The organism is Pseudomonas sp. AC193, from assembly GCF_979258075.1.
In genome coordinates this window covers 5,909,021-6,023,987 of sequence record NZ_OZ409832.1, presented here as the reverse complement: position 1 = coordinate 6,023,987, position 114,967 = coordinate 5,909,021, and the positions used below count along the sequence as shown (strand labels likewise).

The 114,967-nt window shown below is 59.5% G+C and carries 100 protein-coding genes and 5 pseudogenes (2 of these 105 cut by a window edge); 50 read left to right on the top strand and 55 right to left on the bottom strand.

The window, feature by feature from the left end; translation table 11 throughout:
• Positions 1-665: the final stretch of a S9 family peptidase gene (locus tag ACZZ0D_RS27045; RefSeq protein ID WP_463554705.1), read on the top strand. The gene continues 1,147 nt to the left of window position 1, outside the view; only the last 665 of its 1,812 coding nucleotides appear in the window; its start codon lies off the left edge, out of view; it ends in the stop codon at positions 663-665.
• A gap of 114 nt (positions 666-779) precedes the next feature.
• Here the strand turns inward: ACZZ0D_RS27045 and ACZZ0D_RS27040 are convergent, their stop codons facing one another.
• The 3 genes from ACZZ0D_RS27040 to ACZZ0D_RS27030 form a co-directional block, all read right to left on the bottom strand.
• On the bottom strand, positions 780-938 hold the full coding sequence (locus ACZZ0D_RS27040) for a YqaE/Pmp3 family membrane protein (RefSeq protein WP_003228885.1): 159 nt from the start codon (positions 936-938) through the stop codon (positions 780-782).
• A 65-nt stretch (positions 939-1,003) separates the two neighbouring features.
• Entirely contained in the window at positions 1,004-1,186 is a 183-nt protein-coding gene (locus ACZZ0D_RS27035) for a DNA-binding protein (protein WP_463546841.1), read from the bottom strand.
• A gap of 209 nt (positions 1,187-1,395) precedes the next feature.
• Positions 1,396-2,679 (bottom strand): aspartate aminotransferase family protein, encoded by a 1,284-nt coding sequence (locus tag ACZZ0D_RS27030; RefSeq protein WP_463554704.1) that lies wholly within the window; start codon positions 2,677-2,679, stop codon positions 1,396-1,398.
• Positions 2,680-2,848: 169 nt separating this feature from the next.
• On the opposite strand from ACZZ0D_RS27030, the gene ACZZ0D_RS27025 reads away from it, so the two are divergent.
• A complete protein-coding gene (locus ACZZ0D_RS27025; protein ID WP_053124445.1) occupies positions 2,849-3,763 on the top strand; it encodes a LysR family transcriptional regulator in 915 nt (304 codons plus the stop codon).
• A 227-nt stretch (positions 3,764-3,990) separates the two neighbouring features.
• Here the strand turns inward: ACZZ0D_RS27025 and ACZZ0D_RS27020 are convergent, their stop codons facing one another.
• The 11 genes and pseudogenes from ACZZ0D_RS27020 to bioB all read right to left on the bottom strand — a co-directional run bounded on the left by ACZZ0D_RS27020 (position 3,991) and on the right by bioB (position 18,790).
• Positions 3,991-5,769, bottom strand: coding sequence for an acyl-CoA dehydrogenase C-terminal domain-containing protein (locus tag ACZZ0D_RS27020; RefSeq protein WP_463554703.1), 1,779 nt, complete (start codon positions 5,767-5,769; stop codon positions 3,991-3,993).
• A 197-nt stretch (positions 5,770-5,966) separates the two neighbouring features.
• Positions 5,967-7,763: an acyl-CoA dehydrogenase C-terminal domain-containing protein gene (locus tag ACZZ0D_RS27015; RefSeq protein ID WP_463554702.1), complete on the bottom strand. Its 1,797-nt coding sequence runs from the start codon at positions 7,761-7,763 to the stop codon at positions 5,967-5,969.
• A gap of 90 nt (positions 7,764-7,853) precedes the next feature.
• Positions 7,854-9,143, bottom strand: coding sequence for a GGDEF domain-containing protein (locus tag ACZZ0D_RS27010; RefSeq protein ID WP_400648761.1), 1,290 nt, complete (start codon positions 9,141-9,143; stop codon positions 7,854-7,856).
• 196 nt (positions 9,144-9,339) lie between these two features.
• Positions 9,340-11,442, bottom strand: coding sequence for a cytochrome-c peroxidase (locus tag ACZZ0D_RS27005; protein ID WP_463554701.1), 2,103 nt, complete (start codon positions 11,440-11,442; stop codon positions 9,340-9,342).
• A gap of 273 nt (positions 11,443-11,715) precedes the next feature.
• Positions 11,716-13,522 (bottom strand): annotated as a pseudogene (locus tag ACZZ0D_RS27000) (phenylacyl-CoA dehydrogenase).
• A 275-nt stretch (positions 13,523-13,797) separates the two neighbouring features.
• Positions 13,798-14,094 (bottom strand): hypothetical protein, encoded by a 297-nt coding sequence (locus tag ACZZ0D_RS26995; RefSeq protein WP_053124459.1) that lies wholly within the window; start codon positions 14,092-14,094, stop codon positions 13,798-13,800.
• Positions 14,095-14,202: 108 nt separating this feature from the next.
• Positions 14,203-14,883: a dethiobiotin synthase gene (bioD, locus tag ACZZ0D_RS26990; RefSeq protein ID WP_064388198.1), complete on the bottom strand. Its 681-nt coding sequence runs from the start codon at positions 14,881-14,883 to the stop codon at positions 14,203-14,205.
• Positions 14,880-15,689 (bottom strand): malonyl-ACP O-methyltransferase BioC, encoded by an 810-nt coding sequence (gene bioC / locus ACZZ0D_RS26985; RefSeq protein ID WP_463554700.1) that lies wholly within the window; start codon positions 15,687-15,689, stop codon positions 14,880-14,882. The genes bioD and bioC overlap by 4 nt, the downstream gene beginning before the upstream one ends.
• The gene (locus ACZZ0D_RS26980) at positions 15,682-16,413 is read right to left on the bottom strand and encodes an alpha/beta fold hydrolase (RefSeq protein WP_463554699.1); all 732 of its coding nucleotides are present in this window, start codon (positions 16,411-16,413) and stop codon (positions 15,682-15,684) included. Before ACZZ0D_RS26980 ends, bioC begins: the two co-directional genes overlap by 8 nt.
• Positions 16,406-17,584, bottom strand: a complete 1,179-nt coding sequence (gene bioF, locus ACZZ0D_RS26975; protein ID WP_463554698.1) for an 8-amino-7-oxononanoate synthase — start codon at positions 17,582-17,584, stop codon at positions 16,406-16,408. The genes ACZZ0D_RS26980 and bioF overlap by 8 nt, the downstream gene beginning before the upstream one ends.
• 150 nt (positions 17,585-17,734) lie before the next feature.
• Entirely contained in the window at positions 17,735-18,790 is a 1,056-nt protein-coding gene (bioB, locus tag ACZZ0D_RS26970) for a biotin synthase BioB (protein ID WP_008084274.1), read from the bottom strand.
• 91 nt (positions 18,791-18,881) lie between these two features.
• Here bioB and ACZZ0D_RS26965 point away from each other — a divergent pair, with 91 nt between their 5' ends.
• The 4 genes from ACZZ0D_RS26965 to ACZZ0D_RS26950 all read left to right on the top strand — a co-directional run bounded on the left by ACZZ0D_RS26965 (position 18,882) and on the right by ACZZ0D_RS26950 (position 23,682).
• A complete protein-coding gene (locus ACZZ0D_RS26965) occupies positions 18,882-19,616 on the top strand; it encodes a phosphoribosyltransferase family protein (RefSeq protein ID WP_463554697.1) in 735 nt (244 codons plus the stop codon).
• 188 nt (positions 19,617-19,804) lie between these two features.
• Entirely contained in the window at positions 19,805-20,569 is a 765-nt protein-coding gene (locus ACZZ0D_RS26960; protein ID WP_159815399.1) for a TOBE domain-containing protein, read from the top strand.
• Between the two features lie 69 nt (positions 20,570-20,638).
• Positions 20,639-22,540, top strand: a complete 1,902-nt coding sequence (locus ACZZ0D_RS26955) for a PhoX family protein (protein ID WP_463554696.1) — start codon at positions 20,639-20,641, stop codon at positions 22,538-22,540.
• 167 nt (positions 22,541-22,707) lie between these two features.
• Positions 22,708-23,682, top strand: a complete 975-nt coding sequence (locus ACZZ0D_RS26950; RefSeq protein ID WP_053124475.1) for a serine/threonine protein kinase — start codon at positions 22,708-22,710, stop codon at positions 23,680-23,682.
• A 12-nt stretch (positions 23,683-23,694) separates the two neighbouring features.
• Here ACZZ0D_RS26950 and mtgA read toward each other — a convergent pair whose 3' ends face one another.
• Positions 23,695-24,417: a monofunctional biosynthetic peptidoglycan transglycosylase gene (gene mtgA / locus ACZZ0D_RS26945; RefSeq protein ID WP_008083830.1), complete on the bottom strand. Its 723-nt coding sequence runs from the start codon at positions 24,415-24,417 to the stop codon at positions 23,695-23,697.
• Positions 24,418-24,491: 74 nt separating this feature from the next.
• Here mtgA and ACZZ0D_RS26940 point away from each other — a divergent pair, with 74 nt between their 5' ends.
• The 5 genes from ACZZ0D_RS26940 (at position 24,492) to ACZZ0D_RS26920 (ending at position 27,873) form a co-directional block, all read left to right on the top strand.
• Positions 24,492-24,863 (top strand): DUF423 domain-containing protein, encoded by a 372-nt coding sequence (locus ACZZ0D_RS26940; protein ID WP_201228806.1) that lies wholly within the window; start codon positions 24,492-24,494, stop codon positions 24,861-24,863.
• A gap of 272 nt (positions 24,864-25,135) precedes the next feature.
• Complete coding sequence (thiS, locus tag ACZZ0D_RS26935) at positions 25,136-25,336, top strand: sulfur carrier protein ThiS (protein WP_122604433.1); 201 nt, start codon at positions 25,136-25,138, stop codon at positions 25,334-25,336.
• A gap of 60 nt (positions 25,337-25,396) precedes the next feature.
• Positions 25,397-26,191: a thiazole synthase gene (locus tag ACZZ0D_RS26930; protein WP_007913621.1), complete on the top strand. Its 795-nt coding sequence runs from the start codon at positions 25,397-25,399 to the stop codon at positions 26,189-26,191.
• Positions 26,192-26,200: 9 nt separating this feature from the next.
• The gene (gene trmB, locus ACZZ0D_RS26925; RefSeq protein WP_463554695.1) at positions 26,201-26,926 is read left to right on the top strand and encodes a tRNA (guanosine(46)-N7)-methyltransferase TrmB; all 726 of its coding nucleotides are present in this window, start codon (positions 26,201-26,203) and stop codon (positions 26,924-26,926) included.
• Between the two features lie 173 nt (positions 26,927-27,099).
• Positions 27,100-27,873, top strand: coding sequence for a hypothetical protein (locus ACZZ0D_RS26920; RefSeq protein ID WP_463554694.1), 774 nt, complete (start codon positions 27,100-27,102; stop codon positions 27,871-27,873).
• Between the two features lie 139 nt (positions 27,874-28,012).
• Here ACZZ0D_RS26920 and ACZZ0D_RS26915 read toward each other — a convergent pair whose 3' ends face one another.
• The 11 genes from ACZZ0D_RS26915 to ACZZ0D_RS26865 all read right to left on the bottom strand — a co-directional run bounded on the left by ACZZ0D_RS26915 (position 28,013) and on the right by ACZZ0D_RS26865 (position 35,695).
• Positions 28,013-28,564, bottom strand: coding sequence for an RNA 2'-phosphotransferase (locus tag ACZZ0D_RS26915; RefSeq protein WP_463554693.1), 552 nt, complete (start codon positions 28,562-28,564; stop codon positions 28,013-28,015).
• A gap of 121 nt (positions 28,565-28,685) precedes the next feature.
• Positions 28,686-29,009 carry a DUF3392 domain-containing protein gene (locus ACZZ0D_RS26910; RefSeq protein WP_127930116.1) on the bottom strand — a complete coding sequence of 108 codons (324 nt, stop codon included), beginning with the start codon at positions 29,007-29,009 and terminating at the stop codon, positions 28,686-28,688.
• Between the two features lie 20 nt (positions 29,010-29,029).
• Positions 29,030-30,235: a radical SAM family heme chaperone HemW gene (gene hemW, locus ACZZ0D_RS26905; RefSeq protein WP_463554692.1), complete on the bottom strand. Its 1,206-nt coding sequence runs from the start codon at positions 30,233-30,235 to the stop codon at positions 29,030-29,032.
• Entirely contained in the window at positions 30,232-30,825 is a 594-nt protein-coding gene (gene rdgB, locus ACZZ0D_RS26900) for an RdgB/HAM1 family non-canonical purine NTP pyrophosphatase (RefSeq protein ID WP_218959280.1), read from the bottom strand. The genes hemW and rdgB overlap by 4 nt, the downstream gene beginning before the upstream one ends.
• The gene (locus tag ACZZ0D_RS26895) at positions 30,825-31,259 is read right to left on the bottom strand and encodes a DUF4426 domain-containing protein (RefSeq protein ID WP_053124482.1); all 435 of its coding nucleotides are present in this window, start codon (positions 31,257-31,259) and stop codon (positions 30,825-30,827) included. The genes rdgB and ACZZ0D_RS26895 overlap by 1 nt, the downstream gene beginning before the upstream one ends.
• Positions 31,260-31,285: 26 nt before the next feature.
• Positions 31,286-31,906 (bottom strand): methionine biosynthesis protein MetW, encoded by a 621-nt coding sequence (metW, locus tag ACZZ0D_RS26890; protein WP_053124483.1) that lies wholly within the window; start codon positions 31,904-31,906, stop codon positions 31,286-31,288.
• 7 nt (positions 31,907-31,913) lie between these two features.
• Entirely contained in the window at positions 31,914-33,053 is a 1,140-nt protein-coding gene (metX, locus tag ACZZ0D_RS26885) for a homoserine O-succinyltransferase MetX (protein ID WP_053124485.1), read from the bottom strand.
• A gap of 224 nt (positions 33,054-33,277) precedes the next feature.
• Complete coding sequence (locus tag ACZZ0D_RS26880) at positions 33,278-33,568, bottom strand: DUF167 domain-containing protein (protein ID WP_008083790.1); 291 nt, start codon at positions 33,566-33,568, stop codon at positions 33,278-33,280.
• Positions 33,565-34,155, bottom strand: coding sequence for a YggT family protein (locus ACZZ0D_RS26875; RefSeq protein ID WP_053124487.1), 591 nt, complete (start codon positions 34,153-34,155; stop codon positions 33,565-33,567). The genes ACZZ0D_RS26880 and ACZZ0D_RS26875 overlap by 4 nt, the downstream gene beginning before the upstream one ends.
• 10 nt (positions 34,156-34,165) lie before the next feature.
• On the bottom strand, positions 34,166-34,984 hold the full coding sequence (proC, locus tag ACZZ0D_RS26870) for a pyrroline-5-carboxylate reductase (RefSeq protein WP_463554691.1): 819 nt from the start codon (positions 34,982-34,984) through the stop codon (positions 34,166-34,168).
• 24 nt (positions 34,985-35,008) lie between these two features.
• Positions 35,009-35,695 (bottom strand): YggS family pyridoxal phosphate-dependent enzyme, encoded by a 687-nt coding sequence (locus ACZZ0D_RS26865; protein WP_463554690.1) that lies wholly within the window; start codon positions 35,693-35,695, stop codon positions 35,009-35,011.
• Between the two features lie 56 nt (positions 35,696-35,751).
• On the opposite strand from ACZZ0D_RS26865, the gene ACZZ0D_RS26860 reads away from it, so the two are divergent.
• Together ACZZ0D_RS26860 and rarD are read left to right on the top strand one after the other, a co-directional pair.
• Positions 35,752-36,786 (top strand): type IV pilus twitching motility protein PilT, encoded by a 1,035-nt coding sequence (locus ACZZ0D_RS26860; RefSeq protein WP_212545015.1) that lies wholly within the window; start codon positions 35,752-35,754, stop codon positions 36,784-36,786.
• 133 nt (positions 36,787-36,919) lie between these two features.
• Positions 36,920-37,807, top strand: a complete 888-nt coding sequence (gene rarD, locus ACZZ0D_RS26855; protein ID WP_463554689.1) for an EamA family transporter RarD — start codon at positions 36,920-36,922, stop codon at positions 37,805-37,807.
• Between the two features lie 223 nt (positions 37,808-38,030).
• On the opposite strand, the gene ACZZ0D_RS26850 is transcribed toward rarD, so the two are convergent.
• Positions 38,031-38,549 (bottom strand): glycine cleavage system transcriptional repressor, encoded by a 519-nt coding sequence (locus tag ACZZ0D_RS26850; RefSeq protein ID WP_400648734.1) that lies wholly within the window; start codon positions 38,547-38,549, stop codon positions 38,031-38,033.
• A 675-nt stretch (positions 38,550-39,224) separates the two neighbouring features.
• On the opposite strand from ACZZ0D_RS26850, the gene ACZZ0D_RS26845 reads away from it, so the two are divergent.
• The gene (locus ACZZ0D_RS26845; RefSeq protein WP_463554688.1) at positions 39,225-41,402 is read left to right on the top strand and encodes a malate synthase G; all 2,178 of its coding nucleotides are present in this window, start codon (positions 39,225-39,227) and stop codon (positions 41,400-41,402) included.
• A gap of 316 nt (positions 41,403-41,718) precedes the next feature.
• Here the strand turns inward: ACZZ0D_RS26845 and ACZZ0D_RS26840 are convergent, their stop codons facing one another.
• Positions 41,719-42,165 (bottom strand): response regulator, encoded by a 447-nt coding sequence (locus tag ACZZ0D_RS26840; RefSeq protein WP_053124502.1) that lies wholly within the window; start codon positions 42,163-42,165, stop codon positions 41,719-41,721.
• Between the two features lie 258 nt (positions 42,166-42,423).
• On the opposite strand from ACZZ0D_RS26840, the gene ACZZ0D_RS26835 reads away from it, so the two are divergent.
• The 8 genes from ACZZ0D_RS26835 to ACZZ0D_RS26800 all read left to right on the top strand — a co-directional run bounded on the left by ACZZ0D_RS26835 (position 42,424) and on the right by ACZZ0D_RS26800 (position 51,662).
• On the top strand, positions 42,424-44,358 hold the full coding sequence (locus ACZZ0D_RS26835) for a DUF294 nucleotidyltransferase-like domain-containing protein (RefSeq protein WP_463554687.1): 1,935 nt from the start codon (positions 42,424-42,426) through the stop codon (positions 44,356-44,358).
• Entirely contained in the window at positions 44,355-45,062 is a 708-nt protein-coding gene (locus ACZZ0D_RS26830) for a 3'-5' exonuclease (protein ID WP_400648729.1), read from the top strand. The genes ACZZ0D_RS26835 and ACZZ0D_RS26830 overlap by 4 nt, the downstream gene beginning before the upstream one ends.
• A gap of 332 nt (positions 45,063-45,394) precedes the next feature.
• A complete protein-coding gene (locus ACZZ0D_RS26825) occupies positions 45,395-45,871 on the top strand; it encodes an RNA polymerase sigma factor (RefSeq protein WP_218959295.1) in 477 nt (158 codons plus the stop codon).
• Positions 45,868-46,842 (top strand): FecR domain-containing protein, encoded by a 975-nt coding sequence (locus tag ACZZ0D_RS26820; RefSeq protein WP_463554686.1) that lies wholly within the window; start codon positions 45,868-45,870, stop codon positions 46,840-46,842. The genes ACZZ0D_RS26825 and ACZZ0D_RS26820 overlap by 4 nt, the downstream gene beginning before the upstream one ends.
• A gap of 209 nt (positions 46,843-47,051) precedes the next feature.
• Positions 47,052-49,478 (top strand): TonB-dependent siderophore receptor, encoded by a 2,427-nt coding sequence (locus ACZZ0D_RS26815; RefSeq protein ID WP_159815409.1) that lies wholly within the window; start codon positions 47,052-47,054, stop codon positions 49,476-49,478.
• 74 nt (positions 49,479-49,552) lie between these two features.
• Positions 49,553-50,683 carry a PepSY-associated TM helix domain-containing protein gene (locus tag ACZZ0D_RS26810; protein WP_463554685.1) on the top strand — a complete coding sequence of 377 codons (1,131 nt, stop codon included), beginning with the start codon at positions 49,553-49,555 and terminating at the stop codon, positions 50,681-50,683.
• Entirely contained in the window at positions 50,680-50,859 is a 180-nt protein-coding gene (locus ACZZ0D_RS26805; RefSeq protein WP_053124513.1) for a hypothetical protein, read from the top strand. Before ACZZ0D_RS26810 ends, ACZZ0D_RS26805 begins: the two co-directional genes overlap by 4 nt.
• 173 nt (positions 50,860-51,032) lie before the next feature.
• A complete protein-coding gene (locus ACZZ0D_RS26800) occupies positions 51,033-51,662 on the top strand; it encodes a glutathione S-transferase (protein WP_463554684.1) in 630 nt (209 codons plus the stop codon).
• A 43-nt stretch (positions 51,663-51,705) separates the two neighbouring features.
• Here the strand turns inward: ACZZ0D_RS26800 and ACZZ0D_RS26795 are convergent, their stop codons facing one another.
• From ACZZ0D_RS26795 to rloA2, 5 genes are all read right to left on the bottom strand, one after another.
• Entirely contained in the window at positions 51,706-54,513 is a 2,808-nt protein-coding gene (locus ACZZ0D_RS26795; protein WP_463554683.1) for an RHS repeat protein, read from the bottom strand.
• A gap of 135 nt (positions 54,514-54,648) precedes the next feature.
• The gene (gene creD / locus ACZZ0D_RS26790; RefSeq protein WP_463554682.1) at positions 54,649-56,016 is read right to left on the bottom strand and encodes a cell envelope integrity protein CreD; all 1,368 of its coding nucleotides are present in this window, start codon (positions 56,014-56,016) and stop codon (positions 54,649-54,651) included.
• Positions 56,017-56,184: 168 nt separating this feature from the next.
• The gene (creC, locus tag ACZZ0D_RS26785; RefSeq protein WP_463554681.1) at positions 56,185-57,603 is read right to left on the bottom strand and encodes a two-component system sensor histidine kinase CreC; all 1,419 of its coding nucleotides are present in this window, start codon (positions 57,601-57,603) and stop codon (positions 56,185-56,187) included.
• Positions 57,603-58,283: a two-component system response regulator CreB gene (gene creB / locus ACZZ0D_RS26780; RefSeq protein WP_463554680.1), complete on the bottom strand. Its 681-nt coding sequence runs from the start codon at positions 58,281-58,283 to the stop codon at positions 57,603-57,605. The genes creC and creB overlap by 1 nt, the downstream gene beginning before the upstream one ends.
• A 72-nt stretch (positions 58,284-58,355) precedes the next feature.
• A complete protein-coding gene (gene rloA2 / locus ACZZ0D_RS26775; protein WP_053124525.1) occupies positions 58,356-58,859 on the bottom strand; it encodes a retropepsin-like aspartic peptidase RloA2 in 504 nt (167 codons plus the stop codon).
• A gap of 282 nt (positions 58,860-59,141) precedes the next feature.
• On the opposite strand from rloA2, the gene ACZZ0D_RS26770 reads away from it, so the two are divergent.
• Positions 59,142-60,029 (top strand): acyltransferase, encoded by an 888-nt coding sequence (locus ACZZ0D_RS26770; RefSeq protein ID WP_212550104.1) that lies wholly within the window; start codon positions 59,142-59,144, stop codon positions 60,027-60,029.
• Position 60,030: 1 nt separating this feature from the next.
• Here the strand turns inward: ACZZ0D_RS26770 and ACZZ0D_RS26765 are convergent, their stop codons facing one another.
• Positions 60,031-60,588, bottom strand: coding sequence for a DUF2780 domain-containing protein (locus ACZZ0D_RS26765; protein WP_212545026.1), 558 nt, complete (start codon positions 60,586-60,588; stop codon positions 60,031-60,033).
• 148 nt (positions 60,589-60,736) lie between these two features.
• Here ACZZ0D_RS26765 and ACZZ0D_RS26760 point away from each other — a divergent pair, with 148 nt between their 5' ends.
• On the top strand, positions 60,737-61,372 hold the full coding sequence (locus ACZZ0D_RS26760) for a sigma-70 family RNA polymerase sigma factor (protein ID WP_463554679.1): 636 nt from the start codon (positions 60,737-60,739) through the stop codon (positions 61,370-61,372).
• The gene (locus tag ACZZ0D_RS26755; protein ID WP_463554678.1) at positions 61,369-62,043 is read left to right on the top strand and encodes an anti-sigma factor; all 675 of its coding nucleotides are present in this window, start codon (positions 61,369-61,371) and stop codon (positions 62,041-62,043) included. Before ACZZ0D_RS26760 ends, ACZZ0D_RS26755 begins: the two co-directional genes overlap by 4 nt.
• A gap of 254 nt (positions 62,044-62,297) precedes the next feature.
• Here the strand turns inward: ACZZ0D_RS26755 and fdhA are convergent.
• From fdhA to ACZZ0D_RS26715, 8 genes and pseudogenes are all read right to left on the bottom strand, one after another.
• A pseudogene (fdhA, locus tag ACZZ0D_RS26750) lies at positions 62,298-63,497 on the bottom strand (formaldehyde dehydrogenase, glutathione-independent).
• A 206-nt stretch (positions 63,498-63,703) separates the two neighbouring features.
• The gene (gene purU / locus ACZZ0D_RS26745) at positions 63,704-64,561 is read right to left on the bottom strand and encodes a formyltetrahydrofolate deformylase (RefSeq protein WP_008086918.1); all 858 of its coding nucleotides are present in this window, start codon (positions 64,559-64,561) and stop codon (positions 63,704-63,706) included.
• Between the two features lie 217 nt (positions 64,562-64,778).
• Complete coding sequence (locus tag ACZZ0D_RS26740; protein ID WP_053124537.1) at positions 64,779-65,411, bottom strand: sarcosine oxidase subunit gamma; 633 nt, start codon at positions 65,409-65,411, stop codon at positions 64,779-64,781.
• Between the two features lie 123 nt (positions 65,412-65,534).
• Entirely contained in the window at positions 65,535-68,552 is a 3,018-nt protein-coding gene (locus ACZZ0D_RS26735; RefSeq protein ID WP_463554677.1) for a sarcosine oxidase subunit alpha, read from the bottom strand.
• Positions 68,549-68,878, bottom strand: coding sequence for a sarcosine oxidase subunit delta (locus ACZZ0D_RS26730; RefSeq protein WP_007913119.1), 330 nt, complete (start codon positions 68,876-68,878; stop codon positions 68,549-68,551). The genes ACZZ0D_RS26735 and ACZZ0D_RS26730 overlap by 4 nt, the downstream gene beginning before the upstream one ends.
• A gap of 14 nt (positions 68,879-68,892) precedes the next feature.
• Positions 68,893-70,143: a sarcosine oxidase subunit beta gene (locus tag ACZZ0D_RS26725; protein ID WP_003206307.1), complete on the bottom strand. Its 1,251-nt coding sequence runs from the start codon at positions 70,141-70,143 to the stop codon at positions 68,893-68,895.
• A 20-nt stretch (positions 70,144-70,163) separates the two neighbouring features.
• On the bottom strand, positions 70,164-71,417 hold the full coding sequence (locus ACZZ0D_RS26720; protein WP_008086924.1) for a serine hydroxymethyltransferase: 1,254 nt from the start codon (positions 71,415-71,417) through the stop codon (positions 70,164-70,166).
• Between the two features lie 286 nt (positions 71,418-71,703).
• Positions 71,704-72,414: a TraX family protein gene (locus tag ACZZ0D_RS26715; protein WP_463554676.1), complete on the bottom strand. Its 711-nt coding sequence runs from the start codon at positions 72,412-72,414 to the stop codon at positions 71,704-71,706.
• Between the two features lie 126 nt (positions 72,415-72,540).
• Between ACZZ0D_RS26715 and ACZZ0D_RS26710 the strand changes: the two are divergent.
• The 3 genes and pseudogenes from ACZZ0D_RS26710 (at position 72,541) to ACZZ0D_RS26700 (ending at position 75,545) form a co-directional block, all read left to right on the top strand.
• Positions 72,541-73,582 (top strand): annotated as a pseudogene (locus ACZZ0D_RS26710) (threonine aldolase family protein).
• Between the two features lie 304 nt (positions 73,583-73,886).
• Positions 73,887-74,420: an REP-associated tyrosine transposase gene (locus ACZZ0D_RS26705; protein ID WP_463554675.1), complete on the top strand. Its 534-nt coding sequence runs from the start codon at positions 73,887-73,889 to the stop codon at positions 74,418-74,420.
• Between the two features lie 300 nt (positions 74,421-74,720).
• On the top strand, positions 74,721-75,545 hold the full coding sequence (locus tag ACZZ0D_RS26700) for an SDR family oxidoreductase (protein ID WP_463554674.1): 825 nt from the start codon (positions 74,721-74,723) through the stop codon (positions 75,543-75,545).
• Positions 75,546-75,666: 121 nt separating this feature from the next.
• Here the strand turns inward: ACZZ0D_RS26700 and gbcB are convergent, their stop codons facing one another.
• Positions 75,667-76,767 (bottom strand): glycine-betaine demethylase subunit GbcB, encoded by a 1,101-nt coding sequence (gene gbcB / locus ACZZ0D_RS26695; protein WP_064388155.1) that lies wholly within the window; start codon positions 76,765-76,767, stop codon positions 75,667-75,669.
• Between the two features lie 294 nt (positions 76,768-77,061).
• Between gbcB and gbcA the strand changes: the two genes are divergently transcribed.
• Positions 77,062-78,357, top strand: coding sequence for a glycine-betaine demethylase subunit GbcA (gbcA, locus tag ACZZ0D_RS26690; protein ID WP_053124549.1), 1,296 nt, complete (start codon positions 77,062-77,064; stop codon positions 78,355-78,357).
• A gap of 755 nt (positions 78,358-79,112) precedes the next feature.
• On the opposite strand, the gene ACZZ0D_RS26685 is transcribed toward gbcA, so the two are convergent.
• The 7 genes from ACZZ0D_RS26685 to ACZZ0D_RS26655 all read right to left on the bottom strand — a co-directional run bounded on the left by ACZZ0D_RS26685 (position 79,113) and on the right by ACZZ0D_RS26655 (position 87,698).
• Positions 79,113-79,679, bottom strand: coding sequence for an N-acetyltransferase family protein (locus ACZZ0D_RS26685; protein ID WP_463554673.1), 567 nt, complete (start codon positions 79,677-79,679; stop codon positions 79,113-79,115).
• 223 nt (positions 79,680-79,902) lie between these two features.
• Positions 79,903-80,673 carry an electron transfer flavoprotein subunit beta gene (etfB, locus tag ACZZ0D_RS26680; RefSeq protein WP_463554672.1) on the bottom strand — a complete coding sequence of 257 codons (771 nt, stop codon included), beginning with the start codon at positions 80,671-80,673 and terminating at the stop codon, positions 79,903-79,905.
• A gap of 9 nt (positions 80,674-80,682) precedes the next feature.
• The gene (gene etfA, locus ACZZ0D_RS26675) at positions 80,683-81,903 is read right to left on the bottom strand and encodes an electron transfer flavoprotein subunit alpha (RefSeq protein WP_053124554.1); all 1,221 of its coding nucleotides are present in this window, start codon (positions 81,901-81,903) and stop codon (positions 80,683-80,685) included.
• The gene (gene dgcB, locus ACZZ0D_RS26670; RefSeq protein WP_463554671.1) at positions 81,903-83,852 is read right to left on the bottom strand and encodes a dimethylglycine demethylation protein DgcB; all 1,950 of its coding nucleotides are present in this window, start codon (positions 83,850-83,852) and stop codon (positions 81,903-81,905) included. The genes etfA and dgcB overlap by 1 nt, the downstream gene beginning before the upstream one ends.
• 154 nt (positions 83,853-84,006) lie before the next feature.
• Complete coding sequence (gene dgcA, locus ACZZ0D_RS26665; RefSeq protein WP_053124557.1) at positions 84,007-86,067, bottom strand: dimethylglycine demethylation protein DgcA; 2,061 nt, start codon at positions 86,065-86,067, stop codon at positions 84,007-84,009.
• A 15-nt stretch (positions 86,068-86,082) separates the two neighbouring features.
• The gene (locus ACZZ0D_RS26660) at positions 86,083-86,613 is read right to left on the bottom strand and encodes a DUF5943 domain-containing protein (RefSeq protein ID WP_053124559.1); all 531 of its coding nucleotides are present in this window, start codon (positions 86,611-86,613) and stop codon (positions 86,083-86,085) included.
• A 107-nt stretch (positions 86,614-86,720) separates the two neighbouring features.
• Positions 86,721-87,698 (bottom strand): dipeptidase, encoded by a 978-nt coding sequence (locus ACZZ0D_RS26655; protein ID WP_008083166.1) that lies wholly within the window; start codon positions 87,696-87,698, stop codon positions 86,721-86,723.
• A gap of 234 nt (positions 87,699-87,932) precedes the next feature.
• Here ACZZ0D_RS26655 and ACZZ0D_RS26650 point away from each other — a divergent pair, with 234 nt between their 5' ends.
• From ACZZ0D_RS26650 to ACZZ0D_RS26640, 3 genes are all read left to right on the top strand, one after another.
• Positions 87,933-88,334, top strand: coding sequence for a lysozyme inhibitor LprI family protein (locus tag ACZZ0D_RS26650; protein ID WP_008083168.1), 402 nt, complete (start codon positions 87,933-87,935; stop codon positions 88,332-88,334).
• A 102-nt stretch (positions 88,335-88,436) separates the two neighbouring features.
• Positions 88,437-88,760 (top strand): helix-turn-helix domain-containing protein, encoded by a 324-nt coding sequence (locus ACZZ0D_RS26645; protein WP_463554670.1) that lies wholly within the window; start codon positions 88,437-88,439, stop codon positions 88,758-88,760.
• 29 nt (positions 88,761-88,789) lie between these two features.
• Positions 88,790-89,206 (top strand): DUF3010 family protein, encoded by a 417-nt coding sequence (locus tag ACZZ0D_RS26640; protein ID WP_158959954.1) that lies wholly within the window; start codon positions 88,790-88,792, stop codon positions 89,204-89,206.
• An 84-nt stretch (positions 89,207-89,290) separates the two neighbouring features.
• Here the strand turns inward: ACZZ0D_RS26640 and ACZZ0D_RS26635 are convergent, their stop codons facing one another.
• Positions 89,291-90,235, bottom strand: coding sequence for a GlxA family transcriptional regulator (locus tag ACZZ0D_RS26635; RefSeq protein WP_463554669.1), 945 nt, complete (start codon positions 90,233-90,235; stop codon positions 89,291-89,293).
• Between the two features lie 191 nt (positions 90,236-90,426).
• Between ACZZ0D_RS26635 and choX the strand changes: the two are divergent.
• The 6 genes and pseudogenes from choX (at position 90,427) to ACZZ0D_RS26605 (ending at position 95,933) form a co-directional block, all read left to right on the top strand.
• A pseudogene (gene choX / locus ACZZ0D_RS26630) lies at positions 90,427-91,370 on the top strand (choline ABC transporter substrate-binding protein).
• Between the two features lie 109 nt (positions 91,371-91,479).
• Entirely contained in the window at positions 91,480-92,367 is an 888-nt protein-coding gene (gene cdhC, locus ACZZ0D_RS26625; protein ID WP_053124567.1) for a 3-dehydrocarnitine:acetyl-CoA trimethylamine transferase CdhC, read from the top strand.
• Between the two features lie 173 nt (positions 92,368-92,540).
• Positions 92,541-93,506: an L-carnitine dehydrogenase gene (locus ACZZ0D_RS26620; protein WP_011336297.1), complete on the top strand. Its 966-nt coding sequence runs from the start codon at positions 92,541-92,543 to the stop codon at positions 93,504-93,506.
• A gap of 128 nt (positions 93,507-93,634) precedes the next feature.
• On the top strand, positions 93,635-94,111 hold the full coding sequence (locus tag ACZZ0D_RS26615; protein ID WP_463554668.1) for a thioesterase family protein: 477 nt from the start codon (positions 93,635-93,637) through the stop codon (positions 94,109-94,111).
• Between the two features lie 24 nt (positions 94,112-94,135).
• The gene (locus ACZZ0D_RS26610; protein ID WP_463554667.1) at positions 94,136-95,299 is read left to right on the top strand and encodes a gamma-butyrobetaine dioxygenase; all 1,164 of its coding nucleotides are present in this window, start codon (positions 94,136-94,138) and stop codon (positions 95,297-95,299) included.
• Between the two features lie 370 nt (positions 95,300-95,669).
• On the top strand, positions 95,670-95,933 hold the full coding sequence (locus ACZZ0D_RS26605) for a hypothetical protein (protein WP_038363130.1): 264 nt from the start codon (positions 95,670-95,672) through the stop codon (positions 95,931-95,933).
• An 89-nt stretch (positions 95,934-96,022) separates the two neighbouring features.
• Here ACZZ0D_RS26605 and gbdR read toward each other — a convergent pair whose 3' ends face one another.
• The 3 genes from gbdR to ACZZ0D_RS26590 all read right to left on the bottom strand — a co-directional run bounded on the left by gbdR (position 96,023) and on the right by ACZZ0D_RS26590 (position 99,262).
• Positions 96,023-97,126, bottom strand: coding sequence for a choline metabolism transcriptional regulator GbdR (gbdR, locus tag ACZZ0D_RS26600; RefSeq protein ID WP_053124577.1), 1,104 nt, complete (start codon positions 97,124-97,126; stop codon positions 96,023-96,025).
• Between the two features lie 514 nt (positions 97,127-97,640).
• The gene (locus ACZZ0D_RS26595; protein ID WP_463554666.1) at positions 97,641-99,017 is read right to left on the bottom strand and encodes an L-serine ammonia-lyase; all 1,377 of its coding nucleotides are present in this window, start codon (positions 99,015-99,017) and stop codon (positions 97,641-97,643) included.
• Positions 99,018-99,082: 65 nt separating this feature from the next.
• Positions 99,083-99,262: a hypothetical protein gene (locus ACZZ0D_RS26590; protein ID WP_426618967.1), complete on the bottom strand. Its 180-nt coding sequence runs from the start codon at positions 99,260-99,262 to the stop codon at positions 99,083-99,085.
• A 191-nt stretch (positions 99,263-99,453) separates the two neighbouring features.
• Here ACZZ0D_RS26590 and ACZZ0D_RS26585 point away from each other — a divergent pair, with 191 nt between their 5' ends.
• From ACZZ0D_RS26585 to choV, 3 genes are all read left to right on the top strand, one after another.
• Complete coding sequence (locus ACZZ0D_RS26585) at positions 99,454-100,401, top strand: choline ABC transporter substrate-binding protein (RefSeq protein WP_212545044.1); 948 nt, start codon at positions 99,454-99,456, stop codon at positions 100,399-100,401.
• A gap of 66 nt (positions 100,402-100,467) precedes the next feature.
• A complete protein-coding gene (gene choW, locus ACZZ0D_RS26580) occupies positions 100,468-101,313 on the top strand; it encodes a choline ABC transporter permease subunit (protein ID WP_008085763.1) in 846 nt (281 codons plus the stop codon).
• Complete coding sequence (gene choV / locus ACZZ0D_RS26575; protein WP_053124583.1) at positions 101,310-102,488, top strand: choline ABC transporter ATP-binding protein; 1,179 nt, start codon at positions 101,310-101,312, stop codon at positions 102,486-102,488. Before choW ends, choV begins: the two co-directional genes overlap by 4 nt.
• A 198-nt stretch (positions 102,489-102,686) precedes the next feature.
• Here the strand turns inward: choV and betT are convergent, their stop codons facing one another.
• On the bottom strand, positions 102,687-104,684 hold the full coding sequence (betT, locus tag ACZZ0D_RS26570; RefSeq protein WP_053124585.1) for a choline BCCT transporter BetT: 1,998 nt from the start codon (positions 104,682-104,684) through the stop codon (positions 102,687-102,689).
• Between the two features lie 323 nt (positions 104,685-105,007).
• On the opposite strand from betT, the gene betI reads away from it, so the two are divergent.
• The 9 genes and pseudogenes from betI to mdtD all read left to right on the top strand — a co-directional run.
• Positions 105,008-105,601, top strand: a complete 594-nt coding sequence (gene betI / locus ACZZ0D_RS26565; RefSeq protein ID WP_053124587.1) for a transcriptional regulator BetI — start codon at positions 105,008-105,010, stop codon at positions 105,599-105,601.
• Between the two features lie 88 nt (positions 105,602-105,689).
• On the top strand, positions 105,690-107,162 hold the full coding sequence (gene betB, locus ACZZ0D_RS26560) for a betaine-aldehyde dehydrogenase (protein WP_159814756.1): 1,473 nt from the start codon (positions 105,690-105,692) through the stop codon (positions 107,160-107,162).
• Between the two features lie 181 nt (positions 107,163-107,343).
• Positions 107,344-109,048, top strand: a pseudogene (betA, locus tag ACZZ0D_RS26555) (choline dehydrogenase).
• A gap of 195 nt (positions 109,049-109,243) precedes the next feature.
• Entirely contained in the window at positions 109,244-110,242 is a 999-nt protein-coding gene (locus ACZZ0D_RS26550) for a hypothetical protein (RefSeq protein WP_463554665.1), read from the top strand.
• 35 nt (positions 110,243-110,277) lie between these two features.
• A complete protein-coding gene (locus ACZZ0D_RS26545; RefSeq protein ID WP_463554664.1) occupies positions 110,278-110,967 on the top strand; it encodes an AzlC family ABC transporter permease in 690 nt (229 codons plus the stop codon).
• The gene (locus ACZZ0D_RS26540; RefSeq protein WP_400651399.1) at positions 110,964-111,308 is read left to right on the top strand and encodes an AzlD domain-containing protein; all 345 of its coding nucleotides are present in this window, start codon (positions 110,964-110,966) and stop codon (positions 111,306-111,308) included. Before ACZZ0D_RS26545 ends, ACZZ0D_RS26540 begins: the two co-directional genes overlap by 4 nt.
• Positions 111,309-111,539: 231 nt before the next feature.
• On the top strand, positions 111,540-112,982 hold the full coding sequence (locus ACZZ0D_RS26535; protein WP_426618959.1) for a TldD/PmbA family protein: 1,443 nt from the start codon (positions 111,540-111,542) through the stop codon (positions 112,980-112,982).
• Positions 112,982-114,319, top strand: a complete 1,338-nt coding sequence (locus ACZZ0D_RS26530; RefSeq protein ID WP_463554663.1) for a TldD/PmbA family protein — start codon at positions 112,982-112,984, stop codon at positions 114,317-114,319. The genes ACZZ0D_RS26535 and ACZZ0D_RS26530 overlap by 1 nt, the downstream gene beginning before the upstream one ends.
• A 188-nt stretch (positions 114,320-114,507) precedes the next feature.
• On the top strand, positions 114,508-114,967 hold the 5' end (the start) of the coding sequence (gene mdtD, locus ACZZ0D_RS26525) for a multidrug transporter subunit MdtD (RefSeq protein ID WP_463554662.1). Its footprint extends 968 nt past the window's final position; 460 of the gene's 1,428 nt are visible here — the first part of the coding sequence; its start codon is at positions 114,508-114,510; its stop codon lies off the right edge, out of view.

The window sequence follows — 114,967 nt, the reverse complement described above, 5'->3', positions numbered from 1 at the left end:
ACGGCGGCCCGACGTCGGCCTGCTACCCGATGCTCGACCCGCGCATTCAATACTGGACGCAACGCGGCTTCGCCGTCGCCGATCTCAACTATCGCGGCAGCAGCGGTTATGGTCGGGAATATCGTCAGGCGTTGCATCTGAGCTGGGGTGAGGTGGATGTCGAGGATGCTTGCGCGGTCGTCGCGTATCTTGCCGACCAAGGCTTGATCGACGGCGAACGGGCGTTCATTCGTGGTGGCAGCGCAGGCGGTTACACCACGCTGTGTGCGCTGGCGTTCAAACAGGTTTTCCGTGCGGGCGCCAGCCTTTACGGCGTTAGCGACCCGGTGGCGTTGGCTCGGGCGACGCACAAGTTCGAAGGCGATTATCTGGACTGGCTGATCGGCGATCCCGAAAAAGACGCCGAACGCTACGCCGCCCGTACACCGTTGTTGCACGCCAACAACATCCGCGTGCCGGTGATTTTCTTTCAGGGTGAACTGGACGCGGTGGTTGTCCCGCAACAAACCCGCGACATGGTCACGGCATTGGAACAGAACGGAATCCCGGTCGAAGCCCACTACTACCCCGACGAACGCCACGGCTTCCGCCGCGCGGCCAATCAGGCACATGCGCTGGAGCAGGAGTGGAAATTCTATCGACGGGTGATGGGATCTACAGACTGAAACCTTCCCTGTAGGAGCTGCGGCACGCTGCGATCTTTTGATCCTGATCCTCGAATCAAAATCAAAATCAAAAGATCGCAGCGTGCCGCAGCTCCTACAGGGCATGCATCTGGCTCAGCGCTTGGCGATGATATACACCGCATGCACGATCCCCGGAATATACCCGCACAACGTCAGCAGAATGTTCAACCAGAACGCCCCGCCAAACCCGACCTGCAGAAACACACCCAGTGGCGGCAACAAAATAGCGATGATGATCCGAATAAAATCCATGGGGCAGCTCCTGAATGGGGGTTGGCTCACCTGAGCCATACAAGCTAATCGACCCGCGCCGTTCGTCAGGGTTCAGTAGCATTTTCCGCGTCAGCATCAGATTGACGCTGTGCCGCCTCAGAAAATGCAACGAGGCACGACACATCAAACTCTCGCATCGTCGCCTTGTTGATAGCACCGACCTCAAGCAGTGCAATGGCTGACTCGTGTATCGATTCAGAAATTTCACTTTTGAATTTTTCACCCATGAGCTGGCTCCTCAATTTCCTTGGTCAACAGGTTTTCGATTTGTCGTAGCAACGGCGAAGCTTAAAAAACATGAGCGGCTCCATAGCTCAAGCATTAATTGCCACCTGCAAAACCCGGCCACAAAAAAACGCCCCACGCCAAAAGAATCAGGCGTGGGGCGTGCGTTATACCGCGAGACGGTTCTTTAATTCGGGTAGGAAACTTCAGCTCAAACGGCAATCCCTTTGCGGCATTGCAGTTGTGCGGTGCGCACGCGCGCGAATGCGCGGGTGAGGCGCAGGAGCATTTCGTCGATGTTGGTTTTGCTCACGGTGAGCGCCGGGGTGAAGCGCAGACAGTTGGCTTGCGGGGCGTTGAGCAGCAGGCCTTCTTGCAGGGCGGCGTGGACGACGGCTTCGGCGGAATCGTCTGACAGGGTCAGTCCGTAGAACAGGCCTTGGCCACGCAGTTCGCCGTGGTCGTAGCGGTGCGCCAATCGGACCAGGCCTTCGCGCAGATGTTGGCCGTTATCGTTGATCTGTTCGAGAAAGCTGCGGTCTTGCACGCTGTCGAGCACCACCAGACCGGCCGCTGTCATCAGTGCGTTGCCGTGATGGGTGCCGCCGAGTTCGCCTGCTTCGAAACAGCAGGCTTTGCCCCGTGCCAGCAACGCGGCCAACGGCACACCGCCGCCAAGCCCTTTGCCGAGCACGACGATATCGGCGCGTACTCCGCAGGACTGTTCGGCGAGCAACGTGCCGCAGCGGCCGATGCCGGTTTGCACTTCGTCGAGGATCAGCAGAATGCCCAGTTCACGGCATAGACGCTCGACGCCTTTGAGGTAGTGCTCGGTGGCTGGAATTACACCGGCATCGCTCTGGATCGGCTCCAGCATGATCGCCACGGTCTGCGCATCGACCGCCGCATGCAGCGCCGGTAAATCGTTGAACGGCACCAGATCAAAACCCGGCAGCAGCGGCGCGAAACGGTTGTGCAGGTTGCAGCTGTCCGAGGCGGAAATCGTTGCCAGACTTCGACCATGACAACCCTGCTTCGCAACAATAATCCGCGACGCGCCGCCGCGATGCAGTTGGCCCCACTTGCGTGCCAGTTTGATCGCCGCTTCACAGGCTTCGCTACCGCTGTTGAGCAGGTAAGCCTGATCGCTGGAGGTCGCGGCGCACAGGCGTTCGGCGAGGCTGAGCATGCCGCGATTGTGCAGATTGAAACCGGGATTGATCAGCGCCTGCGCCTGACTGCTGATGGCTTTGACCAGCGCCGAAGGGCTGTGACCAAGGCTGTTGGCGCCACCGGCCTGGGAAAAGTCCAGGTACGCACGATCGTTGCTGTCCCATAGCCACGAACCCTGACCACGGACGAATACCTGTTGCGGCCGTTCGACGCTGGGCATCAGGCGCTCGGCGCTGAGATTTTCGTTAGGGTCAGATGGATTGGCCTCGAAAGCGAGGTCATCAAGACTCGGCGTCTGGCGCCGCAAACTGAACAGATTCATTGCAAAAAACCTCGTTTGAGGTGTTTTGAACTGCCTATGTAAACACTGTCGAAGCGAACGCTATTCATCGCGCTTTCTGGCCCTGTAAGCCTTGTGAATGCGGTTAGACTAGGCTCACTGACGGCTTCGGGCCATTTCGTTTTTCCAGCATTTTCGATAAGCATTACTTATGGATTTCAAACAACTGCGTTATTTCGTCGCGGTCTACGAAGAAGGCCATGTCGGCCGGGCGGCGGAGCGCCTGTCGATCTCGCAACCGGCGCTGTCGCAGCAGATCCGCCAGCTCGAACAAAACCTCGACGTCACTCTGTTCGAACGCAGCAGCAAACGCCTGCTGCCAACCCTCGCCGCGCACACTTTGTATAACCACGCCTTGCCGCTGCTCGACGGTTTGCAACGGGCGCGCGAGGCGTTGGGCAACTTCAAGGGTCAGGCGCTGCGAACGCTGGCGATCGGCGTGTTGCAAACGGTTCACACCAGTCTGGTGCCGCAAATGCTTGAGCGCGTGCGCAAGGCACAGCCGCATCTGGTGGTGCAGATTTATGAATTGACCGGACTTGAGATCGAGCGACGTTTGCTCAATGGCTCGCTGGATATTGGCATCAGTTATCTACCGCCGCGCCAACCGGGTTTGCATGGCGTGATGCTTTACGAAGATGAACTGACGCTGGTGATCCCGGCGGATCATCCGCTACGCGAATTCAAGAAAGTCTCGATGCGCCAAGCCGCCGAGCTGCCGATGTTGCTGTTGGGCGAAGAATTCCAGATCCGCCAGATCTGGCAGGCGCAACTGACCGCCCTCGGGCGCCGTCCGCAGGTGCAAGCCGAGCTGAACAATATGGTGGGGATTCTCGACAGTCTGCCGCATACCAAATTGGCAACGGTGCTGCCGGGGCGTTCACAGAAGGAATACGACGATCAGGATCTGCTGTGGAAGCCGCTGAGCGAACCACGGGTGCCGCTGAAAGTTGGCTTGGTCTGTCGCGATGTGCAGCGTCAGCAGGCGCCGTTGGCGCTGTTGCAGACATTGCTGGAAGAAGTGATGGAGCGCGAAGTCAGGCCGCCGCTCGATCCGTTGGTCTGAGCACTTTTCTGCAGGCAAAAGAAAACCCCGCCGAAGCGGGGCTTTGCAGACTGTTTCCCTGACATCCATTTCACTCCGCCACCCTGGCAGAATCCTACGTGTCCGTGTTGTTGCTTTGCGCTTCCTGCGCGACGTCCATGAAATGTAGATTAGCCGTGGATCCAATCCACGCATATGGGAGAACAGCAGCACGTCATGTAAGCAAATGCTTACATGACGTTACATCGTCAGAATTGCGCCGCATCCAAAAGGAACAACGACTCGCTACCGGCCTTCACCGACGCGCTCAACGAGTGAATCCGCGGCAGCAAACGGGCGAAGTAAAACCGTGCAGTGCCGAGCTTGCTCGCGTAAAAATCGTCCTGCGCTTCTTTGCCCAGCGAGGCCTTGGCCATCAGTGCCCACATGTACGCGTAGGAAACGTAGCCAAACGCTTGCAGATATTCGACCGAGGCCGCGCCGATTTCGTTCGGGTTGTTTTTCGCCCGATCCAGCAGCCACGAGGTCAACTCGTCGAGGGTGTTGACGGCATCGTTCAGTGGCTTGGTGAATTCGCCCAGATCGGCGCTCGCGGTGGCAGTGAAGTGGCGGATTTCGTCAGCGAACAGCTTGTAGAACGCGCCGCCGCTGCCGACGATCTTGCGACCGACCAGATCCAGCGCCTGAATGCCGTTGGTGCCTTCGTAGATCTGGGTGATGCGCACGTCACGCACCAGTTGCTCCTGGCCCCACTCGCGGATATAGCCGTGGCCGCCGAAAATCTGCTGGCCGTGCACGGTGGTTTCCAGACCCAGATCGGTGAGGAACGCTTTGGCTACCGGCGTCAGCAGTGCAACCAGATCTTCCGCACGCTTGCGGGTGGTGGCGTCTTCGCTGAACTTGGCGGTGTCGAGTTGCATCGCCACGTAAGTGGAGAACGCACGGCCGCCTTCGTTCGAGGCTTTCATGGTCAGCAGCATGCGCCGCACGTCCGGGTGGACGATGATCGGGTCAGCGACTTTGTCTTTGTTCTGCGCGCCGGTTGGCGAACGGCTTTGCAGACGGTCGCGCGCATATTCAACGGCGTTCTGGTACGAACGCTCGCCGGTCGCCAGGCCTTGGATACCAACGCCCAGACGCTCGTAGTTCATCATGGTGAACATCGCGTTGAGGCCTTTGTTCGGCTCGCCGACCAGATAACCCACAGCTTCGTCGAAGTTCATCACGCAGGTCGCAGAGGCCTGGATGCCCATTTTGTGTTCGATCGAACCGCAGTTCGCCGGGTTGCGCGCGCCGAGGCTGCCGTCGGCATTGACCATGAACTTCGGCACGAGGAACAGCGAGATGCCTTTCGGGCCTGCCGGGGCGTCCGGCAGTTTCGCCAGCACCAAGTGAATGATGTTTTCGGTGAGGTCGTGTTCACCACCGGTGATGAAGATCTTGGTGCCGCTGACCTTGTAGGAACCGTCGGCCTGAGGCTCAGCCTTTGTACGAATAATCCCCAGGTCGGTGCCGGCGTGCGGCTCGGTCAGGCACATCGAACCGGCCCAGACGCCGGCGTACATGTTCGGCAGGTACGCGGCTTTCAGCTCTTCGCTGGCGTGGGCGTTGATCGACAGGCAGGCGCCGGCGGTCAACATCGGGTACAGACCGAAGGACAGGCTGGCGGAGTTGACCATTTCTTCGACTTGCGCCGACACGGCTTTGGGCATGCCCATGCCGCCGAACTCTGGATCACCGCCAACGCCGACCCATCCGCCTTCGGCGTAAGTCTGATAAGCCTGTGGGAAACCGGCCGGAGTGGTGACGGCGCCGTCGGCCCAATGACAGCCTTCTTCGTCAGCGGCACGGCTCAGCGGCGCGATGCTTTTGCTGGTGACCTTGCCGGCCTCTTCGAGAATGGCTTCAACGGTTTCAGCGTCGACGGTCTCGGCCAGGGCCGGCAGTTCGGCCCAGAGTTTGGCGACCTCGAACACTTCATTGAGGACGAAGCGCATATCGCGCAGCGGCGCTTTGTAGTCAGCCATGGCAAACCTCGCAAGATCTAAACAGGTTATTCGTGAAGGGTGTTTTCGTTGAGCCCGAGTGTACCTCAACAACTTTTGCGACACATAGGGTCAACCAGTGACTGATTTGTTATTTTTAGTCACCACAAAAAATCGCAGCCCCGCCAACCCCAAATTCCCTGTAGGAGCTGCCGAAGGCTGCGATCTTTTGCTTTTTCCTACAGAGAAAACAATTCAGCCGGCAACTTCATCAAACAATCACTCCCCGCCTCAATCGCCGCCCGATGCGCCGCCGTACGCGGCAACAGTCGCTTGAAGTAAAACTCGCACGTCGCCAATTTCCCGCGCAGATAATCCGCCTCACCCTCGCCCGCCTCCAATTGCGCCTGCGCCACCAGCGCCATGCGCAACCACAGATACCCGAGAATGATGTAACCGCTGTACATCAAATAATCCACCGACGCCGCGCCCACTTCATCCGGGTTCTTCATCGCCGCCATGCCGACCTTCATGGTCAGATCGCCCCACTGCTGATTGAGCTCGTTGAGTTGCGCAACGAAGCTGCCCAACTGCGGATGGTCAACATTGGCCGCGCAGAACTTGTGGACGATCTTGGTAAACCCACGCAGCAACTTGCCCTGACTGCCGAGCACCTTGCGTCCGAGCAGATCGAGCGCCTGAATGCCGTTGGTGCCCTCATAGATCGGCGCAATCCGGCAATCGCGCACCAGTTGCTCCATGCCCCACTCGCGAATAAAACCGTGGCCGCCAAATATCTGCATGCCGAGGTTGGTCACTTCCAGCCCGCTGTCGGTCATGAATGCTTTGCAGATCGGCGTGAGGAACGCCAGCAGGTCTTCAGCCTCCTGACGCGCCTCGGCATCGCTGTTCAGGTGCGCGGTATCGAGCAGTTGCGCAGTGAAATAGGTCAGCGCGCGGTTGCCTTCGTTGAAGGCTTTCATGGTCAGCAACATGCGCCGCACGTCCGGGTGGACGATGATCGGATCGGCCGCTTTGTCCGGTGCTTTGGCGCCGGTCAACGAGCGCATCTGCAAGCGGTCGTTGGCGTATTTGATCGCGCCCTGGAAGCTCGCCTCGCCCAGACACAGACCCTGCATGCCGGTGCCGAGCCGTGCGTGGTTCATCATGGTGAACATGCAGTTGAGGCCCTTGTTCGGCTCGCCGATCAAGAAGCCCTTGGCGCCGTCGAAGTTGAGCACGCAAGTGGCCGAGGCCTTGATGCCCATTTTGTGTTCGATCGAACCGCAGGACACGCCGTTGCGCTCACCCGCCTCACCCGCGGTATCGGCGAGGAATTTCGGCACGATAAACAACGAAATGCCCTTGGTTCCGGCCGGTGCGTCCGGAAGTTTGGCCAACACCAGATGGATGATGTTGTCGCTCATGTCGTGCTCGCCGGCGGAGATGAAAATCTTGCTGCCGGTGACTGCGTAACTGCCGTCAGCCTGAGGCACGGCGCGGGTTTTGATGATGCCCAGGTCAGTGCCGCAATGCGCTTCGGTCAAGCACATGGTGCCCGTCCATTGGCCGGCGGTGAGTTTGCTCAGGTAGGTTTCTTTTTGCTCGGCGGTGCCGTGAGCATGGATTGCCGACATTGCGCCGTGGGTCAGGCCCGGGTACATGCCCCACGAAGTGTTGCTGGAGCCGACCATCTCGCTGATCACCAGCCCCAGCGAACTCGGCAGGCCTTGACCGCCATACACCGGATCCGCCGCCAGACCGTGCCAGCCGCCGTCGACGTATTGTGCGAAAGCTTCCTTGAAGCCTGTAGGCGTTGTCACCACGCCATTGTCGAAATGGCAGCCCTCTTCGTCACCGCTGCGATTGAGCGGTGCCAGAACGTTCTCACAGAACTTCGCGCCCTCTTCGAGGATCGCGTTGATCATGTCCGGGCTCGCGTCATCCGCGCCGAGGGCGGCGTAGTTGGCGTGGAAGTCGAAGACGTGATCGATCAGAAAGCGCATGTCGCGCAGCGGGGCTTTGTACTCAAGCATGGTGGCTTCTCCGTCAGCAGATTTCTTCAACCTACTGCCGACCACCACGCCCGACAATCATTGTGCAGACGCTGAATGCGCCGTCATCACTCAACCCGCAGCGGTGTCCATGCGCACCGCGCCACGGCGGTTCTGGCCGAATGCGACGACGCAGTTTCGCCCTGCACCTTTGGCGCTGTAGAGCGCTTCGTCGGCGGATTTCAGGACTTGCTCCGGCGTGCGTTGCTCCAGACGTTCGGCGACGCCGATGCTCACCGTCACCGACACACTCGACGCGCCGGAACCGGCACGACGCTGACGACCTTGCTGATCATCCTGCGGACGGTTTTCCTGATTGCGCAGCTGAATGTTGTAGGACGCAATCGATTCGCGGATCACTTCCAGGTGCGGCATACACTCTTCAAGGGTTTTGCCTGCGAACACCAAGGCGAATTCCTCACCGCCATAGCGATACGCCCTACCGCCACCGCTGATTTTCGACAGCTTGCTGGCGACCAGACGCAACACTTGGTCGCCGACATCGTGGCCGTGGGTGTCGTTGAATTTCTTGAAGTGGTCGACGTCGCTCATCGCCAGCACATAGTTGCGCCCGAGGCGCTGCATGCGTTCGTTGAGCGCGCGGCGTCCCGGCAAACCAGTCAGCTCGTCGCGGAAGGCCATTTGATAAGCCTCGTGCGCAACGGCAGCGGCGATCATCAACATCACCTGGCTGCACATGATGTTCAGGGTGAACGGCAGGATGAAAGTTTTCGGCAGCATCCAGAACACGCCGAGCAGGCCGACCAGCTGCGCCGCGTGCAGCGGGCGCGGGTTGCGCCAGTATTGCCAGGCCAGCAGCAGGAACGCCGAGATGAACACTGGATAGGAGAGCTGGATCAGGCTCATCCATGCGCCATGCAGTGCCGGCCAGCGAATCTCGGAAAGCCAGATCAAAAGCGCCTGGGGATAACTTTGCTCAAGCCCCAATGCGACGCTGCCGAAGGCGAGTAAAACGGCGAAGCGCGCGACCATGTCCTGAAACAGGTGCGTGCGCTCCTGCCACGCCGCGAACAGACCGAACAACAACGGCAGCAGCAAGCAGACCAGATGAAACACCACGGCAGCGTCGTCGCGCACCTTGCCGTTGTCGCGGTAATAGTCGGTCTGGGTGTCGAGCAGAAAGTAGGCGATGTACACCGTGAGCATCAGAAACAGTTCGCGCTGGCGGCGGTAAACCGCGCAATAAGCCCCGCCCAGCAACAGCACCAACGTCGGCAACACGTTGAACAGCGAAGTGAAGAATACGTTGAGGTCTTTGACGTACGCAGCCGCCAACCCCGCAAGTAACAACAGCAGTGAGGGTAGGAAATGACTGAAACGTACAGCGGAAGAACGCGGCAAGGGTAAAGCTCCGACCGTCTGGCAAAGTAATGGCATTGTGCCTGCAATGCATGCAGTTAAGCACACACAATGTGATCCAGATCACATGCAGTCTCTTTAACGGCAGAAGGGCTGGGATTCTGAGCGATTTACTCAGTTTTTTACCTTGATCGACGTGCTGGCCATCATTACTGATGGCCAGCCCAGAAAATCGCCCTCAAAGATCGTTGTAGAACGGCAGCAACGGGCCCTCCGCCGGGCTGCGCCCTTCGGCACCGTAAGGCTTGAGATTGAGCGATGCATCCGCTGCCTGGCGAGTCGTGACCTTCGGGCTGGCCGGGCGTTGAGTCACCGCATTTTCATCACCGACATGGCCCTGCGGAATGACCAGTGACGGATGATCGAACGGCGCCCGCTCCCAGGCCACGCGCGGATCGGTCAGGCCGACTTCCATGAATTTCACCAGCGCATCGATCTCATCCGGGGTCAGGTTGAGATTGGTCATGTCCGGATCGAGGTTCGAGGTGTTGTGCTGATTGGCCGACCGGTGCTCGAAACCGCTGGTGTTGTTGGCGTCCTCACCACGGCGGTCGCCACCACGGTTGTAGAACTCCATCACTTGCTTGAGCGTCGAGCGGCTGCCGTTGTGAAAGTACGGCCCGGTCAGCGCGATGTTGCGCAGGGTCGGGGTTTTGAAGGCGCCGTCGACCGAATCGCGGAAGTTGACGTTAGGTTTGAGGGTGGCGTCGCAGGGGATCGCGGCGCTTAGCGGTGCTTCAAAGGTGCAGACATCGACGTCCAGCGGATCGGCAATGCTGCCGCCCTGCAGCAACTTGTTGTACTGACGGCTGAACGACCATGGATTGCCCCACGCATCTGACCCGCCAAGCGCCAAGTCTTCGGAGGTCGGGCGCACGCCGGTGTTGTAGAAGCCGTTGTCGTAGAGCGTAGTGAGATTGTCGGCCATGACCATGCGCTCGATGCGTTCACGCGGGTGCATCAGCAAACGGCTGGCAGCGTTGGTCAGCTCCGGGCCCCCGTGGCAGTTCACACATTTGCCCTTGTTGAGGAACAGGTTCATGCCTTCGACTTGCTGCGCGTTCATTGCGGTTGAATCGCCCTGCAGGTAGGCATCGATCGGCGCTTGATCGGAGATCAGCGTGGATTCGTACAGCTGAATCGCCAGGCCGAAGAACAGCGGGAAATTAGCCTCCATCTGCGTGTACGGCGCACCGCCCACCAGCACGTTTTGCGTGGCGTTCCACAGGCGTGGCTGGAAGGCGTTCTTGATCAGTTCGCGGTAGGTCGGACGCCGCGCGCCGGAAACTGAAGCGAGTACTGAATCGTTGGAGGAAATTCGTTGCTGCTTGAGCATTAGCTGATCAAGCATGCGCCGCCCAATGTCGGCGAAGGTGCGACCGCCGCAGGACATCTCCACCCCGCTACCGGGCGGGCCCACCGCTTGTGAGGCGGCGGAGGCGTCGTTGAGCGCGAGTCGGACTTTGCTTGCTACGGTGCTGCGCTCGGCGGTCACGTAAATCCCGGCATCGGGATCGCGATTGCCGAACGGTGAAAAACCGTTGAACACGTTATTCGCCCGACCGTCCCAGAAGTTGCGCACGTTGAACGCCGCGTTGATCACCGACGGCGCGTTACGCCCGGTGCTGCGGCGCACATTGATGCCGCCAACTTGAAAGATGCCATCGGGCTGCTGAGTGCATTTGTCGAAACGTGGCTGATTGGGTTTGACGAAGTTGGCGTCGAATACACCTTGGGAGCCGACCACATCGTCAGTCGAATAAACGATCGGCGAGTTGCGATCCAGTGGATTGCTTAGCACGTGAGTCGGAAAGTCGGTTTTCTTCAGCGTGTAGTTCGGCCCGCCCTTGCCGCCGGACAAGGTCGCGTAGGACGCTACGTCACCGGGGATGTCGGAGGCCACAAAGGGCTTGTTGAAAATCGAGGCGACGTTGGCATTGGTATGCGCCTGGCCGGGGTTGACCTGGTTGGTGATGCGGTGATCGACGCCGGCGTGGTAGTGGCAGGACGCGCACGCGGTGGCGCCATCGCTGCCGACCTCCATGTCCCAGAACAGCGCTTTACCGAGCAGAATCGCGGCGGAGCGGTTGAGCACGTAGTCGGTCATCAAGTCGACCTTGCGCCCGCCTTCTGTCCCCGACGGATCGGGCGGCAGCATGCCGCGCAGCGATTGCAGGCTCGGCACTTCCGGTACCGGAGGATCCACTTCGGCGGGCGTTGCGGCCATTGCGCCGGAAGCTGCGAGTGCGAGGGGTAGCCAGACAAGTCGACTGATGTTCATGTGCTTCACCCTGACGGTTGTTGTCATGAAGTCGCCGGGCGAGAGGTGTCGTGGAACAGCAGAGGATTTCTCGTGAGCGCCGGTCAATCAGCGCAGTGCAATTAATTGGCCATCCTTCCGTGAAACATTTTGAATCAATAAACGCTGGGGCTAAGCGCTGTCAGCGCACCGTTTCTGCTGGGGAAACTTCCCCAGAGTTGGGGACAAATCCAGCGCAAAAAAAAACCGCTGCACCCGAAGGTACAGCGGTTTTTCAAGAGACCGCGTTAAGGCTTAGTAGCCCAGCGCGAAGTCTTCTTCTTTCATGTCCATCAGGTTGTTGGCGCCCGACAGCATGGTGGCCACGTGGGTACGGGTACGCGGCAGGATGCGCTGGAAGTAGAAGCGCGCGGTTTGCAGCTTGGCGGTGTAGAACGCTGCGTCGCCAGTGCCTTCTGCCAGCTTCGCAGCTGCCAGACGGGCCATGTCGGCCCAGAAGTAAGCCAGGCAGGCATAACCGGAGTACATCAGGTAGTCCACGGAGGCCGCGCCGACTTCTTCGCGATCTTTCATGGCAGCCATACCGACCTTCATGGTCAGCTCGCCCCATTCCTTGTTGATTGCCGCCAGCGGTGCAACGAATTCTGCAACGGCTTCGTTGCCTTCGTTGGTCTGGCAGAACTTGTGGACGATCTTGGTGAAGCCTTTCAAAGCCTCGCCTTGGGTCATCAGCACTTTACGGCCGAGCAGGTCGAGTGCCTGGATACCGGTGGTGCCTTCGTACAGCATCGAAATGCGGCTGTCGCGAACGTTCTGCTCCATGCCCCACTCGGCGATGAAGCCGTGGCCGCCGTAGATCTGAACGCCGTGGTTAGCGGATTCGAAACCGACTTCGGTCATGAACGCTTTGGCGATCGGAGTCATGAAGGCCAGCAGTGCGTCGGCTTTCTTTTTCTCTTCTTCATCGACGCCGTATTTGACGATGTCGACCTGTTTGGCGGTGAAGTACACCATCGCACGGTTGCCTTCGGCGAACGCCTTCATGGTCAACAGCATGCGGCGTACGTCTGGGTGAACGATGATCGGATCGGCAGCTTTTTCCGGCGCTTTCGGGCCAGTCAGCGAGCGCATTTGCAGACGATCGCGAGCGTATTTCAGGCCGCCCTGGAAACCGATTTCGGCGTGGGCCAGACCTTGCAACGCGGTACCCAGACGTGCGGTGTTCATAAAGGTGAACATGCAGTTCAGGCCTTTGTTCGCCGGGCCGATCAGGAAACCGGTAGCGCCGTCGAAGTTCATCACGCAAGTGGCGTTGCCGTGGATGCCCATCTTGTGTTCCAGCGAACCGCAGGTCACTGCGTTGCGCTCACCGACGGTGCCATCGGCATTCGGCATGAACTTGGGAACGATGAACAGCGAGATGCCTTTGGTGCCAGCCGGTGCATCCGGCAGGCGGGCCAGCACGATGTGGACGATGTTGTCGGCCATGTCGTGTTCACCGGCCGAGATGAAGATCTTGGTGCCGGAAACCTTGTAGGAACCGTCGGCCTGAGGTTCGGCCTTGGTGCGCAGCATGCCCAGGTCGGTGCCGCAGTGCGGTTCGGTCAGGCACATGGTGCCGGTTCCATTCGCCGGAGACCAGTTTGGTCAGATAGGCTTCTTGCTGCTCTGGCGTGCCGTGCTCGGAGATGGTGTTCATCGCGCCGTGCGACAGGCCTGGGTACATGCCCCACGACCAGTTGGCTTCGCCAACCATTTCGCTCACGGCCAGACCCAGCGACTCCGGCAGGCCTTGGCCGCCGTGCTCAACGTCGTGAGCGAGGCTTGGCCAGCCGCCTTCAACGAATTGCTTGTAAGCCTCTTTGAAGCCAGTCGGGGTTTTCACGCCGGACTCGCTCCAGGTGCAACCTTCGAGGTCGCCCACGCGGTTCAGCGGTGCCAGTACCTGCTCACAAAACTTGGCGCCTTCTTCGAGAATGGCGTCAACCATGTCCGGAGTCGCGTCTGCGCAAGCCGGAAGGCTCTGATAGTGCGCTTCGTAGCCGAGCAGCTCGTCACGAACGAAGCGAATATCACGCAAGGGGGCCTTGTAGTCAGGCATAGCGATAAACCTCTGCTGATGTAACCGGGAATGAACGACCGTGTTGATTTGTTGTGACGGTCAAACAGTTGTTTGAAACATACGTTTACGCCGAAATCTTGTCAAGCGTCGATCTTTTGCCGTTCGTCATCGCACCTTTCAAACGCCGGACACAGCAAACCGCCATGGACTCCAACGAGCCACGGCCGCTGAAAAAAGATTAGTTGAGGGAGAAGGACTTACAACGAAAAACGCCGCGACAAGGCGCGGCGTTCAGCAGACAGATGAAGAAGCAATCAGGCAAACGTATCGATGATAGTACCGAGCACTTCGTCGGATGCCTTGACGACCTTCGCGCCCAGATCCACTTGGAATTTGCCCTGCGCCATCTGCACCATGTCGCTGCCCGGATCCATTTGCTGGCTGCGGTCGACGCCACGCAGACGATCAACCTGAGCTTCCGAGGACTGGCTGGTGACCGAACGTTCGATGGTGGTGTTGGCGATCTGGCTGGCAGCCTGATCCACACGGTTCTGCCCGCTCTGAATCGAGCTCAGCCCCGCATAAAAAGCTGTGTTACCGGAGATTTCCATAACGGTTCTCATCCCTGGGAAGGATCAATAGCCGTCATTGAAGCAGACGCGCCAGAAAAACACCCGTCAAAAACACTAATGGCACAGTGCCTGCTCATAGTGAAAAACTTAGTCGAGCAAATCCAGTTGCAGATGATCGGCCACCGCCTCTGCGCTCAACGCCTTGAGTTTCGGCACCCGCCCCAAGCAGGGCGCCGGGATCCGTTCAGCCAGTGTCGCCAGATTCTCCTCCAGCCGCGACGTCTTCGGATCGATGATGTTCGCCACCCACCCCGCCAGTTGCAGGCCATCCCGGGCAATCGCCTCAGCCGTCAGCAGCGCATGACTGATGCAACCCAAGCGCACGCCGACCACCAGAATCACCGGCAGCTTCAGCGCAATCGCCAGATCCGACAAATTATCCTGATCCGCCAACGGCACCCGCCAGCCGCCCGCGCCTTCAATCAGGGTGAAATCGGCATTCATCGCCAGAATCTCGCGCATCGGCGCCAGCAACGATTGCACGGTCAACGCCACACCCGCTTCACGCGCCGCCAGATGCGGCGCGATGGCCGGCTCGAACGCCACCGGATTGACCTGTTGATAAGTCAGCGGCACGGAACACTCGGCCAACAGCGCCAACGCGTCCGAGTTGCGCAAACCCTTGGGCGTCACTTCGCAGCCAGAAGCCACTGGTTTGCCCGCCGCCGTGCTCAGCCCGGCCGACCGCGCCGCGTGCAGCAACCCGGCGGCCACCGTGGTCTTGCCGACATCGGTATCGGTTCCGGTGATGAAATAGGCTGCGCTCATACGGGTTTCTCCAACACGGCGTAGACCACCTGATAAGTCGCCGGCAATCCCGACGCCTCACGGAACTGCTCATAAGCGTCGACCAGCCCAAGAATCCGCGCGCGCCCGGTCAAACCGCCCGGTCGCCCCGGATTCAGATTGTGCGCACCCAACGCTTTCAATTCATGGGTCAGGCTGCGCACATCCGGGTAATGCAGCACATGCGCCTGATTCTGCAGACTCAGCGTGCGCAAGCCACTCGCTGCACACAATTGCTCATAACGGGAAAACTCGCGGAAGCGGTTGACGTGCACCATCCCGTCGACCTGCCGCCAACTGTCGCGCAACTCAAACAACGTCCCTACACAAAGACTAGCAAACGCAAAAATTCCGCCCGGTTTCAGCACGCGAAAGGCTTCGCTGAGCACCGCCTCGAAATCCGCACACCACTGCACCGCGAGGCTGGAGAAGATCAGATCACAGGTCGAATCCTGCAACGGCAACCGCTCCGCATCACCGGCGATGAAATGCTCAGCCCCGCCCAATGGCCGCGCGTGATCGAGCATGCCCTCGGCGATGTCCAGCGCCAGCCCGTGGCCCTCGGCAAACCGCGAAGCCAGCGCGCGGGTGAAATAACCGGTGCCGCAACCGAGATCCAGCCAGCGCGCCGGGACAAAATCCGTTGGCAAACACTGAATCAACTGTGTACCTACATCACGTTGCAACTCGGCGACACTGTCGTAACTGGCCGCTGCACGAGAAAAAGAGGCTGCGACCTGACGCTTGTCAGGCAAGCCGCCAAGCAGCACAAGAGACAAATCAGTCATCACCGCACTCATGTAAAAAAGCCTGGATCGCGCCCGCCAGTCCGTGGGGGTCTTCCAGAAGAAACGCATGACTGGCCTGTTCGATCAGACCAATTTCAATATCCGGCAACAAAGTGAACAATTCTCCCGCTGCTTCCGCCGGCACCAGCGCGTCCTGCCCGCCAAACAGATGCAACTGCGGCCCACGAAACGCCTGCAGCGCATCGCGGGTGTCGATCTGTGCGAGCAATTCCAGCCCGGCCATCAATGCTGACGGCGCGGTATTCGGCGCGCCGCCGAGCAACAATCGCGACAAGCCGCGCGGGTCTTGCGCGCCCTGAGCACACAGCAGCGAAAACCGTTTAAGAGTGGTGCGCGGGTCGGCTTGGCAACCGGCGAGAAACGCGTCGAAGGTCTCGCCCGCCATCGCACTCGGCCACTGCTCATGGGCAACAAAAGAAGGATTGCTCGCCAGCGTCAGCAACCCGCAGCAATGCTCACCACGCCGCGCAGCCAATTCGGATGCGAGCATGCCACCCAGCGACCAGCCGCCGAGCCACACATCTTGAGGAATGCTTTCATCGAGTTCGTCGAGCCAGTCTTGCAGGTCACTGGAATCCAGTTCCGGCAGCGGCTCGATGTCGACTTTCAGATGTTGATCGAGGCCTTGCAACGCCGCGGCCAGAGGCTCCATCGGCGACACACCGAGGCCCCAGCCGGGCAGCAGAATCAGGCGATCACGCATGGCTTGGCTCCGACGAGAGTTGGGCAAAGCAATCGGCCAGTCCTTCTAACAATAGCTGCACCTGCGCCTCGCTGTGCGCGGCGGTCAGGGTCACGCGCAAACGCGCACTGCCGGCAGGCACGGTGGGCGGACGGATCGCAGTAACCATCAGCCCACGCTCGCGCAACATCTGCGACAAACGCACCGCACGCCCGGCGTCGCCAATCATGATCGGCTGAATCGGCGTGAAGCTGTCCATCAGTTCCAGGCCAATCTGCTCTGCGCCACGGCGGAACTGACGGATCAGCGTCTGCAGATGCTCGCGGCGCCAATGTTCAGTGCGCAGCAACTCCAGACTTTTCAGCGTTGCGCACGCCAGCGCCGGTGGCTGGCTGGTGGTGTAGATGTACGGGCGGGCGAACTGGATCAGGCTTTCGATCAGTTCCTCGCTGCCGGCGACGAAAGCGCCAGCCGTGCCGAAGGCTTTGCCGAGGGTGCCGACCAACACCGGCACATCCTCCTGACTTAAACGGAAGTGTTCGACGATGCCGCCGCCATTCGCGCCGAGCGGGCCGAAACCGTGCGCGTCATCGACCATCAGCCACGCGCCCTTGGCCTTGGTTTCGCGGGCGAGAGCCGGCAAATCGGCTAGATCGCCGTCCATGCTGAACACACCGTCGGTGACCACCAGCGTATTGCCGGTGGCTTTCTCCAGGCGCTTGGCCAGGCTTTCGGCGTCGTTGTGCAGGTAGCGATTGAAACGCGCGCCGGACAGCAGACCCGCGTCCAGCAATGAAGCATGATTGAGGCGGTCTTCCAGCACCGTATCGCCCTGCCCGACCAGCGCGGTGACCGCGCCGAGATTGGCCATATAACCGGTGGTGAACAACAGCGCACGCGGGCGACCGGTGAGGTCAGCCAGTGCTTCTTCGAGCGCGTGATGCGGGCCGCTGTGGCCGATCACCAAATGCGAGGCACCGCCACCGACGCCCCAGCGTTCAGCGCCAGCGCGCCAGGCTTCGATGACTTGCGGGTGGTTGGCCAAGCCAAGGTAATCGTTGTTGCAGAAGGCCAGCAACGGTTGGCCATCGACCACCACTTCAGGCCCCTGCGGGGATTCAAGCAGCGGGCGCTGGCGATAGAGATTTTCGGCACGACGGGCAGCAAGGCGTGCGGCGAGATCGAAAGACATGCAGGCCTCGACTTTCAAGTGACACAGATCCCTTGTGGGAGCGAGCCTGCTCGCGAATAGGCCTTCACATCCGACATCAATGTCGACTGAGGCACCGCTTTCGCGAGCAGGCTCGCTCCCACAAGGGGTTTTGCATTCCTTCAAGAGGTTTTAGACGGCAGCGTTGTAGAACTGCTCGCTGCTCTTCTGCTCAACCAGCGCCTGCTCGATCGCCGCCTGGTGAACCTCGTCCGCATGCTCTTCACGCGCTTCCGGCTGGATACCCAGACGCGCAAACAATTGCATGTCCTTGTCCGCCTGCGGGTTGGCGGTGGTCAGCAGTTTGTCGCCGTAGAAAATCGAGTTGGCACCGGCAAAGAACGCGAGGGCCTGCATCTGCTCATTCATCGCTTCGCGGCCGGCGGACAGGCGCACATGGGATTGCGGCATGAGGATGCGCGCCACCGCGAGCATGCGGATGAAGTCGAACGGGTCGATGTCTTCGGCGTTTTCCAGCGGCGTGCCGGCGACTTTCACCAGCATGTTGATCGGCACCGATTCCGGATGCTCTGGCAGGTTGGCCAACTGGATCAGCAGATTGGCGCGGTCATCCAGCGACTCGCCCATACCAAGAATCCCGCCCGAGCAGATCTTCATCCCCGACTCACGCACGTAGGCCAGCGTTTGCAGGCGCTCGCTGTAAGTGCGGGTGGTGATGATGCTGCCGTAGAACTCAGGCGACGTGTCGAGGTTGTGGTTGTAGTAATCGAGGCCGGCCTTGGCCAGCGCTTCGGTCTGATCCTGATCGAGACGGCCGAGGGTCATGCAGGTTTCCAGGCCCATGGCTTTCACGCCTTCAACCATTTTCAGCACGTACGGCATGTCTTTCGCCGACGGATGTTTCCACGCCGCGCCCATGCAGAACCGCGTCGAGCCAATGGCTTTGGCGCGCGCCGCCTCTTCGAGGACTTTCTGCACTTCCATCAGCTTTTCTTTTTCAAGACCGGTGTTGTAGTGACCGGACTGCGGGCAGTACTTGCAGTCTTCCGGGCAGGCGCCAGTCTTGATCGACAACAGGGTCGAGACCTGCACGCGGTTGGCGTTGAAATGCGCGCGGTGCACCGTTTGCGCCTGGAACAGCAAGTCGTTGAAGGGCTGTACGAAGAGAGCTCTGACTTCGGCCAGAGACCAGTCGTGACGCAGGGTGGCGGTGGTGCTCGCGCTCATGGGTAATTCCTTGGTTATGCTTGGCTCGCGACTGGGGAAACGGAATACCCACAGGCGCTACACGGATGTTCGGCATATTTAAGGAAGAGTCATGCGCTGTCAACCACGATACAAAGGCTCGGTTTACATCTGTTTAAAAAACGTACAGACGTGTTTGTTGTGCGATGAGGCCGCAGAAGCAGAAATGCCAATTTGCGTCGCTTGCGAAACTGAACTGCCGTGGCTCGGAGACCACTGCGTCACCTGTGCATTGCCGCTGGCCGCGGCGGGCCTGACCTGCGGCGAGTGCCTGCTAGAGCCGCCGGCGTTCGAACAGGTTGTTGTGCCGTGGCTGTATGGCTTCCCGGTCGACAGTTTGATTACGCGGTTTAAACACAACGCGAAATGGCCGTTTGGCCACCTGCTCGCCGACGTTCTCGGGCAATATCTGCAACATCGCTTCGAAGAGGATCTGCCGAGGCCGGATGTGTTGTTGCCGGTGCCGCTGGCGAAACAACGCTTGCGTCAACGAGGCTTCAATCAGGCGGCGATGCTGGCGCGATGGTTGAGCGCGTCGCTGGATTTGCCCTGTGAGGAACGGATGCTGCACAGGGTGCAAAACACCAGCGCCCAGCAGGATCTCGACGCCAAAGCGCGCAAACGTAATTTGCGTGAAGCGTTCAGTCTGGATCCTGACGCCAATGTCCAAGGCCGACATCTGGCGTTGGTCGATGATGTGCTGACCACCGGCGCCACGGCCCAAGCGTTAGCCCGATTATTAATCAATGCCGGCGCTGCAAGAGTTGACGTCTACTGCCTCGCCCGCACGCCAAAACCCGGAACCTGAGGCCAACACAAATCCCATGTGGGAGCGGGCTTGCTCGCGAAGAGGCCGTCACATCCAACATCAATGTCGACTGCCACACCGCCTTCGCGAGCAAGCCCGCTCCCACAGGGGACTTGCGCCAGACTTGACTCCGCCGCTGCAAGCAGCCAACTTCACTCCCCACCGCCACGGCTAAAAAGCACCCCTTCATGTCCATGCCTTCCCTGCTCTCCCAGCACATCGTCCGTCGTCCGCAGCGTATCGCCCTGCTGCAACACATCGCCGAACAAGGCTCGATCACCCGCGCCGCAAAAAGCGCCGGTCTGAGCTACAAAGCCGCGTGGGACGCCATTGATGAGCTGAACAATCTGGCGCAGAAACCGTTGGTCGAACGTGCCGTTGGTGGCAAGGGCGGCGGTGGCGCCAAGCTGTCCAGCGAAGGCGAACGCGTGCTGCGTCTGTATCAAAAGCTGCAAGCCTTGCAGGCGCAGGTGCTGGAAGCGGCGGAAGACGCCAGCGATCTCGATCTGCTCGGCCGATTGATGCTGCGGACCAGCGCGCGCAATCAGTTGCACGGCAAAGTCATCGCCATCGAAGCGCAGGGCCGCAATGACTTGATCCGTCTGGAGCTGGCCGAAGGCTTGTGCCTCGACGCACAGATCACCCACGACAGCACCGTGCACCTTGAACTGCAAAACGGCACCGAAGTGGTCGCCCTGATCAAGGCTGGCTGGCTGGAATTGCTCACTGCTGAACAATCTGCAACGCCGGGACACAATCTCCTCACCGGCACCATCGAAGCGATCCTTGACGCCGAAGACGGCCCGAGTGAAGTGCGAATCTCCCTGCCCAACGGCCACACACTCTGCGCACTGGCTGAGCCGATGGATCTGCGCACTCGTGGGCTGACCGTCGAACAACCGGTGCAGGTGCAGTTCTCGCCGTCGAATGTGTTGATCGGTACGCCGCTCTAAATCGAGCCTGCAACAAAAACGTCATGGACCCTGATTAAGGTGGCTGCCAAACCAAGCAGGGAGCCTGACGTGAGCCTATTAGAAGAAAACCAATCCACTGACCTGGAAAAAATGGTCGGCCTCAGCCGTCGCGGCTTCATCAGCGCCGGCGCATTGTGTGGCGCGGCGATGTTTCTCGGCGGCAACCTGCTGAGCCGCAGCGTGCTGGCCGCCAGCGTCAGCGCTGGCAATAGCAGCCTGCTCGGTTTCGACAGCATTCCCGCCGCGACCAGCGACGTCATCAGCCTGCCCAAAGGCTACAAGTCTTCGGTGCTGATCAGTTGGGGCCAGCCGCTGAGCAAGAATGGCCCGGCCTTTGACCCGAGTGGCAACGGCAGCGCTGCCGCACAGGAAGTGCAGTTCGGCGACAACAACGACGGCATGAGCCTGTTCGCCTTCCCCGATGACAAAAACCGCGCGCTGATGGCGATCAACAACGAATACACCAACTATCGCTACCTCTACCCGCACGGCGGCATGCCGCAGTCGGCCGAAGAAGTGCGCAAGGCGCTGGCCTGTGAAGGCGTGTCGGTGATTGAAGTGCAGCGCAAAAACGGTCACTGGCAGTTCGTTCAGGGCTCGCGCTACAACCGCCGAGTTCACGGCAACTCGCCGTTGCACGTCGGCGGCCCCGCCGCTGGCCACGAGTTGCTGAAAACCAGCGCCGACCCGAGCGGCAAAAAAGTCCTCGGCACCTTCCAGAATTGCGCCAATGGCAAAACGCCGTGGGGCACTTACCTGACCTGCGAAGAGAACTTCACCGACTGCTTCGGCAGCAGCAACGCCGAGCAGACATTCGACGCCGCGCAAAAACGCTACGGCGTGGTCGCCACCAGCAAAGAGATCAACTGGCACCCGCACGATCCGCGCTTCGACATGGCGAAGAATCCCAACGAGCTCAACCGTCACGGCTGGGTGGTCGAGATCGATCCGTTCGATCCGCAATCGACACCGGTCAAACGTACGGCGCTGGGCCGCTTCAAACATGAAAACGCCGCACTGGCCGAGACCGATGACGGTCGCGCCGTGGTGTACATGGGCGACGACGAGCGGGGCGAATTCATCTACAAATTCGTCAGCCGTGACCGCATCAATCACCGCAATGCCAAGGCCAACCGCGACATCCTCGATCACGGCACCTTGTACGTGGCCAAGTTCGACAACGGCGACAGCAACCCCGACCACCCGAAAGGCCAGGGCCAGTGGATCGAGCTGACCCACGGCAAAAACGGCATCGACGCCAGCAGTGGTTTTGCCGATCAGGCCGAAGTGCTGATCCACGCGCGCCTCGCCGCCAGCGTGGTCGGTGCCACGCGCATGGATCGCCCGGAGTGGATCGTCGTCAGCCCCAAGGACGGCCAGGTTTATTGCACCCTGACCAACAACGCCAAACGTGGCGAAAACGGGCAACCGGTGGGCGGGCCGAACCCGCGTGAGAAGAATGTCTACGGGCAGATTCTGCGCTGGCGCACCGACCGTGATGATCACGGCTCGAACACCTTCGCCTGGGATCTGTTTGTGGTCGCCGGCAATCCGGGTGTGCACGCCGGGACGCCGAAGGGCGGTTCGTCGAACATCACCCCACAGAACATGTTCAACAGCCCCGATGGTTTGGGTTTTGACGACGCCGGGCGCTTGTGGATTCTGACTGACGGCGATTCGAGCAACGCCGGGGATTTTGCCGGGATGGGCAATAACCAGATGTTGTGCGCCGATCCTGTGACCGGCGAGATTCGCCGGTTTATGGTCGGGCCGATTGGTTGTGAGGTGACGGGGATCAGCTTCTCGCCGGATCAGAAGACGCTGTTTGTCGGGATTCAGCATCCGGGGGAGAACGGTGGGTCGACGTTCCCTGAGCATTTGCCGAATGGCAAACCGCGGTCGTCGGTGATGGCGATTACCCGCGAAGACGGCGGGATCGTCGGCGCCTGAGCCAATGCCTTCGCGGGCAAGCCTTGCTCCTACGGGTCTTGCGCCTGATCTGTAGGAGCAAGGCTTGCCCGCGATAGCGTCAGCCCAGACACCAACCCCCTAAGGGCCTGCCATCTGCGCTACCATGCTGGGCCGGACGCGGCAGCCTGCTGCGCGCAGGAGTCAGCATGGCCCACCCGTTTGAAACCCTCACACCCGATCTCGTGCTCGATGCCGTTGAAAGCATCGGCTTTCTCAGTGATGCGCGCATTCTGGCGCTCAACAGCTACGAGAACCGCGTCTATCAGGTCGGCATCGAAGACTCCGAACCGCTGATCGCCAAGTTCTACCGCCCGCAACGCTGGACCAACGAAGCCATCCTCGAAGAACACAAATTCACCTTCGAACTGGCCGACGTCGACATCCCGGTGGTTGCGCCCATGATCCACAACGGCGAAACCCTGCACGAACACGCCGGTTTCCGCTTCACCCTGTTTCCGCGTCGTGGCGGGCGGGCGCCGGAGCCGGGCAATCTTGATCAGCTGTATCGCCTCGGCCAGTTGCTCGGGCGGATTCACGCGGTCGGCGCGACCAAGCCGTTCGAACACCGTGAAGCGCTGGGCGTACAGAACTTCGGCCACGCCTCGCTGAACACTTTGCTCGAAGGCAATTTCATTCCGAAAAGTTTGCTGCCGGCTTATGAGTCGGTGGCCCGCGATCTGCTCAAGCGTGTCGAGGATGTCTACGCCGCGACGCCGCACCAGAACATCCGCATGCACGGCGACTGTCACCCCGGCAACATGATGTGCCGCGACGAGATGTTCCACATCGTCGACCTCGACGACTGCCGCATGGGCCCGGCGGTGCAGGACATCTGGATGATGCTCGCCGGCGACCGTCAGGAATGCCTCGGGCAGTTATCGGAATTGATGGATGGCTACAACGAGTTTCACGATTTCGACCCGCGCGAACTGGCGCTGATCGAACCGCTGCGCGCCTTGCGTCTGATGCACTACAGCGCGTGGCTGGCACGACGCTGGGATGACCCGGCGTTCCCGCACAGTTTCCCGTGGTTCGGCACCGAGCGTTATTGGGGCGATCAGGTGTTGGCGTTGCGCGAACAACTGTCGGCTCTCAATGAAGAGCCGCTGAAGTTGTTCTGACACAGGAAAGGATCAGCGCGCCCACGGTGCCCGGCGCGAATCGTTGAGACCCAGCAGATAGCTGTCGCCACCCAACTGGCTCATCTGCTGGCGAATCCAGCCGGCGCGGCGCGACACGTAAGCGGTCGGATGGCTGGCGCTCCACACGCGCGGATTCGGCAACACCGCCGCCAGATAACTCGCCTGCTGACGCGACAACGACTTGGCGCTCACACCGAAATGATGACGGGCAGCAGCTTCGGCGCCGAACACACCGTCATCCCACTCGACGCTGTTCAGGTACACCTCAAGAATCCGCTGCTTGGGCCAGAACACCTCGATCAACGCGGTGAACCAGGCTTCGAGGCCTTTGCGCAGATAACTGCGCCCTGCCCACAGAAACAGGTTTTTCGACACTTGCTGGCTCAAGGTGCTGGCGCCGCGAATCGAGCCGCCGAGTTCGTTGTGCGCCAGTGCGGCCTGAATTGCGCTGAAATCAAAACCCCAGTGCTCGGGGAATTTCTGATCTTCACCCGCCATGACCGCGACTTTGAGGTCATCGGAAATCTCGTCCCACGGCTTCCACGTGCGTTGCAGATCAATCGGCTCGCCGTCGACCCACGACTCGACCTTGCGCTCGACCATCAGCGCCGTGCCCGGCGGCGGTACGAAACGAAAGATCAGCACCAGCACAATGCTGCCGCCCGCGAACCAGAGCAGGGCCTTCGTAAGACGACGGAAAATTGTACGCAGCATAGAGATGGCTTGGCCGAACCCGTGGAGCGGGCCATTATACAGACCCTGCCGATCGAGTCTGACTGGAGTTCTTCATGTTGCGTGGCTTTCTGCTGCTGGCCGCTTTCTTTGGTTTTACCGGTGTCGCGCTGGGCGCATTCGCCGCCCACGGCCTGAAAAACCGCCTGACGCCGGAATATCTGGCGATTTTCCACACCGGCGTCACCTACCAATTGGTGCACACCCTGGCGTTGTTCGGCGTTGCGCTGCTGGCCACGCAGATTCAGGGCCGACTGGTCGCCTGGGCCGGCGTGTCCTTCACTGTCGGCATTCTGCTGTTCTCCGGCAGCCTGTACGTGCTGACCACCACCGGCATCAGCAAGCTCGGCATCATCACCCCGTTCGGCGGCCTCGCCTTCCTGATTGGCTGGCTGTGCCTGGGCCTCGCCGCGTGGCGCCTGACCTGAGCCACCCTCCGACCTGAACTGATCGCAAACCGCTCTCTTTATCTGATCGCAAACCGCTCTCTGTATCTGATCGCAAACCGCTCCCTGTAGGAGCTGCCGAAGGCTGCGATCTTTTGATCTTGAAAAACAACATCAAAAGATCGCAGCCTGCGGCAGCTCCTACACGGGCCTGGGCATTTCAGCGGGGCAGCGGGTTTCAAGACGAATGGCTTGGGTCACCCTGTCTGATCGGGCTAGAATGCCAGCCCCTAAAAATGATGGCGGCATTGCGCATGCGCATTCAGTTGAACGGCGAATCCCTTGAACTGCCCGACGGTGAAACCGTTGCGGCCCTGATCACCCGTCTGGAACTGACCGGACGCCGGGTGGCAGTTGAACTCAATCTGGATATCGTCCCGCGCAGCCAGCATGCCGACACCACGCTCAACGACGGCGACAACGTTGAAGTCGTGCACGCCATCGGCGGCGGCTAAGCGGGCGGCCCGCAAGGGCACAGAATTCTGCAAGACCCTCACTCCTAAAGAGGATTCCCCATGAGCATCGTTCGTAGCGACAAGCCTTTTGTGCTGGCCGGTCGTACTTACCAGTCGCGTTTGCTGGTTGGTACCGGCAAGTACCGTGACATGGAAGAAACCCGTCAGGCCATCGAAGCCTCGGGTGCCGAGATCGTCACCTTCGCCGTGCGCCGCACCAACCTCGGTCAGATCGAAGGCGAGCCGAACCTGCTCGACGTGCTGTCGCCGGAGCGCTACACCTTCCTGCCGAACACCGCCGGTTGCTACGACGCCATCGAAGCCGTGCGCACCTGCCGCCTGGCGCGTGAGCTGCTCGACGGTCACAACCTGGTGAAGCTGGAAGTCCTGGCCGACCAGAAGACTCTGTTCCCTAACGTCATCGAAACCCTCAAGGCCGCGGAAACGCTGGTCAAGGAAGGTTTTGACGTGATGGTGTACACCAGCGATGACCCGATCATCGCCCGTCAACTGGCAGAAATCGGCTGCATCGCAGTGATGCCGCTGGCCGGTCTGATCGGTTCCGGTCTGGGGATCTGCAACCCGTACAACCTGCAGATCATCCTCGAAGAAGCCAAGATTCCCGTGTTGGTCGATGCCGGTGTCGGCACTGCGTCCGACGCAACCATCGCCATGGAACTGGGTTGTGATGCGGTGCTGATGAACTCGGCCATCGCCCACGCTCAGCAGCCGGTGATGATGGCTGAAGCCATGAAACACGCCATCGTTGCAGGCCGTCTGGCCTACCTCGCTGGCCGTATGCCGAAAAAACTCTATGCCAGCGCCTCTTCGCCGCTGGATGGTCTGATCAAGTAAGAGCCATTGATGACTGAATCGAACGACACGCCTATCCAGACGGAAGAAGGCGACGAGCGCCAACACCGCCGCATCAAGAGCTTCGTGATGCGCGCCGGGCGCATGACCGAAGGCCAGCAAAAAGGTCTGGATCAAGGCACTCCGCTGTTCGTGCTGCCGCTGGCCGACGCGCCGGTGGATTACGATCAAGTGTTCGGCCGTTCGGCACCGCGCTCGCTGGAGATCGGTTTCGGCATGGGCCACTCGCTGCTGGAAATGGCTGCAGCGGCACCGGATCAGGATTTCATTGGCGTTGAGGTTCACCGTCCGGGTGTCGGCGCGCTGCTCAATGGCGTGCTGACCCAAGGCCTGACCAATCTGCGGGTCTACGATTGCGACGCGATCGAAGTGCTCAACCGCTGCATCGCCGACAACAGCCTCGATCGCCTGATGCTGTTCTTCCCGGATCCGTGGCACAAGAGCCGCCACCACAAGCGTCGTATCGTTCAGGCCTCGTTCGCTGAACTGGTGCGCAGCAAGTTGAAGGTCGGCGGCATTCTGCACATGGCCACCGACTGGGAACCGTATGCCGAATACATGCTGGAAGTGATGAACGTCGCGCCGGGTTACCGCAACCTCGCCGAAGACGGCAAGTGTGTACCGCGCCCTGCCGAACGCCCGATCACCAAGTTCGAACGCCGCGGCGAACGTCTTGGCCACGGCGTGTGGCACCTGAAGTTCGAAAAACTGTCCTGAGTCCTACGCGATACCCCTGTAGGAGCTGCGGCACGCTGCGATCTCTTGATCTTCAAATCAAGATCAAAAGATCGCAGCGTGCCGCAGCTCCTACAGTTGTTTCTGGAGTTTGCTCAAGTTTGGCTATGATCCGCCGAAAGCTCGAGGCCCCCATTTGTAAAGGAAGACAAATCTTGAAAGCCATTTTTGCCTGCACGCTGGTTCTGGGTCTCATTTGTTGCGCAGCGTGCGAACGGGTAGTCAGCCCCGAGGAATACTTCGCGAGTGCGCAGAGAACGGCGGCAAAGATCGAGCGCGACGCGAATGACCGGATCAAGCGTGAGGCCGCCGGGGAAAGCGTGCAATACACCCCTGAACAGTTGCGCGTTGCCGAAGGTGATCTCGAGGCTCTTGTGGACAACCTCAAGCATGCATCGGACGGCGGGCACACGCTGGCCACCTATTTTCTGGCCAGCCTGCAGGACAACCCGATGTTTTCCGAGCAGACGCGCTTACAGACCTGTGGTCTTTATCAGCAGGCCATGGATGCTGGATTGTTAGCGGCGGCGGTGGGCTATTACCATTTGTGTGACAAAGCGTATGAACGATTTGATGCGCAAAATCCTGATCATTTGAAATTCTTGCAGTCTCTCGAGCAGTTGCTGCTCAAGCCTGATACGCATGCTGACGACTATCCGTTGCAGACCAAACGTTCGCTGTGTTTCGAAGAAAACGGGGCGCCTGCCGACAAGGTCGGGCCGATGGCCGCCATGCGAGCCCGCGCAACTGGCTTGGTATTGTCCGAAGACCAGTTCCGGGCTGAGGCCTACTACATACTCGCGTTGACACGTGTGAACGGCAGCGATATGCGCGACAGCGGCAATATCGAACACTTCGATAAAGCGATAGCGCTGGGCTGCAAGGATTCCGTTGGCCTCAAGGCCATCCTTCAGGCGCAGAGCCGCTGATCGAAGAATCATTGAACCAACGCCCAATAGTGGGCGCGAGCCTGCTCGCGAAAGCGGTCTGACAATCAACGATGTTGTTGGATGTTAAGACGCCTTCGCGCGCAGGCTCGCTCACACAGTTGTTTTGTGTATTAGGAGATTACAGGGGCGCAAGAAATCGAGCGGGCACCTGCTCTGTCAACCAGACGCCATTTTCGGCCTGATAGAACTTGAAGCCTTCTTCCAGCATCTGCTGCGTGGCGACTGCGAGGGCAGCCACTACGCTGCCGTAGCGTTGACCTACGGAAGTGGCAGTGGCGATCTCTTCCGAAAGATGCACGTGATGGCGTGATCCAGCGATCAAACCTTGTTCATTGATCGAATCGAGAAAACGCGTCGCGGTGCCGTGATACAGCGTTTGCGGTGGGTGCTTCTCGTCGAACTGCAACTCGACAGTCTTCGTCGAGTGGCCCTGAACAGCGCGGATGCACAAGCCGTCAGTAGAAATCGCAAAACGCTTTTTGTCGCTACTTGCCACCACCGTTTCAATCAAATCGCGATCGAGGTTACGACCGTCACGCGCAGCGCCATTAATCAGTGCGTCGATATCTGCCCAGCCATCCGAATTCAGCGTAAGACCAATCGCTTGAGGCTCGTGACGCAACACGAAGCTGAGAAACTTGCTTGTCTCGTCCAGCGTTTTTTTACTCATGAACGTCCCTGACTAACAGTAAAAAAGGAAGAACCACGCGCTGTAGGAGCTGCGGCACGCTGCGATCTTTTGATCTGATTGTTCCCACGCGAAGCGTAGGAACGGTCAATCGGCTGACAAGTCAGCGGCGATCAGCAACCACGCCGATCAGCACCAGTACCACCAACAACACCGGCGCCAAACTGTAGTTGTTGAACTGGCTCAGACCCTTGATCACCCAAGGCGTGGCGTAGATCAGCGCCGCGCCGCTGCCGATCACGCACAGCAGCGACATCAGCGGTACGCGCAAGGCGCCGGCGATGCTGCCCAGGCGTTGCTCGACCCAGCCTTTGAAGTCGGCGCCGAACAACACCAGCAGGCAGCCGACCAGCGCCAAGGCGATTTCCGAGAGGTTGCTGCGGCTCCAGCGGGAGACGGTGGCGAGCAGGTCGAGTATCAAATCCATGCGTTTTCCCTTGACTGAAGTCAGTTCAGAAATTGTTGCAGCAAGTCGTTGAGGAATAGCTGTCCACGCTCGGTGGCCGCCAGACGTGACGGTTCGACCTGCAACAGACCGCTTTGTTCTGCCGCTGCCCGGCCTTCAGCGAGGCTTTCCAGCGACAGGCCAGTGCGCTCCGGATACAGGCGCGATTCAACGCCTGCAGTCAGGCGCAAAGCGTTCATCAGAAACTCGAACGGCATCTCGTCATTGGTCAGCGCTTTTTCGCCGGCCTGAAAGCTTTTTGCCGGATTCAAGTAATCCTTCGGCAGACGGGTTTTCCACGTCCGCACGATGCGCCCGTCCGGATGACTCAACTTGCCATGCGCGCCCGCACCAATGCCGATGAAGTCGCCAAAACTCCAGTAATTGAGGTTATGCCGCGCCGGTCGCCCGGCCTGTGCATAAGCCGAGACTTCATACTGCGCGTAACCGTGTTCGGCCAGTAGCGCCTGCCCGGCCTCTTGAATGTCCCACAACGTGTCGTCTTCCGGCAGCACTGGCGGCTGATTCCAGAACACCGTGTTCGGCTCCAGCGTCAGTTGATACCAGGAAATGTGTGTCGGATTCAGTTCGATGGCCTGGCGCAAATCGCTCAAGGCATCGTCCAGCGACTGATCGGGCAAACCGTGCATCAAGTCGAGGTTGAAGTTATCGAACCCGGCCTGTCGCGCCATCCCCGCCGCGCGCACCGCTTCGTCACCGTTGTGAATGCGGCCCAGCGCCTTTAGCTTTTCCTGCTGAAAGCTCTGGATACCGATCGACAGACGATTGATCCCCAACTTGCGGTAGGCGACAAACTTCTCTTGCTCGAACGTGCCCGGATTGGCTTCCAGGGTAATTTCGATGTCGTCGGCAAACGGGATGCGCTGCTCGACGCCTTCAAGCAAACGCCCAAGCGCCTCGGCACTGAACAGGCTCGGCGTACCGCCACCGAAGAAAATCGATGTCAGCTCACGGCCATAAACCGCGTGCAGATCCTGATCAAGATCGGCCAGCAAGGCGTCGACGTATTCCTGCTCCGGCAACACCGGGCTGGCGGTGTGCGAGTTGAAATCGCAATACGGGCATTTGCGCACACACCACGGGATGTGGATGTACAGCGACAAGGGCGGCAGCGTTGGCAGCGGCGCCCGAGGCGAAGAAGCGGCGCCGCCGACGATCAGCGACGACGCAGAAGAGTCACGGGTCATTTCAAGCCCAGACGCTGGCGCAGCAGATCCATTGCACGGGCGCGGTGGCTGATCTGGTTCTTGTCGGCCGGGCTCAGTTCGGCGCTGGACACATCACGCTCCGGGACCCAGAACAGCGGGTCATAACCGAAACCGTGCTCGCCACTGGCAGCGGTCAGAATGCGCCCGTGCCACAGGCCTTCGCAGAGGATCGGCAATGGATCATCGGCATGACGCACCAGCGCCAGCACACAAACGAACTGCGCCCCACGCTCGGCTTCCGGTACATCTTTCAGGGCGTCGAGCAGTTTGGCGTTGTTCGCCGCATCGCCCTTGCCGTCGGCATAACGCGCCGAATAGATGCCCGGCGCACCGCCAAGGAAATCCACCGCCAGACCGGAATCGTCGGCCAGCGCCGGCAGCCCGGAAATGCGTGCGGCGTTGCGCGCCTTGAGGATCGCGTTCTCGACGAACGACAGACCGGTTTCTTCCGGCTCGACCTTGCTCCACTCGCCAATCGAGCGCAGTTGCACCGATTCGCCGAGCATGGCCTGAAGTTCTTTGAGTTTGCCGGCGTTATGGCTGGCCAGTACGAGCTGCTTGATGTTCATTATTCGCCGGGAAAAAGTTCTTGGTTGAAATTGATGGTGTTGATCTTGTCGCCGTTCTGCACCTTGATTTCAAAGGTGCGGGTTTCCTGTTGTTCCACCGGGTATTGGGCGATGTAGTACACCGCGCCCTGTTCGGTGACCTGACGGAAATTCAGCGGCACGCTCTTGCTGGTCAGGTCTTTGACTGTGCCAGTGACGCTGGCGATCAGCGGTTTGCCGTCCTTGATCACCGAGACATTGATCACGCCTTGATTCTTGCTACGGATCAGCTCCGCCGCTTTAGCAATGTCCGGTTGCAGGTACGTCGAGTTGAAAGTGTTGTAGTGCACCGTCACGTCGCCAAAGGTTTCCTGACGCTCACCCTTGATGACGTCGGCCGCCAGAGCGCTGGCGCTCAGGCAGGCAGTCAATAACAACAACGCTAAACGACCCATGATCGTGCTCCTCGAAATGGCGTGGCTCAGACCGCGACCTTGTGGTCGGCAAGCACCGGGCTGCTGACGCGGTAAATACCAATCTCACCTAATAGATTAGGCCATAGCTTACTGGCCCACCCGTGACGGTGCTGTTGATCCACGGCAAGCCGATCAATGACCTTCGCGTCACGTTCGCGGCAAAGTGCCTCAAAGTCTTCGAAGGTGCAGAAGTGGATGTTCGGCGTGTTGTACCAGGTGTACGGCAGAAATTCCGAAACCGGCATGCGCCCCTTGCTCGCCAGATACCAGCGGCAGCGCCAGTGGCCGAAGTTCGGGAAGGTGATGATGCACTGACGACCGACCCGCAGCATTTCGTCGAGGATCTTGTCCGGGTAGTGCACGGCTTGCAGGGCCTGGGTCATGACGACGATGTCGAAACTGTTGCTGGCGAAGTTGCCCAGCCCCTTGTCCAGATCCTGCTCGATGACGTTGACGCCTTTGGCCACGCACTGGGCGATATTGTCGGCGTCGTTTTCCAGGCCATAACCGGTGACGTTCTTGTTGTCGCGCAGCCAGGTCAGCAGTTCGCCGTCACCGCAACCGAGGTCGAGGACGCGGCTGCCGGCGGGGATCCATTCCTGGATGATTTCCAGATCAGCTCTCATGGCTTTCTCACAACGTGATGCGGTTCATGTAATTGCCGAACGCCTGCAAGTAGCGCGGGATCGGAATCAGGAAGGCGTCGTGGCCCTGCGGTGCGTCGATTTCCAGATAGCTGACGTCTTTGCGCGCCGCCATCAGCGCATCCACCAGCTCACGGGAACGCGCCGGGGAGAAACGCCAGTCGGTGGTGAACGACATCACGCAAAACTTGGCCGTGGCGTTTTCGAAGGTTTTCGCCAGATCATCGTCGAAGTTCGCCGCCGGATCGAAGTAATCCAGCGCCTTGGTCATCAACAGATAGGTGTTGGCGTCGAAGCGTCCGGAGAACTCTTCGCCCTGATAACGCAGGTAACTTTCGACCTGGAACTCGACACTGTGGAAGTCGTAGTTAAGCTTCTCGCTCTTCAGACCACGGCCGAATTTCTCGCCCATCGAATCGTCGGACAGGTACGTGATGTGCCCGACCATGCGCGCCAGCATCAAGCCGCGCTTGGGTATCACGCCCGCTTCCTGGAACGAACCGCCGTGGAATTCCGGATCCGTGAGGATCGCCTGACGCGCGACTTCGTTGAAGGCGATGTTCTGCGCCGACAGTTTGGGTGCCGAGGCGATGGCCAGGCAGTGACGCACGCGATCCGGATAGGTGATCGTCCATTGCAGCGCCTGCATGCCGCCGAGGCTGCCGCCGATCACCGCCGCCCACTGGCCGATGCCGAGCAGGTCAGCGAGACGCGCCTGGCTGTGCACCCAATCTTCCACGGTAAGTACCGGGAAGTCGGCACCGAACGGTTTGCCGGTCTCCGGGTTGATGCTGCTCGGGCCGGTTGAGCCGTTGCAGCCGCCGAGGTTGTTCAGGCTGACCACGAAGAATTTATTGGTGTCGATCGGTTTGCCGGGGCCGATGCAGCTGTCCCACCAACCGGGTTTACGGTCGTCGACGCTGTGATAGCCAGCGGCGTGGTGGTGGCCGGACAAGGCGTGGCAAATCAGTACAGCGTTGCTCGCTTGCGCGTTCAGCGTGCCGTAGGTTTCGTAGATCAGGTCATAGGCGGCCAGCGACCGGCCACAGGCCAAGGCCAGCGGTTCGCTGAAGTGCGCGGTTTGCGGCGTCACCAGACCAACAGAATCGGGGGGAAAGGCAGTTGGCATCGACCCTGCTCTCGTTGAAATGAGGCGTAAGTCTAAAGACCGGGGGGGTTAGCGGCAAGCAACGATCGGGCCTCATTCATTCATCGAACGCGACCCCTGTGGCGAGGGGATTTATCCCCGTTGGGTGGCGAAGCCGCCCCCTGCGTTCTATCAGCCAAACCGGGTTGGCAGGTTTTACGACTGCTGCGCAGCCGAGCGGGGATAAATCCCCTCGCCACAGGAGATCAGGGGCGCACTAGTCCGGGCAAATCCGGCAACTTCTTCGGCGAGCAAATCTTCACTCGTTTCTGCCGGTTCAGCTCACCGCTGAGCAAACTCACCTGGCTCTTCGAAACCCCAAACGCCTTGGCCAGAAAACCCATCAGATAAGCATTGGCCTTGCCCTCGACCGGCGGCGCGGTCAGGCGAATCTTCAAACGATCACCGTGCAGCCCGGCGAAATCATCGCTGCGGGCTGCCGGTTGCAGGTGACACTCGAGGATCAAGTCGTCACCGTCCCATCGAAACCAGCTCACATCAGCAGACGGAGGATTTCCGGCATCATCGTCATCGCCGCCAGATTGTTGATCACCAGCATGTCGATCAGCTTGAGCGCGAGGAAGGCGAAGATCGGCGACAGATCCAGACCGCCGAGGTTTGGCAGGATTTTGCGGAACGGCGCCAATGCCGGCTCGCAGATCTGATTAACCAGCTCAGCACCCGGATTGTGGCTGCCCGGCGCGACCCACGACAGAATCACGCTGATGATCAGGGCGAAGAAGAAAATCTTCAGGAACAGCGCGGTCACGCCGATCAGCGACCAGATAAACAGTTGCAGCGGGTTGCCAGTGGTGCCGTACGTCAGCAGCAGGGTCAGCGCCATCAGCGCCAGTTGCACCAGAATCGCCAGCACCAGCGAGGACATGTCCAGACCGAACACGCTCGGAATGATCCGGCGCAGCGGTTTGAGCAGAGGCTGGGTCGCTTTGACGATGAACTGGCACAGCGGGTTGTAGAAATTCGCCCGCACCAGTTGCAGCACGAAACGCAGCAGCACGATCAGCAGGTACAGACTGCCGAGGGTTTGCAGCACGTAAACCGCTGCAGTGTTCAATCCAATCATGTAAGGCTCCTTATTTGCCCAGTTGTTCGGCCATTTCGGCCGAGCGGTGCGCGGCGGCGCCGAGTGCGGTTTCGACCAGGGCTTCGAAGCCATTGGCCTGGAAAGATTTGATGGCAGCTTCTGTGGTGCCATTTGGCGAGGTCACCCGGCGACGCAGTTCGGCGGCATCGACATCGCTTGCGACCGCCATGTGCGCGGCGCCCAATGCAGTTTGCAGCGTCAGTTGTTCAGCAACTTCCTTCGACAGACCGAGTTTGACGCCGGCAGCGGTCATCGCTTCGATCAGCAGGAAGAAGTACGCCGGGCCGGAACCGGACACTGCCGTCACCGCATCCAGTTGCTGTTCTTCGTTCAGCCACAGGGCGATGCCGACGGCGGACAGCAGCTCTTCAGCTTGCTGACGCTGCTCGGCAGTCACTTCGCTGGTCGCGTACAAACCGCTGACGCCCTGACGCAGCAGCGCCGGGGTGTTCGGCATGCAACGCACGATCGGCTGCTCGCCCAACCAAGCGGTCATGCTGGCGCAGGTGATGCCAGCGGCAATCGACACCACCAGTTGATTCGGTTTCAGGCTCGGGCGAATCGCTTCGCACACGGTTTTCATGGCTTGCGGCTTGACCGCCAGCACGATCACGTCGACGCCGTCGATGGCTTGAGCGTTGTCGGCAAACGTTTCGATGCCGTGCTCAGCGCTGACCCTGGCGCGGGTTTCTTCGCCCGGATCGCTGGCACGGATGTGTGCAGCTTCCAGACCTTTGGCGCGCAGGCCGCCGATCAAACTGGCCGCCATGTTGCCCGCACCGATAAACGCAATACGTGTGTTGCTCATGTGTGGTCGCTTATCTGCAAACGTTCAAGATTGGGAATAGTCGCGGGCGCCAAACAGGGCCGTACCGATACGCACCCAAGTGGCGCCTTGGGCGATGGCCGACTCAAGGTCGTGGCTCATGCCCATGGAAAGTGTGTCGAGCGGCAAATCGAGGCTCGCCTGCAATTTCTGCACGGCGGCGAAGGCCGCGTCTTGCTCGGTGCGGTCGTCGGTCGGCTCGGGAATCGCCATCAAGCCGCGCAGTTTCAAACGCGGCAAAGTGCTGATGGCCGCGGCCAGCGCCGGCAGATCGTCAGGCGTGCAGCCGGATTTACTCGCCTCACCGCTGACGTTGACCTGAATGCAGATGTTCAGCGGCGGCAACTCGGCCGGGCGTTGTTCGGACAGACGTTGAGCGATTTTCAGGCGATCCACGGAGTGCACCCAGTCGAAATGCTCGGCAATCGCGCGAGTCTTGTTCGATTGAATGGGGCCGATGAAGTGCCAGATCAAGGGCAGGTCAGCCAGTTCGAGCTGTTTGCTCAAGGCTTCCTGCAGATAGTTCTCACCAAAGTCGCGCAGGCCGGCGGCATACGCTTCGCGCAGGGCCTCGGCGGGTTTGGTCTTGCTCACGGCGAGCAACTGGACGCTGTTTTCAGGACGGTGTGCGGCTTGGGTCGCGGTCTGGATGCGCGAACCAACGTGGGAAATGTTGTCTGCTATCGTGGACATCAAGAGGCGCCAGCGGTCTGAAGGTTCGCGGCATTCTACTGGAATTGAGGAACGCTATGGATATCACTGAACTGCTGGCCTTCAGCGCCAAACAAGGCGCGTCCGACCTGCACCTGTCGGCCGGTCTGCCGCCGATGATCCGCGTCGACGGCGATGTGCGGCGGATCAATCTGCCGCCGCTGGATCACAAGCAAGTGCACGAGTTGATCTACGACATCATGAACGACACCCAGCGGGTCGACTTCGAGAAACATCTGGAAACCGACTTTTCCTTCGAAGTCCCCGGCGTGGCGCGCTTTCGGGTCAATGCCTTCAACCAGAACCGTGGCGCCGGCGCCGTATTCCGTACCATTCCGTCAAAAGTGCTGAGTATGGACGACCTCGCCATGGGCGATGTTTTCCGCAAGATCACCGATGCCCCGCGCGGGCTGGTGCTGGTCACCGGCCCGACCGGCTCGGGCAAGTCGACCACGCTGGCGGCGATGATCGATTACCTCAACAACCATCGCCATCACCACATCCTGACCATCGAAGACCCGATCGAATTCGTTCACGAATCGCGCAAATGTTTGATCAATCAGCGCGAAGTCCACCGCGATACGCGCAGTTTCGCCACGGCATTACGTTCGGCGTTAAGGGAAGACCCGGACGTGATTCTCGTCGGTGAGATGCGCGACCTGGAAACCATTCGCCTGGCGCTCACCGCTGCTGAAACCGGGCATCTGGTGTTCGGCACCCTGCACACCACGTCGGCGGCGAAAACCATCGACCGCGTGGTGGACGTGTTCCCCGGTGACGAGAAATCGATGGTGCGCTCAATGCTCTCGGAGTCCTTGCTGGCGGTGGTCTCACAGACGCTGATCAAGAAGATCGGCGGCGGTCGGGTCGCGGCGCACGAGATCATGCTCGGTACCTCGGCGATCCGTAATCTGATCCGCGAAGACAAAGTCGCGCAGATGTATTCGGCGATTCAGACCGGTGGCTCGCTGGGCATGCAGACCCTCGACATGTGCCTGAAAGATCTGGTGAGCAAAGGCTTGATCAGCCGCGAGCATGCGCGGGAGAAAGCGCGGACGCCGGATAATATCTGATCGCTTTTATTCAAGCCTCCCCAGTGGAGGCTCAATCCTTCGTTCACACATTCCCGACCAATCAGCTACGGCATTCGCTGGCAAACCTCCTTACAATCCCCTCCTTTGTTAGCTGCCTAAGCAAGGATTCTGCATGCAAGCTGCCAACCCGCGTCGCGGGTACATTCTGGGCCTCACGGCCTACATCATTTGGGGCCTGTTCCCGATCTATTTCAAAGCCATCGCCGAAGTACCGGCAGTCGAGATCATCATCCATCGGGTGCTGTGGTCGGCGCTGTTCGGCGCGTTGCTGCTGATGGTGTGGAAACACCCGGGCTGGCTGCGCGAGTTGCTCGACAATCCCAAACGTCTGGCGATTCTGGCGTTGAGCGGCACGCTGATCGCGGCCAACTGGCTGACGTATGTGTGGTCGGTGAACAACGGACGCATGCTGGAAGCCAGCCTCGGTTATTACATCAACCCGCTGGTCAACGTGTTGCTGGGGATGATGATTCTCGGCGAACGACTGCGGCGGATGCAGTGGATTGCGGTTGGGCTGGCCGCGGTGGGTGTGGCGCAGCAGGTCTGGCAGGTCGGCAGTCTGCCGTGGGTGTCGCTGGTGCTGGCGCTGACCTTCGGTTTTTATGGGCTGATCCGCAAACAGGCGCCAGTCAAGGCGTTGCCGGGTCTGGTGGTGGAAACCTGGATGCTGGTGCCGATTGCCATCGCCTGGCTGCTGTTCAACCAGACCGCGACCAGCGCGCAACCTGAGTTCTGGACAACCTCGCAAGCCTGGTGGCTGGTCGCCGCCGGCCCGGTGACGCTGGTGCCGCTGGTGTGTTTCAACGCAGCCGCGCGGCATTTGCCCTACACCACGCTGGGCTTCCTGCAATACCTCGCGCCGACGCTGGTGCTGCTGCAAGCGGTGCTGCTGTTTGGCGAGCACTTGTCGTCCAGCACGCTGGTCGCGTTCATGTTTATTTGGGCCGGTCTGGCGGTGTACAGCATCGATGCGTGGATAAGTTTGCGCCGGCGCAGCTGATCAAAAAACACACAAACCTCCGCAGGCCACGGTTCTCGTGGCCTGCAACGTTCCGCCCCAAGGTTATCCACAGTGTGATCCCCGCCGTTTGTGTGCAAGTCACTGAATGCTGGCGGTTTTTTGATCAACTCCAGCAAAGCCACGGCGGGCGTGGCTTTGCGCGCAGTCTCTACAGGTTATCCACAGGCAGGTGCACGTTAAAACTGGATAACCTGATTGGCGTTTAAAGGTCTGTGCGTAACACCAGTTCGACCATCAAGTCATCGGCCAGTGTTTCCAGGCGTGACTGCAACACGTCGAGCGACAAGGTTAACGGCACGGCGAGAATCGCTTCGGCGTGGAACAGTGGCTCGCTGCTCATCGGCGCCGGACGCACTTCGGTCACCAGCCGTTCGAGGTTCACGCCCTGCTCGCTGAGCAAACGGGTGATGTCGCGCACAATCCCCGGACGGTCGTTACCCACCAGATCCATGGCGATCGGTTTCCAGGTGCAGGATTGTTCGATACCGCTTTCGGCGATCAACACGCGAATGCCGTGAGTCGACAATGCTTGTAGGGCATCGACCAATTCGTCGTAAGCCTCTGCCGGCACGCCCACCCGCAAAATCCCGGCAAACTGCCCGGCCATCCGCGACATGCGACTTTCCAGCCAGTTACCGCCGTGCTCGGCAATGCATTGGGCAATGCGCTCGACCTGCCCGGGCTTGTCCGGGGCGAAAACGGTGAGTACGAGATGATCCATGGCGCCGCCCTCTTGTCATGACTGTTGTTATAGAAGGGGAAGTATAGGCAAGGGCGTTGATTCAGCCTGACCCGACCTGCCTTGCTGGAAAACTGGGTTTGGGTTTGGGTTTGGGTTTGGGCATGAACCTGTGGCGAGGGGATTTATCCCCGTCCGGCTGCGCAGCAGTCGTAAATCCTGCCAACTCGGTTTACCTGCCAAGAACGCTGGGGGCGGCTTCGCCACCCAACGGGGATAAATCCCCTCGCCACAATTGACCCCACCACCAAGACCTATGTGACAGATGCCATAGCAGCCAAATAGTATTTATGTGTACAACTTTTGATATTTAGCTGGAACAATCCAATGGTTTTTTGAGAACATCCCGTTCCGCGATGTGACCGCAATGCGACATGAGGTCGCAGAACGACGTAATTAGTCTGATTTTCACAAGCGCAACTCATCATGTAGTATGCCGCAGCGCGCACTACATAACGCTGAACCGATGTCTGCCCGAAGCCTGTTCGCAACCCTGAAAGCCCCGTCAGCAAGGCCCCAAGCCGTTGATTGGTTCCAGCCCAGCCGCCAGCAATGGCATGTACTGGTCGGCAGGTTTGTGGTTTAAATGGCCCAGAGGCTTCATTGTCAAAATTGAAGAGCTGAAAAGCGAAATAGCTGAGCAGAGTGAGGCAAGCAATGACTGAACACGTTCAAGTCGGTGGCCTGCAGGTCGCCAAAGTCCTGTTCGACTTCGTGAACAACGAAGCCATTCCCGGTACCGGCCTCACCGCCGAAAAATTCTGGGAAGGTGCCGACAAGGTCATTCATGACCTGGCGCCGAAGAACAAAGCCCTACTCGCCAAACGCGATGACTTCCAGGCTCGTATTGACGCCTGGCATCAGGAACGCAACGGTCAGGCGCACGACGCCGTGGCCTACAAAGCCTTCCTGCAAGAAATCGGTTATCTGCTGCCAGAAGCGGCTGATTTCCAGGCAACGACGCAAAACGTCGATGATGAAATCGCCCGTACCGCCGGCCCGCAACTCGTTGTGCCGGTGATGAACGCTCGCTTTGCTCTCAATGCTTCGAACGCCCGCTGGGGTTCGCTGTATGACGCCCTCTACGGCACCGACGCGATCAGCGAAGAAGGTGGCGCAGAAAAAGGCAAAGGCTACAACAAGGTGCGTGGCGACAAAGTCATCGCCTTCGCCCGCGCGTTCCTCGACGAAGCCGCGCCGTTGGCGGCTGGCTCCCACGTCGATTCGACCGGCTACAAAATCGCCGACGGCAAACTCGTGGTCACCCTCAAGGGCGGCAGCAACAGTGGCCTGCGCGATGATGCACAACTGATCGGTTTCCAGGGCGACGCCAACGCGCCAATCGCGATCCTGCTGAAACACAACGGTCTGCATTTCGAAATCCAGGTCGACGCTACTACCCCGGTTGGCCAGACCGACCCGGCCGGCGTCAAAGACATCCTGATGGAAGCGGCGCTGACCACCATCATGGACTGCGAAGACTCCGTGGCCGCCGTCGATGCTGACGACAAAGTGGTGATCTACCGCAACTGGCTCGGCCTGATGAAGGGCGACCTGTCGGAATCCGTGTCCAAGGGCGGTCAGACTTTCACCCGCACCATGAACCCGGATCGCACCTACGCCGCGCCAAATGGCGGTGAAGTGACGCTGCACGGTCGTTCGCTGTTGTTTGTGCGTAACGTTGGTCACCTGATGACCATCGACGCGATCCTCGACAAAGACGGTAACGAAGTGCCGGAAGGCATCCTCGACGGTCTGGTCACTTGCCTCGCGGCGATGCACAACCTCAACGGCAACACCTCGCGTCGCAACACCCGCACCGGTTCGGTCTACATCGTTAAACCGAAGATGCACGGCCCGGAAGAAGCGGCGTTCACCAACGAGCTGTTCGGTCGCATCGAAGACGTGCTGGGCCTGAAGCGCAACACCCTGAAAGTCGGGATCATGGACGAGGAGCGCCGCACCACGGTCAACCTCAAGGCCTGCATCAAAGCGGCCAGCGAGCGCGTGGTGTTCATCAACACCGGTTTCCTCGACCGCACCGGCGACGAAATCCACACCTCCATGGAAGCCGGCCCGGTTGTGCGCAAGGCTGACATGAAGGCTGAGAAGTGGATCGGCGCCTACGAAAACTGGAACGTCGATATCGGTCTGAGCACCGGCCTGCAAGGTCGCGCGCAAATCGGTAAAGGCATGTGGGCGATGCCCGACCTGATGGCCGCGATGCTTGAGCAGAAAATCGCGCACCCACTGGCTGGCGCCAACACCGCTTGGGTTCCATCGCCGACTGCCGCTGCACTGCACGCGCTGCACTACCACAAGGTCGACGTGTTCGCCCGTCAGGCCGAACTGGCCAAACGTGCTCGCGCGTCGGTCGACGACATCCTGACCATCCCGCTGGCGGTCAACCCGAACTGGACGCCAGAGCAGATCAAGAACGAACTGGACAACAATTCCCAGGGCATTCTTGGTTACGTGGTGCGCTGGATCGACCAGGGTGTGGGTTGCTCGAAAGTGCCGGACATCAATGACGTCGGCCTGATGGAAGACCGTGCCACGCTGCGTATCTCCAGCCAGCACATCGCCAACTGGCTGCGCCACGGCGTGGTGACCGAAGCGCAAGTGATGGAAAGCCTCAAGCGCATGGCGCCGGTGGTTGACCGTCAAAACGCCAATGACCCGCTGTACCGTCCGCTGGCCCCGAACTTCGACAGCAACATCGCCTTCCAGGCGGCGGTCGAACTGGTGGTCGAAGGCACCAAGCAGCCGAACGGTTACACCGAGCCGGTTCTGCACCGTCGTCGTCGCGAGTTCAAGGCGGCTAACGGCCTGTAAATTTGCGTAGAAGTGAAAAAGCCCTGATCGAGAGATCAGGGCTTTTTTGTTTGGGCGGTGGATTGGATTTTTGTGCTGGGCTTGAGATCCATCCCCCTCACCCCAGCCCTCTCCCCCAAGGGGTAGAGGGGAAAGGGAGCCGATATTTGTGCGCTTCAAAAGCGGAGTTCGACTCAGGATGCCAAGGGGTAGAGAGAGCAGATCTTCATGGTTTTCAGAACCTGAGTTCAACCGAGATATTTCACGTCGGTGTACCTTGCACATCCACCGCGGTCAGTCCCCTCTCCCTCCGGGAGAGGGCTAGGGTGAGGGGCTTCTAAGGCTCAATCCCCAACTCGCGCTTCACCAGCGCCAGCAACTGCGTCGTATCAATCGGCTTGAGCAGAAAATCCACCACGCTCAAATGCATCGCCGCAATCGCGTCCTTCACATCGGCATCGCCCGAGACAATGATGATCGGCATCGCCGCCCGCACCGACTCGCGCACTTGCCGAATCAAGTCCAGCCCATCGACATTGCCCATGCGCAGATCGGTAATCACCAGGCCAATCGAAGGCTTTTCAGCCAGCATCTTCAACGCCGTCTCACCACTCGCCGCGGTCATGCAGCGAATGCCGTCCAACGCGAGAATCTCCGACAACAGCTCCCGGGCGTCTTTGTCGTCATCGACGATCAGCACACGCTGCGGCGGCAGGTCGGGTTCGAGCATCACTGCGCTGAGCGCTTCTCGCTCGGCGTCGCTCAAAATATCGTGGTCGGACATGGCGTTCTCTAAGTATTCAAATCAATCCCTTGGCAAGTGGTCAGACAGCGCTGGGCAGAGCTTCAATGTGCACTTCGTCGGATTTTTTTCCAAGGGGGTAACCGAGGGAATTTCCGACTGTTTGCGTAGGGCATCTCCGAAACTTCGCCAATGGTGGCAAAACCTAGACTTACGTCCAATGGGCACCCTGTCCGTAGGGGTCGACCATGGCCATAACGATCCGACAACAACAATTCGAAAAAGACTGCGGTAATGGTTATGAGTAAAGCGGACGCCTTCACCCAGGCAGGGAAAACCGCGGTATTGCAGAACATTCAGGGCACCCTGCAATTCCTCCAGCGCTTCCCGCCCTTCAATCAGATGGAACACGCCCACCTCGCTTATCTGGTGGAGCAATGTCAGCTGCGGTTTTACGCTCAGGGCGAGAGCATCATCAAACCCACTGACGGCCCGGTTGAACACTTCCATATCGTCAAGCAGGGCCGGGTGGTCGGCGAACGCCAGCACATCACCAAACCGGGCACCGAGACCACGTTTGAAATCACCACCGGCGAGTGTTTTCCGCTGGCTGCCCTGCTCGGCGAACGCGCGACCCGCACCGAGCATTTGGCCGGCGAAGATACCTTCTGCCTGCAACTGAACAAACTGGCGTTCATCAAACTGTTCGCCCTCTCCAACGCCTTCCGTGATTTCGCCTTGCGCGGGGTCAGCAGCCTGCTCGATCAGGTCAATCAGCAAGTGCAGCAAAAAGCCGTGGAAACCCTCGGCACGCAGTACTCGCTGAACACCCGACTGGGCGAACTGGCGATGCGTCACCCGGTGACGTGCAGCCCGGACACGCCGCTGCGCGAAGCGGTGAAGCTGATGCACGAGCTACAGGTCGGTAGCATCGTCGCCGTAGACGAAAACAAAGCACCGCTGGGGATTTTTACCCTGCGCGATTTGCGCCATGTCGTGGCCGAAGGCGTCGGTGATTTCAGCGATGCCATCGAGCGCCACATGACCCGCGCGCCCTTCTATCTCTCGCCGGATCACAGTGCGTTCGATGCGGCGATTGCCATGACCGAACGGCACATCGCCCACGTTTGTCTGGTCAAGGATCAGCGCTTGTGCGGCGTGGTTTCCGAGCGCGATCTGTTTTCTCTGCAACGGGTCGATCTGGTGCATCTGGCGCGGACGATTCGCAGCGCGCAACGGGTCGAACAACTGGTGACCCTGCGCGGCGAGATCGGCCAACTGGTCGAACGCATGCTCGCCCACGGCGCCTCGTCGACGCAGATCACCCACATCATCACGTTGCTCAACGACCACACCGTGTGCCGGGTGATCGAGCTGACCCTCGCCGAAAAAGGCGACCCCGACGTGCCGTTCAGCTGGCTGTGTTTCGGCAGCGAAGGTCGCCGCGAGCAGACGCTGCACACCGATCAGGACAACGGCATTCTGTTCGATGCCCGCGATGCTGCGCATGCCGCAGAGATTCGCGGCAAGCTGCTGCCGATTGCCCAGCAGATCAACCAGAGCCTGGCGCAGTGCGGCTTCACCCTGTGCAAAGGCAACATCATGGCCGGCAACCCCGAGCTGTGTTTGTCGCGAGCGGAATGGGCGCGGCGCTTTGCGGCGTTTATTCGCGAGGCGACGCCGGAGAACCTGTTGGCGTCGAGTATTTATTTCGATCTGCGCGTGGTCTGGGGCGATGAAACAAGCTGCGAGCAACTGCGCCGGGGCATTCTTGATCAGGTCGGTGACAACCGTTTGTTCCAGCGCATGATGGCCGAGAACGTCCTGCGCAATCGTCCGCCGGTGGGGCGCTTCCGCGAGTTTGTACTGGCGCGCAAGAACGGCGAGAAAGCCACGCTGGACTTGAAGGTTCAGGGGCTGACGCCGTTTGTGGATGGCGCACGCTTGCTGGCGCTGGCCAACGGTATCGACGCCAACAACACCCTCGAACGCTTCCGTCAGTTGGTCGATAAAGAAGTCATCGAACGGCTGGACGGCGCGGCGTATGAAGAGGCGTATCACTTCATTCAGCAAACGCGCATGCAACAGCATCAGTTGCAGACGCGCGAGAATCTGCCGTACTCCAACCGTGTCGATCCCGACAGCCTCAATCATCTCGACCGGCGCATCCTCCGCGAATCCCTGCGTCAGGCGCAGCGCCTGCAAAGCAGCCTGACGTTGCGGTATCAGCTATGAGTCTGTTTTCGTGGCTGCGCCCGGCGAGCCCGGTGGTGCCGGTGGATTTTCAGCAGCGACTGGCGAAGCTGCCGGCGATCACTGAACTGCGCGAATGCACCCTGCGCGAACAACGCTGGGTGGTGCTGGATCTGGAAACCACCGGGCTCAATCTGAACAAGGATCGCGTGTTGTCGATTGGTGCGGTGGTGATCGAGGACGGCGCGATCGACTTCAGTCAGCAATTTGAGCGCACCTTGCAGTGCCGGGAGTTGAAGCTTAGCCCCAGTGTGTTGATTCATGGGTTGGGGCCGAATGCGATTGCCGCTGGCAGCGAGCCGGCCGAGGCGTTGCTGGAATTGCTGGAGTTTATGGGCGACAGCCCGGTGCTGGCGTTTCATGCGCCGTTTGATCAGCACATGCTCGGGCGTGCGGTGAAGGAGCATCTGGGGCACAAGTTGCAGCAGGTGTTTCTGGATGTCGCCGATATTGCGCCGCTGGTGTGTCCGCAGGCGCAGATCCGTGAGGCGGGGCTGGATGAGTGGATCGAGTGGTTTCGGCTGGAAGTGTTTGAACGGCATAACGCGAGTGCCGATGCGTTGGCCACGGCGGAGTTGGCGTTGATTCTGTTTAGCCGGGCGCGGGGGCAGCAGATTCATAGCCCGTTGAATTTGCAGCAGCGGTTGAGTCAGTGGAAGCGTCGCCAGCAAGCTCCATCGTTTTAAAAGCACCCTCACCCCAGCCCTCTCCCGGAGGGAGAGGGGGCCGACCGAGGTGTTCGAAGCTTTGCATCGACCTGAGGGATCCAGTCGATTATGGATTCAGCAGACATCGTTCACGTCGGCGTATTGCGTCAATATCCCCCAATCAGTCCCCTCTCCCCCCGGGAGAGGGTTAGGGTGAGGGGAGTCCTTCAGCGGCCCACCCGACCAGTGGCCAATTGCTAACCATTCCCACCTCTGCGAGAATCGCGAACAATTCGCGTTAGTTAATATTTCCCAATCGGTGATATACGGTGCCTGCAGCCCAAAGCCCTCACAGTGAACTCGTTGGTGCGATGTATCGCGACCATCGCGGTTGGCTATTGACGTGGCTGCGGCGCAATGTGGCATGCCCGCAACGGGCCGAAGATCTGAGTCAGGACACCTTCGTACGCCTGCTCGGTCGTGATGAGTTGCTGACACCCCGCGAACCGCGAGCTTTTCTGGTGGCGATCGCCAAAGGCCTGCTGTTCGATTACTTCCGCCGCGCCGCGCTGGAACAGGCTTACCTCACCGAACTAATGCTGATCCCCGAAGGCGAACAACCGTCGGTGGAAGAACAGCAACTGATCCTCGAAGACCTCAAGGCCATCGACCGCTTGCTCGGCAAACTGTCGACCAAGGCTCGTGCCGCCTTCCTTTATAACCGCCTCGACGGCCTCGGCCACGCCGAGATTGCCGAGAAGCTCGGCGTTTCGGTGCCGCGTGTGCGCCAGTACCTCGCGCAAGGTATCCGTCAGTGCTACATCGCCCTGTACGGTGAGCCGACGTGAGCCCGGCCAGTTCCAGACCGGTTCAGGCCCACGTGCTGGACGCGGCGATTGCCTGGCAGTTGACCCTCGACTCCAGCAGTCCGCTGGAGCGCGAAGAATTCGCCAAATGGCACGCGGCCAATGAAGAACACGCCCGGGCCTGGCGCCAGTTGGGCATGCTTGATCAGCGTTTCAGCGTGGCCAAAGGCCCGGCCCGCAGCGCCTTGCTGCAATCACGGGAAGGTATTCGCCGCCGTGTGCGCAAATTGGGCAGTGGTCTGGCGAGCGTTGTGGTGGTCGTCGGCGTGGCGCTGTTTGCTGGCGAACGTTATCTGCCGCTGGATTACTGGCTCGCCGATCAGCGCACCGCCACCGGTGAACAGCGCATCGTGCGTCTGTCCGATGGCACCGTGCTCAACCTCAATACCCACAGTGCGGTGGACGTGCGATTCGATGAGAAGCGCCGACTGATTGTTCTGCAGGAAGGCGAAATCCTCGTGGAAACCGGTCACGGCGATGCGCGGCCCTTCATCGTCGAAACCCGTGAAGGCAGCATGCGTGCGTTGGGCACGCGGTTTTTGGTCAAGCGAGAAGACGAAGGCACGCGCCTGAGCGTGTTGCAGTCGGCTGTCGCGGCGCATCCGCAATCGAATCCTCAGGAGCAAATCCTCCACGAAGGCCAACAGGTATTTATGCGCAGTGACGGGCTCGACGCAATCGTCGCCCTCACCCCCGGCGCCGATGCCTGGACGCGCGGCATGTTGGTGGTCGACAACGCACGGCTGGGCGATCTGGTGCATGAGCTTGGGCGTTATCGTCGCGGGCATCTGGGTGTGGCGCCGGAAGTGGCGGATTTGCGAATTACCGGCAGCTTTCCGCTGCATGACACCGATAAGGCTTTGAGCGCGCTGCTGCCGACGTTGCCGGTGCAGATTGAGCAGCACACGCCTTATTGGGTGACCGTCGCGAAGGCTGATACCAAGCCTGAGTAATGTGGTGCCCGAGCTATGGCTATCGCGAGCAGGCTCACTCCTACAGTTGAAATGCGTTCCCCTGTAGGAGTGAGCCTGCTCGCGAATGGCGTCATCCGCCACAACGCTATTTCCCGCAAATCGAAATTATTTTCATCCAGCCCTATCACTTTTTGATTTTCATCCGGCAAGCAGGCAATTGAGAAATATTTCCATTCAGGAGCCGCCGTATGTCCCGTTCGTTAGACACCTTGTTGCGCCCCAGTCTGCTGGCCGTCGCCATTGCCCTCAGCACCCCGCTGATCAGCAGCCCGTTGCTCGCCGCTGAACAAGCGTCCAGCGTTCGCGCTTACAACCTGCCGGCGGCGCCACTGTCGACCACCCTGAACCAGATCGCCAGCCAGGGCGGCCTCGCGCTGTCGCTGAACCCGTCGCTGGCAGCGGGCAAGACTTCGGCACCGGTCAAAGGCCAGTACGACGCGGCCGGCGCGCTGCGTGCAGCCTTGAGCGGCACCGGTCTGCAACTGGAACAAAGCACTTCCGGCACTTACAGCCTGGTCGCCGTACCTGAAGGTGTGATGGCCCTGCCGGAAACCGCGATCATCGGCGTGGAGAATCTGGAAACCGCGTGGAGCCCGGTCGAAGGCTACACCGCCACCCGCACCGCCGCCGGCACCAAGACCGACACCGCGCTGGTTGAAGCACCGCGCTCGATCTCCGTGGCGACCCGTCAGCAAATGGACGACCGCAGCGTGCACAGCCTCGACGACGCCGTGCGCTACATGCCGGGCATCACCGCCAGCAGTTTCGGCAGTGACACCCGCGCCGACTGGTTGCGTGTACGCGGTTTTGAACCGACCCAGTTCCTCGACGGCTTGCCGCTGCCAAAAGGCGTGTACGCCAACCCGAAACAGGAAACCTGGAACCTCGACCGCCTCGCTCTGCTGCGCGGCCCGGCGTCGTCGGTTTACGGCCAGACCCCTCCGGGCGGCTTGCTGGACATGGTCAGTCGCCGTCCAAGTGCCGAAGCCAGCAGTGAAATTCAGCTGCAATACGGCAGCGACAACCATCGCCAGATCAACTTCGCCAGCACCGGCAAGATCGATGAGGCAGGTCAGTTTCTCTACAGTCTCAGCGGCGTCGTGCGCGACAGTGGCACGCAGATCGACCACGTCGACAACAAGCGCTACAACATCGCGCCAAGCGTGACCTGGAATATCGACGACGATACCAAGTTCACCCTGCTGACCCAGTTCACCCGCGACGATACCGGCATCACCAGCCAGTTCCTGCCGATTCAGGGCACCAAGATCGACATGCCGTTCGGTGACGTTTCTCACCACAAGAACCTTGGCGATCCGGATTGGGAATATTACGACCGCACTTACTACGCGCTGGGTTATGCCTTTGAACATCGTCTGAACGATGTGTGGCAGTTCAAGCAGAACTTGCGTTATACCAAGTCCGATCTGGCATTCCAGGCGCTGACTCCAGGCTCCTATCCGTTCACGATGGTGGATGATCAAGGCAACGTCGGTCGCACTTCCACGGTGGTCGATGAGGACATCAGCCAGTTCGCCGTGGACAACAATTTCCAGGCTGACTTCGCTACCGGCGATATCCGCCACACCCTGCTGCTGGGCTTGGATCACCAGCGCAGCAACACCAATTACACCTCGATTTTCGGCGATGGCTTGACCACCAACGTTGTCAATCCGATCTACGGGCAACCGATCGTACGTCCACCGCGCTCTACCGCGTTTTATGACTACGACCAGAAGACCTACCAGACCGGCCTGTACGTGCAGGATCAAATGGCTCTCGACCAGTGGCGCCTGACCCTCGGTGGCCGTGAAGACTGGGTACACACCAGCACCCAGTTCATCAACAAGGGCGATGCCACCAACACGCAGCGCGACAAAAACTTCAGCGGCAACGCGGCAATCAGCTATGTCTTCGATTCGGGCTTTGTGCCGTACCTGTCGTACGCCGAGTCCTTCCAGCCAACCGCTGGTGCCGACGCGACGTCCACCGATTCGCTCAAGCCAACCGAAGGCAAGCAGTGGGAACTGGGCATCAAGTACCAGCCACCGGGCAGCAAAACCCTGCTGACCGCTGCGGTGTATGACCTGACCCAGAAAAACGTTTCCGTAAACACCAACGTCAATGGCGTTTCGATCACCAGCCAGACCGGCGAAGTGAAAGTCAAAGGCCTGGAACTGGAAGCCGTTTCGGACGTGACCGATAACCTCAAGGTCATCGCCGCCTACACCCTGGCCAAGTCCGAAGTGCAGAAAGGCGTCGACAAGGGCAACCGTCTGCAACTGATGCCGAACCAGCAAGCCTCGCTGTGGACTGACTACACCTGGCACACCGGCGTGCTCGACGGTTTCGGCGTGGGTGCTGGCGTGCGTTACACCGGCAACACCTACGGCGACAAAGGCAACACTTGGCTGGGCAAGGCGGATGCCTATACCGTGTTCGACGCGAGCGTGCATTACGACCTCGGCCGTCTCGACAACAGCCTCAAAGGCGCGTCGCTGGCACTGAATGCGACCAACCTGTTCGACAAGGACTACATTTCCACCTGCGACGGTTTCTATTGCTACTACGGCGATCAACGCAGCGTCGTCGCCAGCGCCACTTACAAGTGGTAAGCGACTGAGCTGAAACAGGCCCTGTTACCAGGCCGTCCCTCGTGGACGGCTTTGGTGTTTTTGAAGGTCATGAAATGAAAAGTAAAACAATTCGTCGCTGGTCGTTTATCCACACCTGGACCAGCCTGATCTGCACCGTGTTTTTGCTGATGCTGGCACTGACCGGTTTGCCGTTGATTTTCAGCCATGAAATCGATCATCTGCTGGGCAATGCCCCCGAGTTGCGAGAGATGCCGGCCGACACGCCGCAACTCAACCTGCAACAACTGGTGGATGCCGCGCAGAAACATCGGCCGGGCGAGGTCATGCAGTACTTCGGTTACGACGACGAAGAGCCAAACGCTGCGTTTGCGATCATGGCAAAAACCGCCGGCACCGAACCGAACTCCTCGCACACCTTCATGCTCGATGCGCGCACCGGTGAAGCACTGGAAACCCCTTCGGCCAACGGCGGTTTGATGCTGTTTATCCTGCGCCTGCACGTCGACATGTTTGCCGGGTTGCCGGGCAAATTGCTGCTGGCGTTTATGGGTTTATTGTTTGTCGTGGCGATTGTTTCGGGCACGGTGCTGTACCTGCCGTTCATGCGTCGGCTGAAGTTCGGCACGGTGCGTCAGGACAAATCCACGCGACTGCGCTGGCTCGACCTGCATAACCTGATTGGCGTGGTGACGCTGACCTGGGCCTTGGTCGTCGGCGTGACTGGCGTGATCAGTGCCTGCGCCGATCTGCTGATCGCCGCATGGCGCAACGAGGCCCTGACCGCGTTGATCGAACCTTACCGCGACGCGCCACCGCTGACACAACTGGCGCCCGCCACGCGCTTGCTCGACATTGCCGGCGACGCTGCACCGGGCATGAAACCGGACTTCATCGCCTTCCCCGGCACGCGCTTCTCCAGCGAACACCATTACTCGGTGTTCATGAAGGGCGGCACGCACCTGACCTCGCATCTGCTGACGCCGGTGCTGATCGACGCCAGCACGCTGAAGGTCACCGCTGTCGCGGAACGACCGTGGTACATGGACGCGATGGGCATGTCGCAACCGCTGCACTTTGGTGATTACGGCGGCATGCCGATGAAGATCCTTTGGGCCACGCTCGATGTGCTGACCATCATCGTTCTCGGCAGCGGCGTGTATCTGTGGGTGGTGCGGCGCAAGGCTGCCAAGCCTGTGCTGGAAACGGCGGAGGCGACGGTATGAAGCCGCGTCAGTCGAATTTCTGGAAAGTCTTCAGCACGCCGTTGGTGATTGGTCTTCTGAGTGCGGCGGGACTGTTTGCGGCGTTGCTGGGGGACGGGATCTGGGATGCGCTGAGCTGGATCGGGCTAGGTGTGCCGGCCTTCCTGGCCCTTAAAGGATTACTGCTGCGAAGCTAAACAACCTGTGGGAGCGAGCCTGCTCGCGAAAGCGCTCTAACACTCAACATCAACGTTGACTGGACCGACGCCTTCGCGAGCAGGCTCGCTCCCACATTGGTTTTGCGCTGGGCTTGAGGCGGCGGCGTTACGCGCTATGCTGCCCGTTCACCATTCTGATCGAGACCCTGCCAATGTCCGCCCCCAGCATGACCCTGTACCACAACACCCTCTCCCCGTTCGTGCGCAAAGTAATGGTCTTGCTCTACGAAACCGGTCAGCAGGATCGCGTTGCCCTGCAAGACTGCGTGCTCTCCCCGGTCAGCCCCAGCGCCGAGCTCAATGCCGACAACCCGCTAGGAAAAATCCCGGCCCTGCGCCTGGCCGACGGCACGGTCATCCATGACAGCCGCGTGATCCTTGAATACCTCGACCACCAGCACGTCGGCAACCCGCTGATCCCGCGCGAAGGCTCGGCCCGCTGGCGCCGTCTGACCCTCGCCTCGCTGGCCGACGGGATCATGGACGCCTCGGTGATGGTGCGTTACGAACAAGTCCTGCGCGCCCCGGAAAAACACTGGGATGAATGGCTCGAAGCGCAACGCGAGAAAATCCGTCGTGCGCTGAATCTGTTGGAGAACGACGCGATTGCCGAGCTGACCAGCCACTTCGATGTGGCCGCGATCAGCGTCGCCAGCGCGCTGGGCTACCTGGATCTGCGCTTCCCCGACCTGGGCTGGCGCGAGGCTAATCCGCAACTGGCTAACTGGTTTTTTGAAGTGAGTCAGCGACCGTCCATGATCGCGACGATGCCCAAGCCTTAAAGCTAGTGTTGTGGCCCGCTCTCGAATGGGCGAGCCACTTTGCTCAATCGTAGTCTGGAGTTGGCTCACGTTTAAAAGAATGCACAGGAGACGCCCCCCCACTTCTGGATATTCTTTTTTCCAATGCGGGGAGCCCGTAAATTGCCAGGCTCATCGTGATCGAGTCAGCATTAAACTTCATCGCCATGGGTTTGTATTGAGAGAACCTCGATCTGATTTTATTTAGATCAGAAGTGCCAAGATTTCTTTTTAAAAAATCCGGCTCAATAGTTTCTATGCGCTTTAGTATTTCCGTATCTGCACGACTGCTAGACATAACCCTGCCGACTCGACTTTCGAGATGCTGCCAGTAATCTTGAATACTGGCGTCCGATTCAGAAACTGAGTAATAGTGTATATCCCTCGTATTGAATTCCAAATGCGTAATCTCATGAATCAACGTTAAAGCCAGTGTAATCGTATCGGATAGATTTCCGTCCCCCATTGCACCCTTCGTTAGAAAAATTCTTTTATGTATATCATCGGTAATAACTTTGGCGGTCGTTAACGATTGCGGATCATTTGATTTAAATCTAGCTAACTGGTCGCTCCTACTCCCCCCTTTCATATAGAGTCCAACTGCCCCACGCATTGCACTTGTATAAACTGCCAGCTCTTTTTCAGACATTGAGCCACCAAATACACGATCGGCAACCCAACTGAAACGCCTATCTCTATCATCGATGAGCACTTCGAATGCGCCAGCCGCTATTTCTTGTGCATAAGCTAACGCGGTGTCGATACGTCCCAATTGCTCTCGGGAAAAACCTGCCCTTCCACGACCCAAAATTTTCGCATCAACGAATTGATCTTCGTCATCTATCCCCGTATACAATCCCAAAACGTCTCGATGGCCAATCGGACTATTGCCAACCATACAATATTCATTCAACCCATCCAGAATGCCCGCAGGATCCGGATTTACCCAGCGCTGCAACCACGGCGCGTAGTAACGATAGCCGTAATAATACAAACCGCTGGCATCCCGCTCTTTACCGGAATACCGAACAAACTTGTACTTGGCTTCGACTTGCGAACGGCCCATCCACCAAGCCGTACCACCGTAGGCGTAATAGCCTTCATAACTGATGATGTTGCCTCGGCCGTCCAACTCCAACGTGCAACTGCCCAACTGATCATCGAGGCTGTAACGCAACTGATCCTCTTCGATTCCCTCAGGCTGACCTCGCTCCCAGTGCAGAAGACGAACAATGCTGCGGCCCGCTTGCACACTGATCATGTGCAGAACTTCGACTGCGCTCCCCGCGCCTTCGGTGCGCAGTTCCAGTCCCGGCAAATAACGAACTTCGACGGTTCGCACGACGCTGTCGGCTTTGCTGACCCGAACTTTGCGCACCCGCATTCCTGCGGCATCGTAGACATAGCGCTCGCAGTCATGTTGGGCATCGCCACGAGTGACCAAAACGGTTTCACTCAGTTGATTTCGCACCGTCCAGCACAATGACTGGCCGGGTGACAGCGCCTTTAAATTGCCGTTGAGGTCGAAACAAGCAGCAAAATCAGCGCGCTTCCCTTGAATGCGCGGCAGCCCGCGATTACTCCCCGTGTCTATATCCATGAATAGCGTCGGTTTAGCGCTGTGCCGTTGCTCAAGCAGATTGCCCCCTGCATCGTAGATCCAGGACTGGCTGTAATTCTGCAAATGAGAGGGGTCGACGGGTGAGATCAGTTCAGGCAAAAGCGGCCCGTCGCCGGCCGATTTCACTTCTCGCCCAGTGGCTTTGATCAATTGATAAAGCGTGTCGTATCCATAGCTATTGACCGCAACAAGACGTTGATTGGCAAACCAGGTGGTGGGTTGCGATTCATCTGTCATGCAGAGAATGTTGCCCACGGCATCATGTTCATAATGCAGATCCTGCAGCCGGCGATTACCTCGACCCGCCAGCAACTGTCGCAGGCGGCCATCCGCAGGATCGTAAATACTTTTGCTGACGACCCCATTTCCGGCTGTTTCTTGCTCGACCTGCGCGGTCGCGTTGTAGGCGATATCGCTGACCAGCAATTGCTCGGATTGCCCCATCACCGTCAGCCAAGTGCACTGCAACTGTCCATCCACCGTGTAAGCGTGACGCCGAAAATGCCCGGCCGCATCAGCTTGTTCAAGTAACCCGCCCGATGCATCGTAGCGCCAATGCGTGCGGTAGATTTTATCTTTACCTGGCTCCAGCAGCGCATCCTGTTCAGGCTCGTTGATCGGCCAGTGCGGATGATCAAGCGAGACTGACAAACGCCGCGATTCCGTCAGCGGTGCCCCTTGCAGACCGTAATCAGTAACGCTTCGCACCCCCGCGGTATCGGCATGGCGGATTAATCGACCGCACTGGTTTCGCAGGCTGGCGTCGACCTTCGACCCCGCGTAATACAAGCGCTCTACACAGCTCGCATTTGCGTCGACAGGTGCTTGCTCGATACTCGTCGGCCTGCCCATCGAGTCGTAATGGACACGTGTTGTATTGCCAGCTCCGTCCCAGCTCAGTTGCGGCTGATTTATCTGGTTATTCAAGGACAATCGCCAGCCGGCGTCGACACTCACCGTCAGCAGCGGTTGTCCCGAAAAATCCGGCACGGCTGTCAGCGAAGCAATTGGTGTTTCAGTTGAACCCAAACGAGGATCCCAGTTCGCCACAGATCGCCCCGCAGCATCGAAGGTCTCTCGTGTTACTCGCGGCTCAGGAAGAACTTCAGCGTTGGTTGCGCGATAGTAGGCAACCGAAGCAATGGCCAACCCACGAGGATCGACCACTGCCAGCGTCGGCGTATTACGGTGCAACAGTCGGTCGGATTCCATGCCGGGCTCTCGATGCGCAATCACTCAATGTTAGACGAGACTTGCGCTTGTCACCCAAGCCCTGAAACAGTCCGGCTATGCGTGCCGCCAAAACCTCCCCTTCTCGCTGATCCTCGCGCAACCCCAGCGACCGGCTCATTCCACCACCCCGATATCAAACTCCAACGGCTTGACCGGTTTCTGCCCAATCCCGTACCAATCCAGTTTGCGCGTCAGCACCATAAAGACGCCGAGCAAGCCGAACAGCAGCAACGAGCCCATCAACAATGCGTAATCCTCCGCGCTCAACAGCCCATAAAGCAGCCCATACAACGCCGCCAACCCCGCCGAAAAACTCAAGCCATGGCGCACGCTGCGCAGCACGTGGCAGACGTAAAAGCCGATCAGCAACACACAAGCACTGGCCGACAGCAAATACGCCAGGGCAAAACCGATGTGCTCCGACAGCGACAGCAGCAACAGATAGAAAAACGCCAACGCGACACCGACCAGCGCGTATTGCACCGGGTGCACAGCGAGACTTTTCAGTACTTCGAAGAGAAAGAAACCGGCGAACGTCAGGACGATAAACAGCAGCGCATATTTGATCGCCCGGTCACTCTTCAGGTACTGATCCACCGGGTCGATGAAACTCACGCCAAAGCTGCGGCTGTTGAATGCCTCGCAATCGCCCCTCACACAGCGATGCATTGCTTCCTGCAGGTTGGTGGAGAAAAACGAGGTTTGCCAATCGGCGTTAAAACCCTGATCGTTGATCTCGCGTTTGGCCGGCAGGAAGTTACCGATGAAGCTCGGATGCGGCCAATTCGCGCCGAGGCTGACACTGCTGGTCTTGCCCACCGGCAGCACGCGCAACGAACCGGTGCCCTGCAGTTGCAGATCGAAGGCGAACGCCAGCTCGGTGGTTTTGCTGGTATCCAGCGTCGGCAGCGTGACCCGCACACCCTCACCGAGCCAGGCCACTTGCGTCCCCGGAACAAAGTCCAGACGCTGACCATCAAGCTCCAGTTTCAGCGCGTTTTCGATGCCGCGAATGTCGCTGATGCCGACGGCGAGAAACGGCGCGTCGAACTGGTAGTCCGCGAAATCTTCCTTGATGCCCAATTGCGCCGGCAGTGAGAAATGGCCATTGATGCGATTGTCGGCATGGAACAGTCGCGCCTCGTAGATCCCGCGTTTTCGCAGTTCGGTTTGCACCTGGCCGTCGAGCTCAAAACGCTCGGGCAGAAAGTACAAACGCCCGCGCTCTTCGCCGATTTCCTGGTAACGCTTATTGGTTTTTTCGTTGGTTTTCCACGTGCGCACCACTTTGCGATACGGCACCACCATCACCGGGCCGCTCACCTGCTGGCTGTAACTGGAACTGCGGGCGATGTCTTCGAGCACGCCGTCGCGCAGCTGTTGGCGCTCGTCGATGACGCCATCGATCATCAACAGCGGGATCAGCAATAGCAGGATCAGCAGCGCGATGGCGCCGAGCTTGATGGTCAGATTCTTGTTCATGGGACTCTCCCTGTTTTGATGGGGGGAGTCTGGGGATGGGGTGTGGGGGTTTTGTGGGGGGAATGTGGAGATTGTGTGGAAAGATCAAAAGATCGCAGCCTTCGGCAGCTCCTACGGATATACCCAATACGTGTAGGAGCTGCCGAAGGCTGCGATCTTTTGGCAATTTCAGGACAGGCGCAATATCACTTCCACACCATTTTCGACATTGCGAATCAGCATTGAACCACCATGCAACTTCACCACTTCTTCAACAAAATTAAGCCCAAGCCCCGTGCTCTTGCGGCCACTGTCCGGGCGCGGCAGCGAGTAAAAACGCTCGGTCAATCGCGGCAGCGCGTAACCGGGAATCGCCGCTGTTACATTGAACAAACGAAATTCAATCTGCTCACCAACCCGCTCGGCACTGAAACGCAAAAGCCCCTGCTTCGGGGTGAAATCCAGCGCATTCTCCAACAGATTAGCCAGCGCCTGACGCAACAGAAACGGCTCGCCCATCAGCAACAGATCCGCCGCAATCGTCTGCTCGATTCGCAACTGCTTGCCTTCAATTCGCGCTGCCTGGGCTTGCAACAACTCATCCACCAACACCGCCAACGGCACCGCCACCCGCTCTTCCAGGCCTTGCCGTTGTTCGACCTGCGCCAGGTTCAACAGCCGCTCGATCAACTGCTGCATCCGCGCACTTTCGCTGTCGATGTTGCCGACAAAACGCAGGCGCTGAATCGGCGGCATATCCCCTTGCAGCAATTCCGCCGCGCCACGAATCGCCGCCAGCGGACTTTTCAGTTCATGGGTCAACGTATGCACGTAACGCTCGACGTAGGCCTTGCCTTCCAGTTGCGTGCGCATCTGTTCCACGGCAGTGGCGAGCTGCTCCAGTTCGCCACCGCGATAGTGCGGCACTTCCACGCGGCGCCCTTCGCTCACGGCTTGGGCATAACCGGTCAAGCGGTGCAGCGCGCGACTCAGCCACCACGACAGCAGCGCGCCAAACAACAGGCCGAGGCCGATCAAACCGGCGCCGTAAAACAGCAAACGTCGCTCGGTGCGATCAACGTAAGGCTGCAATGAGCTGTTGGGTTTGGCCACGGTGACCACGCCGATGATCTTGCCGTTATCGCGGATCGGCGCGCCGACATGCATCACCGACGAGCTCGCGTCGTTCGGATCGCTGCGGGTCGAACGTGCGCCGTATTCACCGCGCAAAGTCAGGTAGACGTCGTTCCAGCGCGAGTAATCCTGACCCACCGCAACGCCGCTGGAATCGAGCACAACGATGCCTTTGGCGTCGGTCACATAGATACGGTGATTGACCTGATTTTTCGGCAAGCCCCAGATCGTCGCTTGCGGCTGGCGATCACCATAAGCGCGGAGCAATTCGGGCCAGCGATTTTCGCTGAGGGTGCCGGCCTTGAAATCGTCACGAAGTATTTCCGCCATCAAGTTCGCGGTATCAACGAGGGTTTCTTCGGTGGACTGGCGCACGCCGGGGCGAATTTCTTCCATCACCGTGTTGAGCACGAAATAACCGGTCAGGCCGATAAACAGCACGTACACCAGAAAAATCCGCAGCCCCAATGACATCAGCTGTGCCCCGGGCTGTAGCTGTAACCGAGGCCGCGATGGGTCTGGATCGGTTCAGCGTCGGCGCGCACCAGCCGCAGTTTGGCGCGCACGCTTTTGATATGGCTGTCGATGCTGCGTTCGTAACCGGCATCGGCCGCGACGCCCAGCGCATCGAGCAATTGTTCGCGGCTGAACACGCGTTCGGGTTGTTCGAGCAGGCATTGCAGCAGACGGAATTCGTGGCGGGTCAGGCTTAACGTCTGGCCGCGATAGATGATTTGTACGCGTTCGGGGTCGATACGAAACAGCGCCGAGGTGGCTTCAATCGGCGGGCGCGGCGCCATGCGTTTGAGGATGGCTTTGACCCGTGCCGCCACTTCCCGAGGGCTGAACGGCTTGACCACATAGTCGTCGGCGCCGATCTCCAGCCCGACCACGCGATCAATCTCGGCATCGCGAGCGCTGAGGAACAGCACCGGCACTTCGCTGAAACGCCGCAGCTGTTTGCAGGTTTCGAAGCCGCTGATGTCCGGCAGGCCGATGTCCAGGATGATCAGATCGGCTGGCGTCTGCCGCTGATGTTCCAGCGCTGCCGCGCCAAGGCTCAGCCACGTGGTGGCGAACCCCTCGCCTTGCAGGGCGAAAATCAGCGTGTCGGCAATCGCCGCTTCGTCTTCGACAATCAGGATATGAGGCATGGCATCCGAGCCCGTGGTTGAGTGCGCGAACGGTGCCCCAAGCCTGACGTCACGTCAATGAGACCACTTGGCTCAGCAGTCAGGTTTGTCAGCCGTGAAGCGACGTGCCGGGTTTACCGCAGCGCCAAATTCACGCAAGGCTTTGGCACCGATCAGCAACGGGTAATTGAAGTTGCTGCGGTCGGTCAGGTTGACCTCAACGGTACGCTTGACGTCGCCCAGGCACAGCTCCAGATCGACCACCGGACGTTTGGCGACTTCGGTGCTTTCACCCTCGTCCTCTTCATCCGAACGGCTCTTGATCTTGCTGATCCGTGCGACTTTGTGTTCGTAGACTTTGTTGCTGGCGTCTTTGGTGCCGAGGCGGAAACGCACCCAGTCTTCGCCGTCGCGGGTGAAGGTCTCGATGTCCTTGGCCGACAGCGAGGCGGTCAGCGCGCCGGTGTCCATCTTGGCCTTGAGCACTTCACCGCCGATTTCCGGCAGCGCGATGTATTCGTAGCGGCCGTACAGGGTCGGCTCGGCGGCCATGACCGGCAGGGCGACGAGGGCAAACAGTGCAAGGAGGGATTTCACGTAAGGGGCTTCCTTGGAAAATGAGGGCGGCAGACGCGAGATTTTAGACACCCGGTAAGTAATTCGTTCGTCATGAAATCGCTTTCGCGAGCAGGCTCGCTCCCACAGGGGGATGCATTCCAAAATGTGGGAGCGGGCTTGCTCGCGAAGGGGCCAGTTCATTCAATACAACTTCTGAGCAAAGCATACCCGGCCAAAAGTGAAACATTCGTCAGCGCCGATTTGGCCTGCCGCGCGAAGCTGCTTATCATGACGCGCCCAACCCACGTCATAGAGTTGCTTATGCGCCGCCTGCTCACCGGCTGTTTCGTCACCCTGCTGCTGTTGCTCAACACCCTGATCCTGATCGGGCCGTTGCTGGTGTTTGCCCTGCTAAAACTGGTCGCGCCGGGCCGCTGGCGCGACTACGCGTCGGGGGCGGTAATGTGGATTGCCGAGACCTGGGCCGAAATCGACAAGCTGATTTTCCGCCTGTGCATTCCCACCGAATGGGACATTCGCGGCGGCGAAGGTTTGCGCGGCGACACGTCTTATCTGGTGATCAGCAACCACCAATCGTGGGTCGACATTCCGGCGCTGATCCAGACACTGAACCGGCGCACGCCGTTCTTCAAATTCTTCCTCAAGAAAGAACTGATCTGGGTACCGTTTCTGGGTCTGGCGTGGTGGGCGCTGGATTACCCGTTCATGAAGCGCTACACCAAGGCGTTTCTGGCGAAGAACCCGGAGCTGGCGGGCAAGGATCTGGAAATCACCAAACAGGCCTGCGAGCTGTTCAAGCGTCAGCCGGTAACCGTGGTGAATTATCTGGAAGGCACGCGCTACACGGCGGCGAAAAGTACCGAACAGCAATCACCGTTCAACCACTTGCTCAAGCCCAAGGCGGGCGGCGTGGCGTTTGTGTTGGCGGCGATGGGTGAACAGCTGGATGCCATCCTCGATGTGACGGTGGTTTATCCACAGGCACGGATTCCAGGATTCTGGGATTTGATCAGCGGCAACGTGCCGAGAGTCATCATCGACATCAAGACCCGCGAACTCGACCCGGCGCTGTGGCAGGGCGATTACGAAAATGATCCGGCGTTTCGCCAGACCGTCCAGAGCTGGGTCAACCAGCTCTGGAACGAGAAGGATCAGCGCATCGCCGAACTGCGCGACGAGCGGCGCTGACTCAGCTACCGGTGCCAACGCCCCAGATGCTGCCCAGGCTGGTCAGCAACGAACCGCCAACGCCTTGGTCACCCAAGTACTTGAGCAGCACCGGGGCAAACTGGCCGACCATGCCGCTGTCCATGCCCAACGCACCAAAGGCGTTGTTCAGGTCATTGGTGTCCTTGACGTTACCCAAGGCATTTTCCAGACCGGCGGATTTGCCGGACTGACCCAGCAACCCGCTCAACGCTGCCAGGTTGCCGCTACCGCCCGACAGCTTGTCGATGCCCGGCACTTCTTTGGCCAACTGCGAATAATCAGTGCTGCTCAATTGGTTCTTGGCCAGACCCAACATGGCGCTGGTGCCGCCGACGGCTTGTTGTGGCGTAACCCCCAGACCGGTGACGGCTTGCAGCAAACCGGCCGTTTCCGAGGTCGGCGCTGCGGCAGTGGCAGCGTTGCCGCCCTGCATGCTGGCAGCGGCCTTGGTGACGTCGTCCAGACTGAAACCGGCGAACGCCGGGCTCGCCGCCAGGGTCATGAGTGATGCCAAGGCAAAACCGCGTGAAATCTTCATTCAGACATCCTCTTGCGCTGTGAAAACTACCCGTCAATGGGCAGCGAAACTGCCGGTTTGACCGAGGATACGCCGGCATGTTCCGGTGCAGAGCATCCATTTTCCCCCGTCTCACGTATATGAATCGTGAAACCCTGGAATTGTCGCGATGAATGGCACAACCGCTGTCGCTGAACTAGCCTGTGAACAGCCCGAGTCTAGCCCTCGTCGCCCATCCATTGCCTGGAGAGTCGTTATTTCCGCCGCCGAGACCGATCAGCTAAGGCAGCTGTTGGCCCAGTGTTCACTGGGTGATCGGCGCGCCTTCGACACCTTGTACCGCAGCGTCGGCCCGCGCCTGCACGGCGTGGCCCTGCGTTTCATGGGTCGCCCGGATCTGGCCGAAGAAGTGTTGCAGGAAGCCTTCGTACGGATCTGGAACAACGCCTCGCGCTACGAATCGCATCTCTCGGCGCCGATGACCTGGATGATCAACATCACCCGCAATCAGGCCATCGACCAGTTGCGCAAACACCGCGACCGGCCGCTGACCGACCTCGAACAGGACGCCCTGCAGGACGAAAGCCCCTCGGCCCACGATCAATTGAGCAGCGCCCGTGAGGCTCACGCCCTCAACCGTTGCCTGGAAACCCTCGAAGGCATGCAGCGCCAATCGATCACCGTCGCCTACTTTCACGGCTTGTCCTGCTCGGAACTCGCCGAACATTTGGCCGCGCCGCTGGGCTCGGTGAAATCGTGGATCCGCCGAGGCATGGAACGCCTGCGCCGGTGCCTTGAATCATGAACTACCAGACCCCTGCCCTGCGCCGCGCGCTCGCAGCCGATTACGCGATTGGTCTGATGTCAGCGCCTGCGCGGCGACGCTTTGAGCAGCTGCTGCTGGACGACGCGGCGTTGCGAGCGGAAGTGGCGCAATGGCAGGAAACGCTGGTGAGCCTTACCGAATTCCTGCCGGAACATCCGGTGCCCGATCGCGTGTGGCAAGGCATTACCGCGCGCATCGAACCGCAAGTGCTGCATGTGCCGGAGAAGCGTCCGTTCTGGAATTGGCTGCGCGTTATGGCGGCAGTCTGTTCAATTGTTGTGCTGGTGTTCCTCGGCTCGCTGTACAACCGTGATGATGCTCGCTACACCGCGACGCTGTTGACGGCCAGTGCGCAACCGGCGCTGAAGGTCGAGGCGCATGAGGATTATTTGCTGGTCGAGCCGCTGACGCTGGCGGCGGTTGATGCGGATCGCAGTCTGGAACTGTGGGCGATTCCGGCGGATGGCAAACCGATTTCGCTGGGGGTGATTCCGGCGGGGGGTAAAGGCAAGGTTGAGTTGAGCGAGGCGCAGAAGGTTTTGATCGGACAGCCGATTGCGTTGGCGGTGAGTCTGGAGCCTAAGGGTGGTTCGCCGACCGGGCAGCCGACTGGGCCGGTGTTGTATCAAGGGGCGTTGGCAGAGTTGTAAAGCAAAGCCCCTCACCCTAGCCCTCTCCCGGAGGGAGAGGGGACTGACTGTGAAATATTGATGCAATACGCCGACCTGCCAGTGCTGTACTGAATCCATAATCGACTCGATCTCTCCGGTCGATGCATAACCCCAGACACCCCGGTCGGCCCCCTCTCCCTCCGGGAGAGGGCTGGGGTGAGGGTAACTTCTGACCTTGCCTTCCAACAAAAAACGGCGACCTTGAGGTCGCCGTTTTGAATTGCGCTTAAGCACTACGCCGCACTGAACAACTTATGCGGATCAATCACAAACTTCTTCGGCACGCCCGCATCGAACTCGCCGTACCCTTCCGGCGCCTGATCCAGACTGATCACCTGCACACCCACCACTTCGGCAATGTTGATGCGATCCCACATGATCGCTTGCATCAGTTGGCGGTTGTACTTCATCACTGGGGTCTGGCCAGTGTGGAAGCTGTGCGACTTGGCCCAGCCCAGACCGAAGCGGATGCTCAGGCTGCCCATTTTCGCGGCGGCGTCGACGGCACCCGGATCTTCGGTGACGTACAGGCCGGGAATACCGATCTTGCCGGCAACACGCACCACGCCCATCAGCGAGTTGAGCACGGTGGCCGGGGCTTCCGATTTCGCGCCGTCATGGCCGTGACCGCGTGCTTCGAAACCGACGCAGTCCACCGCGCAATCCACTTCCGGCTCGCCGAGCAGCGCGGCGATTTGTTCGTGCAGCGGCGCGTCTTTCGACAGGTCGACGATTTCAAAACCTTGCGCTTTGGCGTGGGCCAAACGGATGGTGTTGACGTCGCCGATGATCACCACCGCAGCACCGAGCAGACGTGCAGAAGCGGCAGCGGCCAGACCGACCGGGCCAGCGCCGGCGATGTAAACGGTGCTGCCCGGGCCGACGCCGGCAGTGACCGCGCCGTGATAACCGGTTGGGAGAATGTCGGAGAGGCAGGTCAAGTCGCGGATTTTCTCCATGGCCTTGTCGCGATCCGGCAGTTTCAGCAGGTTGAAGTCGGCGTACGGCACCAGCACGTATTCGGCCTGGCCGCCGGCTCAGTCGCCCATGTCGACGTAACCGTAAGCGCCGCCGGCACGGGCCGGGTTAACGGTCAGGCAGACGCCGGTGTGTTGCTCTTTGCAGGAACGGCAGCGCCCGCAAGCAACGTTGAACGGCACGGAGACCAGATCACCGATTTTCAGGTTTTCGACGTCGGAGCCTTTTTCGATCACCTCGCCGGTAATCTCGTGGCCCAGCACCAGACCGGTCTGCGCCGTGGTACGGCCGCGCACCATGTGTTGGTCGGAGCCGCAGATGTTGGTGGAAACCACTTTGAGAATGACCCCGTGCTCGATCTTGCGACCGCGCGGGCCCTGCATTTTCGGATAGTCGATTTTCTGTACTTCGACCTTGCCAGCGCCGAGATACACCACACCACGATTGCCAGACATGCTTTCACCTCGCTGTTGTTTTTATGGAACCGCGTTGCCCAGGCAGGCAGCGCGTTAAGTGCTCGGGTTATTGCTTGTTGGTTTTGCGTTGTCAGTTATGGCCTCTTCGCGAGCAAGCCCGCTCCCACAGGGGATTTGGGTTGAAACAAAGATCTCTGTCACACCTGAGATCAAACTGTGGGAGCGGGCTTGCTCGCGAAAGCGATCTAGAGAACAACCGTGCGATTGGCGTTGAGAAACACCCTCCGCTCAATGTGGTACCCCACTGCCCGCGCCAAGGTCAGGCCTTCAATATCGCGCCCCTTGGCGATCAGATCCTCGGGGTAATGACTGTGATCCACCGCCTCGACACCCTGGGCAATGATCGGCCCTTCATCCAGATCGTTATTGATGTAATGCGCCGTCGCGCCGACCAGTTTCACGCCTTTGTTATAGGCCTGGTGATACGGTTTGGCGCCCTTGAAACCCGGCAGCAGCGAGTGATGAATATTGATCGCTTTACCATCGAGCTTGCGGCACAACTCCGGCGACAGCACCTGCATGTAGCGGGCGAGGATCACCAGTTCAGCGCCGGATTCTTCGATCACCTGCCACACCTGACGCTCCTGCGACGGCTTGTCGTTGGGGTCGAGGGGGAAATGGTAGTAGGGAATCTGGTGCCAGTCGGCCAGCGGTTTCAAATCCGGATGGTTGGAGACCACCGCCGCTACGTCCATCGACAATTGGCCGATGCGCTGGCGGTAGAGCAAGTCGTTAAGGCAGTGATCGGCCTTGGAAACCATGATCACCACTTTTGGCCGGTAGTTCGGCGCGGTCAGCTCGAAGATCATGCCGAAGGCCTGGCCACGTTCGGCTAAGCCGGCGCGGAAGGATTGCTCGTCGAAGCCGTCAGGCTGGCGGAATTCCACGCGAATGAAAAAACGCCCGGAGAGGCGGTCATCGAACGAGTGGTGCTCGGTGACGTAGCAACCCTGCTCGAACAGAAAACGCGTGACCGCGTCCACGGTGCCGAGGACGCTGGGGCAGTCGGCGGTCAGAATCCATGTGTCTGGGGCGCGGCTCATGGTGCGGTGACTCCTGTTCTTATGCGGGGTGTCAGGTTTTTCCCTCACCCTAGCCCTCTCCCAGAGGGAGAGGGGACTGACCGAGGTGTTCTTTCGAGCTACGCCGACCTGAAAATATGAAGGTGACTGCAGATCGCAAAAACACCCGAGATCGGCTCCCTTTCCCCCTCTCCCCCCTGGGGGAGAGGGCTGGGGTGAGGGGGTGGCTCTTGATCTATCAGGCCTGAACGCTCAACCCGTACTCAGCCGAAGCATCCTGCAACCACAACCACCAGTAATCCGAAAAACTGCGACGAATCAGCAATTCCCAAGTGTCCTCAGCCGTATGCCGAATCATCAGCTGCGACTTGGCGAACACCGTGCCCACCGCTTTACCCACCGGGAAGTTATTCGGATGCACGTCATAACTGGTCGACTTCATCAGCACCTGACGCACGTTCGGCCCGCTCAGTTCGAGCACTTGCTGGCCGCCGCTGACGTTGACGATCGCAACGTGCAAATCGCCCAGCGCTTCACGCAGTTTCTGTTCGGCGGCGAACTCTTCACCGCTCGGGACGATCAGCAGCCACTCGTCCGGGCCCATCCATTGCAGGCTGGTTTCGCCTTTGACGATGACGCTCAGCGCGCCGGGCAGTTCGATGCCCAGGGCCTTGTGGACACCGGCGGCGAATGCGGCATCGTGACCATCTCCACGGATGGTCAGGTGACCGAGGAGTTTCTTTTCACGCACGATTACGCCGGCGTTTTTGCGGCCCTTGCCGACCAGGCTGGCGAGGTCGGCATGGTGCAGCGACGACTCGGCCTTGGCCCCGGTGGTCGGGCGTTGTTGGTACACATTGGCTGTGGTCATAAAGCACCTTTGCTGAATTCTGTGATGAATCTACTGACGCCTTCGCGAGCAAGCCCGCTCCCACATTTGGAATGCATTCCCCTGTGGGAGCGGGCTTGCTCGCGAAGGCCGCGACTCGGTCTGTCAGATGTTCTGGCGATCCCCCTTCGGATCGAAGAACACCGAAGAAACGATTTCCGCCTCGATCACGCTGCCATCGGCCAGCGGTGCAAACACCCGCTCACCGAGACGCTTCAGACCGCCCTTGACCACACCCATGGCAAACGAATAACCGAGGGAGTTGTGCGCGTAGCTGGAAGTCACGTGGCCAACCATGGTCATAGGGATCACCTGCTTGGTGTTGAACACTAACTGCGCACCTTCCGGCAACCACACGTTCGGATCGATCGGCTTCAGACCGACCAGTTGCTTACGCTGATCTTTCACGCAGTCTTCACGGTTCATCCCACGCTGGCCGATCCACGAGAACGGTTTGGTGCGACCGACACACCAGCCCATGTTCAAGTCGTCCGGGGTCATCGAACCGTCAGTGTCCTGACCAACGATGATGAAACCCTTCTCGGCACGCAGAACGTGCATGGTTTCAGTGCCGTACGGCGTCAGGTTGTACTGCTTGCCGGCCTCGACAATTTTCTCCAACACGCCCATCGAGTAGTCGGCCTGCACGTTGACTTCGTACGACAGTTCACCGGTGAACGAGATGCGGAAGACCCGCGCCGGCACGCCGCCGACCAGACCTTCCTTCCAGGTCATGAACGGGAACGCTTCGTTGCTCAGATCAATGTCGGTCACGGCGCTGAGCAGCTGGCGGCTATTCGGCCCGGACAGGGTCATGGTCGCCCAGTGGTCGGTGACGGAGGTGAAGTAAACCTTCATGTCCGGCCATTCGGTCTGGTGGTAAAGCTCCAGCCACTGCAGCACGCGAGCCGCGCCGCCAGTGGTGGTGGTCATGACGAAATGGTTGTCGGCCAGGCACGCCGTGACACCGTCGTCGAAGACCATGCCGTCTTCTTTGCACATCAAACCGTAGCGAGCCTTGCCCACGTCGAGCTTGGTCCAGGCGTTGGTGTACACGCGGTTAAGAAACTCGCGGGCATCCGGACCCTGGATGTCGATCTTGCCGAGGGTCGAGGCGTCGAGCAGGCCGACGCTGTCGCGCACGGCTTTGCATTCGCGCTTCACGGCGGTGTGCAGGTCTTCACCGTTTTTCGGGAAGTACCATGGGCGTTTCCACTGACCGACGTCTTCAAACTCTGCGCCATTTTTCACATGCCAGGCATGCAGCGCGGTGTGACGCACCGGTTCGAAGATGTGCCCACAGTGACGACCGGCCACGGCGCCGAAAGTTACCGGCGTGTAGTTCGGGCGGAACATCGTGGTGCCCATCTGCGGGATGGTCACGTTCAGCGAACGGGCCGCGATGGCCAGACCGTTGACGTTGCCGAGCTTGCCCTGATCGGTGCCGAAGCCCAGCGCGGTGTAGCGTTTGACGTGTTCGACCGACTCGAAACCTTCACGAGTTGCCAGCTCAATAGCAGCAGCGGTGACGTCGTTCTGCAGGTCGACGAATTGCTTCGGCGCCCGTGCGGTGTTCTTTTCATGTGGCACCTGAAACAGCGCCAGCGTCGGTTCTTCATGACGGCTGAGGGCTTTCGGCAAGGTGCCTTCAACCGCGGCGAAACCGGCTTCACTGGCAGCGCGCACGCCACCTTCAAAACCGTCAGCGAGGGAATCGCCGAGACCGTAAACGCCGTTGATGCCACCGACGCACACGCGTTTCTGCGGTGCTTCGCCCGGTACGAAACCGAGGATGTCTTCACGCCAGGTCGGCTTGCCACCGAGGTGCGAAGCCAGGTGGACGACAGGGCTGTAACCGCCGGAACTGGCTACCACATCGCAATCAAGCCATTCGCCCGGACTGGTCACGGCGTGGGCTTTGACATCAATCGCGGCAACACGAGCAGCGGTAACACGCTTGCTCCCACGGGCTTCAATCACGGCGCTGCCAGTGAGAATCCGAATGCCTTTGGCACGCGCCTCTTCCACCAGCGCACCACGCGGATTGCTGCGCGCATCGGCGATGGCGACCACTTGCAGACTGGCATCGAGCCAATCCAAAGCAACGCGATAGGCGTGATCGTTGTTGGTCGACAGCACCAGTTTCTTGCCCGGTGCCACGCCATAACGGCGCACGTAAGTCGACACCGCACCGGCAAGCATGTTGCCCGGCACATCGTTGTTGCCGTAAACCAGCGGACGCTCGCAAGCACCGGTCGCCAGCACGACACGCTTGGCGCGAACCCGGTGAATACGCTGACGCACCTGACCAATCGGCGCACGGTCACCGAGGTGATCGGTAAGGCGTTCGTGAATGGTCAGGAAGTTGTGGTCGTGGTAACCGTTGACCGTGGCGCGCGGCAACAGCAGCACGTCCGGAGTGTTCTTCAATTCGGTGATGACGCTGGCGACCCATTCCATCGCCGGTTTGCCGTCGAGGCTTTCACGCGAGTCGAGCAGGCTGCCGCCGAACTCTTCCTGCTCATCGGCAAGAATCACTCGGGCACCGCTGCGCGCAGCGGCCAAGGCAGCGGCGAGACCGGCCGGGCCAGCGCCGACGATCAGCACGTCGCAGTGCTGGTTCATGTAGTCGTAAGTGTCCGGATCGACTTCGGTCGGCGAGCGGCCAAGACCGGCAGCCTTGCGAATGTACTTCTCGTAGGTCATCCAGAACGATTGCGGGTACATGAAGGTTTTGTAGTAGAAACCCGGCGGCATCAGCTTGCCGCCGACCTTGCCGAGAATGCCCATCATGTCGTTGTTGACGCTCGGCCAGCCGTTGGTGCTGGTCGCGACCAGACCTTGATACAGCGCCTGTTGCGTGGCGCGCACGTTGGGGATCTGCGTAGCTTCGGTCGCGCCGATCTGCAACACCGCGTTCGGCTCTTCGGCACCGGCAGCAAAGATGCCGCGAGGACGCGAATACTTGAAGCTGCGGCCAATGATGTCGACGCCGTTGGCGATCAGCGCGGCGGCCAGCGAGTCACCCTCGAAGCCCTTGTAGCTCTGACCGTTGAAGGTGAAGCTCAGCACTTTGTTGCGGTCGATCCGTCCACCGTTGGACAGGCGATTGGTCTGGCTCATACCTTCTCTCCCAGCGCCGTCGTGGCTGTTTTCGCCGAATCAGCCTTGTCGGTGAATTGCGGCTTGGTGCCGATCTTGTAGGTTTCGAGAATCTCGTAGGTCACGGTGTCGCGGGTGACGTTGAAGTACTGGCGGCAACCGGCGACGTGATCCCACAACTCGTGGTGCAGACCGCGCGGGTTGTCGCGGAAGAACATGTAGTCGCCCCACTCCTCGTCGGTGCAGGCGCCTGGATCCAGTGGACGCGGAATGTGCGCCTGGCCGGATGCGTGGAATTCCTCTTCGGAGCGCAGTTCGCCGCAGTGAGGACAGAAGATATGCAACATGGGGATTTCTCCTGTTAGTGGGCAACCGCAGCAGCGCCGTGTTCATCGATCAACGCACCGTTGTGGAAACGGTCGATGGAGAAAGGTGCGGCCAACGGGTGCATTTCACCCTTGGCCAGACTCGCGGCAAACACGTTGCCCGAGCCAGGTGTGGCCTTGAAGCCACCGGTGCCCCAACCGCAGTTGAAGAACATGTTCGGTACCGGGGTTTTCGAAATGATCGGGCAAGCGTCCGGGGTGGTGTCGACGATGCCGCCCCACTGGCGGTTCATGCGTACGCGGGACAACACCGGGAACATCTCGACGATGGCCTGAATGGTGTGCTCGATCACCGGGTACGAACCGCGCTGGCCGTAGCCGTTGTAGCCGTCGATACCGGCGCCGATCACCAGGTCGCCCTTGTCGGACTGGCTGATGTAACCGTGCACGGCGTTGGACATGATCACGCTGTCGATAATCGGTTTGATCGGCTCGGACACCAGCGCTTGCAGCGGGTGGGATTCGATCGGCAGACGGAAACCGGCGAGCTTGGCCATGTGCCCGGAGTTACCAGCGGTGACCACGCCAACACGTTTGGCGCCGATGAAACCCTTGTTGGTTTCAACACCGATGCACACGCCGTTTTCCTTGCGGAAACCGATCACTTCGGTCTGCTGAATCAAGTCCACGCCCAAGGCGTCGGCGGCACGGGCAAAGCCCCAGGCCACGGCATCGTGACGGGCGACGCCGCCGCGACGCTGAACGGTCGCGCCCATCACTGGATACCGAGTGTTTTTCGAGCAGTCGAGGTACGGAATCTCGTCAGCGACTTGCTTGGCGTTGAGCAGTTCGCCATCGACACCGTTGAGGCGATTGGCGCTGACTCGACGCTCGGAATCACGGATGTCCTGCAGGGTGTGGCACAGGTTGTAGACGCCGCGCTGAGAGAACATCACGTTGTAGTTGAGATCCTGGGACAGGCCTTCCCACAATTTCATCGCGTGTTCGTAAAGATGCGCCGACTCGTCCCACAGGTAGTTGGAGCGGACAATGGTGGTATTGCGCGCGGTGTTACCGCCGCCCAGCCAGCCCTTCTCGACCACGGCGACATTGGTGATGCCGTGCTCTTTGGCCAGATAGTAGGCAGTCGCCAGACCGTGCCCGCCGCCGCCGACGATGACCACGTCGTAGACCTTTTTCGGCGTCGGCGTGCGCCACATGCGCTGCCAGTTTTCATGGTGGCTGAGGGAGTGTTTGAAGAGGCCGAAGCCCGAATAGCGTTGCATAGTCAGTTACTCCAGAACACTCAGCGATAAACCGGGAAGTCTGCGCACAGGGCCGACACTTGCTGGGCAACATTGGCCTCGACATCAGCATCGCCGAGGTTGTCGAGGATGTCGCAGATCCAGCCAGCCAACACTTCGCACTGGGTCACCTTGAAGCCACGAGTGGTGACGGCCGGGGTGCCGATGCGCAGGCCCGAGGTCACGAACGGCGATTGCGGGTCGTTCGGCACGGCGTTCTTGTTGACGGTGATGTGCGCACGGCCAAGGGCGGCGTCGGCGTCTTTACCGGTCAGGCCCTGACGGATCAGGCTGACCAGGAACAAATGGTTGTCGGTGCCGCCGGACACTACATCGTAGCCACGTTTGATAAACACGCTGGCCATCGCCTGAGCGTTGTCGATCACTTGTTGCTGATAAGCCTTGAAGCCTGGCTCCAGCGCTTCCTTGAAGCACACCGCTTTGCCGGCGATGACGTGCATCAGCGGGCCGCCCTGCGCGCCGGGGAATACAGCGGCGTTGAGCTTCTTCTCGATCTCTTCGTTGGACTTGGCCAGGATCAGCCCGCCACGTGGGCCACGCAGGGTTTTGTGCGTGGTGGTGGTAACGACGTCGGCGTACGGCAGCGGGTTCGGGTACAGACCGGCGGCAACCAGACCGGCAACGTGGGCCATGTCGACGAAGAGCAGCGCACCGACCTTGTCAGCGATCTGACGGAAGCGCGGGAAGTCGAGGGTCTTCGAGTAAGCGGAGAAACCGGCGACGATCATTTTCGGCTTGGATTCGACGGCAAGACGCTCGACTTCGTCGTAATCGATCAAACCGGTGTCGGTGTTGATGCCGTACTGCACAGCGTTGTAGAGCTTGCCCGAGGACGACACTTTGGCGCCGTGGGTCAGGTGACCGCCGTGGGCCAGGCTCATGCCGAGGATGGTGTCGCCCGGCTGAATCAGTGCCAGATAAACAGCGCTATTGGCCGATGAACCGGAATGTGGCTGGACGTTGGCGTAATCGGCGCCGAACAGTTGCTTGGCGCGTTCGATGGCCAGTGCTTCGACTTTATCGACGTGCTCGCAGCCACCGTAGTAGCGCTTGCCCGGATAGCCTTCGGCGTATTTGTTGGTCAGGCCACTGCCTTGCGCTTCCATCACGCGTTTGCTGGTGTAGTTCTCTGACGCGATCAGCTCGATGTGATCTTCCTGACGTTGCTCCTCGGCATTCATCGCCGCCAGCAGTGCATCGTCGTAACCCTGGATCTGGTCTTGCTTGCTGAACATCGCGTCTCTCCCAGCGGCATCTGTGCGCCATTCGTCTCGGTAAGGCACTGGCAATCACGGCAGTGCCCTTTGATGCCGATGGTATGACCGGCGCAGACAGCTCAAATGCCTGCGGACGCCACGCAAAGGTGCGTTTACGACATGGCTGGAAAAGGCTGGTCGGACACATCATCCAAAACTGCGGAGAACCCCTGTGGGAGCGGGCTTGCTCGCGAAGAGGCCGTGTCAGTCGACATCAATACCGCCTGACACACCGCTTTCGCGAGCAAGCCCGCTCCCACAGGGGTTAGGTGTATGCCGCGCGGAGGGCGAGCAATAGGAGGAAATGCGCGGGATAGAGGGCGTAAGCCCAGCGACGCATCGGCGGCGGCTGCAGATGTCGCTCATGTCGCAACAGGAACATTCCGAGCACTGGCGCAAATAGACACGCGGCAATGCCAAGAATGGCCACGCTACTGCCAAACCTCGCCGAGTCGTAAAGCACTTGCCATTGATTCGCTGCGAGGCATACCAATCCCGGCAACAGGCTGAAATACCACGGCCGACGAAACACCAGCAGCATCGCCAACGGCAGCAGAACCCCGAAGAACCCGAACATCAGCCACTCCGGGAAAACCATCGCCAGCGCCAGCGCAGCAACACCGAGCAATCGCGACATCACCGATGGATCCTGCCACCCCCGCGCCACCAGCAAGCCCAGCGCCAGCGTCGGCATCACATTCAACGTATCCGGCTCGGGAATGTACAACCGATACGGAATCTCGCTCAGCGCACTGAACAGCAACAACCACCCCAGATAGCGCCATTCCATCTTCCGCGAACCATCGCGCGAAAGATTCGCCGCCATCGCCAGACAAAACCACGGAAACGCCAGCCGCCCCGGTACGTACAGCCAATCGGCGGAGAACCCGACATATCGCAGGTGATCGAGCAACATGCTCAGCAGCGCCAGCCACTTGAGCAGATCCAGCGCGCCGTCGCGTTTTCTCAGGTGCATAATCGGCCTGCATCCTTGTAATGTTCAGACAGCGACATCTCGTGTGCTCCCCGGAAGATCTTCGGTAAAGTGCGCACCATCATTGACCACGAGCCTTCACAAGAGTCTCGACCACGGAAGCCGGCCATGACCGACAAGAGCCAACAATTCGCCAGCGACAACTATTCCGGTATCTGCCCTGAAGCCTGGGCTGCCATGGAACAGGCCAACCACGGCCACCAGCGCGCTTATGGCGACGATGAATCGACACGCGCGCGCGTCCGACCATTTCCGCCAATTGTTTGAAACCGACTGCGAAGTGTTCTTCGCCTTCAACGGCACCGCCGCCAACTCGCTGGCCCTGTCGTCGCTGTGCCAGAGTTACCACAGCGTGATCTGCTCGGAAACCGCCCACGTCGAAACCGACGAATGCGGCGCCCCGGAATTCTTCTCCAACGGCTCGAAGCTGCTGATCGCCGGCACTGAAAACGGCAAGATCACCCCGCAGTCGATCCGCGAAGTCGCGCTCAAGCGCCAGGACATCCACTACCCGAAACCGCGCGTGGTCACCCTGACCCAAGCCACTGAAGTCGGCAGCGTCTACACCCCGGAAGAAGTCCGCGCCATCAGCGCCACTTGCAAAGAACTGGGCCTGCACCTGCACATGGACGGCGCGCGCTTCTCCAACGCTTGCGCTTTCCTCGGCTGCTCGCCAGCGGATCTGACCTGGAAGGCCGGCGTTGACGTGCTGTGCTTCGGCGGCACGAAAAACGGCATGGCCGTGGGTGAGGCGATTCTGTTCTTCAACCACAAACTGGCGGAAGATTTCGACTACCGCTGCAAACAGGCCGGGCAACTGGCGTCGAAAATGCGCTTCCTCTCGGCACCGTGGGTCGGCATTCTCGAAACCGACGCCTGGCTGAAATACGCGCGCCACGCCAACCACTGCGCGCAATTGCTGGCAGAACTGGTCAGCGACATTCCCGGCGTCGAACTGATGTTCCCGGTGCAGGCCAACGGCGTGTTCCTGCAACTGTCAGAACCGGCCATCGCCGCACTGACCGCGAAAAACTGGCGTTTCTACACCTTCATCGGCAAGGGCGGCGCACGCTTCATGTGCTCGTGGGACACCGAAGAAGAACGCGTCCGCGAACTCGCCCGCGACATCCGCGAAGTCATGTCCGCCTGACCTGACGCCAGCGCACTGATCGTTCCCACGCTCCGCGTGGGAATGCCTCCCGGGACGCTCCGCGTTCCATCCCCAGACGCTAAAAACCGCTATGACGCAGAGCGTCAATGGCTGCATTCCCACGCAGAGCGTGGGAACGATCTTCGGCCGAGGATGACTTTTCCCACCGTAATACCAGACTTCTCTTCTAGCGCGATCATCCCACCCGCCTCACCCTGATCGTTCTAACGCTCTGCGTGGAAACGCCTCCCGGGACGCTCCGCGTTCCATCCCCGTCGCACCGCAAGATTCAAGGAAGAATCCCATGGGCCGAAGCCGCTACACCATTACTGAAACCGACAAACCGCATTTCCTGACTTGCACGATCATGGAGTGGTTGCCGTTATTCATCCGCCCGTACATCGTCGACCACCTGCTCAACTGTTGGCGTTATCAACAGACCCACCATGACTTGAAGCTGTACGGCTACGTGATTCTGGAAAACCATCTTCACTTCGTCGCTCAGGCGCCCGACCTGAGTAAATGCCTCAGCCAATTCAAATCTTTCACCGCGAGACAAATCATCGATGATCTGCAAAGCAAAGGTGCTGACAAAGTCCTGAAACGTCTGCGCTTTAGCAAACGCGCGCATAAGCAGGATCGGGTGTACCAGTTGTGGCAGGAAGGTTCACACGCAGAAATGGTCTACAGCGAATCGGTGATGCGTCAGAAGCTTGAATACATCCACAACAATCCAGTGAAACGCGGGTATGTGGACTTGCCAGAGCATTGGCGTTATTCGAGCGCCAGGGACTACGCGGGAATGCCGGGGCTTATTGAGGTTCAGTGCTGGTATTGATGGGACGCAGAGCGTCCCGGGCTGCATTCCCACGCGGAGCATGGGAACGAGCAAATTGAGTCCGCCCGACCTCCGCACTGATCGTTCCCACGCTCCGCGTGGGAATGCCTCTCGGGACGCTCCGCGTTCCAGCCTCACCACTGTCGACATCCTTAACACCGCTATGACGCGGAGCGTCGACGGCTGCATTCCCACGCGGAGCGTGGGAACGATCATGGCGGAGACAGCGTTACCTGATCTGCTTGGTCTACATTGTCTGTCGAGCCCTTCGCTCATATAACAATAAGCAGGAGCATCGGCATGTCGTTACAAGGCAAAACCCTGTTCATCACCGGCGCCAGCCGTGGCATTGGCCGTGAGATTGCGCTGCGTGCCGCGAGGGACGGGGCCAATATCGTGATTGCGGCGAAAAGCGCCGAACCCCACGCCAAACTGCCCGGCACCATCCACAGCGTCGCCGCTGAAGTCGAAGCGGCGGGTGGCAAGGCGTTGGCGTTGCAGGTGGATGTGCGTGATGAGGACGCGGTGCGCCGAGCACTGGCTCAAGCCAATGAGCACTTCGGCGGCATCGATGCGCTGGTAAACAACGCCGGGGCAATCAAACTCACTGGTGTGCAACACATCGAGCTCAAACGCTTCGACCTGATGCACCAGATCAACACCCGCGCGGTGCTGCTGTGCAGCCAGGCCGCCCTGCCCTATCTGAAGAAATCCTCGGGACACATCCTCAATCTGTCGCCACCGCTGAATCTGGCGAGCAAGTGGTTTGCACAGTTCAGCCCCTACACGGTGACCAAGTACGGCATGAGCATGTTGACGCTGGGGATGAGTGAGGAGTTTGCCGCGTACGGAATCAGCGTAAATTCGTTGTGGCCGCAGACGATGATTGCCACGGCGGCGATTGAGTTTCAGCTGGGGAACCGGGAGTCGTTCAAGCAGGCGCGAACGCCAGCGATCATGGCGGATGCGGCGCATGTGATTCTGGATAGCCGCGATCGGCAGATCACCGGGCGGCTATTGATTGATGAAGAAATTTTGCGCGAGAGCGGCGTGACGGAATTTGATCATTACCGCTTTGAACCGGGCAGCACCACAACCCTGATGCCCGACCTGTTCATCGATTAAAACGCATAACCCCTGTGGGAGCGGGCTTGCTCGCGAAGGCGTCGAATCAGCCAACATCACCGTTGAATGACACAGCGCTTTCGCGAGCAAGCCCGCTCCCACATTGGAATGGCGTCGCCCATTAGAAATCGATACGGACGTCGCCTTTAGGCACACTGCAGCACGACAAAATAAACCCTTCGGCCTCGTCGTCCTCGGTAATCCCGCCGTTGTGCTCCATCTCCACTTCGCCGCCCAGCTTGAGCACCTTGCACGTCCCGCAAATCCCCATCCCGCACGCTTTCGGAATCATCAACCCAAGCTTGGCCGCCGCCGCATGTACGGTCTCGCCCGGTGCCACACGGATGCTCTTGCCGGACGAGGTGAACTCGACCTGATGCAGATCGGCGATATCGATTTCCGGTGCATCGGCTGCCTGTTCCGCCTGCTCCACCGCATCGGCACGGGCTTCGGGTGGCGTCGCACCGAACGATTCCTCGTGATAACGCGACATGTCGTAACCGGCCACTTCCAGCAGGCGCTTGACCGCGTTCATGTACGGCGTCGGCCCGCAGCAGAACACCTCGCGCTCAAGGAAGTCCGGCACCATCAATTCGAGCATCTTGTGGTTCAGGTAACCGCGATAACCGGCCCACGGCTCACCCAAGCCATGCTTCTCGCAGATCAGGTGCAGGCTGAAGTTGTCGATCCGCGACGCCATGTGCTCCAGCTCGCGGTGGTAAATGATGTCCTTCGGCGAGCGCGCGCTGTGGATAAAGGTCATGTCGACGTTGGCGTTGGTGTCGTAGAACCAGCGCGCCATCGACATGCACGGCGTAATGCCGACGCCGCCGCTGAGATAGAGGACTTTCGGGCTTGGGAAGTCGATGGCGTTGAACAGCCCGACCGGCCCGTGCACCGCCAACTCTTGCCCTTCATGCAGCGTGTCGTGCAACCAGTTCGAGACCTTGCCCCCCGGCACCCGTTTGATCGTCACCGAAAAGCTGTACGGCACCGACGGCGAACTGGAAATGGTGTACGAACGCATGATCGGCTGGCCTTCGATTTCCAGCTCCAGGGTCACGAACTGCCCGGGCTTGAAGAAGAACAGGATCGGCTGGTCGGCCATGAAACAGAAGGTGCGCACGTCCCAGGTTTCCTGGATGACTTTGACGCAACGGACGATGTGTCGGCCATTGGCCCAGGTCTGGGTGGTGACCGGATTCAGGAAGCTGTTGGACATGCTGTTCTCCACGGCCGACTGTCGGCCTCATGTCGGCGATTCTGCGTATAGCGCGAACCGCCCGTTTACCTATCCGCGACATCGGCATACTTATCGCGACCAGCCCCCAACCACCGGGGGTTGCGCGTCGGGAACAGATTGCATCATGTCGCCCATGGATAAGGTTGCGCCCCGCGCCGGGCCCACACTCGCCCCAACACCAAGACAGATTCTTTACACCTTGCGTAGCCACTTTGCAGCACCCCTGATTAGCCACATTCGCCGGCCACGTAGAGGGCCATGAGGATCACATCGATGGACGTCACCGCAAAAATCAGCCTGGGCGATCCGCTGGAACCCGCACGCAAGGCCACCGCGCAAATGCTCCAGGAGCGCGAGCGCACGTTTTCGCTGCCACAACCGTTCTACAGCGATGAACGCCTTTTCGATATCGACATGCAGGAGATCTTCCAGAAAGAGTGGTTGATTGCCGGCATGACCTGCGAGATCCCGGCCAAGGGCAACTATTTGACCCTGCAGATCGGCAAGAACCCGATCATCGTCATTCGTGGCGCTGAAGGCGTTGTGCATGCGTTCCACAACGTCTGCCGCCACCGTGGCTCGCGTCTGTGCACCAGCGAGAAGGGCAAGGTCGCCAAACTGGTCTGCCACTATCACCAGTGGACGTACGAACTGGACGGCCGCCTGTTGTTCGCCGGCACCGAAATGGGCGCCGACTTCGACATGAAGCAGTACGGCCTCAAACCAGTCAACGTGAAGACCGCCGGCGGCTACATCTTTATCAGCCTGGCGGAGAATCCACCGGCCATTGATGACTTCCTGTCGACGCTGAACCATTACATGGAACCGTACGACATGGAGAACACCAAGGTGGCGATCACCACCACCTTGATGGAAAAGGCCAACTGGAAACTGGTGCTGGAAAACAACCGCGAGTGCTACCACTGCAACGCGTCGCACCCGGAACTGCTGAAAACCCTGCTGGAATGGGACGACGTCACCGACCCGCGCGCCGATCAGGCGTTCAAGGATCACGTCGCCGCCTCCGCCGCAGCCTGGGAAGCCGAGAAGATTCCTTACGCCCACGCCAGTTTCGGCCTGCGCAACCGCATCGTGCGCATGCCGCTGCTCAAAGGCACCGTGTCGATGACCCTCGACGGCAAACAGGGCTGCGCGAAACTGATGGGCCGCATCAAGAACCCGGATCTCGGCTCGATGCGCATCCTGCACCTGCCGCATTCGTGGAACCACTGCATGGGCGACCACATCATCGTCTTCACCGTGTGGCCGATCAGCGCGCAGGAAACCATGGTCACCACCAAGTGGATCGTGCACAAGGATGCGGTTGAGGGTGTGGATTACGATGTTGATCGCATGCGTCAGGTGTGGGATGCGACCAATGATCAGGATCGGCGTCTGGCTGAGGAGAACCAGCGCGGGATCAACTCGACGGCGTATCAGCCTGGGCCTTATTCGAAGACCTATGAGTTTGGTGTGGTGAATTTTGTTGATTGGTACAGCGAGCGCTTGCTGAACAACCTTGGGGCTGAACCTGCGCCTTACCTCAAAGGTGTCCCGGTTCAGGGCTGAGCAAGATCAAAAGATCGCAGCCTTCGGCAGCTCCTACAGGTGGAATGCGTTCCCCTGTAGGAGTGAGCCTGCTCGCGATAGCTATCTCACATTCACCACATCCCTAAACCTTGATTGCACAATTTCTGATCAACCACCCCGCACCCCATACCCACCAAGCCCCCCAGCCTTCAGCAAACAAGTTATCCACACACCCACCCACAGCAAATGGGGACAACTGTGGATGACTCGAAAAATATCCCACTGATTTGCAAAGAAAAACCGTGACTTATCCAGAAGTGCGGTTTTGAAAATACATTGATCGTTTTTTGATCAATAGCCCGCAAGCCACGCCATTCGTGGCGCACAGCGGATGGCGAACACCTTATCCACAGAAGCACCAACAGAGATCGGGGGTAACTTTGCACCTGCTGTGGAAAAGCCCTGAAGACTGCGAAATATCAGGCGTTACAGGCAATTCATCAGGTCAAAAGCGCAAATTGATCAGTTATTGAACAAATCTCTGAAAGCCACGTTTTATATAGCTCTCAGGGGTTAGCGAACATCTTATCCACAGAAGCGCCAACAGAGATCGGGGGTAACTTACGCAGTTATCCCGCAGAAAAATCCCGTAAAAACCGTAACTTAGGCTGGTTGTTTTTTGATCTGAAGCCTGCAAGCCACGGCAGACATGACTTACAGCGAAGGGCGAACACGTTATCCACAGACTGACCAACAGGGATTGTGTGTAAACCCTCGTCAGTGGATAACCGGATTCATGCTCGGTGCATCAGATAGGCCTCACCCGTCACCCGGATCATCGGATGCGGAACCACATGGCAGGTTTTGACGATGCCGAAGCCATGCCGCTCATAGAAGCGGCGGGCGCCGGTGTTGGCGGCGTAGTCGATCAGGCTCAGACCTTTGAGCGCGAGCTGATCGGCGCGGGCCTGGGCATGCTGGAGGAAGCGCACGCCCAACCCTTGATTTCGCCAACCTTCGTGCAGCGCGAGGCTGGAGATGTACAGCGTGTCCGCCACTTCCATGTCGGCGTATGGCGCCAGCACGGGGTCGGTGGGCGGGGTCGGGTCTGGATCTTCGCGCGTGACGTAACTGTGCATCATGCCAACCACGCGGCCGTCGGCCTCAGCGATCAGGCAGTTCTGCCAGGAAAAATCCACATCATCGCGGGCATAGCGCCGCTCACCGACATCCAGCAAGGCCTCGCCCGGCTCGGCCAATTGGCTCCAGACGTAATCCGAGGCACCCTCCGAAGAGATCTGAAACAAACGCGCAATGTCGCGCGCATCCGTGCGCCGGGCAGGTCGAAACTCAACAGTCATTCACTTGACTCCTCGGGGGTTTGAGCGGGTGTTTTAACCTGTGGTTGAAGCTGATCGCAAAGGAATGCCGGGGATTTTTCATGTCCACAAGTGACAGCCTGGCCAACACAGATACCTGTGGGAGCGGGCTTGCTCGCGAAGAGGCCGTGTCATTCAACACTAATGTCGCCTGACACACTGCTTTCGCGAGCAAGCCCGCTCCCACAATGAGAATGGTGTGGGGTCAGCGGACGACGCCTTCTTCGATGAGGAGTTTGAGGATGGCTTCGGCACCGGCCTGTGGGGTGACGCCTTTGAGCACTTGCCCACCGCCGCCGCTGGCTTTTGCTGTGGCGGCTTTCATCCGGTCAGCACCGCTTTTGGCTTTGATCACTTTCAGGCGTTTTGGCCGTGGTTTGGCCGGTTGCAGGGTCGCGACGGAGAGGAGTTCATCGTCAACAATCTCGACGTCGTCAGCCTCCAATACGCCACGACGCGCTGGGCCGTAAGCACTCTGCCGAGGTTTCGGCGCAGCGTTATCCACAGTCGCCAGAAACGGCAATTTCACCTTCAAGCGACGTCGTTGCCCACGCGGCAAAGCCTGCAGCACCAGCGCCGATCCATCATTGATCGACTCAACCTGCGCCAACCCGACCACCAACGGCCAGCCCAAACCTTCGGCGAGCAGAAACGGCAACATCCCCGAGCCTTCACCGGTTTCGGCCTGGCTGCCGGTCAGCACCACTTGCGCCCCTGCATTGCGCAGATACGCGGTCAGCGCCGGCAACGCATCAGCGCCAGTCGGTTGCTCAAGCACATGCATCTGTTCCAGGCCCATGCCCAGATAGGCGCGCAACGCAGGTTCGGCAACATCGCCGGCATGCAGCACTTGCAGGTTATCCCCAGCGAGCTGCAGGCCCAACTCCACAGCGCGCGCATCTTGCTCGGCGCGACGTGGCCGGCCGGAGGTCGGGTGAGCGCCGATTGAAACCAGACTGATAACGTTCGTGTTCATAGCGTTTCCTTAAGCCGCATCGCGCTTGGCGTCGTTGCGGTAAGCCGCCACCGCCGCGATCAAGGCTTGAAGAATCTCTGCGCTTTCGCCGATCACCGAGAGGTCGGCGCGTTTGATCATGTCGCAACCGGGATCGAGGTTGATCGCCACGACCTTGTCGCAGGCGCCAATGCCCTGCAGATGCTGGATCGCCCCCGAGATACCCACAGCGACATACACCCGCGCGGTGACCCAGGTGCCGGACGCGCCGACCTGGCGATCTCGCGCCATAAAGCCATCGTCCACCGCCACCCGCGAAGCGCCTTCGGTGGCGCCGAGTGCGGCAGCCGTTTCGTGGAACAGCGCCCAATCCTTGACGCCGTTACCGCCGGAGAAAATGAACTCCGCTTCGGCCATCGGAATCGCTGCGGGGTCGACCGCCACTGCGCCAAGATCTTCGATCCGCGACAGGCTGCGCGCGACGCTTGTGGATAACTCAACCGGCAACGCTTCATGACGGGTTTCGCTGACCGGTTCGGCACATTCCGCCGACGCCAGAATCAACCGCGCGAGCGGACGTGCAAGATCCTGCAAGCCAGCACCGGCGCGGCCGATGCACTCCTGATCCTTGACCTGCCAGACCCGCGTCGCCGGGCGTTCACCCAGAGCAGCGGCGAAGCGTCGACCGAGTTCACCGCCACCGCTGCGACTGTCCGGTAGCAGCCAGTGACGCGGATTGAACTGGTTATCCACAGCACGCAAACCTTGCACGCGCTGCTCCGGTGCATAACCGCTGAAGGCTTCACCTTCGAGCACCAACAAACGATCGACGCCAGCAGTAGCGAACGCGTTTTCCTTATGCTCGCCAAAGACCACCGCCAACACCGCGCCATCCTTGCCGGCCAGTTGATGGGCGAGGCCAAGCAAATCGCGGTCGTGACTGCTCAGGCGGCCACCGACCATGTCCGGCACCACGCTGATGTAAAACGCCGGGGCCGGCACTTGATGCAGCGGCAATTGCACTTCCACAGCCGCCGAACGTTTGACCGCCCCGCCCTGTTGCGCGCCGCTGCGGTCAATACGTTTGATGCCGTTGGGGCCGATAAAACCCATGCCGTGCAGGTTCTTGCGGATGACGCCATTCGGCCCCATCCAGCTGTGCTGCGCCGGTTGCATCGCCGCGTGCAGCGGGTGCAAACGGTTACGCGCAATCCATTCGGCGCGCGGGTCGCGGCGGATAATGTCGCTCATCAGTGGGCCTCCGCAGGTTCACGTTTGGCCGGGGTCGCAGGCTTGCTTGGCGCGGCGTCTTCGAGCAGCGCGTCGGCCACCAGTTCGGCAATGTCCTTGATCAGCGGACGCGGTTCGACTACGCCTTCGAGCATCGCCGTGCATTGTGGACAACCCACGGCCACCAGTTCGGCGCCGGTCTCGCGGATGTCCTCCATGCGCATGTCGGGAATCCGTTGCTTGCCCGGAATGTCAGTGATCGGCGCCCCGCCGCCACCGCCGCAGCAGCGTGAGCGGAAGCCGGAACGCTGCATCTCTTTGACTTCAATGCCGAGCGCGCGCAGCACTTCACGCGGCGCCTCGTACTCGCCGTTGTAGCGGCCGAGGTAGCACGGATCGTGATAGGTCACGCTGTTGCCTTTGTGCTGACCGAGATTGAGTGCGCCGGCCTGAATGATTTCCGCCATGTAGGTGCTGTGATGTTGCACCAAGTAATTGCCGTCGAACGCGCCGTACTCGTTTTTCAGCACATGGAAACTGTGCGGATCGCAGGTGACGATGCGGTTGAAGCTGTATTTGCCCAGGGTCTGGATGTTGCGTTTGGCGAGCAACTGGAAGGTTGCTTCATCGCCGAGACGTCGGGCCACGTCGCCGCTGTCACGCTCTTCAAGACCGAGCACGGCGAAGTCGATTTTCGCCGCTTTCAGCACTTTGACGAAGGCGCGCAGAGTGCGTTGGTTGCGCATGTCGAACGCGCCGTCGCCGACCCAGAACAGCACGTCGGTGGATTTCTTTTCGCTGAGCAAATTGAGGTTCAAGTCCGCCGCCCAGTTCATCCGCCCGCCCGGGGCGAAACCGCCGGGGTTGTCGGTGGCGATGAGGTTTTCGAGAACTTCGGCGCCCTTGTTCGGGGTCGCGCCTTTTTCCAGGGTCAGATGGCGGCGCATGTCGACGATGGCATCGACGTGCTCGATCATCATCGGGCATTCCTCGACGCAGGCGCGGCAGGTGGTGCACGACCACAGGGTTTCGGCGTCGACCAGACCGTTGACGATTGGTTGATGCGGATTGCCGCTGTGTTCGCCAATGGGTTTGCCGGGATACGGGCTGCCGGCGAATTTTGCATCGGTGCCGCCCGCGAGGCCGACGACCATGTCCTGAATGAGTTTTTTCGGGTTCAGTGGCTGGCCAGCGGCGAACGCCGGGCATGCGGCTTCGCATTTACCGCACTGCACGCAGGCGTCGAAACCGAGCAACTGATTCCAGGTGAAATCCTTGGGTTTCTCAACACCCAGCGGAGCACTCGGATCGTTCAGATCCAAAGGCTTCAAACCGGTGGAACGACCGCCGCCAAAACGCTCAGCGCGACGGTGCCAAGCCAAATGCAAAGCGCCGGCAAAGGCGTGTTTCATCGGCCCGCCCCAAGTCATGCCGAAGAACAGTTCCGACACGCCCCACAGCACACCAATCGCCAAAATGGCCGCGAGCACCCAGCCACCGAAGTTCTCTGGCAGGATTCCGGCAACGGGCAAAGTCAGCAAAAAGAACGACGCCGAGAATGCCAGCAAGCTTTTCGGCAGGCGCATCCAAGGGCCTTTCGACAACCGCGCTGGCGGGTTGCGCCGACGCAGATAAACGAAAATCGCGCCGACGAACATCACCGCCGTCATTAGCAGCAAGGCGTAACCGAGAATGCGGTTATGCAGGCCGAAACCGTGCACCAGCAGCGCCAGCACAATCGACGCCACCGCACCGCCGGCCGTGGCCACGTGGGTGTTGGCGATGTATTTGTCCCGCGCGACGACATGGTGCAAATCGACCATGTAACGCTTGGGCATGGCGAACAGGCCGCCGATCAGGTCGACCTTCGAGGCCCGGCCCCGACGCCACATGGCCACCCGCCGCAACGCGCCAAGGACACCAAGGCCCAGGGCGGCGAACAACAGGATTGGAAGAAGGGTGTTCAACATGGTGAAGCTCCCACCAGTACAACCTGGAGAAACACGGTCTGCATTACTGTCGGAGCGGGCTTGCTCGCGAAAGCGCTGGATCAGTCAGCTCATCTATGACTGACGGATTGCATTCGCGAGCAAGCCCGCTCCCACAGGGGTTTGGTGCAAGTCCTTAGAAGTCTTTGCACAACCGCAGGGCGTCATAGATCGCGGCGTGGGTGTTGCGCTGCGCCACGCAGTCGCCGATGCGGAACAGCAAGTAACCGTCGCCCGTGGTGCTCAACGAAGGCTGCGGTTTGATCGCGAACAAGGCATCGATATCGATCTGGCCCTTGTTGCGCGAACCGTCCTTGAGCCCGTAATACAGCTCTTCGTCGGGGCGCACGCCGTTCTCCACTACCACCTGATCGACCACCCGCTCCTCTTTGGCGCCGGTGTATTCGTTCTCCAGCACCGCGATCAGTTTGTCGCCTTCGCGGTAAACCTTCTCGAGCATCATGTCGCCGGTCATGATCACTTCTTTCGGGTACATGCTGCGGTAGTAGGTCGGGAACGACGTACCGCCGATGGCCACGCCCGGTTTGATGTCGTCGGTGACGATCTCGACCTGGCTGCCCTTGTCGGCGAGGAAGTCGGCCACCGACATCCCGGTGAACTCGCAAATGGTGTCGTAAACCAGCACGTTCTTGCCCGGCGCGACCTTGCCGTCCAACACGTCCCAGCTGCTGACAACCAAACCTTCAGCGGCGCCCCAGTGTTCGTTCTGCTCCAGGAACGGATGACCGCCCACCGCCAGCACCACCACGTCCGGACGCAAGTCCATGATGGTCGCAACGTCAGCTGCCGTGCCCAGGCGCAGATCGACCTTCAGCCGCGCCAGTTCCAGCTGGAACCAGCGGGTGATGCCGGCGATCTGGTCGCGCTGCGGCGCTTTCGATGCCGTGGTGATCTGCCCGCCGATAAATTCTTTCTTCTCGAACAAGGTCACGTCGTGGCCACGTTCAGCCGACACGCGAGCGGCTTCCATCCCCGCAGGCCCGGCACCGACGACGACCACTTTGCGTTTGACGCCGGTGGATTTCTCGATGATGTGCGGCACGCCCATGTATTCACGGGAGGTCGCGGCGTTCTGGATGCACAGCACGTCCAGACCTTGATACTGACGGTCGATGCAATAGTTGGCGCCGACGCACTGCTTGATCTGATCGATCTGACCCATTTTGATCTTGGCGATCAGGTGCGGGTCAGCAATGTGCGCGCGGGTCATGCCGACCATGTCGACGTAACCGCCTTCGAGAATGCGCGTGGCCTGGTTCGGATCCTTGATGTTCTGCGCGTGCAAAACCGGCGCCTTCACCACTTCTTTGATGCCCGCAGCCAGGTGCAGAAACGGCTCCGGTGGATAACTCATGTTGGGGATAACGTTGGCCAGGGTGTTGTGGGTGTCGCAACCCGAACCGACCACACCGATGAAGTCGAGCATGCCGGTGTCGTCGTAGTACTTGGCGATCTGTTTCATGTCCTCGTGGGACAAACCGTCCGGGTGGAATTCGTCACCGCACAGACGGATGCCGACGCAGAAATCATCGCCGACTTCCTTGCGCACAGCCTTGAGCACTTCGAGGCCGAAACGCATGCGGTTCTCGAAGCTGCCGCCCCACTCGTCCGTACGTTTGTTGACGCGCGGGCTCCAGAACTGGTCGATCATGTGCTGGTGCACGGCGGACAGTTCGACACCGTCGAGACCGCCGGCTTTGGCCCGCGCCGCAGCGGTGGCGTAGTTGCCGATCACCCGCCAGATTTCTTCCGGCTCGATGGTTTTGCAGGTCGCGCGGTGCACCGGTTCGCGGATGCCCGACGGCGACAGCAGGGTCGGCCAGTGCTCGCCATCCCAGCGCGAACGACGGCCCATGTGGGTAATCTGAATCATGATCTTGGCGCCATGCTTGTGCATCGCGTCCGCCAGATTCTGGAAGTGCGGAATGATCCGGTCGTCCGCCAGGTTCACCGATTTCCACCAGCCTTGCGGGCTGTCGATGGCGACACTGGAAGAACCGCCGCAAATCGCCAGGCCGATGCCGCCCTTGGCTTTCTCTTCGTAGTATTTGACGTAGCGGTCGGTGGTCATGCCGCCGTCCGTTGCGTAGACCTCAGCGTGCGCGGTGCTGAGCACGCGGTTGCGGATGGTCAGTTTGCCGATCTGGATCGGCTGGAACATTGCTTCGAAAGCCATGGCGGGTTCCTCGACTTACAACGGCTTGACGGTGAACAAGCCGTCTTCGTGGCCTTCTTCGGAGCCGCCGTAAACTTGCTCGGCAACCGTGCGAATCTTGCTGCCACGGGCTTCAAGAATCTGATCCATCGCACCGGCAAACCAACCGGTGAACATGTAGTCGACCTTGCGCCCGACCTTGCCGTAGACGTAGACGAATGCCGAGTGTTCGAGCTTGACGCTGGCAGTGCCTTTGTCGAGGTCGATGTCCTGAATCTTGAACAGGCCCCAGCCGCGTTGCGACAGGCGTTTCATGTAGTGCTCGAATACGGCGACGCCTTCCAGACCGTGGCATTCAGCTTCTTTTTCGCACCAGTGCCAGGCGGATTTGTAGCCGGCCTTGTAGAGGATTTCGGCGTAGGCGTCGGCGCCCAAGACTTCTTCGATGCCCATGTGGTTGTTGACGAAAAAGTGCCGCGGTACGTAGAGCATCGGCAGGGCGTCGGAGGTCCAGACACCGGTCTCGCTGTCGACTTCGATTGGCAATTGCGGGGCGATCTTGGCCATGGAAAGTTAACTCCAGAAAAAATAGTGGATTCAGTGGTGACCGCAGCCCTCACCCCCGCCCTCTCCCACAGGAGAGGGGGCAGTGCGGCGGCGGTCTTGAGTCAGCGTTACTCGCCCCAGACGTCTTTCAAGACGTTGACCCAGTTCTCGCCCATGATCTTGCGCACCACGCGCTCGGGATGGCCGCGCTTGAGCAGGGTTTCGGTCAGGTTCGGGAACTCGCCGACGGTGCGGATGCCCAGCGGGTTGATGATCTTGCCGAAGCTGGTCAAGCGGCGGGCGTAGCCCTTGTCGTGGGTCAGGTATTCGAAGAAGTCCTGGCCGTGGCCCTGGGTGAAGTCGGTGCCGATACCGATGGCGTCTTCGCCGACGATGTTCATCACGTACTCGATCGCTTCGGCGTAGTCGTCGATGGTGGAATCGATGCCCTTGGCGAGGAACGGCGCGAACATGGTCACGCCGACAAAACCGCCGTGGTCGGCAATGAACTTCAGTTCTTCATCGGACTTGTTGCGCGGGTGCTCTTTGAGCCCCGACGGCAGGCAGTGGGAATAGCACACCGGTTTTTTCGATTCGAGGATGACTTCTTCAGAAGTCTTGGAACCGACGTGGGACAGGTCGCACATGACGCCGACGCGGTTCATCTCGGCAACGATTTCGCGACCGAAGCCCGACAGGCCGCCGTCACGTTCGTAGCAACCGGTGCCAACCAGATTCTGGGTGTTGTAGCACATCTGCACGATGCCGACGCCGAGCTGCTTGAACACCTCGACATAGCCGATCTGGTCTTCAAAGGCGTGGGCATTCTGGAAGCCGAAGAGGATGCCGGTTTTGCCCTGCTCCTTGGCTTTGCGGATGTCGGCGGTGGTGCGCACCGGCATCACGAGGTCGCTGTTGTCGCGGATCAGTTTCTGGCTGGCGGCAATATTGTTCACGGTCGCCTGAAAGCCTTCCCACACCGACACAGTGCAGTTGGCTGCCGTCAGACCGCCCTTGCGCATGTCTTCAAACAGCTCGCGGTTCCATTTGGCAATGATCAGACCGTCGATAACGATGCTGTCGGCGTGTAATTCGGCTGGGCTCATCAGGCGTCCCCTTATTGGCGATTCATGCGCCGAATCGTCTGCCGGCGCTTTGGGGCCAGCATATGCCTCGGTGCCGGGGCGACCGGGTGCAAAAACGACAGGGGAATTGCCGAAAGCGTCAATCCGCGACAAAGGGTCATCCGCCGCCCCGACCGGCCACCTTTCCAAGCCCGCACGCTTGAGCCAGAATCACCGGCATCTTGCAAACACCACTGGATTAGAGCGGCGACAACAATGAAATCGATCTTCCTGGCCCTGGCACTGATTGCGACCGGCGTACACGCCGCCGAAGAGTCCGACAACAACCCGTGCGACGCAGTCGAAAACGACGTCCAGACCCTGGAATGCTCGACCTACAGCCGCACCACCGCCGAAGACCTGCTCAAAGACAACTACGCCAGCCTGACCGAACGCATGCAGACCGCATACGGCAAAAACGCCACGCAACTGGCGGATATCACCGCCAAACTCAAAACTGCTCAACAGCAGTGGTTGAAGACGCGGGATGCGGATTGCGCGGTTGAGGCATTCCCGGCGACGGCGGGGAGCAAGGCATTTACCATCGCGCAGAATGATTGCGTGGCGCGGATGAGTGATGAGCGGTCGGAGTTTTTGGAGTCGATTGGGCAGGAGTGATCCTGATTACTCGCAACATGCCGTCAAACGTTGCTGGTTGGTCTCGCGAGAAATATAAGCAAAGATCCTCGAATCTTATAAAAGGCTTATATTTCTCCGAACATGAAATTGTCCAAAGACATCCAAATCATCAACGACGCCGAGGGCAAACCGGCCTTCGTGGTCATTCCGTACGCGCAGTACGTCGCACAGAAAATACAACCAGATCTGATTCCCCATGAGGTCGTCAGTCGGATGGTCGATGGGGCCACACCGATCCGTGCCTGGCGCGAACACCTCAACCTGACTCAGGAAGAAGTCGCCAAACGCATGGGTATTTCGCAACCGGCGTTTGCCCAGCAAGAAACAGTCGCCAAGCCACGCAAGGCCACTCGCGAGAAAATTGCAGCGGCATTCGGCATCACCGCCAGTCAGCTTGAGTTGTAAGCTGTCCTCTTCACTTCAAGGAATTCCCCATGAACATCTGCGGCATTGAAATCAAAGGCAGCGAAGCGATCATCGCCGTGGCCGCTCTCGACGGTTCGACCCTGAGCCACATTCCCCTTGCCACCAAGAAGATCGCCCTCGACGAAGATGACGAAGCGGCGAACGTGAAGCTGTTCGCGGCGCAAGTGGCGTCGTTTGTGCGTGAGAATTCGGTTGACCGGATTGCGATCAAGAAGCGCAGCAAGAAGGGTGAGTTCGCCGGCGGGCCGACGACGTTCAAGATTGAGGGGATTTTGCAGTTGCTCGATGGTTGTGAAGTGACGCTGCTGTCGCCGCAGACGATCAATGCGCAGGCGAAGAAGCATAATTTCGAGCTGCCGGGGACGCTGAACAAATATCAGCATGAGGCTTATAAAGCGGCGTGTTCGGCGTTGGTGAAAAAGTAAGATCAAAAGATCGCAGCCTTCGGCAGCTCCTACATTGGAATGCAATCAACTGTAGGAGCTGCCGAAGGCTGCGATCTTTTGATTTCAGGCTTGGGCGGTACGCCGGTCTTCGCGCGGGCAGCGGGCAAATTTTGCTCGATAGCTGCGGGTGAAGTAGGACGGTGATTCGAAGCCGCAGGCGATGCTGACTTCGAGCACGCTCATGTCGGTCTGACGCAGTAGCTGCCGGGCCTTTTCCAAGCGCAATCGCAGGTAAAAGTTACTCGGCGTATCGTTCAGATGCAGCCGAAACAACCGTTCCAGTTGCCGCCGCGTGACTTTGATCGATTCCGCCAATTGCAGCGTGGTCAGCGGCGGTTCGCTGTGCTGCTCCATCTCGCCAATCACCTGCACCAGTTTCTTGTTATTGATGCCATAACGCGTAGCGACTTCCATGCGTTGGTGGTCTTTTCGCGGGCGAATCCGCCCCAGCACAAATTGCTCACTGACCTGAATCGCCAGCTGCGGCCCATGGGCCTGGGCGATCAGATCGAGCATCAGATCGATGGACGCGGTGCCGCCCGCCGAGGTGATGCGTCGACGATCGATCTCGAACAATTCCTGGGTCACGCTGAGCTGTGGATAAGATTCCTTGAAGGCGTCGATGGCTTCCCAGTGCATGGTCAGACGATAGCCGTCGAGCAGCCCGGCTTCGGCCAGCACAAAGCTGCCGGAGTCGATGGCCCCGAGGGTGACACCCTCGTTATCCAGCCGCCGCAACCAATGTTCCAGCACCGGCGTGGCAAACTTCAGCGGTTCAAACCCGGCCACCACCAATAACGTCGCACCTTTCTTCAGGGGTTCCAGCGCGGCATCGGCGTTGACCGACATACCGTTACTCGCCAGCACCGCCCCGCCATCGGCACTGAGCACATGCCAGCGGTACAACTCGCCACGAAAGCGGTTGGCCACGCGCAGCGGTTCGATCGCGGAAATAAAGCCGATGGCGGAGAACCCCGGCATCAGCAGAAAGTAGAAATCCTGGGACATGTGCGCACTCGATTCGCGGGTAGCGTGGCTCGTTGATACGCCGATTGTCGTCAGCGTTCAAGCGTGCAGGTCGCTACAGTGCAAATGCCCGTCGCCGTAGTGCGCTTTCACGGGCGCATTGCTGCGTAACTTTGCATCACCGGCGCATCAGATGCCGGGAACCACAATAACGACCTGCCGAGGAACCCGACATGAAACGACTGATCAGCAGCTGTGTTCTTGCACTCAGCGGTACCGCTTTCTTGAGCGCCAGCGTCATGGCGGCCGAACCTGCGTCATGCCAGAACGTGCGCATGGGCGTGGTCAACTGACCGACGTGATCGCCACCAGTGCGATGACCCAGGTATTGCTCGACGGCCTCGGCTACAACACCAAACAAACCAGCGCGTCCCAGCAAATCATCTTCGCCGGGATTCGCGATCAGCGTCTGGACTTGTTCCTCGGTTACTGGAACCCGTTGATGACGCAGACCATTACGCCGTTTGTCGACGCCAATCAGGTCAAAGTCCTCGAAGCACCGAGCCTGAAGGATGCCCGCGCCACCCTCGCGGTGCCGACCTATCTGGCAGATAAAGGCCTGAAAACCTTTGCCGATATCGCCAAGTTCGAAAAGGAACTCGGCGGCAAGATTTACGGCATCGAACCGGGCTCGGGCGCCAATACGCAGATCAAGGCAATGATTGCCAAGAACCAGTTCGGCCTCGGCAAGTTCCAGTTGGTCGAGTCGAGCGAGGCCGGCATGCTCGCCGCCGTCGATCGCGCCGTGCGCCGCAAAGAGGCCGTGGTGTTCTTCGGCTGGGCGCCGCACCCGATGAACGTCAACGTCAAGATGACCTATCTCACCGGCAGTGAAGACGCCCTCGGCCCGAATGAAGGCATGGCCACGGTGTGGACAGTGACCGCGCCGAAATACGCCGAGCAATGCCCGAACATCGGTCGCTTGCTGAGCAATCTGACCTACACCGCCGAAGACGAGAGCCGGATGATGCAGCCGCTGCTCGATCACAAAGATGCTTTCGAATCCGCCAAGCAATGGCTCAAGGATCACCCGGAAGACAAGCAGCGCTGGCTCGACGGTGTGACCACGTTCGATGGCAAACCGGCGGCTGAAAACCTCCAGCTGACCAGCAAATAACCCTCTCAATTTAAAGCCCCTCTCCCTGACCGGAGAGAGGACTGAACCACGCTTCGCAGCCCCGAAAAGGGCTGCGGACAGACCCATCACGCCTGAAGGAAACCGCACCATGAACCACGACGTCATCATCACCTGCGCACTTACCGGTGCTGGCGACACGACCGCCAGAAGTCCTCATGTGCCGGTCACCCCGAAACAAATCGCTGCGGCGGCCGTTGAAGCCGCCAAGGCTGGCGCCACCGTCGTGCACTGCCACGTGCGTGATCCGCAAACCGGCAAGTTCAGCCGCGACGTCGCGCTGTACCGCGAAGTGATGGAGCGCATCCGCGAGGCCGACGTCGACATCATCGTCAACCTCACCGCCGGCATGGGCGGCGACCTGGAAATCGGCGCGGGCGAGAACCCGATGGAGTTCGGCCCGAACACCGATCTGGTCGGCCCGTTGACCCGACTGGCGCACGTAGAAGAATTGCTCCCGGAAATCTGCACCCTCGATTGCGGCACCCTGAATTTTGGCGATGGCGACACCATTTACGTGTCCACTCCGGCGCAACTGCGCGCCGGTGCCAAGCGCATTACCGAGCTGGGCGTGAAGGCTGAGCTGGAAATTTTCGACACCGGGCATCTGTGGTTTGCCAAGCAGATGATCAAGGAAGGTTTGCTGGATAACCCGCTGTTTCAGCTGTGCCTGGGCATTCCATGGGGCGCGCCGGCGGATACCACGACGATGAAAGCCATGGTCGATAACTTGCCCGCCGATGCAGTGTGGGCCGGGTTCGGCATTGGCCGGATGCAGATGCCGATGGCGGCGCAAGCGGTGCTGCTTGGCGGCAACGTGCGGGTCGGGCTGGAAGACAACCTGTGGCTGGACAAGGGTGTGCTGGCGACCAACGGCCAATTGGTTGAGCGCGCCAGCGAAATCCTCAGCCGCCTCGGCGCCCGCGTACTCACGCCGGCGGAAGGCCGCAAGAAAATGGGCCTGACCCAGCGCGGCTAAGCCCTACACCTATTCCCGTTTGGAACCGGATTTGTGGCGAGGGGATTTATCCCCGTTCGGCTGCGCAGCAGTCGCAAAATCTTGGGGCCGCTGCGCGACCCAACGGGGATAAATCCCCTCGCCACAAGGGCCGGTTTCACAAGGGATCACCGAACACATTCAGGAATGTCGCCATGAGCTTTATCACCGAAATCAAAACCTTCGCCGCGCTGGGCAGCGGTGTCATCGGCAGTGGCTGGGTCGCCCGTGCCCTCGCCCATGGCCTCGACGTGGTCGCTTGGGATCCGGCGCCCGGCGCTGAAGCGGCGCTGCGCAAACGCGTCGCCAATGCCTGGGGTGCGCTGGAGAAAAACGGACTGGCGCCGGGTGCTTCGCAGGATCGTCTGCGCTTTGTCGCGACCATCGAAGAATGCGTGCGCGATGCCGATTTCATTCAGGAAAGCGCTCCGGAACGGCTGGAGCTGAAACTCGATCTGCACAGCAAAATCAGCGCAGCGGCCAAGCCGAATGCGTTGATTGGTTCGAGTACATCAGGCCTGCTCCCGAGCGAGTTCTACGAGAGCTCGACACACCCTGAGCGCTGCGTGGTCGGTCACCCGTTCAACCCGGTTTATCTGTTGCCGCTGGTTGAGGTTGTTGGCGGCAAGAACACCGCGCCGGAAGCCGTGCAAGCGGCGATGAAAGTCTACGAATCCCTCGGCATGCGCCCGTTGCATGTGCGCAAGGAAGTGCCAGGATTCATCGCCGACCGCTTGCTCGAAGCGCTGTGGCGTGAGGCATTGCACCTGGTTAACGACGGTGTCGCGACCACTGGCGAGATCGACGATGCGATCCGTTTTGGCGCTGGATTGCGCTGGTCGTTTATGGGCACGTTCCTGACTTACACCTTGGCCGGCGGCGATGCGGGCATGCGCCATTTCATGTCGCAATTCGGCCCGGCGTTGCAGTTGCCGTGGACGTATCTGCCGGCGCCGGAACTGACTGATAAGTTGATTGACGATGTGGTCGATGGCACCAGTGATCAGCTCGGTCGGCACAGCATTTCGGCGCTGGAGCGCTATCGTGATGATTGCTTGCTGGCGGTGTTGGAGGCGGTGAAGACCACCAAGGAAAAGCACGGGATGAGTTTCAGCGAGTGATGTTTGCTTAGCAGTGCCGGCCTCTTCGCGAGCAAGCCCGCTCCCACAGGTGACCGCATTCCAAATGTGGGAGCGGGCTTGCTCGCGAAGACGGCCATCCAGACACCATCAATGTTGGAACAAACACCATGCCCCACCTCACCACCTACCAAACCAAAATCATCCCCGACTGGGTCGACTACAACGGCCACCTGCGCGATGCTTTCTACCTGCTGATTTTCAGCTACGCCACCGACGCCCTGATGGATCGCCTCGGCATGGACAGCAACAACCGCGAAGCCAGCGGCCACTCGCTGTTCACCCTCGAACTGCACCTCAACTATCTGCACGAAGTGAAGCTCGATACCGAGGTCGAAGTACGCACGCAAATCATCGGCCACGACAGCAAACGCCTGCACCTCTATCACAGCCTGCACAAGGTCGGTGACGATCAGGAACTGGCCGGCAACGAACAAATGCTCCTTCACGTCGACCTCGCCGGGCCACGTTCGGCACCGTTCAGCGCCGACACCTTGAGCCGTCTGCAAAGTATCGTCACCGAGCAGAAAGACCTGCCCGCTCCCGCTTACATCGGCCGCGTCATCGCGCTGCCACCCGCCCGGTAATTCCATCGATCGCAAGGAGCCGCCATGAACACCGCTGCCGCTGTTGCCGACTTCCGTACTTATCCGTTGATCAGCGCGCTAAGCGGCGTGCAGAGCCTGGCGGATCGTGTTGCCATCGAGTGGGCTGACGGCCGCGTCAGCCCGTTTCACCATGTCTGGTTACGGGACAATTGCCCGTGTCAGCAATGCGTTTACAACGTTACGCGCGAACAGGTTTTCGAGATCGTCGATGCCGCCATAGACCTGAAACCTGCCGCCTCACACATCGACACCGATGGCTGCTTACGCATCGATTGGCAGGACGGCCACCTCAGCCGTTTCGATCCGGGCTGGCTACGCGCTCACGCCTACGACGATGAATCCCGCGCGGAACGCCTGGAAGCCAAACCCAAGCCCTACCTGTGGCACAGCGATTTGCAGTTGCCGGTGTTCGAGTACGCGGCGCTGATGAACGACAACGCCGCCCTGCTGCAATGGATGCTCGCCATTCGCGACATCGGTCTGACCCAAGTACGCGGCGTACCCACCGAACCCGGTTCACTGAAACTCATCGCCCAGCGCATTTCATTCATCCGCGAGAGCAATTTCGGCGTGCTGTTCAACGTGCAATCCAAGGCTGATGCCGACAGCAATGCCTACACCGCTTTCAATCTGCCGTTGCACACCGATCTACCGACCCGTGAGCTGCAACCGGGGCTGCAATTTCTGCATTGTCTGGTGAATGACGCCGAGGGTGGCGAGAGTATTTTTGTCGATGGCTTTGCGATCGCCGATGCGTTGCGCAGTGAAGACCCGGCGTCGTTTCAGGCCCTGTGCGAAATACCGGTAGAGTTTCGCAATAAGGATCGACACAGCGACTATCGCTGCCTGGCGCCGATCATTGCTTTGGATGCATTAGGACGCGTGGCGGAGATTCGCATGGCGAACTTCTTGCGCGGGGCGTTTGATACGTCGGTGGAACAGATGCCGCTGTTGTATCGGGCATATCGGCGATTTATCGCGATGACCCGCGAGCCACGGTTTCGGCTGATGCAGCGGCTCAATCCCGGCGAGCTGTGGTGCTTTGATAATCGCCGCACGTTGCATGCGCGCAATGCGTTCGACCCGGCCACCGGGGCGCGGCATTTTCAGGGCTGCTATATCGACCGGGATGAGTTGTTGTCGCGGATCCTCGTGTTGCAGCGTTAGACCGCGTTATCGTTCTTCGCGAGCAAGCCCGCTCCCACATTGGAATGCATTTCAAATGTGGGAGCGGGCTTGCTCGCGAAGGCGTCAGATCAAACAACCCAACTCCTCTGATTCACAGCCCAAAAAAAGCCCCGACACCTGCCGTGACAGGATCGGGGCTCAAGCTACTGTTGAGGAGCTGCCGTGCGAGGGTGACCAAACCTTCGTGAAGCGAGCTTGCGCCAGTGTGCCCACTCCCCTTTCTGTCGAGTTAGCCGAAAACGACCTGTTCATAGTCGTCGCAGCCACACAGACAAAACGCCCTTGCCGTCCCCGTCCCGGCCTTACAGAATCAAGCCAAGACCTCCGTTGCCACAGAAGGATTTGCGTGATGATGTACGCCGATTTGATTGACCAGGAAGACCTGTTGGGACAGCTCAAGGCCTTGGGTTTTCAGGTGCCGAGCGGTTCAACAGCCGAGCAGGCCTGCGAGTGTGCAGTGCGGGGTCTGGATAATGTTCGCGCGTTTGAACTGCGCAAGATGGTCAAGGACATGTACACCAGCGGCGCCAGTATTCAGCCGGCAGTGCGGCAGGCGATCGACAAGCAGTTGTTGCCAGCACTCGCCGACTTCCAGCAAAGCCACAGCGCCTGACAGGCCCTCTTCGCGAGCAAGCCCGCTCCCACATTGGAATGCATTTCAAATGTGGGAGCGGGCTTGCTCGCGAAGAACGATGACTCGGTCTACAGCCTTACGCTGGCAAACGTCGATTCATTGCGCGCCTGACTCAACGCCGACATCGGCCCCGACAGCGGCGACATCACGATCGCCTGCGGCAGCGGCAGCATCGCCACTTGTTGGGTGGTATTGGAACCTACGCGTTCGTCACGCGGCGGAATGCCGAAGTATTCGCGGTAGCACTTGGAGAAGTGCGGCGTCGATACAAACCCACACACCGAAGCCACTTCGATGATCGACATCGGCGTCTGCTTGAGCAATTGCCGGGCGCGGATCAGGCGCAGCTTCAAGTAGTAACGCGACGGCGAGCAGTGCAGGTATTTCTGGAACAGCCGCTCCAGCTGTCGACGCGACACGGCCACATACACCGCCAGTTCATCCAGATCGATTGGCTCTTCCAGATTGGCTTCCATCAGCGCAACGATTTCCTGCAACTTCGGCTGATTGGTGCCGAGCATGTGCTTGAGCGGCACGCGCTGGTGATCCTGTTCGTTACGGATGCGTTCGTAGACGAACATTTCCGAGATCGCGGCGGACAGTTCACGGCCGTGATCGCGGCTGATCAGGTGCAGCATCATGTCCAGCGGCGCGGTGCCGCCGGAGCTGGTGAAACGGTTACGGTCGAGGGTGAACAAACGGGTGCTCATGGCCACGCGCGGGAAAGCTTCCTGCATCGCCGCCAGACATTCCCAGTGCACGCTGCAATCGAAACCGTCGAGCAACCCGGCGCAGGCCAGTGCCCAACTGCCGGTGCACACAGCGCCGAGGCGCTTGGACTGGCGCGCCTGGCTTTGCAGCCACGAGACGTGTTCACGGGTAACGGTGCGTTGAATGCCGATGCCGCCGCAGACAATGATGGTGTCCAGTGGCGGGGCTTTGTGCATGGAGGCGTCGGGAGTGATTTGCAGACCGTCACTGGCCCACACTTGGCCGCCATCGACGGTGAGGGTGCTCCAGCGATACAGCTCGCGACCGGACAATTGGTTGGCCATGCGCAGGGGTTCTACTGCGGAGGCCAGAGAAATCAGCGTGAAATTGTCCAGCAGCAGAAAGCCGATGGATTGAGGCGCACGGTTCTGGGGTTGGGCCCCGGAGTTGAACGACGTCATCGCGGTATCTCCTCACACAAAGCGGGTGATGGCCTCAGGCGGAGGCTCTTGTTATGGCCATCGTTCTCGCGTGGGAGACGGGCTTTGTTATGACAGAGCAATTGCCATGCCTAAAGTTGGATGGCCGTTCAATAACTCCTGAAAACGACCTGCTGAAGTGTCTATACAAGCCGTGCGACGGAAGGTGTTTCGAAGTGCCATCAGGGCGGGTGATAGCCCTGCGCAAAGGATCGTGAGCAAATCGGTAGCACTTGTGGGAACAGGGCTGAGCGCATTTGTATCGGAGTGTCACCACAGGCACGGGTGACGGGCGGTAGTAGGGTTGGTTAGGCGGCGTGGGCGAGAAAGGCGCTTATCTGATTGCGACGCGCTAAAAGGTGGCGTGATTTATTGTCGGTGTTCACTTGGTGAGCAGTTTTGACTGGTCTGGCGCCTTCGCGAGCAGGCTCACTCCTACAGGGGAACGCATTCCAATTGTAGGAGTGAGCCTGCTCGCGATAGAGGCGACTCGGTCTCAGCACTCAACCGCACTAACCGCCAACCCACCCCGCGAGGTCTCTTTATATTTGTCATGCATGTCGGCCCCGGTATCGCGCATGGTGCGGATCACCCGATCCAGCGAGATAAAGTGCTGACCATCCCCGCGCAACGCCATCTGCGCCGCGTTGATCGCTTTCACCGCGGCAATCGCATTGCGCTCGATACACGGCACTTGCACCAGCCCACCGACCGGATCGCAGGTCAGCCCCAGGTTATGCTCCAGGCCAATTTCCGCCGCGTTGCACAACTGCTCCGGCGTGGCGCCGAGAATCTCCGCCAGCCCCGCCGCTGCCATCGCGCACGCCGAACCCACTTCGCCCTGACAGCCAACCTCGGCACCGGAGATCGAAGCATTCTTCTTGCACAGAATCCCCACCGCCGCCGCACCCAGGAAGTAGTCGACCACGTTGGCGTCCGTCACCGCTTCGCTGAACTTCATAAAGTAGTGCAACACCGCCGGAATGATCCCCGCCGCGCCATTGGTCGGCGCCGTGACCATGCGCCCACCCGCCGCGTTCTCTTCATTCACCGCCAACGCAAACAGGTTGACCCACTCCATCGCGCTCAACGTTGAGCCGATTACATTAGGCTTACCCAATTCCTGCAGACTGCGATGCAACTTCGCCGCACGCCGCCGCACATTCAAACCGCCGGGCAGGATGCCTTCGTGTTTCAGCCCCTGCTCGACGCAATCCTGCATCGCCAGCCATAGCTTCATCAGGCCGGCGCGAATCTCTTCTTCACTGCGCCAGACCTTTTCGTTAGCCATCATCAATTCAGCGACGCGCAAGTTGTTCCTCTTGCACAGATCCAACAGTTCAACCGCGCTGGAAAAGTCATACGGCAATTCAGTGCGATCCAGATCGACGACACCGCTGGACGCCTGCGCTTCATCCACGACAAAACCGCCGCCAACTGAATAGTAGGTATCGCGATGCAATTCACCGTGATCGCCTTCAGCAACAATGGTCATCGCATTGGGATGGAACGGCAGGTTTTCATCGATCAGGCGCATGTCCCGCGCCCAGACAAACGGCACCGATAAACGACCGTCCAATAAAAGCGTGTGAGTTTCACGCAGTGCCTGAATGCGCGGGCCAATCTGCGCCGGGTCGATTGCGTCCGGCCACTCACCCATCAACCCCATGATCACCGCGTTGTCGCTGCCGTGACCTATACCGGTGGCCGACAGCGAACCGAACAGTTGCACCTCGATCCGCCGCACCTGTTCCAGCTGATGCTTGCCCCGCAGCGACTCGACAAACAACGCCGCCGCGCGCATCGGCCCGACAGTGTGGGAACTGGACGGGCCGATGCCGATTTTGAACAGGTCGAAAACGCTGATAGCCATTGCTGCAGAGCTCCTGAGGATGCCGGTCCGGGACGCAAAAGCGCCCGCTGGCGGAGCTGCTACGCTCAAGCTGCGATCCGCCAGAATGCCCGCATCATCAGGCTTTTGTCGGAACGCACGGCGTCTGGCACCGACGCACTCATGTCCACCAGCGCCGCGCCGTTTTCGCCCCGGTTTTCGCCGTTTTTGTGCGGTTCAGATGGCTGATCGGGGCAGAAAAAAGCTGTAAACGACGTCACCGACACTAGATACGACCATCCCTGTACTGGATACGACCCCCCCTGTAGGCGTCAGATTTTCACTGGTACATGATCGTTATGACTCGATTGCAAGGCGCCGTGGTAGAGCTGTCTCCAGAACGCCATCCAACCGCAACCTATAAGTGCGGTGGTCCACAGTCGGAACACTGCCAAAAAAAACACCAAGGAGTCCATCCATGAAAGGTTCCCCGTCGTTGTTATTGGCCGCCATGCTGAGTCTGCCGTTACTGGCGCAAGCTGCAGAACCGGCGCAGTGCAGTACCGTGAATTTCTCCGATGTCGGCTGGACTGACATCACCGCGACCACCGCGACCACTTCCGTTGTTCTCAACGCCCTCGGCTACAAGACCAAGACCACCATGATCTCCGTGCCCGTGACCTACAAGTCGCTGGCGGACGGCAAGAACATGGACGTGTTCCTCGGTAACTGGATGCCGACCATGGAGAACGACATCAAGGCCTACCGCGACGCCGGTACCGTGGAAACCGTGCGCACCAACCTCAAGGGCGCCAAGTACACCCTCGCCGTGCCGCAAGCCCTGTATGACAAAGGTCTGCACGACTTCGCCGACATCGCCAAATTCAAGAAAGAACTCGACGGCAAGATCTACGGGATCGAGCCTGGCAACGACGGCAACCGTCTGATCCAGAGCATGATCGAGAAGGACGCTTTCGGCCTGAAAACCGCCGGTTTCAAAGTCGTCGAATCGTCGGAAGCGGGCATGCTCTCGCAGGTTGATCGCGCGCAAAAACGCGACACCGCCGTGGTCTTCCTCGGCTGGGCGCCGCACCCGATGAACAAGCGCTTCAAGATTCAATACCTGACCGGTGGCGATGATTTCTTCGGCCCCGATTTCGGTGCGGCAACCGTGGCGACCAACACCCGCAAGGGTTACGCCGAGGAATGCAGCAACGTCGGTCAGTTGCTGAAAAACCTGGAGTTCAACGTCGACATGGAAAGCGAACTGATGGGCAACATCCTCGACGACAAGATGAAGCCCGACGCGGCCGCCAAGGCCTGGCTGAAAAAGAATCCACAGGTGCTCGATACCTGGCTCGCTGGCGTGACCACCATTGACGGTAAACCTGGCCTGGAGGCCGTGAAAGCCAAGCTGAATCAGTAATCGCTTATGCCGGGGGAGCTTGCTCCCTCGGGCTGTTTATTTCCTCGCATGCGGACGTTCACTACCATGCTGATTGATCAGAAAATACCTTTAGGCCAGTACATCGCGGGCTTCGTTGAATGGTTGACGCAACACGGCGCCAACACCTTCGACGCAATCGCCGTGACACTGGAAACGATGATCCACGGCGTGACGTTTGCGCTCACCTGGTTCAACCCTTTTGTCTTGATCGGCCTCATCGCCCTGCTCGCGCACTTCATCCAGCGCAAATGGGGATTGACCGTTTTCGTCATCGCTTCCTTTCTGCTGATCCTCAATCTGGGGTACTGGCAGGAAACCATGGAAACCCTCGCCCAGGTGCTGTTCGCGACCCTGGTCTGCGTGGTCATCGGCGTGCCGTTGGGCATCGTCGCCGCGCACAAACCGATGTTCTACACGTTAATGCGTCCGGTACTCGATCTGATGCAGACCGTACCGACCTTCGTTTACCTCATTCCTACCCTGACCCTCTTCGGGCTGGGTGTGGTGCCGGGCCTGATCTCCACGGTGGTGTTCGCCATCGCTGCGCCGATCCGCCTGACCTACCTGGGCATCCGCGATGTCCCGCAAGAACTGATGGACGCCGGCAAAGCCTTCGGCTGCTCGCGTCGCCAATTGCTCTCACGGATCGAACTGCCTCACGCCATGCCGAGCATCGCTGCCGGCATCACCCAGTGCATCATGCTGTCGCTGTCGATGGTGGTGATCGCCGCACTGGTGGGCGCCGACGGACTCGGCAAACCGGTGGTCAACGCACTGAACACTGCTGATATCGCCCTGGGCTTCGAAGCAGGCCTGGCGATCGTACTGCTGGCGATCATGCTCGACCGTATCTGCAAACAACCCGACGCCAAAGTAGGGGGTGACGCATGAGCATAATTCGCTTCGAAGACGTAGACGTAATCTTCTCCAAGGATCCACGCGAGGCGCTCAAGCTGCTCGATCAGGGCATGACCCGCAACGAGATCCTGAAGAAAACCGGGCAGATCGTCGGCGTAGAAAAAGCCACGCTGGACGTCAACAAGGGCGAAATCTGCGTGCTGATGGGCCTGTCCGGTTCGGGCAAGTCGAGCCTGCTGCGCTGCATCAACGGCCTCAACACCGTGAGCCGCGGCAAGCTGTTCGTCGAGCATGAAGGCAAGCAGATCGACATCGCCTCGTGCACCCCGGCCGAACTGAAAATGATGCGCACCCAACGCATCGCCATGGTCTTCCAGAAGTTCGCGCTGATGCCGTGGCTGACGGTGCGCGAAAACATCAGCTTCGGTCTGGAAATGCAGGGCCGTCCGGAGAAAGAACGGCGCAAACTGGTCGACGACAAACTCGAACTGGTCGGCCTGACGCAATGGCGCAACAAGAAGCCTGACGAACTCTCTGGCGGTATGCAGCAGCGCGTTGGTCTGGCGCGGGCGCTGGCGATGGACGCCGATATTTTGCTGATGGACGAACCGTTCTCGGCACTCGACCCGCTGATCCGTCAGGGTCTGCAAGATGAGTTGTTGGAGCTGCAACGCAAGTTGAGCAAGACCATTGTGTTCGTGAGTCACGACCTTGATGAAGCACTGAAACTCGGCAGCCGCATCGCGATCATGAAAGACGGCCGGATCATTCAGTACAGCGTGCCGGAAGAGATCGTGCTCAACCCGGCGGACGACTATGTGCGGACATTCGTGGCGCACACCAATCCGCTCAACGTGCTGTGCGGCCGCAGCCTGATGCGCACGCTGGACAACTGCAAACGCATCAATGGTTCGGTGTGTCTGGATCCGGGCGGCGATTCGTGGCTGGATCTGGCTGAGGGCAACACCATCAAGGGTGCGCGGCAGAATGGTTCGGTGCTGAATTTGCAGAACTGGGCACCGGGGCAAGCGGTGGAAGGGCTGGAGCGTAAGCCGACGCTGGTGGATTCGAACATCGGCATGCGTGACGCGTTGCAGATTCGTTATCAGACCGGCAACAAACTGGTGCTGCACGATAACAATCATGTGGTGGGGATCTTGGGCGACAGCGAGTTGTATCACGCGTTGCTGGGCAAGAACCTGGGGTAAGAACCCCGGAGACAAAAACGCCGCGAGAGGATCGCGGCGTTTTTGTTTATCAGCATATCGGGCTAACGCCTTTGCGGCTGATGGCCCTTTCGCGAGCAAGCCCGCTCCCACAGTTGAAATGTATTCCAATGTGGGAGCGGGCTTGCTCGCGAAGAAGGCAACGCGGTGTCTCAGACAGAAACACCGCGCTCATGCGGTTTAGCTATACACCCGGCCAAGGAGCTGCCGATGGCTTTCAAACTGATCGAGCACATCCCGCGTGATCTGATCCTGCGTGAAGCCCATCAGGTCGTAATCCTGGCTGCCGTTGTGCAAATACACTTCAGCACGGTAGTAACGCTGGCGTGCTTCGTCGGACTGCGCCGATTCAGTCGGCGTCGCCAGATAACCGTCCAGGCTGACTTCGTAAACGAAAGGGTTGCCCTCTTCCATCTCGACGCGCACGCCCATGCAACGCTTGGATTTACCCAGCAGCGTCTGCACTGTCAGACCCTGCGCACGCATCTGCGCGGTGGCGTCTTCCAGCGCCGGGCTGACTTGTTTGTCCATGAAACGCTGCACCACCGATTGGCTCGGCTGCAGATCGAGTTGTGTCAGACGCTCGCTGAAACCACGACGACCACGCTCCGCCAGTTGCGCTTGCTCCTGTTCGATCTGCACGTCCTGGCGCATCGCCTTGTGCAGGCCGAACATGAAGAACACCAACACCACCGAGAACGGCAGACCGGCCAGCACCACCATGGTTTGCATGGCTTCGAAGTTACCGGCGAACAGCAGGCCGATGGTCACCAGGGTGATCACGGCCGACCAGAAAATCCGCAGCCAGTGCGGCGCATCTTCGTCGACGTTGCCGCCCTTGCAGGACAGGTTCGCCATCATCACCGCGCCAGAATCGGCCGGGGTCAGGAACAGCACGAAGCCAACAAAGATCGACACACCGATGACGATTTTCGACGCCGGGTAATGCTCAAGCATTTGGTAGATCGCCATCGACGGCTGTTCCAGCGCCGTCTTGCCGAGCTCAACCGCTCCTTGGTTGATCACCAGATCCAGCGCCGAGTTACCGAAGATCGACAGCCAGGCCAAAGTGAAGCCCAGCGGAATCAGCAGTACGCCAGCCACCAGTTCACGCACGGTGCGACCACGGGAAATACGCGCGATAAACATGCCGACGAATGGCGCCCAGGAAATCCACCAGGCCCAGTAGAACAGAGTCCACAGGCCCATCCAGCGTTCGGTTTTTTCGGCGCTGCCTTCGTACACGTAGAGGTCGAAAGTTTTCAGCACGATGCCGTTGAGGTAATCGCCGATGTTCTGCACGAAGCCGTTGAGCAGGTGCAAGGTCGGGCCGAACAACAGCACGAAAATCAGCAGACCGCTGAACAGCACGATGTTCAGGTTGGACAGACGACGAATGCCGTTTTCCACGCCGGACACGGCAGCGATGGTCGCTACGGTACTCATCACGATGATCACGATCAGCAGGTTGGTGTTGCTGTGTTCCATGCCGAACAGGTTTTCCAGGCCCGACGACACTTGCAGCGAACCAATCCCCAGGTTCGTCACCAGACCGAGCAGCGTTACGAACATGCCGAAGCCGTCCACCGCGTGACCGGCCGCGCCTTTGACCCAACGCTCGCCGACCAGCGGATACAGCGCCGAACGCAACGCCAGCGGCTGGTTATGACGGTAAGCAAAATACGCCACGGCCAGACCGACCAGTGCGTAGATCGCCCAGCCGTGCAGGCCCCAGTGCAGGAACGTCAGTTGCACCGCCTGACGCGCAGCCATGTTGGTGGCCGAAGCGCCTTCCGGCGGATTGAAATAGTGATCCAGCGGCTCGGACGCGCCGAAGTACAGCAGCGAAATACCGATACCCGACGAGAACAGCATCCCCGCCCAGGCGCCGTAACTGAAATCCGGGGTGTCGTCCTTGCTGCCCAGTTTGAGTTTGCCGTACGAGGAAAACGCCAGACCGACGACAAAGACCAGATAGGCGGCGATCACCACCATGTAGTACCAGCCGAAGCTGCGCGACAACCAGGCCTGAGCGATACCCAACAGTCTGCCGGCCTCTTGCGGGGCGATAATCAGAATGGCGGTCAACAACAGAATCAGCGCGGTAGAGGTGTAAAACACCCAACCGTTGACCGTCACCTTCTCGGGCGGGGTCTTTATTAGCGAGGCAGAACTCATGGCACAAATGCTCCAGGCAGTGCGAGAGAAGAACACAAGGCAACACGGCACCCGACTAATCGGTTAGTTGGCAGCCGACCGACGGGTGATATAAAGACACCCCGAAAAAAGCCCGAACCCTGAGAGCGCCGTGGCGTATAGGGTTCGAGCGGTTTTGGATGTCAGTTTTTGCGCCATTCACATGTGGGAAAAATCTGTAAGCAGCGACGATTTGTCGCAGATCTTATTCTTTGTTGATTGAACGTTCAATCAAAACAAAATAGACTGGCCCTCAATCCGATGAGCGTTGATCGCCCCTCGGAAGGCCTAAGGAGATGTGCAAGATGCCCAAGGTCGGTATGCAACCCATCCGCCGCCAACAACTGATCGAAGCCACTTTGCAGGCGGTCGATCAGGTCGGAATGGGGGACGCCAGCATTGCGCTGATCGCCCGTTTGGCCGGTGTCTCGAATGGCATCATCAGTCATTACTTTCAGGACAAGAACGGCCTGATTGCCGCCACGATGCGGTATCTGATGAGCGTCCTCAGCGAGAACGTCACCCTGCGCCGCCAAGCGCTGGCAGATGACAGCCCACGGGCGCATCTGCAGGTGATCATCGAAGGCAACTTCGACGCCAGCCAGGTCAATGGCCCGGCAATGAAAACCTGGCTGGCCTTTTGGGCCACCAGCATGCACCAGCCGTCTTTGCACAGGTTGCAGCGGATCAACGATCACCGTCTGTATTCCAACCTGTGCTGCGAGTTCCGCCGTGTGTTGCCGCTCGAAGATGCGCGCACCGCAGCGCGTGGCCTGGCAGCGTTGATTGACGGTTTGTGGTTGCGCGGCGCGCTGTCGGGAGACGCTTTCGACACGGCGCAGGCGCAACAGATCGCTTACGAATACATGGATTTCCAATTGGCCAAGAAGGTGAGCTAGAGCACACAGAAAACGCTCGGCCCCTCACTGCCACCGCAGCCTCACCGCGGTGGTCAACGCCAACCACTAATGCACTTGCGAGGACACTATGGCCCGTTTCGAACTGCAAAAACTTTACATCGATGGCGCGTACTCGGACGCCGGCAGCGATGCCACCTTCGAAGCCATCAACCCGGCTAACGGTGAAGTCCTCGCACAGGTGCAACGTGCGACCAAGGAAGACGTCGAGCGCGCTGTAGTCGCCGCTGAAAAGGGCCAGAAAATCTGGGCCGCGATGACTGCCATGGAGCGTTCGCGCATCCTGCGCCGTGCCGTCGACATCCTGCGCGAGCGCAACGATGAGCTGGCCGCGCTGGAAACCCTGGACACCGGTAAATCCTTCTCCGAAACCAAGTACGTCGACATCGTTACCGGCGCTGACGTGCTGGAATACTACGCAGGCCTGGTGCCGGCGATCGAAGGCGAGCAGATTCCACTGCGCGACACTTCTTTCGTCTACACCCGTCGCGAGCCGCTGGGCGTTGTCGCCGGTATCGGCGCGTGGAACTACCCGATCCAGATCGCGCTGTGGAAATCCGCGCCAGCCCTGGCTGCCGGTAACGCGATGATCTTCAAGCCAAGCGAAGTCACCTCGCTGACCACCCTGAAACTGGCCGAGATCTTCACCGAAGCCGGTCTGCCAAACGGCGTGTTCAACGTCCTGACCGGCAGCGGCCGTGAAGTCGGCACCTGGTTGACCGAGCACCCGCGCATCGAAAAAATCTCCTTCACCGGCGGCACCGACACTGGCAAGAAAGTAATGGCCAGCGCTTCGGCTTCGTCGCTGAAAGACGTGACCATGGAACTGGGCGGCAAGTCCCCGCTGATCATCTGCGACGACGCCGATCTCGATCGCGCTGCCGACACCGCCATGATGGCCAACTTCTACAGCTCCGGTCAGGTCTGCACCAACGGCACTCGCGTGTTCGTTCCGGCGCACCTGAAAGCCGCTTTCGAAGCCAAGATCGTTGAACGCGTTGCACGCATCCGCATCGGCAACCCGGAAGACGAAAACACCAACTTCGGCCCGCTGGTCAGCTTCGCGCACATGGAAAGCGTGCTGGGCTACATCGCCAAGGGTAAAGAGCAAGGCGCCCGCGTCCTGTGCGGCGGCGAGCGTCTGACCGACGGCGAATTCGCCAAAGGCGCATTCGTCGCGCCGACCGTGTTCACCGATTGCACCGACGACATGACCATCGTTCGTGAAGAAATCTTTGGCCCGGTGATGGCGATCCTCTCCTACGAAACCGAAGAAGAAGTTATCCGCCGCGCCAACGACACCGACTTCGGCCTGGCCGCCGGTATCGTCACCAAAGACCTGAACCGCGCACACCGTGTGATTCATCAACTGGAAGCCGGTATCTGCTGGATCAACGCCTGGGGCGAGTCCGACGCAAAAATGCCGGTCGGCGGCTACAAGCAGTCGGGTGTTGGCCGTGAAAACGGCATCAGCTCGCTGAACAACTTCACCCGCATCAAATCGGTACAGGTAGAGCTGGGCGATTACGTTTCGGTGTTCTAAAACCCGAGATCTGTATTGCCCGCGAGGGCCTCTTCGCGAGCAAGCCCGCTCCCACAAGGAGCCCGTGGCGGACACATATTCTGTGTACCCCAGAGTTCAAATGTGGGAGCGGGCTTGCTCGCGAATCGAGTGCGAAGCACTCGTCAGGCCGACCTGACCACATCTAAAGAGGGTGCATTCAATGTCCCAAGAATTCGATTACATCATCATCGGTGCCGGCTCGGCCGGTAACACCCTGGCGACCCGTCTGACTGAAGACGCCGGCGTCACCGTTCTGCTGCTCGAAGCAGGCGGCCCTGACTATCGCCTCGACTTCCGCACGCAAATGCCGGCCGCTCTGGCGTTCCCGCTGCAAGGTCGTCGCTACAACTGGGCTTACGAAACCGACGCCGAGCCACACATGGACGGTCGCCGGATGGAATGCGGTCGCGGCAAAGGCCTCGGCGGTTCCTCGCTGATCAACGGCATGTGCTACATCCGTGGTAACGCAATGGACTACGACGGCTGGGCGAAACTGCCGGGCCTGGAAAACTGGTCGTACCTCGACTGCCTGCCGTACTTCCGCAAAGCCGAAACCCGCGACATCGGCCCGAACGATTACCACGGTGGCGAAGGCCCGGTCAGCGTGACCACGCCGAAGGCTGGCAACAACCCGTTGTTCCACGCCATGGTTGAAGCTGGCGTACAAGCCGGTTACCCGCGCACCGAAGACTTGAACGGTTACCAGCAGGAAGGCTTCGGCCCGATCGGCCCGCACCGTGACGCCGAACGGCCGTCGTGCTTCCACCGCCCGTGGCTACCTCGACACCGCGAAAAAGCGTTCGACCCTGACCATCGTCACCCACGCCCTGACCGACAAGATTCTGTTCGAAGGCAAGCGTGCGGTTGGCGTGCGTTATCTGGTCGGTTCGGCTGAAGAGCGCGTTGAAGTCAAAGCGCGCAAAGAAGTGCTGCTGTGCTCCGGCGCCATCGCTTCGCCGCAGATTCTGCAGCGCTCCGGTGTCGGCCCGGCCGAACTGCTGAAATCCCTCGACATCCCGGTGGTTCACGACCTGCCAGGCGTTGGTGAAAACCTGCAGGATCACCTTGAGCTGTACCTGCAATACGCGTGCACCCAACCGGTTTCGCTGTACCCATCGCTGCTCTGGTACAACCAGCCAGCCATCGGTGCCGAGTGGCTGTTCAACGGCACCGGCATCGGCGCCAGCAACCAGTTCGAAGCCGGCGGTTTCATCCGTTCGCGTCCGGAATTCGAATGGCCGAACATTCAGTACCACTTCCTGCCGGTAGCGATTAACTACAACGGCAGCAACGGTGTGAAAGAGCACGGTTTCCAGGCGCACATGGGTTCCATGCGTTCGCCGAGCCGTGGTCGCATCCAAGCCAAGTCGAAAGACCCGCGCCAGCACCCGAGCATCCTGTTCAACTACATGGCCACCGAGCAAGACTGGCAGGAATTCCGCGACGGCATCCGCCTGACCCGTGAAATCATGCAGCAGCCTGCGCTGGACGCTTTCCGTGGCCGCGAAATCAGCCCGGGCATCGAAGTGCAAACCGATGAGCAACTCGACAAGTTCATCCGCGAGCACGCCGAAACCGCGTTCCACCCGTCCTGCTCGTGCAAGATGGGCACCGACGAGATGGCTGTGGTTGATGGCGAAGGTCGCGTGCACGGCATGCAGAGCCTGCGTGTGGTCGATGCCTCGATCATGCCGATCATCACCACCGGCAACCTCAACGCGCCGACGATCATGATCGCCGAGAAAATCGCCGACAAGATCCGTGGCCGCCAGCCGCTGCCACGCAGTACCGCGCCGTACTACGTCGCGGGCGATGCACCGGTCAAAGGCAAGCCGATGCGTGATATCACCCCGGCTGCGCACTGACAGCCCGCTAGTCACGCAATCGAAAGCCGCCGTTTCTTTTTATAGAATCGGCGGCTTTTTTATTCGCTTTGCACAACTCGCTCCGGGCAATTAGCCATCCGCAGAACAACAAGTCTTGTAATAATTGCCAACAACCGCTTTCAAATAAAAACATTAGTATGCGCGCCAGCAAAAACCATAACCCAAGGAAGGCCAATGGCGCTCAACTGCAATAAACGATTTATGTCTGCCGATTTATTTCGCCAGAAACTTTCCCGAGAAACAACTGTTACTCTTGATTTCAGTTACCTGAGCGGCGTCATTGAGTCGTGGTGGAAAAAGAACAGCGCACAAGATATACACACCCTCAAAATAAAACTGACAAGCTTGTTTCTCGAACACCTTCACTCAGAAGACGCTGCCTATTTTGATAAAATCGGCTGCGCTGGCGGCGTTGCCGCCGTATGCATCCGAAACATATTCAAAATCGACTCTCCCGAACTGGCCCTCACTGTCCACGAAGCATTGGCCGACCTGTTCCACTTGACCGATATTAAATATGAGTATGAAGATCATAAAGCGTTGTATCTGAAACCGTTCGGTGAAAACTTTCGGGAATGGGGTAACGGCCACGGCGATATTACGCCGCACTCTGATGATCTTTATGAACATCTGAATGTCGATTTACTTGCGCTCACCGTATGCCGAGACACAACCCAAACGCCGACCGCTTATTATTATCCTGCCGACTTGCTGCTCTCCCTCGACGACGAAGAACTGCAAACTTTATTAGGCATGCGGGCGATTTTTGTGTCCGGCAAAAACGTCACAGGGACGAAAGAAAGAGTGCGTAATGTCGTTGAATATGACGATTGGAATGGTTACCGGTTTTCACTGGACTTCCGTATCGACGCTCAAAGTGGCGAACGGATGCGGGCAATCAACGGTGGACAAGAGGTACTGGATAAAATCCGCGCAGGACTGTCAGCCGCGAAATGCAACCTTTCCACTGCAGAAACAGGCGCGTTCCTGATCGTTGCCAACAACAAAGTACTGCATGCGCGCCCCACGCTTGATATCAGCGTCAATGAGGCTCGCTCACGCGCTGCCGAATCAACATTTGCTACAACACCACGCCTGCTGTTTCGCAGTAAAGGGCCTCGCAAGCAGTACTATTCGTTGAACGAACAGCCAGCCCTGTTGGTAGCCAGCTGATGAGTGCTTGCCAACCACTACACCAATCCACTTTCATGAGAACGCTTAAAGATGGTGGCCGCGACGCTATCAGCTTTGGCGTCGCGTTCATCTTTCTTTATCTATCAATCGGGATGTTAGGGGCAACACAAGCACTCTCGCTGAGTCAGGTGCTGGCGACAACGTTGTTCATTTTTTCCACGCCTCTGCAGTTTCTGCTTATACAAAACCATAGCGACGGCTGGTTGCTGATTCCAATCATCCTGGCGCTCAATGCTCGTTTTGTCTTGCTTTCGGCGACACTGGTACCTCATTTGAAAACGACGTCGACGCGCCAGATTCTGGCGTCGCTGATTTTGTTTACGCCATCAATCTTCACAGCCTGCATGACACGTTTCAAACAAAGCGCCAGCTTCCCTTTTGCGTATTTGCTTGGCGTAGGCGCACCGATCTTCGCCGTATCGATTATCTGCACTTACATCGGATTTATCGCTGGAGCAGGTTATGCCTCACCGGTGATCGCTGCCGCCATCACCATGCTCCTGCCCCTTCAATTTACCGCGCTGGCCGGCAAGCACTGGCCACACTACATGGAAGTTTCCAGCTATTGGCTGGGGTTTATCAGTGCCCCTCTACTGGTCCTGCTGTTCAAAGACTACAGCCTGTTGATAACGCCCTTCGTCATTGGTGGCCTGATAGTGATGATTGAAAATTGCTGCAGTCGCAAAGGAGCAACCAGTCAATGATGCTCTGGTTACTCATCAGCTTCGCGGCTGTAACAGCTTTTGCTTTCAGGGCTCTGCCATTCGCTTTCAAGAACACTCCGGCGCTGACGCACACCAATGGTTCGTTCTACCGTTTTGTCAGTTACAGCGCCCAAGCCATGTTAGGCGTGATCATCTACGACACCGCTTTCAACAAACTTGATGCGCCGAGTCTTCTACAGCAGTTTCAGATAATCGACGGGTTGAAAATACTGCTGCTGGCAGGAACATTCGTTGTCGTCGCCAAAACCAAACAAATACTCCCCAGCTTCCTGGCAAGTCTGGTGATTTATTTACTCGCGTTCGTCTATCTGAATAACTGATTTTAAACACCTGCACTTCGTGCACAGTTACCCCTCGTGAGCCGCTCGGGACTGGCGCGCTCACGAATTCACCTGCGACTGTCGCGATGAACGTCCACTCGGCAACAGATTCCCCTCTTCGGCACCGCCCTTGATCCTACCACCACGCAGGCCTACTCTAGACCTCGCGCAACCGTTTCACCCCCTCCCCGCCGTCGCTTTACCGCTTCCCCCTGACAAGGAGGTTCCCGAATGTTCGATTTCCACCCCCAGCTCAAGCAGCGCTTCGCTGCCTTGCGCACGGGCGCTGAGTTTTTTTCCCTGCGGTATGTACGCGAGTCCGGGCAGTATCTGTCGGTGCGCAAGAACGTCGCCGAACCGCCGAGCCTGAGCCGTGACGAAGGCGCTATGCTCACCGTTCGCGTCAACGGCGTTGAGGCCTACGCGGCGACCAACGATCTGTCGCAACAAGGCCTGCAAGCTGCGCTTGAACGCGCCGAAACTCAGGCCCGCCGCCTCAAGCCGCACGCCTTGCTCGACCTGCGCGATCAGCCAGTGTCCAGCGATCGCGCTGATTACTTCTCGCCCAATCTCGAACAACCCTTCCCGTCCCTGAGCGAATGCTTTGAGCTGCTCGGCGCGGAATCCGCCTCGGTGCCAAAGGATGAGCGCCTGGTGAATTGGCAGGTGAGCATCGGCATTACTCACGTCGAACAGATCTACCTGAGCAGCGCCGGGGCTGAATTGCGCCAGGCCCAGCGCTTCGTCTATCCAGGCCTCGACGTCACCGCCTACGACGGCAACGACAGCCAGACCCGCAGCCTCGGCCGCGAAAACTTCGGCCAACAGGGCGGCGCTGATGTGATCAGCCGCTGCGGCTTGATCGGCGCCGGCCCGCAAGTCGCCGATCAGGCCCTGCAATTGCTGCTCGCGCCGAACACCCCGCAAGGCCCGCGCGATCTGCTGTTGATGCCCGATCAGATGATGCTGCAGATCCACGAATCGATCGGCCACCCGCTGGAGCTCGACCGCATCCTCGGCGATGAACGCAATTACGCCGGCACCAGTTTCGTCAAGGCCAGCGACTTCGGCAGCCTGCAATACGGCTCGAAGCTGCTCAACGTAACCTTCGATCCGGGCATTCCCGAAGAACTCGCCAGCTACGGCCATGACGACGACGGCACGCAGGCGAGCAAACAATTTTTGATCCGCGAAGGTCTGTTGCTGCGGCCGCTGGGCGGTGCGCTGTCGCAATTCCGTGCCGGCATGGATGGCGTCGCCAACAGCCGCGCCTGCGGCTGGAACCGCGCGCCGATCGACCGCATGGCCAACCTCAACATCGAGCCGGGCGATCAGCCGTTGAACAAGCTGATCGAAGGCATCGAGCACGGCATTTTGATGAGCACCAACCGTTCGTGGTCGATCGACGATGCGCGCAACAAATTCCAGTTCGGCTGCGAATGGGGCCAGTTGATCGAAGACGGTGAACTTAAAGGCGTGGTGAAAAATCCGAACTACCGGGCGATTTCCGCGCACTTCTGGAAAAGCCTGCGCGCCGTCGGCGACGCCAACACCGTCAAGGTGCTCGGCACGCCAAACTGCGGCAAGGGCGAACCAAATCAGGTGATCCGCGTCGGCCATGCTTCGCCGGCCTGCGTATTCAGCAACGTTGATGTGTTTGGGGGAGACGCCTGATGAGCATTTCGAAGAGTCAGTCCGACGCCTTCAAGGTCATGGTCAATTGGCTGCGCGACAGCGTCCGTGAGCCGGAGCAATTCACCCTCAGCTTTGCCGCCGAATCCTCGGCGTTTGTGCGCTTTAATCACGCCAAAGTGCGTCAGGCCGGGCAGGTGCAGCAGGCCAACATCGTTCTGAAGCTGATCAACGACGGCCGTCATGCCGACCTGCAAGTCACCCTCTCCGGTGATCAGGAAGGTGATCTGCAACGCCTCGCCGAAGGTCTACAACAACTGCGCGAAACTCTGCCGCTGCTGCCGCAGGATCCGTACCTGTTGCTAAACCACAACGGCTGGCAAAGTCAGAACGTGCAGGAGCATCCGTTGCCGGACACCGAACAGGTTGTCGATGAAATCTGCGCAGCAGCTGAAGGTCTGGATTTGGTCGGCTTCTATGCCGCCGGGCCGATCAGCCGTGGTTTCGCCAGTTCTTCGGGGGCGTTTGGCTGGCATCAGGCCAATAGCTTCAACTTCGATTTCAGCCTGTTTCACGAGAACGGCGAAGCGGTGAAAGCCAGCTACGCCGGGCACGACTGGAGCAGCGAAGGGTTCGCCAAGCGCTTCGGTCAGGCGCGCGAGCAACTGGAATTTCTCGGTCGGCCGTTGCGCACCCTGGCACCGGGGCAGTACCGCGCGTATCTGGCGCCAGCGGCGTTGGAAGAAATCATGGGCATGTTGAGCTGGGGCGGATTTTCGGCGCAGTCGATTGCCAGCAAAAGCAGCCCGTTGCAGAAGTTGTATGTCGGCGATCAGGCGTTCAGCCCACTGGTGTCGCTGGACGAAAAGGTCAGCGACTCACTGAGCCCGGCGTTTTCCGGTGAGGGTTATCCGCGCAGCGATCTGCGTTTGATCGTTGAGGGCAAGGCTGGCGATCAACTGGTCGGCTCGCGCAGTGCCGCCGAATACGGCTTGACGGCCAACGGTGCCAGCGGCGGTGAATCGCCGAGTGCGCTGAACATGGCTGCCGGTGATCTGTCTCAGGCAGAGATCCTCAAGCAGTTGGGCACCGGGTTGTACATCAGCAACCTGTGGTACCTGAACTTCTCGGATCAACCGGCGGCGCGCATGACCGGTATGACTCGTTTTGCGACCTTCTGGGTCGAGAACGGCGAAATTCAGGCGCCGGTGAGCACCATGCGTTTTGACGACAGCGCGTACAGCCTGCTGGGTTCGCAGTTGGAAGCGCTGACGGCGGAGCGCGAGTTGCTTTTGTCGGCGAGCACGTACAGCCAGCGCAATACCTCGTCGGCGTTACTGCCGGGTGCGCTGGTTAGCCGACTTACGCTAACGCTGTAAAACAAAGATCCCCGGCACACAGGGAATCAACTGTTGGATAGGAACTGTGGCGAGGGGATTTATCCCCGATGGACTGCGCAGCAGTCCCGCTTTTTGGGGCCGCTGCGCGACCCATCGGGGATAAATCCCCTCGCCACAGGGTTTCATGTTTGAACAAGAATTTGGATTAACCACCCATCAGAGGTTCCATGCCCAATCGCCCGCCTCTCGACGCCATCACCGCCCGCTGGTTGCCGTGGGTCGTGGCCATTGCGTTTTTCATGCAGTCCCTCGACGGCACCATTCTCAACACCGCCCTGCCCGCCATGGCCCGCGATCTCGCCGAGGATCCGTTGCGCATGCAGGGCGTGGTCATTTCTTACATGCTCACTGTGGCCCTGCTGATCCCCGCCTCAGGCTGGATCGCCGACCGCTTCGGCACCAAGAAAATCTTCTTCGGTGCGATCCTGCTGTTCAGCTTCGGCTCGCTGCTTTGCGCGCTGTCGAGCAGCCTGAGCATGCTGATCGGCGCTCGCGTCATTCAAGGCCTGGGCGGTGCGTTAATGCTGCCGGTCGGGCGACTGGTGGTGTTGCGCGCTTATCCGCGATCCGAACTGGTGCGGATCATGGGCTTTATCACCATTCCCGGTCTGCTCGGCCCGTTGATCG

Excerpts from the sequence above, each read along its gene's own strand:
- ACZZ0D_RS26770 (WP_212550104.1), top strand. The coding sequence starts at position 59,142 with ATGCGCCGCCTGCTCACCGGCTGTTTCGTCACCCTGCTGCTGTTGCTC.
- etfB (WP_463554672.1), bottom strand. The coding sequence starts at position 80,673 with ATGAACACGAACGTTATCAGTCTGGTTTCAATCGGCGCTCACCCGACC.
- ACZZ0D_RS26550 (WP_463554665.1), top strand. The coding sequence starts at position 109,244 with ATGGCGCTCAACTGCAATAAACGATTTATGTCTGCCGATTTATTTCGC.
- ACZZ0D_RS26655 (WP_008083166.1), bottom strand. The coding sequence starts at position 87,698 with ATGAGCCCAGCCGAATTACACGCCGACAGCATCGTTATCGACGGTCTG.
- ACZZ0D_RS26915 (WP_463554693.1), bottom strand. The coding sequence starts at position 28,564 with ATGAGTAAAAAAACGCTGGACGAGACAAGCAAGTTTCTCAGCTTCGTG.
- creB (WP_463554680.1), bottom strand. The coding sequence starts at position 58,283 with ATGCCTCATATCCTGATTGTCGAAGACGAAGCGGCGATTGCCGACACG.
- rarD (WP_463554689.1), top strand. The coding sequence starts at position 36,920 with ATGCAAGCTGCCAACCCGCGTCGCGGGTACATTCTGGGCCTCACGGCC.
- ACZZ0D_RS26650 (WP_008083168.1), top strand. The coding sequence starts at position 87,933 with ATGAAATCGATCTTCCTGGCCCTGGCACTGATTGCGACCGGCGTACAC.
- ACZZ0D_RS26535 (WP_426618959.1), top strand. The coding sequence starts at position 111,540 with ATGTTCGATTTCCACCCCCAGCTCAAGCAGCGCTTCGCTGCCTTGCGC.
- trmB (WP_463554695.1), top strand. The coding sequence starts at position 26,201 with ATGACTGAATCGAACGACACGCCTATCCAGACGGAAGAAGGCGACGAG.
- ACZZ0D_RS26725 (WP_003206307.1), bottom strand. The coding sequence starts at position 70,143 with ATGCAACGCTATTCGGGCTTCGGCCTCTTCAAACACTCCCTCAGCCAC.
- thiS (WP_122604433.1), top strand. The coding sequence starts at position 25,136 with ATGCGCATTCAGTTGAACGGCGAATCCCTTGAACTGCCCGACGGTGAA.
- ACZZ0D_RS26930 (WP_007913621.1), top strand. The coding sequence starts at position 25,397 with ATGAGCATCGTTCGTAGCGACAAGCCTTTTGTGCTGGCCGGTCGTACT.
- proC (WP_463554691.1), bottom strand. The coding sequence starts at position 34,984 with ATGAGCAACACACGTATTGCGTTTATCGGTGCGGGCAACATGGCGGCC.
- choW (WP_008085763.1), top strand. The coding sequence starts at position 100,468 with ATGCTGATTGATCAGAAAATACCTTTAGGCCAGTACATCGCGGGCTTC.
- ACZZ0D_RS26895 (WP_053124482.1), bottom strand. The coding sequence starts at position 31,259 with ATGGGTCGTTTAGCGTTGTTGTTATTGACTGCCTGCCTGAGCGCCAGC.
- ACZZ0D_RS26530 (WP_463554663.1), top strand. The coding sequence starts at position 112,982 with ATGAGCATTTCGAAGAGTCAGTCCGACGCCTTCAAGGTCATGGTCAAT.
- cdhC (WP_053124567.1), top strand. The coding sequence starts at position 91,480 with ATGAACCACGACGTCATCATCACCTGCGCACTTACCGGTGCTGGCGAC.
- ACZZ0D_RS26640 (WP_158959954.1), top strand. The coding sequence starts at position 88,790 with ATGAACATCTGCGGCATTGAAATCAAAGGCAGCGAAGCGATCATCGCC.
- ACZZ0D_RS26835 (WP_463554687.1), top strand. The coding sequence starts at position 42,424 with ATGAGTAAAGCGGACGCCTTCACCCAGGCAGGGAAAACCGCGGTATTG.
- gbcB (WP_064388155.1), bottom strand. The coding sequence starts at position 76,767 with ATGTCCAACAGCTTCCTGAATCCGGTCACCACCCAGACCTGGGCCAAT.
- ACZZ0D_RS26595 (WP_463554666.1), bottom strand. The coding sequence starts at position 99,017 with ATGGCTATCAGCGTTTTCGACCTGTTCAAAATCGGCATCGGCCCGTCC.
- ACZZ0D_RS26825 (WP_218959295.1), top strand. The coding sequence starts at position 45,395 with ATGTATCGCGACCATCGCGGTTGGCTATTGACGTGGCTGCGGCGCAAT.
- ACZZ0D_RS26830 (WP_400648729.1), top strand. The coding sequence starts at position 44,355 with ATGAGTCTGTTTTCGTGGCTGCGCCCGGCGAGCCCGGTGGTGCCGGTG.
- ACZZ0D_RS27030 (WP_463554704.1), bottom strand. The coding sequence starts at position 2,679 with ATGAATCTGTTCAGTTTGCGGCGCCAGACGCCGAGTCTTGATGACCTC.
- ACZZ0D_RS27040 (WP_003228885.1), bottom strand. The coding sequence starts at position 938 with ATGGATTTTATTCGGATCATCATCGCTATTTTGTTGCCGCCACTGGGT.
- ACZZ0D_RS27025 (WP_053124445.1), top strand. The coding sequence starts at position 2,849 with ATGGATTTCAAACAACTGCGTTATTTCGTCGCGGTCTACGAAGAAGGC.
- ACZZ0D_RS26875 (WP_053124487.1), bottom strand. The coding sequence starts at position 34,155 with ATGATTGGATTGAACACTGCAGCGGTTTACGTGCTGCAAACCCTCGGC.
- mtgA (WP_008083830.1), bottom strand. The coding sequence starts at position 24,417 with ATGCTGCGTACAATTTTCCGTCGTCTTACGAAGGCCCTGCTCTGGTTC.
- ACZZ0D_RS26865 (WP_463554690.1), bottom strand. The coding sequence starts at position 35,695 with ATGTCCACGATAGCAGACAACATTTCCCACGTTGGTTCGCGCATCCAG.
- choV (WP_053124583.1), top strand. The coding sequence starts at position 101,310 with ATGAGCATAATTCGCTTCGAAGACGTAGACGTAATCTTCTCCAAGGAT.
- ACZZ0D_RS26720 (WP_008086924.1), bottom strand. The coding sequence starts at position 71,417 with ATGTTCAGCAAGCAAGACCAGATCCAGGGTTACGACGATGCACTGCTG.
- ACZZ0D_RS26715 (WP_463554676.1), bottom strand. The coding sequence starts at position 72,414 with ATGCACCTGAGAAAACGCGACGGCGCGCTGGATCTGCTCAAGTGGCTG.
- ACZZ0D_RS26850 (WP_400648734.1), bottom strand. The coding sequence starts at position 38,549 with ATGGATCATCTCGTACTCACCGTTTTCGCCCCGGACAAGCCCGGGCAG.
- bioF (WP_463554698.1), bottom strand. The coding sequence starts at position 17,584 with ATGTCTTTCGATCTCGCCGCACGCCTTGCTGCCCGTCGTGCCGAAAAT.
- ACZZ0D_RS26620 (WP_011336297.1), top strand. The coding sequence starts at position 92,541 with ATGAGCTTTATCACCGAAATCAAAACCTTCGCCGCGCTGGGCAGCGGT.
- ACZZ0D_RS27005 (WP_463554701.1), bottom strand. The coding sequence starts at position 11,442 with ATGAACATCAGTCGACTTGTCTGGCTACCCCTCGCACTCGCAGCTTCC.
- ACZZ0D_RS26540 (WP_400651399.1), top strand. The coding sequence starts at position 110,964 with ATGATGCTCTGGTTACTCATCAGCTTCGCGGCTGTAACAGCTTTTGCT.
- ACZZ0D_RS26810 (WP_463554685.1), top strand. The coding sequence starts at position 49,553 with ATGAAAAGTAAAACAATTCGTCGCTGGTCGTTTATCCACACCTGGACC.
- ACZZ0D_RS26705 (WP_463554675.1), top strand. The coding sequence starts at position 73,887 with ATGGGCCGAAGCCGCTACACCATTACTGAAACCGACAAACCGCATTTC.
- creD (WP_463554682.1), bottom strand. The coding sequence starts at position 56,016 with ATGAACAAGAATCTGACCATCAAGCTCGGCGCCATCGCGCTGCTGATC.
- ACZZ0D_RS26760 (WP_463554679.1), top strand. The coding sequence starts at position 60,737 with ATGAATGGCACAACCGCTGTCGCTGAACTAGCCTGTGAACAGCCCGAG.
- creC (WP_463554681.1), bottom strand. The coding sequence starts at position 57,603 with ATGTCATTGGGGCTGCGGATTTTTCTGGTGTACGTGCTGTTTATCGGC.
- betT (WP_053124585.1), bottom strand. The coding sequence starts at position 104,684 with ATGAGTTCTGCCTCGCTAATAAAGACCCCGCCCGAGAAGGTGACGGTC.
- ACZZ0D_RS26995 (WP_053124459.1), bottom strand. The coding sequence starts at position 14,094 with ATGGAAATCTCCGGTAACACAGCTTTTTATGCGGGGCTGAGCTCGATT.
- etfA (WP_053124554.1), bottom strand. The coding sequence starts at position 81,903 with ATGAGCGACATTATCCGCCGCGACCCGCGCGCCGAATGGATTGCGCGT.
- ACZZ0D_RS26660 (WP_053124559.1), bottom strand. The coding sequence starts at position 86,613 with ATGGCCAAGATCGCCCCGCAATTGCCAATCGAAGTCGACAGCGAGACC.
- dgcA (WP_053124557.1), bottom strand. The coding sequence starts at position 86,067 with ATGGCTTTCGAAGCAATGTTCCAGCCGATCCAGATCGGCAAACTGACC.
- ACZZ0D_RS26635 (WP_463554669.1), bottom strand. The coding sequence starts at position 90,235 with ATGTCCCAGGATTTCTACTTTCTGCTGATGCCGGGGTTCTCCGCCATC.
- gbdR (WP_053124577.1), bottom strand. The coding sequence starts at position 97,126 with ATGACGTCGTTCAACTCCGGGGCCCAACCCCAGAACCGTGCGCCTCAA.
- ACZZ0D_RS26950 (WP_053124475.1), top strand. The coding sequence starts at position 22,708 with ATGGCCCACCCGTTTGAAACCCTCACACCCGATCTCGTGCTCGATGCC.
- ACZZ0D_RS26845 (WP_463554688.1), top strand. The coding sequence starts at position 39,225 with ATGACTGAACACGTTCAAGTCGGTGGCCTGCAGGTCGCCAAAGTCCTG.
- ACZZ0D_RS26960 (WP_159815399.1), top strand. The coding sequence starts at position 19,805 with ATGTCCATGCCTTCCCTGCTCTCCCAGCACATCGTCCGTCGTCCGCAG.
- gbcA (WP_053124549.1), top strand. The coding sequence starts at position 77,062 with ATGGACGTCACCGCAAAAATCAGCCTGGGCGATCCGCTGGAACCCGCA.
- ACZZ0D_RS26800 (WP_463554684.1), top strand. The coding sequence starts at position 51,033 with ATGTCCGCCCCCAGCATGACCCTGTACCACAACACCCTCTCCCCGTTC.
- ACZZ0D_RS26765 (WP_212545026.1), bottom strand. The coding sequence starts at position 60,588 with ATGAAGATTTCACGCGGTTTTGCCTTGGCATCACTCATGACCCTGGCG.
- ACZZ0D_RS26965 (WP_463554697.1), top strand. The coding sequence starts at position 18,882 with ATGCGCTGTCAACCACGATACAAAGGCTCGGTTTACATCTGTTTAAAA.
- bioB (WP_008084274.1), bottom strand. The coding sequence starts at position 18,790 with ATGAGCGCGAGCACCACCGCCACCCTGCGTCACGACTGGTCTCTGGCC.
- ACZZ0D_RS27015 (WP_463554702.1), bottom strand. The coding sequence starts at position 7,763 with ATGCTTGAGTACAAAGCCCCGCTGCGCGACATGCGCTTTCTGATCGAT.
- ACZZ0D_RS27020 (WP_463554703.1), bottom strand. The coding sequence starts at position 5,769 with ATGGCTGACTACAAAGCGCCGCTGCGCGATATGCGCTTCGTCCTCAAT.
- ACZZ0D_RS26735 (WP_463554677.1), bottom strand. The coding sequence starts at position 68,552 with ATGAGCCAGACCAATCGCCTGTCCAACGGTGGACGGATCGACCGCAAC.
- ACZZ0D_RS26805 (WP_053124513.1), top strand. The coding sequence starts at position 50,680 with ATGAAGCCGCGTCAGTCGAATTTCTGGAAAGTCTTCAGCACGCCGTTG.
- purU (WP_008086918.1), bottom strand. The coding sequence starts at position 64,561 with ATGAGCCGCGCCCCAGACACATGGATTCTGACCGCCGACTGCCCCAGC.
- ACZZ0D_RS26545 (WP_463554664.1), top strand. The coding sequence starts at position 110,278 with ATGAGAACGCTTAAAGATGGTGGCCGCGACGCTATCAGCTTTGGCGTC.
- metW (WP_053124483.1), bottom strand. The coding sequence starts at position 31,906 with ATGAGAGCTGATCTGGAAATCATCCAGGAATGGATCCCCGCCGGCAGC.
- ACZZ0D_RS26645 (WP_463554670.1), top strand. The coding sequence starts at position 88,437 with ATGAAATTGTCCAAAGACATCCAAATCATCAACGACGCCGAGGGCAAA.
- ACZZ0D_RS26755 (WP_463554678.1), top strand. The coding sequence starts at position 61,369 with ATGAACTACCAGACCCCTGCCCTGCGCCGCGCGCTCGCAGCCGATTAC.
- ACZZ0D_RS26610 (WP_463554667.1), top strand. The coding sequence starts at position 94,136 with ATGAACACCGCTGCCGCTGTTGCCGACTTCCGTACTTATCCGTTGATC.
- ACZZ0D_RS26730 (WP_007913119.1), bottom strand. The coding sequence starts at position 68,878 with ATGTTGCATATCTTCTGTCCTCACTGCGGCGAACTGCGCTCCGAAGAG.
- ACZZ0D_RS26685 (WP_463554673.1), bottom strand. The coding sequence starts at position 79,679 with ATGACTGTTGAGTTTCGACCTGCCCGGCGCACGGATGCGCGCGACATT.
- bioC (WP_463554700.1), bottom strand. The coding sequence starts at position 15,689 with ATGACTGATTTGTCTCTTGTGCTGCTTGGCGGCTTGCCTGACAAGCGT.
- ACZZ0D_RS26740 (WP_053124537.1), bottom strand. The coding sequence starts at position 65,411 with ATGACCACAGCCAATGTGTACCAACAACGCCCGACCACCGGGGCCAAG.
- ACZZ0D_RS26815 (WP_159815409.1), top strand. The coding sequence starts at position 47,052 with ATGTCCCGTTCGTTAGACACCTTGTTGCGCCCCAGTCTGCTGGCCGTC.
- rdgB (WP_218959280.1), bottom strand. The coding sequence starts at position 30,825 with ATGAACATCAAGCAGCTCGTACTGGCCAGCCATAACGCCGGCAAACTC.
- ACZZ0D_RS26795 (WP_463554683.1), bottom strand. The coding sequence starts at position 54,513 with ATGGAATCCGACCGACTGTTGCACCGTAATACGCCGACGCTGGCAGTG.
- ACZZ0D_RS26585 (WP_212545044.1), top strand. The coding sequence starts at position 99,454 with ATGAAAGGTTCCCCGTCGTTGTTATTGGCCGCCATGCTGAGTCTGCCG.
- ACZZ0D_RS26605 (WP_038363130.1), top strand. The coding sequence starts at position 95,670 with ATGATGTACGCCGATTTGATTGACCAGGAAGACCTGTTGGGACAGCTC.
- hemW (WP_463554692.1), bottom strand. The coding sequence starts at position 30,235 with ATGACCCGTGACTCTTCTGCGTCGTCGCTGATCGTCGGCGGCGCCGCT.
- ACZZ0D_RS26980 (WP_463554699.1), bottom strand. The coding sequence starts at position 16,413 with ATGCGTGATCGCCTGATTCTGCTGCCCGGCTGGGGCCTCGGTGTGTCG.
- ACZZ0D_RS26910 (WP_127930116.1), bottom strand. The coding sequence starts at position 29,009 with ATGGATTTGATACTCGACCTGCTCGCCACCGTCTCCCGCTGGAGCCGC.
- ACZZ0D_RS26700 (WP_463554674.1), top strand. The coding sequence starts at position 74,721 with ATGTCGTTACAAGGCAAAACCCTGTTCATCACCGGCGCCAGCCGTGGC.
- ACZZ0D_RS27035 (WP_463546841.1), bottom strand. The coding sequence starts at position 1,186 with ATGGGTGAAAAATTCAAAAGTGAAATTTCTGAATCGATACACGAGTCA.
- metX (WP_053124485.1), bottom strand. The coding sequence starts at position 33,053 with ATGCCAACTGCCTTTCCCCCCGATTCTGTTGGTCTGGTGACGCCGCAA.
- bioD (WP_064388198.1), bottom strand. The coding sequence starts at position 14,883 with ATGAGCGCAGCCTATTTCATCACCGGAACCGATACCGATGTCGGCAAG.
- betB (WP_159814756.1), top strand. The coding sequence starts at position 105,690 with ATGGCCCGTTTCGAACTGCAAAAACTTTACATCGATGGCGCGTACTCG.
- ACZZ0D_RS26860 (WP_212545015.1), top strand. The coding sequence starts at position 35,752 with ATGGATATCACTGAACTGCTGGCCTTCAGCGCCAAACAAGGCGCGTCC.
- betI (WP_053124587.1), top strand. The coding sequence starts at position 105,008 with ATGCCCAAGGTCGGTATGCAACCCATCCGCCGCCAACAACTGATCGAA.
- ACZZ0D_RS26840 (WP_053124502.1), bottom strand. The coding sequence starts at position 42,165 with ATGTCCGACCACGATATTTTGAGCGACGCCGAGCGAGAAGCGCTCAGC.
- dgcB (WP_463554671.1), bottom strand. The coding sequence starts at position 83,852 with ATGTTGAACACCCTTCTTCCAATCCTGTTGTTCGCCGCCCTGGGCCTT.
- ACZZ0D_RS26940 (WP_201228806.1), top strand. The coding sequence starts at position 24,492 with ATGTTGCGTGGCTTTCTGCTGCTGGCCGCTTTCTTTGGTTTTACCGGT.
- ACZZ0D_RS26615 (WP_463554668.1), top strand. The coding sequence starts at position 93,635 with ATGCCCCACCTCACCACCTACCAAACCAAAATCATCCCCGACTGGGTC.